The organism is Exiguobacterium sp. s16 (assembly GCF_018618115.1).
Classification (GTDB): Bacteria; Bacillota; Bacilli; order Exiguobacteriales; family Exiguobacteriaceae; genus Exiguobacterium; species Exiguobacterium mexicanum_A.
Map to the genome: position 1 here is coordinate 287669 of NZ_JACSLM010000001.1, position 115343 is coordinate 403011.

The window sequence follows — 115343 nt, forward strand, 5'->3', positions numbered from 1 at the left end:
AGCACTGCAAGCGATCTGTCAAATGGCCGGGGCCGCGCTGCGAAAAGGTTATTCCCCATTCGATATCCAAGTGCTCGCACCGACGTACCGTGGGGTATGCGGCATCGACGGATTGAACGAGGCGCTCCAAAATGTGTTCAATCCGAAATCGGCGGCCCGGGAAGTGAAACACGGCAACCGGACGTACCGAAACGGGGATAAAGTGCTCCAACTCGTCAATAACGCCGAGGAGAACGTCTATAACGGCGATATCGGTGAAATCACGAACATTTTCTATGCGAAAGAAAACGTCGACAAGGTCGACAAAATCTATATCCGCTTCGATCAGACCGAGGTCGAGTATAACCGGAGCGAATGGGACCAGTTCACCCACGCCTATGCCATCACCATCCATAAGTCACAAGGTTCCGAGTTCCCTATCGTGCTCATGCCCGTCTTCTTCAACGGCGGCTTCCGCTCGTCGCGCAACTTGATTTATACGGCCGTCACTCGGGCGAAGAAGAGTTTGCTCTTGTTCGGAGACGTCCGTGCCCTCGAGGCGGCGACGCGAGAAGAAGAGCCGGTGCGGCGAACGAAACTCGTCGAGCGGCTAGGCGGCAAGTCTTGACGTCTCCCGATTGACGTGTGATAATGACGAATAGAAAACTGAAACGATTAAAGACGATGAAGGAAATGAGTACGTCGTAACCGCCTCACCAGAGACATCTTCCTAGGCTGTGAGAAGATGGGGTCCGGTCGACCGAAGCTAGTCTGGAGTCCCCACTCACCCTGGGCGCCTCATCCGCGTTATCGGATGTTCGAGGCACGGCTTTGCCGTGCGAACGAGGGTGGTACCACGAAGCGATGCTTTCGTCCCTTTCCACAGGGATGAGCATCGCTTTTTTTCGTTTCGTTTAAACTGAAGGAGGAATTGTTGATGAAACCGCTCAAACCATTAACTGGCGCACAGATTCGCCAAATGTATTTAGATTTCTTCAAATCGAAAGGACACAGTGTCGAGCCGAGTGCCTCACTCGTACCGGTCGAGGACCCGACGCTTCTTTGGATCAACTCAGGCGTCGCGACGCTCAAAAAATACTTTGACGGCCGCGTCATTCCAGCCAACCCGCGCATCGTCAACGCGCAGAAGTCGATTCGGACAAACGATATCGAGAACGTCGGGAAGACGGCGCGTCACCATACGTTCTTCGAAATGCTCGGGAACTTCTCGGTCGGTGATTACTTCCGCGAAGACGCGATCAAATGGGGCTGGGAACTTCTGACGAGCGACGAATGGTACGGGCTCGACCCGGATCGCTTGTCGGTGACGATTCACCCGGAAGATGAAGAAGCGAAACAACTTTGGCTCGCACTCGGCGTGCCGGCCGACCGCATCATCCCACTCGAAGAGAACTTCTGGGAAATCGGGGAAGGCCCGTCTGGCCCGAACACAGAAATCTTTTTCGATCGCGGACCTGCGTTCGGCGACGACCCGACCGACCCAGAACTATACCCGGGCGGCGAGAACGAGCGTTACCTTGAAATTTGGAACATCGTTTTCAGTCAGTTCAACCATGACGGGCACGGCAACTATACCGAGCTCCCACGAAAAAACATTGATACAGGGATGGGTCTCGAGCGGATGGCGAGCGTCATGCAAGACGTACCGACGAACTTCGACACGGACTTGTTCATGCCAATCATCCGCGAGACAGAGAAAATCAGCGGCGAGACGTACCGCACCGACAGCAGCAAAGATGTGGCGTTCAAAGTCATCGCTGACCATATCCGGACCGTGTCGTTCGCGATCGGTGACGGGGCGCTCCCGTCGAATGAAGGCCGTGGCTACGTCCTTCGTCGTCTGCTCCGCCGTGCCGTTCGCTATGCGAAGATGCTAGGGATCGAACGTCCGTTCATGTACGAGCTCGTCGACATCGTCGGTGACATCATGGTCGACTTCTATCCGCAAGTCCGTGAGAAGAAAGATTTCATCAAGAAAGTCGTTAAGAACGAGGAAGAGCGTTTCCACGAGACGCTTCATGACGGTCTTGCTATCTTGAACGAAGTCGCGAAAGCACAAAAAGCGGCCGGTTCGAACGTCATCAGCGGTGAAGATGCGTTCCGTCTCTACGATACGTACGGTTTCCCGCTCGAGTTGACGATCGAGTACGCCGAAGACCACAAATTGACGGTCGACGAGGATGGATTCAAACAAGCGATGAACGCTCAGCGTGAACGCGCTCGGACTGCCCGTGCCGACGTTGAGTCGATGCAAATCCAGTCAGGCGTTCTTGCGGAAATTACGCTTCCATCATCATTCGTCGGGTACACGAACCTCGGAACTGAAGCGAAAATCATCAGCTTGATTCATGATGGAGAGCTCGTTGACGTCGTCGCGGCAGGGGAAGAAGCACAGGTCATCCTCGATCAGACGCCATTCTACGCTGAGAGCGGCGGTCAAATCGGCGATAAAGGACAAATCGTCGGGTCGGACTTCGTCCTTCACGTGAAAGACGTCTCGAAAGCACCGAATGGCCAAAACTTGCATACGGTCACGGTCACGTCAGGTGTCGCCAAGGCAGAAGTCGCGGTGACGGCTACGGTCGATCAAAGCTCGCGTCAAGCGATCATCAAAAACCACACAGCGACGCACTTGTTGCATCGCGCGTTGAAAGACACGCTCGGTGAGCACGTCAACCAAGCAGGTTCGCTCGTGACACCAGACCGTCTTCGCTTTGACTTCTCGCACTTCGGCCAAGTGACGGCTGAAGAGCTCCAATCGATTGAACGTCAAGTGAACGAACGCATCTGGGCGTCAATCGCTGTCGATATCGAAGAAATGAACATCGCCGATGCGAAAGCGAAAGGTGCGATGGCGCTCTTCGGTGAGAAGTACGGGGATGTCGTCCGCGTCGTCGCTGCCGGTGACTCGGTCGAACTTTGCGGTGGTTGCCACGTCGGCAACACGGCGGAAATCGGTCTCTTCAAAATCTTGTCGGAATCAGGAATCGGAGCCGGTACACGTCGCATCGAGGCGGTCACAGGAGCTGGTGCTTACGAAGTGATGAACCAGCACATCGAGACGCTCGAGACGGCAGCGAAACTGCTCAAGACAAAACCACTTGAAGTGCCGACGCGTGTCCAAGCGCTTCAAACTGAAATGAAAGAACTCGAACGCGCGAGCGAATCGCTCAAAGCGAAACTCGCCAACATCGAAGCGTCGTCACTCACAGACGCCATCGAGACGTTCGGTGATGTCCAATTGATCGCTAAGCGCGTCGACGGACAAGATATGGACGCGCTCCGTGGCATGGTCGACGAATTGAAAGGCAAGCTCGGCTCGGCCGTCATCTTGCTCGGCTCGGCGAACGGCGACAAGGTCAACCTCGTCGCAGGTGTGACGAAAGACTTGAACGACCGTGGCTTCCATGCCGGGAAATTGATCAAAGAAGTGGCGACACGTTGTGGCGGAGGCGGCGGAGGCCGTCCTGACATGGCGCAAGCCGGAGGCCGTGATGCGACAAAACTGGATGAAGCATTGAAGTTTGCTTCACATTACGTTCAATCACTGGCATAATAGAGTGTGAAGTGCAAACGGAAAGAGGTGGATTCTTGTGAGCCAAATGGATCGCACGATGCAATTCAATTTTCCAGAAGATGATAATCGAGCCAACACTCGGGAGACACTGATCACGGTGTATCAAGCACTCGAGGAGAAAGGCTACCAACCGATCAATCAAATCGTCGGATACTTGTTGTCAGGTGACCCTGCCTACATCCCGCGTCATAACGATGCGCGAAACTTAATTCGCAAAATCGAACGAGATGAACTGCTCGAAGAGCTGGTCAAATCGTATTTGAACGATCGTAGAGAGGATTAATATGAAGCGAGTCATGGGGCTCGATGTCGGTTCGAAGACGATTGGGGTCGCCGTGAGCGACCTCATGGGATGGACGGCGCAAGGTGTGGAGACGGTCTACTGGACCGAGCCGGACTTTGAAGAAGCCGTCCGTCTGCTTCAACCGATTATTGAGCAGTACGATGTGAAAGAAGTCGTTGTCGGCCTCCCGAAGAACATGAACGCGACAATCGGACCTCGGGGCGAGGCGTCACAGGCGTTTGCCGCGGCCCTCACCGAAGCGACCGGTTTGCCGACAGTTCTCGTCGACGAGCGTTTGACGACGATGCAAGCGGAGCGGATGCTCATTTCAGCAGACGTCAGCCGAAAAAAGAGAAAGGCCGTCATCGATAAGATGGCAGCCGTCATAATTTTACAAAATTACCTGGATCGTGCAGGCAAATAAGGAGGAATTACTCATGGCAGAAATCCGTCGTGAAGAAGAAATGTACCGTATTCCAGACGAAAATGGAGACGAGCATTTATTTGCAGAAATTTTCCGGATGACGAGCGACCGCTCGAAGAAGACGTTTGTCGTTCTTGAGCCGGTCGGCAATCCAGAAACAGAAGACGAAGATGACGACACAATCGAAGTGTACGCGTTTGAAATCGAAGAACTTGAAGATGGCGAGTTCATCTTGAAGCTCGTCGAAGACGATGATGACTTCGAGGAAGTCATGGAAGCGTTCGATATCGTCAATGACGAAGTTGGTTTAGACTAATACGTGGACGGGCGACTAGGGGAAACCCTCGTCGCCCATCTTCATAACAGAAGAACAGGGGAGAAATGCGCATGAACCATCCATCGATGTTTGATGAGAAGCGTGCACGTAACCGGATCGTTCGGCGAATTACGGTCATCATCCTTGCTGTCTTTCTTCTAGTGATCGCCACAGGTGCCGCGGTATCTTATGCGTTCGTGAAACGATCGCTTGAACCCGTTGACCCAGCTTCGACCGAAACGGTCGAGGTCGAGGTTCCACTCGGTGCAGGTTCTGGTTACATTGGCGAACTACTCGAAGAGAATGGCCTCGTGAGGAATAGCACGATTTTCCGTTTTTACACACGGTTTAAAAATGAATCATCGTTCCAAGCGGGGACGTATACGTTGTCTCCGTCACAATCACTTGACGAGTTGATCGCCACGTTGAAGACGGGGAAAGTCATCGTCGTCCCGGATATCAAATTGGTGATCCCGGAAGGCTTTACGATCGACCAAGTCATCTCGCGTCTCGCAAAACAGGCTGATATTCCGAAAGAAGAGATTTCGGACCAACTGAGCGACGAGGAGTATATCCGCTCGCTCGTCAATGAGCATGAGATGCTGACGGACGAAGTGCTCGCCGACGGGATTTATCACCCGCTCGAAGGTTACTTGTTCCCGGCAACGTATGAGTTCGATAAAGGTGTGACGCTCACTCAGATCATCGATGAGATGCTCAAGCCGACCGAACAGCTCTATCTCGAATACGGCGATGCGGTCGAAGCGTCGGGACGCACGTTCCATGAGACGTTATCGCTCGCCTCGGTCGTTGAGAAAGAAGCGGTCTCGACGGAAGACCGTCAAGAGATCGCGGGTGTGTTTGAGAACCGTCTGGCCGATGGCATGAAGTTGCAGTCCGACCCGACCGTCTGGTACGGTACCGGGGAGACTTCGATTTTCACATCGTTCAACGATCTCCAAAACGATTCACTTTATAACACATACCGCTACGAAGGGATCCCAATCGGACCAATCGCTGCGGTCAGTCGTGACGCATTCGTCGCCACGCTCAATCCGAACGATACGGATAACGTTTATTTCTACGCCCGACCACCGCGTGAAGGATTCCCGAACGGGGAAGTCTTGTTCGAAGTGGAGTACGAGGCGCACCAACAGAACGTCAACAAGTATCGTCCAGAATGGGAAGCGTTCGAAGAAGCAAACAACAATTGACGGATATGCGACCGGAAGCCTTGGCTTCCGGTCGTTTGAATGATTAGAGAGTAAGAGGTGTACGACGTGGAACATTCATCCTATGAAGGTTACGTGGAGAACTTGGTCACGCCCCGGTCGCCGTTATTGGCGGAGATGGAGGCGTTCGCCCGAGAACATCACGTGCCGATCATGGACTTGACCGGATCTGAAGTGTTGCTGTCGCTTCTCGCGATGCAACGTCCGAAACGGATCCTTGAGGTCGGTACGGCAATCGGATACAGTGCGATTCGAATGGCTGAACTGTTGCCGGACGCAGAAATCGTCACGATCGAACGAAACGCACGACGACACGAAGAGGCACTCGGCTTTATCGGACGCTCGGACGTATCGGACCGAATCACTGTCATTCATGGTGATGCGGTGGAGTTGATCGGGACGATTGAAGGAGAATTCGATGCGGTCTTTATCGACGCGGCCAAAGGTCAGTATCAAAAATTCTTTGATGGGTATGGCGCTTTAGTACCAATTGGTGGTACGATTTACAGCGATAATTTATTTTTACGAGGGGACGTCCTGCTCGAGGATGTGTCAGTGCTTGACCGTCGACGCCGCCGGCTCGTTCGTCTCGTAAAAGAGTTTACTGAGCAATTGATGGCACGGACCGATTATCATACTGCAATTTTGCCCCTTGGTGATGGCCTAGCAATCAGTCGTAAATTACGATGAGGAGGACTTAACTTTGATGCAACATAAACCCGTCATTATCGGCGTGGCCGGGGGGACCGGATCAGGTAAGACGACCGTGGCCCGCGCGCTCGTGGATGCGTTCAAAGGACAATCGGTCGTCATGATCGAGCAAGACGCGTATTATAAAGACCAGTCAGAGATGACGATGGAAGAACGATATAAGACGAACTATGACCACCCGTTCGCATTCGATAACGATCTTTTGATCGAGCATATCAAGCAGTTACAAGAGCACAAGGCCATCGAGAAACCGGTGTATGACTATGCGGCGCACACGCGCTCGGACAAGACGATCTTGATCGAGCCGGTCGACGTCGTCATCGTCGAAGGCATTTTGGCGCTCGAGGATGATCGTCTCCGCGACTTGATGGACATTAAAGTGTTCGTCGACACGGATGCGGACGTCCGCATCCTACGCCGGATGCAGCGCGATCTCAATGAGCGGGGCCGGTCGATCGACTCGGTCGTCGCCCAATATACGAATGTCGTCCGGCCGATGCATCTTCAATTTTGTGAGCCGACGAAACGTTATGCGGACATCATCGTACCTGAAGGTGGAGAAAACTTTGTCGCCATCGATTTGCTCGTGACGAAGATTCGCTGGGTGCTCACAGAACGCAACCGGGCATAAGGAAATAAATCGTTTTCAATTTAACCTAGCTGTAATATACTAGGAGACAATGAAGGAGTGACAGAAATGGCTGAAAAACAACATTACATGACGTTAGACGGAAAAGCTAAGATCGAAAATGAATTGAACGAACTGAAGACGGTGCGCCGTAAAGAAGTCGTTGAGAATATTAAGATCGCCCGCGATTTCGGAGACTTGTCTGAGAACGCTGAATATGATGCAGCGAAAGAAGAGCAGGCAATGGTCGAAGGACGCATCGCCCAACTTGAAGAGATGCTTCGTAACGCCGTCATCATCCAAGATGACGTAGCCGACAACTCGATGGTCGCCATCGGGAAAACGGTAACGTTCTTCATTCAAGAAGATAACGAAGACGAGACGTACACAATCGTCGGTGGCGCCGAGGCCGACCCGTTCACAGGGAAAATCTCAAACGAATCACCGATCGCTAAAGCGCTTCTCGGCCGTACGGTCGGAGACGTGGTCAACGTTCAAACGCCAGGCGGCGACATGGTCGTCGAAATTAAAGAAATCAAGTAACACTAACGAGCGACATCCATCTGGAGGTCGCTCTCTTTCTGAGGAGGCACATATGATGAAAATCGGAATCATTGGAGCGATGGAAGAAGAAGTAAACTTGCTTCGCAACGAATTGACAGAACGGACAGACACGGAAATCGCCAACTATCACTTCTATGAAGGATACCTTGGCAACGTGGAAGTCGTCATTTTGAAATCAGGCATCGGCAAAGTGAACGCGGCCATCGGGACAACGCTCTTGATCGATAAGTTCAAACCGGACGTCGTCATCAACACCGGTTCAGCCGGCGGCTTCAAAAAAGGGATGAAAGTCGGCGACGTCGTCGTCTCGACAGAAGTCCGTCACCACGATGTCGACGTGACAGCGTTCGGCTACGAGTATGGGCAAGTTCCAGGTATGCCGGCGGCGTATACGGCCGATGCGCACTTGATGGACGTCTGTAAAGAAGTCATCGAGAGTCTCCATGACGTGAACGTCCATACGGGCCTCATCGTGACGGGCGACTCATTCATCAATGACTCGAAACGGGTGGCGGACATCCTCGGACATTTTGATGGCGTCGCCGCCGTCGAGATGGAAGCCGCTCCAATCGCGCAGACGTGCTACCAGTTTGGTGTCCCGTTCGTCGTGACTCGTTCGATCTCGGACAGCGCCGATGAGGAAGCGAACTTGTCGTTCGACGAATTTTTGGAGACGGCATCGATCAACTCGGCGAAAATGGTCATGGCCGTCACAAAACGACTCGGTCAAAGCGAATAATCGAGAGGGATGCGTTGACATCCCTTTTTTATTCCCTTATATTAGTACCAGATACTAAGAATAGGGGTCATCAACATGAACATTGGAATCATTGGCATCGGTTCGTTCCTTCCGGACAACCGGATCACGAACATCGATTTGGAAAAACGAATGGATACGAGCGACGAATGGATTCGGACCCGGACCGGGATCGAGGCGCGCCATTTGGCAGACGCTGATTTGAGCGTTGCCGATATGGCCACAAAGGCTGCCGAACGGGCGCTTCAAAGTGCGGGTGTGTCGATTGAAGATATCGACGCGATCATTTGCGCGACGGCGACGGCGCCATCATTCCCGGCGACGGCTTGTCTCGTGCAAGCCAACCTTGGGGCAAAGCAAGCGGTCGCCTTCGACGTTAGCGCCGCCTGTAGCGGCTTCATCTTCGCGATGGATACGGCGAAGAGCATGATGCTCGCGAAAGGGTTGAAGCGCACACTCGTCATTGGAGCTGAGAAGATGGGCAACTTGATCGATTGGGACGACCGTTCGACCGCCGTCTTGTTCGGTGATGGGGCGGGTGCCGTCGTTCTCGGCGAAGACGAGGTGGCCGCCATCGAGTCGGTCATTCTCGGAAGTGACGGAACCGGCGGAAAGTTCTTATATGAGAATGAAGAAGGTAAGATTGTCATGAACGGTCGTGAAGTGTTCAAATTCGCCGTCCGTAAGATGCCTGACATCGTCTTAGAGGCGTTGCAAGGGGCCGGGAAGACGATTGAAGACCTCGACGTCCTCGTGCCGCACCAGGCGAACCGTCGTATCATTGACGCAGCGATTGAACGGTTAGGGATTGACGAAGCAAAAGTTGTCGTCACGATTCAAGACCATGCGAACACGTCAGCTGCTTCAATTCCACTTGCTTTGGCCGAAGCGGTCAAGCAACGGAAAATCTCAAACGGTCAAACGATCGTCGTCGCCGGCTTCGGCGCCGGGCTCACATGGGGAGCGAGCTGTTTAACATGGAATAACGCTAACATCACGGAGGAGATTAACGCATGAAACGAGTAGTCATCACAGGATTAGGAGTCGTTTCCCCACTCGGGAACGACGTTACGGCAATGTGGGAGCGACTGTTGAACGGGGAAAATGCAGTCGATACGTTAACAAAGATTGATATTAGCCAGTATCCGGCGAAAGTCGGGGCGGAAGTAAAGGAATGGAACATCGATCATTTGGTCGAACCGAAGGAAGCGCGCAAGATGGATTCGTTCATTCAATATTCGATTCTTGCGGCTGACGCTGCGCATCGGGATAGCGGTCTAGATGTGAAAGCAATCGCGGACGATGTCGGGATTTGGATCGGAAGCGGGATCGGTGGTGTCGAAACGATCGACAAACAAGCGAGCATCTTGCATGAACGGGGACCACGTCGCATCAGCCCATTCTTCATCCCGATGATGATTCCAAACATGGCGAGCGGTCAAGTTTCGATTTACCTCGGAGCAAAAGGGCCGAGCAACTGCTCGGTCACAGCTTGTGCGTCTGGAACGAACTCAATCGGTGAGGCGTTTAAAGTCATCCAACGTGGTGATGCCCTCGCGATGTTCGCAGGTGGGGCCGAAGCACCAATCACGCCGCTCTCATTCTCAGGATTCTGTGCCAACAAGGCACTATCGACGAATCCAGACCCGAACACGGCATGCCGCCCGTTCGATCAGAACCGTGACGGCTTCATCATGGGTGAAGGCGCGGGCGTGCTCGTTCTCGAGGAATATGAGCATGCGAAAGCGCGCGGAGCCAAAATGTATGCGGAAGTCGTCGGGTATGGCATGAGTTCGGACGCTTACCACATCACGGCACCGTCACCTGAGGCAGAAGGTGGATCAAAAGCGATGAACGAGGCGCTACGTGACGCGGGAATTCGTCCAGAAGACGTTCAATACATCAACGCACACGGGACGAGCACACCACTCAACGACATGCTCGAGACGAAAGCAATCCACAACGTTTTCGGTGACCACGCGCACAACTTGGCCGTCAACTCATCAAAATCGATGATCGGGCACTTGCTCGGCGCAGCCGGCGGAGTCGAGGCCGTCATCACGGCGCTATCGATTCATGAGGGACGGATTCATCCGACGATCAACTGTGAGACACCAGCTGATAATTGCGATTTAGACTATGTCCGTGACGGAAATCGGGAACTTGATATCCAGTACGCACTGAGCAACTCGCTTGGCTTCGGGGGCCACAACGCGACGCTCGCATTCGCGAAAGTGAACGACTAATAGTAGAAAAAAGTGACAAAAACGGGTAGGGTATAAGGGTTGGTCTAACAGAGAGGAGAATGCCAGATGAAACGATTTTTCATCGGTGCCGCCTTGTTGGGTTCAGTCCTTATCCTTTTTTTCGTTATTTGGTACGGACAACGAGAGCAGGCACGAGAATTACTACCACCAGAAGAACAAATCGTGACGATCCATGGAGAGACGTTGCCGGAGCAGCCGAACACGCTGCTCGCGATCGATCCGAGTTCGCAAACTGTGTTATCGCATATTTATGAAGGATTGTATCGCTTCGGAGCGGACGGTGAGATTGAACCGGGACTCGTTGAGACGATGACGCGTTCCGAGGACGGGGCGACATATACGTTTAACTTGAAGGCAAGTCAAACCGTCAATGGAAATGCGATCACGGCTGAAACGTTCGTCGATCATTTTCGCAGGCTCGCCGATGACGATACGAATTCCCCGTTCAGTTTCCTCCTCGGAGATGTATTGAACGCGAAAGCAATCAGTCTCGGGACGAAAGAACCAGAGACGCTCGGCGTGAAAGCGATTGACGAACAGACACTTGAACTGACGCTCGAGCGGCCGATGGAAGGGTTCGAGCAGATGTTAGCGATGCCGGCCTTTTTGCCGCAGACGATGATTGGGGAGTGGCAAGAGCTCGATGCGAACGGACCGTTCCAAATCGAGTCAATCGACGCGGCCCAGGCGACGTTGATAAAAAACGAGGATTATTATGATGCAGATCGCGTCACACTCGAAAAGGTTATCATTTGGGCGGATGAAGGTCTAAGTTCAGAGCCCGACGGTATTCACCCGATCCCTTACGGCACGGACGAGGGGACGATCGAATCACTCGAAGGTAAGCTCATTGATGTCCCGCGAAGCGGCGTCTTCTATTTAAAACCGAACGTCGACGAGTATCCGTTCGATGATGCCGATTTCCGACGCGCGCTCGCGCTCGCCTTAGATCGCGAAGCAGTGGAAGGGTCACTCGCAAGAGCCGAACGGACGACAGAACGATTGCTCGTCACCGATCAAACGGAGACGGAGCCGACGCTTGAAGGAGAGGCGGCGACACTGTTCGCAGACGTGCTTGATCGGCTCGAAGAAGAGGAAATCGAGATTGAGTTGCTCAGCTTTGTCGATGAAGAGGCGAGACAAATCGCCCAGACGATTGAAACAGAGCTTGAACAACTTCCCGGTCTTCAAGTGAACGTCGTCGAGTTGCCGCTCGGTGACAAAGTTAGGAAAGAAGTCGCAGGCGATTACGCGTTGTCACTATCAGGGTGGCAACCGGACTACCCGGCATTCAGTGCCTATTTGACCCAATTCGAGACAAATAACTATTTGAATTCGAGCGGATACACGGACGAAACGTTCGATCGTTTGATGGATGAGGCCCGCTCGACAGAAGTACTTGCGGACCGGAACGAGACGTATCGACAGGCGGAAAAACGGCTGTTGGAAGAAGCTGTCGTTATCCCAATCTACCAAGCTGGAAGATCTTACGCAGTCGATTCCAAATATGCGGAAATCGGTTTTCCGGTCATCGGTCCTTCGTACGTCCTAACTTTTTCTAAAGTTTATGAAAAATGAGCTAAAAGCCCGTCTCCCTAGGCGGGCTTTTAGCCTATAATAAAAATTTTTTAGAAAAATCAAAATAAACACTTTGCAAAATTATCAGAATATTGTATTATTGCTTCAACGGGATTGTGGTAGCAAATTTTGTAAAGTGAGATATCTGAATTTTCTACCATCGTTCATTTCGTTAAACCGAAAAAAATCAGGGGGTCATCGCAATGAATAAGAAAAAAGGTTTTGCTTTAGCAACGTCGGTAACGCTTCTATCTAGCGCATTCCTAGCAGCTTGCTCGGGTGGGGAAGAAGAGACATCATCAAATAATCAAGGTTCTGAAGGCGGCGCAGACGAGGAGCAAGTCCTCAACTTGCTCGATAGTTCTGACATCCCTTCACTTAACCCTACACTCGCGACTGACGCGGTTTCGTTCAACGTCTTGAACAACGTTAACGAAGGTCTCTATCGTATGGACGACGAAGATAACCCGACACCGGGGATCGCGGAAGATCATGACGTCTCTGAAGACGGGAAAACGTACACGTTCAAAATCCGTGAAGGCGCAACTTGGTCTAACGGTGAGCCTGTAACAGCGAACGACTTCGAATACGCTTGGAAAGAAGTCCTTAACCCGGACAACGCTTCACAATATGCTTACGTCATGTCAATCATCGAAGGTGCTGAAGCCTACAACACTGGCGAAGGCGAGCGCGACGCTGTCGGCGTCAAGGCACTTGATGATCAGACACTTGAAGTTAAATTGACTGCACCAGCAGATTACTTCCTCGGCCTCACAAGCTTCGGCGTATTTATGCCTAAACTTGAGTCGTTCGACAAAGAGCAAGGCGAGAACTTCGGTACGTCTGCAGAAACAACGCTCTACAACGGACCGTTCAAACTCGAAAGCTGGGAGCGCGAGCAAGGCTGGAAAATGGTCAAAAACGACGACTACTGGGATGCTGAAGCCGTCAAACTTGACGAAATCAACGTTAAAGTCGTTAAAGAAGTTTCAACAGGCGTTAACTTGTACGAAAACGGCGACGTTGACCGTACTGGTTTGACTTCTGAGCTCGTTGCGCAATACCAAGACAACGAAGACTTCTCGACTGTCGTCGAGCCAACACTCTTCTACCTCCAGTTCAACACGGCAGTTGAAGCACTCGACAACCAAAACATCCGTAACGCGATTGACGCGGCATACGATAAAGCAGCGATCTCTGAAACGCTCCTTGCGAACGGTTCAATCCCTGCGAACTACCTCGTACCAAAAGACTTCGTAACTGGACCAGACGGTAAAGACTTCCGTGAAGCGAACGGCGACATCGGCGGCTACGACGTGGACAAAGCGAAAGATCTTTGGGAAAAAGGACTTGAAGAAATCGGTCAAGACTCTGTCGAAATCGAACTCCTCAACTATGACTCAGAATCTGCGAAGCAAATCGGTGAGTTCATCAAAGGTGAACTTGAGAAGAACCTTCCAGGTATCACACTCACAATCAAGCAACAACCGTTCAACAACAAACTTGACCTTGAGAACAAAGGTGATTTCGAGTTGACATTCGCTGGATGGGGCCCTGACTACCAGGATCCAATGACATTCGTTGACCTCTTCGTCACTGACGGACCATACAACCGTGGTAAGTGGTCGAACGAAGAATTCGACAAACTCATCGAGTCTGCGAAATCAAGCACAGATGCTGAACAGCGTTGGGCTGACCTTCAAGCTGCAGAGAAAATCGTTCTTGAAGAGAACGCGATCTCGCCAGTTTACCAACGTGGATCGGCTCGCCTCACGAAGCCATACGTTAAGGACATCGTTGAACACGCGTTCGGCGCTGACTACTCGTACAAGTGGGCTTATATCGAAGGCAAACAATAATTCGAAACAACACGAAAAGAGACAGGGACGCCTGTCTCTTTTTTGTTGCATCCAATTTGAAATCGCTACGCAGAAAAGCCGCCCTTTGCGTGTAAAGGGCGGCTTCGTCTTATTTTTTCACTTTGGCACGTTTTCGGTTGAGGCCCATCGCTTTTTCAATCTTCGCGAGATTTTTGTTGGCGACAGCTTCTGCCTTTTCACGTCCTGCATCGAGGATCGCATCGAGCTCAGCTGAGTCGACGAGTTCATGATAGCGATTCTGAATCGGTTCGAGCATGGCGACGACCGCTTCAGCGACATCTTGTTTGAACGTCCCGTAGTTCGAATCTTGATAACGTTCGACGAGTTCATCGATTGGCGTATCGGTCGAGAGTGAATAAATCTCAAGCAAGTTCGAGATTCCCGGCTTGTTCTCTCGGTCAAAGCTGATGATGCCACTCGAGTCTGTGACCGCGCTCTTGATTTTCTTGCGGATGACGTTCGGCTCATCGAGCATCGAGATGAAGCCTTTCACGTTCGCATCCGATTTCGACATCTTCTTCACCGGGTTCGTCAAACTCATGATGCGGGCGCCTTCTTTTTGAATGAGCGGCTCAGGAATCGTGAACGTCTCGTAGTATCGCTTGTTGAAGCGCTCGGCCAAGTCACGCGTCAACTCGACGTGTTGTTTTTGGTCATCACCGACCGGGACGAGTTCTGTCCCGTACAAGAGGATATCAGCCGCCATGAGCGTCGGATAGACGAACAGGCCGGCACCGATATTTTCACTGTTTTGGGATTTGTCTTTATACTGCGTCATCCGGCTCAGTTCACCCATGCCGGCGATACACGTCAACATCCATCCGAGCTGGGCGTGCGCCTTCACTTCCGACTGGACGAAGATCGTCGACTTCTCAGGGTCGAGACCACAAGCGAGATAGAGCGCCGCAAGTTTACGCGTGTTGTCCATCAACTCGACCCGGTCAAGCTGGACCGTGATCGAATGGAGATCGACGACACAGTAGAACGCTTCGTGCTCGTCTTGGAGCTCGACAAACTGTTTCATCGCCCCTAAGTAGTTACCGAGCGTCACGACGCCGGTCGGTTTAATGCCAGAAAAGATTTTTGCCATGATTGCACCTCCATAGAATATAAAAAAAACCGCGGTTCCCCGCCCGAAAAATCGGGACGAATAACCGCGGTGCCACCCAAATTTGCATGAAGTTCATGCCACTTGATCGCGTTAACGGGCGTGACCGTCTCACCATACTATCGTTCAGATGAGCCACTCCGAAGTCCATTCGCTCGACGCTCTCCATCTACTCGCAGCAACGTAGACTCTCTGGGGGAAAGGGGGATCGAGGTACTTGTCTTCTTCATCGTGTTTCCTATTGTTCTAGCCATAGTGTAGCATATCGTCTGAAAAATCGGAAGGTCAAACGAGGGTGATGACGTAGGAGAGGATGATGCTACCGACGCCGACGTACACCCAACGCGAAGCCGAATGTTTTTGAGCGGCCCGTTCTTCCGGAGTCGCTTCTTCGTCTTCCTCGTAATCCGGGTCAATTTCTTTTAACTTGGCGCGTCGGTTACGTTTGAACCCGTACATGATGCCGTCGAATAGTCCGGACGCGCTCATTTGAGAGAACATACCGATTGCAAAGACGAGCATCCCGGCGACGAACAGACCGCCGCTCAAATGAAACAATAACGTTTCATCCTGGTAATAAGAGAGGCTCGACCAGACCGTGTAGGCAATTGTGACAATCCCCCAAACGATTAATATACTTCTAAAATTTTTCAATGTGACAAACTCCTTTCAGCTTGGATGTGCTCCATCGAGTCATCCGCCCTATGGCTCTATGATACCTGTTGCTTGGTGGAGAAGGCGAGAAGTTCGTGTTGAAAATGACAGCGGTTTATTAGGGAGTTGACAGTTTGATTAAAAATTTTTTACAATAGCCCTAACGTTCTTTCGTCGGATACAAAATGAAATATTCAGAAAATTAAAGAAAAAGTAAGATGTTATCGTCCGACGAAACGCCATGCTTCACGATTCAGAAAGGGGACATCGCAATGAAGAAAAAATCGATTTTGCTCATGATGACACTCATCTTGGCACTCGGTTCAGTGCTCGCCGCTTGCTCGACTGGCGGAGACTCTGACGGCGGTTCGTCTTCGAACGGAGAAAAAGTTCTCCGCTTGACGGACACGTCTGATATTACAACGGCTGACCCGGCGCTCGCGACGGACGCAGTCGCGTTCAACTTGATCGCCAACACGATGGAAGGTCTTTACCGTCTGGATCAAGACGGGAATGCCGTTCCAGCAATCGCCGAAGGAGAACCAGAAGTGAACGAAGACGAAACGGTCTACACGTTCACACTCCGCGACGCGGAATGGTCTAACGGCGAACCTGTCACAGCGAACGACTTCGTCTACGCTTGGCAACGCGCTGTGGATCCAGAAACTGGTTCACAATACGCGTACATCATGAACACAGTAAAAAATGCTGAAGCCATCAACACAGGAGATCTTCCAAAAGAAGACCTCGGGGTGAAAGCAATCGATGAGAAGACGCTTGAAGTCACACTCGAGCGTCCGGACCCATCGTTCATCTCGCTCACATCGTTCGGTACATTCACACCGATCAACGAAGCGTTCGCTACTGAAAAAGGTGCGGATTTCTCAACGACTCCAGAGAACCACATTTACAACGGTCCATTCACATGGTCGGAGTGGGATCGTGAGCAAGGGTACGTGTTGACGAAAAACGACGCGTACTGGGATGCTGAAAACGTCGCCTTGGAAAAAGTAGACGTACGTGTCGTCAAAGACACATCGACAGTCGTCAACTTGTATGAAGCAGGAGAAGTCGACTACGCCGGCCTTTCATCTGAACAAGTTGCTGCTTTCCAAGAGAACGACGACTATAACACAGGCCTTCGTTCAAGCGTCGGTTACTTCAAGTTCAACCATGAAGATGAAGTCTTCGCTGACGTCAATGCCCGTAAAGCAATCGCTCGTGCGGTCGATCCAGCCGGAATCATCGACCAACTCTTGAACAACGGTTCAATCGCCACGACTTCGTTCATCCCGAAAGACTTCATCAAGTATGAAGACGGCACGGATTACACGGAAGGCGTGACGCACTTTGAAACGAACGCTGACGAAGCGGCATCACTTTGGGAAGAAGCGACTGGCGGCGAAGCTGCTACAATCGAACTTCTCTCATTCGACAGCGAAGTATCGAAACAAATCTCAGAGTACATGAAAGGCCAAATCGAATCGAACTTGCCGAACGTGACCGTGAACATCTCACAACAACCGTTCAATAACAAGCTCGAGCTCGAAGCGAACGGAGAGTACCAAATGTCATTCGCCCTTTGGGGACCTGACTATCAAGATCCGCTCACAAACCTTGGCATCTTCACGTCTGACAACGGTCAAAACGACATCAACTACAAGTCTGCTGCCTACGACAAGTTGATTGATGAAGCATCTGCTGAAACAGCAATCGATGCCCGTTATGACAAATTTAAAGAAGCAGAGACGCTCTTGATCGAACAAGACCAAGCCATCATGCCGATTTACCAAGCTGGTGTCGCTTACTTGCTCCGTCCAAACGTCGAAAACTTCAACCGTCAACTATTCGGTGCTGATTACCAGTACAAATACGTCGATATCAACTAAATGAGAAGGGGGCATGCAACGTGCATGTCCCCCCTTTTCTAAAAAAAATCCGGAAATGAGAGAAAATACTATTCAAATGTTTTGTTGGTAAAGTATAATGTAGTAACAGTGAAAATTCAGAATACTTTACAAACTAAGGATTCTTCAATTTTCATGTGCTGTGCTAAGAGCCTTGAGATGACGTTTGACCTATTCTTTCAGAAAATTCCTTTCATTTTGTGAATTCAAGAAAAGGGCAATATGTCATAGTGACGCTGTTGGTGCAAGCATAGACACATTAGAAAAACAGGGGGTATTTATTTATGGGACGTTATATTCTGCAACGGCTGACTTACGGCCTCATCACGTTCTTCTTGATTGCGACGTTCACGTTTTTCCTGATGGACCTGCTTCCAGGTTCGCCGTACCAAAACCAGGAGAAATTGACTGAATCACAAATTCAACTCTTGAACGATCGTTACGGACTCAATGATCCACTTCCAGTTCGTTATGCGACTTACTTAGGGAACCTTGTGCAAGGTGACCTCGGCGTATCGTTCCGTACGGCCAACCGGCCAGTGACGGATTTGATTATGGAACGGATCGGACCTTCAGCTCAACTAGGGATTCAAGCGCTCGTCCTCGGGACGTTTGTCGGATTGCTCCTCGGGATTGTTGCGGCCATCCGTCATAACACGTACATCGACTATGGTTCAATGTTCGTATCGGTAATCGGGATTTCTGTCCCATCATTCGTATTTGCAGCCCTCCTTCAGTACTATGTAGGGGTTAAGTTGCAAATCCTCCCTGTCGCGTTCTGGGATTCACCGGCTCATACGATTTTGCCGACCATCTCGCTCTCGCTCGGTGTCACGGCGGCGATCGCTCGTTTCGTCCGGACCGAGATGCTAGAAGTGACCGGACAAGATTATGTCACGCTCGCTAAGGCGAAAGGATTGACCGGAAACGCCATCGTTTGGAAACACATGGTGCGTAACGCGATGATTCCTGCCATCACAATTCTCGGACCAATGACGGCCGGCCTGTTGACAGGTACGTTCGTTATCGAAAAGATCTTTGCGGTTCCGGGACTTGGTGAGTTGTTCGTTACATCAATTACGTTGAATGATTACTCGGTCATCATGGGCACAACGCTCTTCTTCTCGGCCTTGTTCATTATTATCATTCTACTTGTCGACTTGCTCTACGGAGTCGTTGACCCACGTATTCGTCTTGGGGGGGATAACTGATGATTGAAAATAAAAAGAATTTCGAGCAGTTCGACCAAGACATGTTCCAACGTGTCGAGATGAATGAACAGCTCGGTGAACGTATTGCCGGTAAAAGTTTGAACTTCTGGCAAGACGCTTGGATGCGCCTAAAGAAAAACAAAGCCGCCATCCTCTCGTTGTCAGTCATTGTCATTCTCGTCTTGCTCGCGTTGTTCGGTCCGATGCTTTCAGGCCGTGACGCTTATGAACAAAACATCTCACAAGCAAAACTCCCGCCTAAAGTCACTGGACTTGAATGGGCTGGATTTGACGGGATGGCCAACCTCGGTGGACGCGACATCGATTTCTATGAACAGAAAAATGTCGAAGAAAACTTCTGGTTCGGTACGGACTACCTCGGCCGTGATCTTTGGTCACGTGTTTGGGAAGGAACGCGCATCTCGCTCTTCATCGGTTTGATGGCTGCGATCATTGATACGGTCATCGGTGTCGCATACGGTGGGATTTCGGCTTACTTCGGTGGGCGCACAGATAACATCATGCAGCGGATCGTTGAAATTTTGACAGGTGTTCCGAACTTGATTTTGATCATCTTGTTTATCTTGATCTTTGACCCAGGGGTGTTCACGATCATCCTCGCGATGACGATCACCGGCTGGATTGGGATGAGTCGACTCGTCCGCGGTCAAATCTTGAAACTTAAAAACCAAGAGTTCGTCTTGGCAGCTCGTACGCTCGGTGCTTCAAGTAACCGTTTGATCTTCAAACACTTGATCCCGAACACGCTCGGCGCCATCATCATCACACTCATGTTCACGATTCCATCTGCCATCTTCTTCGAGGCGTTCCTCAGTTTCATCGGGATCGGACTTCAACCGCCACAAGCGTCACTTGGTACGTTGATCAACGACGGATACAAAGAGCTACGGACATTCCCGTACTTGCTCGTCATCCCGTCAGTCATCATCGTCTTGCTCATGGTCAGCTTCAACTTGCTTGCCGATGGCTTGCGTGATGCGTTTGACCCGAAAATGCGTAAATAATTATAGAAACAGGGGGACTCGTGAATGGAAACGATTTTATCTGTCCGAGACTTAGCGGTCTCGTTCCATACGTATGCTGGAACGGTACAAGCTGTTCGCAACGTATCGTTTGATTTGAAAAAAGGCGAGACGCTCGCCATCGTTGGTGAATCGGGTTCTGGTAAATCCGTCACTTCAAAAGCGATCATGCGTCTGATCCCGAACCCGCCAGGTGAAATCACGAACGGAGAAATCTTGTTCGAAGGTAAAGACTTGGCGAAGTTGTCGGAAAAAGAAATGTTGAAGATTCGTGGCCGTGATATCGCCATGATCTTCCAAGATCCAATGACATCACTCAACCCGACGATGACAATCTTCAAACAGATTGCTGAAGGATTGAAGCAACACCAAGGTCTTACGGGTGAGGATGCGAAGAAACGTACGCTGGAATTGCTCACGCTCGTCGGGATTCCAAACCCAGAAGCACGTCTTAAGCAATATCCGCACCAACTCTCAGGTGGTATGCGTCAACGGATCGTTATCGCGATCGCGCTCGCATGTAACCCGAAAGTATTGATCGCCGATGAGCCGACGACGGCTCTCGATGTAACGATTCAAGCTCAGATTTTGGAGCTCTTGAAAGACATCCAGCAAAAGACCGGCACAGCGATTATCTTCATCACGCACGACCTTGGTGTCGTCGCGAACATGGCTGACCGTGTTGCCGTCATGTACGCTGGTAAAATCGTCGAGAAGGGAACGGTCGATGAGATCTTCTACGAGCCGCGTCACCCATACGCATGGGGACTGCTCGGATCGATGCCGCGCCCATCTGATGACCCGAACGAGGCGCTTCCCGCCATCCCAGGTACGCCGCCGAACTTGCTCGACCCGCCAAAGGGCGATGCGTTCGCACCACGTAACCCGTATGCGATGAAGATCGACTTTGAAAAAGAACCACCGATGTTCCAAATTAGCGACACGCACTATGCGGCAAGTTGGTTATTGCACCCGCAAGCACCGCAAGTGAGCCCGCCGAAAGCAATCCGTGACCTTGCACTCAAGTATCGTCCGGACAGCGCGTTCGCCAAATCGATTTTGAAAGGTGGTGCTGAATAATGGAACGCGAGAAATTACTCGAAGTAAAAGACCTGAAGCAGCACTTTAAAATTGGCCGAGGCCGCGTCGTTAAAGCGGTCGATGGCATCTCGTTTGATATCTACAAAGGTGAAGTACTCGGTCTCGTAGGGGAGTCAGGTTGTGGGAAATCGACGACAGGTCGTACCATCATCGGTCTTTATGACGCGACGGACGGTGACGTCGTCTTCAAAGGCGAAAACGTTCATGGCAAGAAGTCGAAAGCGGAGAAGTTGAAATTCAACCGGGCCATGCAAATGATCTTCCAAGATCCTTACGCATCGCTCAACCCGCGGATGACGGTCGCTGATATCATCGCTGAAGGCATTGATATCCACGGCCTTGCCAAGACGAAAGAAGACCGGATGAACCGTGTCTATGACCTTCTCGAAACGGTCGGTCTTACGAAAGAGCACGCGAGCCGTTACCCGCACGAATTCTCGGGCGGTCAACGTCAGCGGATCGGGATTGCCCGCGCTCTCGCGGTTGAACCGGACTTCATCATCGCCGATGAGCCAATCTCGGCTCTCGACGTATCGATCCAAGCCCAGGTCGTCAACTTGATGAAAGAATTGCAACGCGACCGTGATTTGACTTACTTGTTCATCGCCCACGATTTGTCGATGGTCAAATATATCTCAGACCGGATCGGTGTCATGTATCAAGGTCACCTCGTCGAACTCGCTCCAGCAGCGCGTTTGTATGAGAACCCGATTCACGCCTATACGAAGTCGCTTCTCTCAGCGATCCCGCTTCCGGATCCAGAGCACGAGCGCACACGTAAGCGGATCGTGTATGAGTCGAAGTCACTCGGTGCCGTCGGACGTTCGGATGAGGATTCAAGCATCCCAGCGCTCCGTGAAGTCGAGCCAGGCCATTACGTCTCATTGACAGACGAAGAATACGAAGCGTACAAAGCGCAACTCGTATAATTAGAAAGTCCCGAATCCAACCGGATTCGGGACTTTTTTGAACGCAAAGAAAAACACCGTCCAAGGACGGTGTCAGGCGTTTGAGATGCGTGGCAAGTTCGAGAGCCGTTCGACGACCGCGTCAATCAGGCGGACACGGGCAAGGGCATCTTCGATTTCCATCGTCTCATAGTGATGCAGTCCGCCAGGTTGTTCCACGTACGTATCCGCATCATGGACGAGCTGTTGGAGTGGGGTACGTTGAATCCGGTTAGGCGGGAGATAGGAATCGGTATGAAGCAAAATCATGACCGAGATCTCTTTCGCGCGCGCCGGGTCTTCCCCGAGACGAATCAATAGCTTGTGGGCGCGTTCGGCCCCTTTAATGGCATGAATGTCGTTTTGACGGTATAAATCGTAGTTCCATTTGCCTTCGGTGTACCATTCGTAGTGACCGATGTCATGGAGCAAAGCGGCTTTCGTCGCTAAATCCGTATCGAGTCCTCGTCGCGTCGCCAATTCGAGAGCGCGTTCACACACGTCGACGGCGTGTTTCAGACCGGAACGGGTCAAATATTTTTGGGTGACCGGATGTTGCATAATCGTCTCTAACGTAATTCTCATATTCGCTCTCCTCCTTGGTGATTTCAAAGGTTATTTCTATTAACTATACGGGAATTGAAAAAGAAAAGCAAATTTGGAACGTGTGAAATGATGAAAATCTTCGAGATTGTTCAACCATTTTCATAGGAATGTGCTATAATTTAATTGTAGATTAGTGCAAGTTCAAGATTTTCAGATTCAGTAACGGTCGGTCCGGTCCTTTTGGCGTTGGGGGTGAGAGACCATGAAAGAACGTGACAAAGTATTGCAACAGAAAAAGAAACTTCTGAAGGAAGTCCTTAAGAAGAAATTGAAAGACTTACAAGTGAAGCCTGGCAAAGAGACGGTATCACAACCGGTTTCTCGAATGCCGGCGTCCTAGAACGGTCGATCAAGGGTCGCATTCTCCTGAATGCGTCCTCTTTTCTTACCTGAGTGAGAAAAGTTATCATTGAAGTTTCAATAAATAAGAATTATTATAATTAAGTGGACGAATTTTTGGGTATACAAATAGAGTCACTTGAAAAAGATGAACGAACATTTGATCAGGGAGGAACGAAAATGGTCACATTGTACACGTCTCCGAGCTGCACATCGTGCCGAAAAGCACGGGCATGGCTCGAGGAGCATGATATTCCATTCACGGAACGGAACATATTTTCAGAACCACTCTCACTCAATGAGATCAAACAAATTCTACGTATGACAGAAGATGGGACAGATGAAATCATCTCGACCCGATCTAAAGTTTTCTCGAAAATCGACGTATCGGTCGATGCGCTTTCACTCCAACAACTATACGATTTGATTCAAGAATATCCAGGATTGCTTCGCCGTCCGATTTTGATTGATGAAAAACGTCTCCAAGTCGGGTACAACGAAGATGAGATTCGTCGATTCTTGCCGCGCAAGGTCCGGACGTTCCAACTTCAAGAAGCGCAACGACTCGTCAACGAGTGAGGAAGCATACTGTCTAAGCAGTGTGCTTTTTATTATTCCGTTTTTCCGATAAAATAATAGTAACAACCCCATCATCAATAGATTGACACGTTAAAAAAAGGGTACTATGATAACAAGACAATTTCCCCTCTCCTCCTTAATTGTTGAAGTAGGAGTGAGGTGAGAAGGGAGTGGACAATCGTGAAAATTGAGCGCATCAACGACAACACCGTCAAATTTTTCATTACGTATGTCGATATCGAGAAACGCGGTTTCGCTCGTGATGAAATCTGGTATAACCGAGAACGTGGTGAGCAGCTGTTCTGGCAGATGATGGACGAAGCGCACGAACGAGAAGATATCTCGTTTGATGGTCCACTATGGATACAAGTACAAGCGTTTGAAAAAGGACTTGAAGTGACCGTGACGATCGCGAAAAATGTGATTGACTCTGAAGACGATTCTGAGCTTGGGTCACTGTTGCGCTCGGCAATCGACGAGGCGCGCGATCAGCAATCGGTGCTTGATCAATTGAGTGAACTTGATGAAATCGAAGCCGAGCCGGAGGCGTGGGCTCCGCTCGCCATGGAAACGGATGACTTTGAGGCGATCATCTCGCTCAGTAAACGAGCAGGAGAGGCGTTGAACAACGTCAACCTTAAGTTATTCCATTACGACAACCGGTATTACTTGTGGATTGACTTCCCAGATGAGATGGAACCGGAAGAAGAAGAGAACGTATTGAGTCTCTTGGCCGAGTATTTGACGTTCAGCACGCAGACGTTAGCGATGCTTGAAGAATACGGTAAACTCATTCTCGACGGGGATGTCTTCTCGAAAGTCCGTCACTATTTCTAAACCCCAATCGCCTGTTCATGTGGACAGGCGATTTTTTTACCAATTTATACATATGAAGAGGTGTCGTGATGCTCAAGCGTTTACAACTGATGTTGGCCGATAGTGCCTGGTTCGTCCCGTTCTTGTACGGGGTGGGAGGGATCGTGTTAACGTTCCTGACTCAATATTTTGGAGGCTTTTTTCGGGAGCTGTTACCGGAAATCATTTATTTAGACAAGGATTCAGCAGCTTCTGTCCTGTCTTCGTCGTTCACGAGCCTCATGACGATGATGACGTTCAGCTTTTCGACGATTCTCGTCGTCTTGACGACGTATTCGTCGCAGTTCTCGCCTCGGACGATCAATAACTTTTTGACGAACTCGGCTTCAAAACATACACTCGGTCTGTTCATCATGACGACGGTGTATGGCATTACGAACTTGTTCCTCATCCGGACGTCGGAGGAGGATGCCGTGCTCGCGTCAGGCATCAGTGTTCTGCTCGTCGTCAGCTCGATATGGGCGTTCGTCAAATTCATTCAAACGATCAGCGTCTCGATTCAAGCTGAACGCCTTTTATCGTCGTTGCATCGCGAGGCGCTATCCGTCATCGAAAACCAGAGACGGGCGGTCGAGGAGGAGGACATGTATATCGTCCCGAAACGTACGATTCACAAGTTCGAGGGTCAGGCGGTATATGCCTCCCGAACGGGCTACGTCCAACTGTTCTCGAGCGAGAAGCAGGAGAGCCGTGACGTCGACTTCGAATCGGTCGTCGCCGTCGGGGACTTCGTGGCGAAAGGAGATATTCTCGGTTATTGGCTCGCAAAAGAAGCGCCCGATATCGACGTGTTCCAAATCGGCGAGATTCGTTCATCGATTCAAGACCCGGCGTTCGTCATTGAGAAGTTGAGTGAGATTGCGCTGAAAGGCGTCTCACCGGGCATCAATGATCCGAATACGGCGATTCACGCGATTCACTACATCGGCGATATTTTACGCGAACTGAGCCGATTGCCGGCAGGTGACTTTTTATTCTCCAACGACAAGAGCAACTGGCATGCCAAACGAAAAACGATGGAAGCGACATTGTTCGAGGCGTTCGCTCCTGTGAAGACGTATGCGAGTCACGACATTTTCGTGATGGCATCCGTCTTCGAGGCGATCCGAATCGCGCGGATTCAGGCACACGCCTCGCATGATGAAACGTTCGAGGACTTCATCGACTACTTTGAGGAAGCGCTCGACTTGGATGAGTTGCATCCACGAGAGAAAGCGTTCTTGACGAATCAGATGACGAAAGCACGGAAAATACGTGATTAACGAGAAAGGAAGGGGTCCGAGAAGTGATATGCTCCCCAATAGGTAGACAGATGAAATAACAAATCTGTTTATTCTATTGGGGAGTGTTTTTTTATGGCGAGAAGTCGGCATTCAATCGAACAAAAACTGAGTGCACTACGAATGATGGAAGAAGGAACATATACGTGGAAGGAAATCGAGGAGGCTCATCACGTCTCTGAGCATACCCTCCGGGTGTGGAAAGTAAAATTCGAGACCGGCGGAATCGACGCCTTGAAGGAGTCGAGGATATGGAAACTGTACACAAAGGAACAGAAAATAGCGGCCGTACGTGACTATCTCGACGGGGTCACCATGGTGGAAGTCCTCTCCAGACATCAAATCAGTAGTCGTTCGGTTCTATATCGGTGGATCAAGAAGTATACTAGTCATAGCGAGTTAACAGATTCGAGAAAAGGGATGGATCGAGCTATGACAAAAGGGAGAAAGACCACATTCGAGGAACGCATGGAGATCGTCAGGTATTGCCTGGACAATGGACGGAACTATCAACGGACGGCCGAGATATTCGCCGTGTCGTACCACCAGGTCTACGGCTGGACGAAAAAATATGACGCCGACGGCGTGCACGGGCTCGAGGACCGGCGCGGACGGACGAAGCAAGAAGAGGAACTGACCAACGAAGAGAAGCTCGAACGTCGCATCCAACAGATCGAGCGGGAGAACGAGCGCCTGCGGGCCGAGAACCTGTTCCTAAAAAAGTTAGAGGAGATCGAGAGGAGAGGTTGATCAGCCAAATCCGGCTACAATTACGTTACATGGCGATCGAGGAAATGTCGACGACCGATACGTTCCCGGTCGTGCTCCTGTGTGAAATCGCGCAGGTCTCACGGGCCGCCTACTATAAATGGTTGAAGCGTACCGTCTCGGTACGCGAGGAGGAGAACCTAAGCCTACTAGAGGACATCCGCCTCCTCTACGACCAGGTGAACGGGACCTACGGCTATCGACGGATCACCATGACGGTCAACCGGAGACGACGCCAGCATGGCCTGCCGGCATACAACGAGAAGCGCATCTATCGTCTCATGCGTATCCATGAGATCCGTTCGGTCATCCGCCAGAAGCGAAAACGGTACAAAAAGTCATCCCCGCAGCATGTGGCCGAGAACCTGATGAACCGAGAATTCAGCGCGTCCCGACCGGACGAGAAGTGGTGCACCGACGTCACCGAGTTCAAATATGGCGCCGGAAGGAAGGCATATCTGAGCGCAATCATCGACCTCTATGACGGCTCGATCGTCGCCTATCGCATCGGGAAATCCAACAACAACGCGCTCGTATTCCAGACGATGATCCCAGCCATCGCGGGGCTCCGTTCAGGAGCGAGTCCGATGATCCATAGCGACCGAGGGTTCCAATATACCTCGAGAGGGTTCAAACGCATGGTAGAAGACGCGGGGCTGACCCACAGCATGTCCCGGGTCGGACGTTGTCTCGACAACGCCCCGATCGAGGGTTTTTGGGGTACCCTGAAAGTCGAGATGTACTACCTGCGTGAGTTCCAGGCCTACAGCGAACTCACATCGGCCATCGAGACCTACATATCGTTCTACAACCATGATCGTCTCCAGAAACGACTGAACGGCTTGAGCCCTGTAGAATACAGGTCTCAAGCCGCATAGTCCGGTTTTCATTATTTGCCCTGTCTACTTGACGGGGAGCAGTTCAAAGACCCCTTCCTTTCTGTGCATTATGAGAGGGTATAGCCCCCATCGACCGTAATGGCTTGGCCGTTGATATAGCTCGACGCCTCACTCAACAAGAAGGTCACGACCGGCGCCACTTCATCCGGTTTAGCGGCATGTCCCCGGAAATGATGGGTCATCGCCTCTTGGAACTTGGCTTCCCCGCCGTACAACTTGTGACTGAGCGGGGTGTCGACCGGACCGAAACAGACCGCATTGAAGCGGATTTTGCCTTTCATTCGATGGGCGAACGTCTTCGTCAAGGCGATGACGGCCGCTTTGGAGGCGGCGTATGGACCGAGCATCGGTGGGAATTTGACGTGGCCGACGATGGCAGCGTTGTTGACGACGCTCGCTCCATTCGCGAGGAGCGGGATAGCGCGTTGGATGAGTCGGTTTGTCGCGAGCACGTTCAGTTCGAAGACGTCATCGAACGCGGACGCAGGCAACCGTTCGGGCGTCCCGGGGCGCCCGAACGTCGCCGCGTTATTGAATAGGCCGTCTAACGTGATGGCCCGGTCTTTGAGTTCGTCCATCATCGCCTCGATGTCATCGGGTTGGGACAAATCGCATGCCATAAACGTGATGCGAGCGGATGCCGCCTCGATTTCTTCGCCTCGTGCCTCGTCTCGGCCGATGCCGATGACGTCATGTCCTTCCTCTGCTAACCGGAGGGCGACGGCCCGTCCAATCCCACTCGTCGCTCCCGTAATCAAAAATGTGCCCATATTTCGTTCGCTCCCCTCAAAAGATGGCGTTAAGTTGTATAATTATGATAATACAAGATAGAAACGGGGTCAGTTTATAATATGTTGCGACGCATACAAGTCCTTTTATCCCTGATTTTGCTCGCAGGTCTCATTGCCGTATTATCATATTACTGGAGCTCCCAAGTGATTGGCTTGTTCTCGGTGCTCGTCTTTTTGACGACGTTCAGCATTTTGCTCGTCATCTTGCTCGAGAACCGCAATCCGCAACGGACGCTCATTTGGGCGATCGTCATGCTCGGCTTCCCGGTCGTCGGTCTGTTCGCTTATTTCGTGTTCGGTCAGAACTATCGCCGGAAGCGGATGTTCAAAGAGAAAGCGATGCTCGATGAAGAGACGTACCTCGCCTATCGGCAGAAGGCGATGACGTTGTCGCCGTCACTCATGTTCTCCCACGATGATTATGAGAAATTGCTCCATTTGACGTCGTCACTCAATCAATTACCCGTCTCATCGAACACGTATACGCAAGTGCTGACGAACGGGCAAGAAAAGTTTTCGAAACTGTTGCCCGCCTTGAAAGGGGCGACCCGCCACATCCATCTCGAATATTATATTTTCCGGGAAGATCGTATTTCTCGGGAAATTCAACGCATTTTGATCGACAAGGCGAGGGCGGGGGTCGAGGTCCGCTTCTTGTACGATGCCGTCGGCTCGATCCATACGAGCGGGACGTTCTTCGACGAGATGCGGCAAGCAGGCGTCCACGTCCAAGCCTTCTTCCCGGTCGTCTTACCGCTCGTGTCGAGTAAGACGAACTACCGGAACCACAGGAAGATCGTCGTCATCGACGGCACGGAGGCGTTCACCGGCGGGTTGAACGTCGGTGACGAGTATTTGGGCGAACATTCGAAGTTCGGCTTCTGGCGTGACACGCATCTGTACGTCAGAGGGGAAGGGGTGTCGGAACTGCAACTGATCTTTTTGCAGGACTGGTACTATATGACGGGCGAGCGCCTGTTCACTCCGTTTTATCTCGAACCGCTCGAGACGGTACGCAGCGCGAGCGGGGGTGTGCAGATCGTGGCGAGCGGACCGGATGAACCGTATGAGACGATGAAGTCGATCTATTTCGCGCTGATCAACGCCGCGAAAAAATCGGTCTATATCTCTTCGCCGTATTTGATTCCCGATGAGGACATCATGAGCGCGCTCAAGACCGCCTCGCTATCCGGAATCGATGTCCGGATCGTGCTCCCGAGTTATCCGGACCATAAGATCGTGTTTTATGCGAGCCGGTCGTACTTCGAGGAGCTGCTCAGCGCCGGTGTGAAGATTTATCTGTATGAAGAAGGGTTCATGCACTCGAAAGTCATCGTCGTCGACGATGGGCTGGCGACAATCGGGACGGCGAACATGGACTTCAGGAGCTTCCACCTCAATTTCGAGGTGAATGCGCTCTTATACAACACGAATTCCGTCCATCAACTCAAGCAAGATCTCTATAAAGACTTTGAAGGGTCACACGAGTTGGAGTTGCAAGCGTTCTCGGAACGGTCATACTTCATCAAACTCGTCGAGTCATTGGCCCGAATGTTTTCACCACTACTATGAGGGGGAAGCGGGATGCGGTTTGCCATCGATCGGACAGGGGGGTATGTCGATGCCCTTACGTTAAGTCGGGGGCGGATCGAACCGTTTGCCCCTTTTGTGTGTCCAGAATGCGGGGAACGGGTCATCGTCAAGCAAGGTGTGAGGCGACGGCTTCATTTCGCACATGTCCATCCGTGTGGACGAGGCGAGTCGACGGGGCACCACGAAGACAAATGGGGTGTTCGGCAGTGGCTTCAGACACAAGGTTACGCCGTCGAACAAGAAGTCGTCATCGGCGCACGTCGTGCCGATTTGCTGGCCCGACGCGACGATACGAGGCTCGTCATCGAAATTCAGGCGTCGACGCTCACAATCGAGTCTTACGTCGAGCGGACGAGACATTATCGCGACAACGGACTCGATGTCGTCTGGCTGGCGAGCGGATTAGAACCTAGTGCTTGGCCTTCATTGCAGCCTTGGATGCGTCACGAACTGTTTAGACGGCATGGCCTCCTTGTCCCATGCAAGCAATCACTTTATCGTTTCATTGGCTTCCCGATATCGGTTCGACGTGGCGTTGGTCATTGGCAGACCGTATCGTCATTCTCGAGTTCGCCGTTCGAATGTTATTATCGTTTCGACGCCCAGCAATGGGTTCAACTCGTCCGGCGCCGCCGGATGACCCCGCCCTATCCGACGACGCAGTACCGCCGGCTCGTCTTGAACCGGTTGTATCCGATCGGAATGTTGCCATCTCTTATGCCGAGTTGCTGTTATTTGCCGTTATCCTCGCTTTGGGGTATCCACGTCCATCCGTTCACGTTTCAGACGGTGCTTTATTTGAATCGGCGTGAACGTCCCGACGACTCCGTCGCATGGAGTATCGAAAAGACGTGCCGCCAGTTTGACGTGACCCCGACAAGCGACTTTCTCCAAGCGTTTGAAGTACAATGGAGACAACTCTTGAACGTGTTTGATATGACGGAGTCGGTGCGGGATTGGCACGTCCCAAAGACGCTAGAGACGGCCCTTCTCCACGATCTTCGATTATTTCAAGGGTTTCAGCGATTCATGGCGAAATCGTATACAAACTAGGAAAAGGAAGTGGACATATGTCAGAAGTACTCACACGAAAACAAGTACCCGTCGAGGAGACGTGGAACTTGGAGACGATTTATGCGGACGATCAGGCGTGGGAACAAGATTTTGAGGCATTGAAAGCAAACGTGCCGGCCTTGGTCGAGTTTAAAGGTAAACTCGGGGAATCAGCCTCTACTTTGTTTGAAGGCCTGCAACTTCGCGACGACATCTCGCGCCAGTTGCATAAATTGTATACATACGCCCATATGCGTTATGACGAAGATACGTCGAACAGTCATTACCAAGCGTTGAACGACCGGGCGGGCTCGCTCGCGGCCCAAATCTCGGCTCAGCTCGCATTCATGACGCCGGAACTGCTCGCTATCGATGAGAGTCAAATCGAGGCGTTCATGGCGGAACACGAATCGCTCAACGTCTATCGCCATGCGTTCGACGAGTTGGCGCAAGAGCGTCCGCACGTGTTGACGGAAGCCGAAGAGGCGATTCTCGCTCAAGCTGGTGACGTGCTCGGCCAGTCGAGTTCGACGTTCGGCATGCTCAACAACGCCGATTTGAAATTCCCGAAAGTGAAGAACGAGAAAGGTGAAGACGTCGAATTGACGCATGGCCGTTACATCACATTCCTCGAGTCGAGCGACCGTAGCGTCCGCGAAGGGGCGTTCAAGGCGATGTACGGCACGTACGAGCAATATTTAAACACGTTCGCCTCGACGTTGTCAGGCAGCGTGAAGAAGGATAACTTCTATGCGACGGTCCGTAAGTTCGAGAGTGCCCGTCAAGCGGCGCTCCATCATAACGCCATCCCGGAAGCGGTATACGACGGTCTCGTCGAAGCGGTGAACGAGCGCCTCGACTTGTTGCATCGTTACGTCGCGCTCCGGAAACGGGCACTCGGTGTGGACGAGCTGCATATGTATGACTTGTATACGCCGCTCGTGAAAGACGTGGACATGAAAATCCCATATGACGAAGCGAAAGACTTGATGGTCGAGGGACTCGCACCACTCGGCGACGAGTACGTCCAAATCGTCAAGGACGGTCTCGATTCACGCTGGGTCGACGTCCGTGAGACGCGTGGCAAACGAAGCGGCGCTTACTCTTCAGGCGCGTACGACACGCAACCGTTCATCTTGATGAACTGGCAAGACAACGTCAACAACTTGTTCACGCTCGCCCATGAGTTCGGTCATTCGGTCCATAGCCATTACACGCGGGCGTCGCAGCCGTATCCATACGGGGACTACTCGATCTTCGTGGCCGAAGTGGCATCGACGACGAACGAGGCGCTCTTGAACGACTATTTATTAAAGACGCGCACAGACCGCCAAGAGCGGCTCTATCTCTTGAACAATCAGCTCGAGACGTTCCGTGGCACGTTGTTCCGTCAGACGATGTTCGCCGAGTTCGAGCATATGATCCATAAAGCGGCCCAAGATGGCGTCTCGCTCACACCTGAGTACTTGAATGAGACGTACCTCGAGCTCAACAAGCGATACTTCGGAGACGAGCTCGTCATCGATGGGGAAATCGCCTTCGAATGGGCACGGATCCCGCACTTCTATTACAACTACTACGTCTATCAATATGCGACGGGCATCTCGGCGTCGGCCGCATTGTCGCAACAGATCATGGACGAAGGGGAACCGGCCGTCCGTCGTTACATCGACAAGTTCTTGAAGGCCGGGTCGAGCGATTACCCAATTGAGGTATTGAAAGCGGCTGGAGTCGATATGACGACGAAAGCACCGGTGCTCGCAGCGCTCGATCAGTTCGAGGCCGTGCTAGACGAGATGGAAGCGTTACTTTTCCAATAAAAGAAGCGGGGCGTGAACATTATGTGACAATATGAACAAAGTGCTTGTCACGGTGCGCTCGTCTCGGTATATTATAAGTGTGAAATCAATCACAAACCCCTTTATTGACCGTAAACTTTCTCCCAACCTGTGATCTGTATAGATACTCGGGTACGATGTTTTCCGTCCCCGCGGAGAACATCGCAAAAAACCCACGGCTCCCCGGCCGTGGGTTTTTTTGTGTCATTTATTCGTCGCCCAAGCTTCGCCGCTGCAGCCCGGGACAGGCCGGCAACGTTGTTGGAGCGACAGTTTTTTTAATTCTCTTTCGATGACAGGCTTGTCGAGCTCTAAAATGAAAGCGAGCTCGGTAATCGTCGAGGCGTCATAGTGTCCTAACACTTTCTCGACGTTCCAATCGGTCTCACGGGTCGGTACATAGCCGAGCAGTTCGGCCATGACAGCTTGATAGACGTCATAAGGATAGAGTCCTTCGATTTTGAGCGCCTCGTCACGCGTGACGAACGTCAAGGCGGGAAGCGATTCGATTTCCCAGTCTTTCAAGATCTCATGATCGACCGCCAGTGCGCTCAGCAGTTGATTGGATTGGATATCGGCAGCCAACTCATCGATGTCGAGTCCATAACTGACGAACGAGCGGGCAATTTCCCATAAGTCGCTGTCGCTAGAGCCATCCTTCAAAAAGATATCGTTAATATGCAGATGGCGCATGAAGCGCATCGCATGACGTTTCCCTTGTAACTCCATAGCCTTGATCATCGTGAGAAGGCGAACCTCTTCTTGACATCCGCCAACACAACTAGGAACCGTCGAAACCATACGGAAACGAATCAAGTGCCCGTATTCCAGTTCGAGTTTTTTAATGAGTGTCATCACGTGAAGCCCGTCTGGATCTGAGATGTCCATGAAATAGAATAACTCTAATGGCTTATATGTTACTTGGATAGAAGATTCTTCCAATGAACAGGATGACTCATTACATTGTTCAAGTTCCATTGTGTCGCCTCCTCTCGTAAACAAAAATCAAATATATCGTATGCTCATTGTAGCAACGAAAAAAAAAGGTTGGCAACGTATCTGCTCAACCTTGATTTCGACGCATCTTTTCTTCCATGAATCGAACGATTTTATTTTTGGCGGGCCGGAGGGGAATGCCATGGCGATGAAGAAGCTGTTCGAACGCGAGTTTGCCCTTCGCTTCATCGGTCACTTCAAATTCTATTTCATAGTCGTGAATCTCCAAATAATGACTTTCGTCAAGGACGAGCAGACCATCTGGCGTCTCGATTTCCGCGCGTTTCGTCTCAAGGCGACCGAGATGTTCGAGCGGGCCGGACAAGTCGAACGCGGCGAGCGCCTCTTTCATTTGGTCATCGTGGATGATGCCGTACTTAAACAAGTTCTCGGCCTCTGCCTCATTGATTGGGGCATGTGTCTCGAGCAGTCCAACGTCATGCGGTTGTTTGAGTGTCAACACTTGGCCATGTTTTTTCTCGCGAATCCGTAGAGCGGCGCCGTGCTTCTTCAGTTCGAACGTCGGTGTATCGAAATAGTCATTCGCCTGCCATTTCACTTTGTCCGTTAAATCGTAGGCGGTGAGCAAGGTCTCATACTCGTCTTTCGTCAACATCGATTTGAATTCAATTTCCACTTCTTGGGTCATAAATCATCGCTCCATTCTATGAACAATTGTTCGTTTATGATACCATACAATCGGATACATACGGAAAAAGCAGGGTTTCCGAAATGAACGAAAGTGGTGACAGCATATGCAATCAATGGATTGGGATCAATTTTTAGTGCCGTATCAAATCGCGGTCGATGAACTGAAAGTTAAATTCAAGGCGATTCGGAAACAATATAAATCTCAAAATGACCACTCACCGATCGAGTTTGTCACGGGACGGGTCAAACCGGTCGGTAGCATTCTCGAGAAGGCGAAGCGAAAGCAAATCCCTTACGACAAGTTGTCGACGGAGATGCAAGACATTGCCGGACTCCGCATCATGTGCCAATTCGTGGACGATATCGTCCACGTCCTTGAACTGCTCCATCACCGGACCGACTTTAAAATCGTCGAGGAACGTAACTATATCACGAACCAAAAGGAATCGGGCTATCGCTCTTACCATTTGATTCTCGAATACCCGGTTCAAACGATTCATGGCGAGTTCCCGACGCTAGTCGAAGTCCAAGTGCGGACGCTTGCGATGAACTTTTGGGCAACGATCGAGCACTCGCTCAACTATAAATACGACGGGGATATGCCGGTCGAGGTGCAGGAGCGCCTGCGCCGGGCGGCTGAAGCGGCATTTTTGCTCGATGCCGAGATGAGTCAGCTCCGCGTCGAGATTCAAGATGCACAGCAAGTGTTCCGGGATAAAGAAATGAACGTCCAAACGGACCAAGACTAGGGGGCCAAGGCATGCAGTTTGCGATTGTAGCACGGGGAGACGCGCGTTCGGCCGATATTGCGCGCGAGTTGACGAATAAATTGACCGAAGCGGGGCATTCGGTCTCGAAAGAGCCGCGGATCGTCGTCTCGGTCGGTGGGGATGGGACGATGCTCCAAGCGTTCCACGAATATATCGACCGGCTCGATGATACGCTGCTCGTCGGGATTCATACGGGCCATCTCGGTTTTTACGCCGACTGGCAACCAGACGAGCTCGACGAGTTGACGGAAATGATCACGAGCGAATCGTTCGAACCGGTGTCTTATCCGCTCGTCGAGGTGCTCATCGATTACGAGGACGGGACGACCGAACGACAACTCGCCATGAACGAGTGTACGATTAAAAACTATAAACGTACGCTCGTCTGTGACTTGTCGATTCGCGACGATTATTTCGAGACGTTCCGCGGTGACGGGTTATGTATTTCGACACCATCCGGGTCGACAGCCTATAACAAAGCACTCGGGGGTGCCATCGTCCATCCGTCGATTGAAGCAATCCAAGTGACGGAGATGGCGTCAATCAATAACTTGGTGTACCGGACGATCGGTTCACCGCTCTTGTTGCCGAAGCATCATCAAGTGAAGATCGAGCCGCACACGAAAACAGAATTCGAACTCGCGTTCGATCACCAAGAAGCATTGTCGTGGTCGAACGTGCGCTCGATTCGCTGTGCGGTCGCGAAAGAAAAAGTGACATTTGCCCGGTTCCGCCCGTTCCCATTTTGGCGACGGGTCCGGGAATCGTTCATTGAGGAAGGGAAGTAACCGATGTACGGATTCACATTGCATCGCGTCGCGGGGACGAACGTCCCGCTGCGCGATTTTTTAATGACAGACTGCGGCATCTCGCGCAAGATGTTGACCCAAATCAAACAAGGGGGGCTCATCCTCGTCAACGGAGAGCCGCGGACGGTACGTTATGACATCAGCGAAGGAGATGATGTGACGGTCCATTTCCCGGTCGAACAGCCGGCGGAGACGATGGTCCGCTCGTCACGCCCGCTCACGATCCTGTTTGAGGACGACTATTTGCTCGCCGTCGATAAACCGGCTGGGATCGCGACGATCCCGTCTCGGCTTCATCCCGACGACACGCTTGCCAATGCGGTGCTCGGATATTACGAGCGAAACGGATTGCAGTCGGCGATTCACGTCATCAATCGACTCGATCGTGACACGAGCGGCGTCGTCTTATTCGCGAAATATGCATACGTGCACCATCAGTTCAGTGAATTGCAACAGACCGGGGGCTTGTCACGAACGTATCTCGCTCTCGTCGAAGGTGAGGTTTCGCCACAGACGATTGACGCTCCCATCGGCCGTGCCCCAGATTCAATCATGGAACGAATCGTGACGGCAGACGGACAGCACGCCGTGACCCATATTCTCGAAGCAGAGCCGCACGAGGCATATACAGCGCTGACGATCGCCCTCGAGACGGGGCGGACGCATCAAATCCGCGTCCATCTGCGCCATATCGGGCATCCGCTCCTCGGGGATACGATGTACGGTGGTAAGACCGTACTCGACCGCCACGCGCTCCACAGCGCCTCGGCGACGTTTTGCCACCCGATGACGGGGGAGAGACTCGTCATTGAGGCGACATACCCGCATGATTTTCGACTTGAAGTATAATAAAAACAGTCCCGCACTCAGCTGAGCGCGGGACTGTTTTTCAATCGTCGTCGAACATATACGATTTTGATTTCGACGCGACGTTCATGACGAGGCCGATGGCAATCATGTTCATGATGATCCCGGTCCCGCCGTAACTGATGAACGGTAACGTCAGACCGGTGATCGGAAGGACACCGATCGTCATGCCGATGTTCTGGAAAATTTGGAATGTGAACATGGCGATGACTGCGGTCACGATGTAACTGCCGAACGGACTGCTTGCTTCAAGCGCGATATGAATCATCCGGTATAAGAACAGGAAGAAGACGATAATCACGATGGCCGCACCGATGAACCCATAATGTTCAGCGATGACGGCGAAAATGAAGTCGGTCTGCGACTCCGGCAAATAGACCAAACCTTGACCGTAGCCGGCCCCGAACATTTGACCGGACCCGATCGCCTGAAGCGATTTAATCAATTGGAACGCCAAGTCGTCGGAATACTCATACGGATAAATCCACGCTTGGAATCGATTCAAGGCGTGTCCCGGAACAAAGCTTTGCAACACCTCGAAATGGGAGAAGAACAAGTACATGAAACCGCCGATCGTCACGGCAGCGGCGCTGAACAGACCGAGCAACCATTTCCAGCCGATTCCGGAGACGATGATGATGGCCCCGAGCATCGTGATGAGAACCAGTCCGGTCCCTAAATCCGGTTGCGTGACAATCAGTCCGAGCGGTGGAATGGCGAGTAGGACGAGTTTCATTAACAGCCACGTATCCTGTTGGGATGAGCCGTAGCGTTTATTATGGTCGTAGACGATCGTAGCCATGGAGATGAGCAAAAACAACTTCATGAATTCGGCCGGTTGAAAACTGAAACCTGGCACGTTGTACCAGCCGTACGCCCCGTTGATGTTTGGAACGAGTGTCGTATCTCGGAGCGGTATCAAGCCCACTAGCAGCAAGAGCCCGAAGGAATAGAGATACCAGTGAATTTTTCGCAACTGTTCGTACTCGATCGTCATGATGGCGAACATGGCCACGAACCCGATGATGTAACGGATTCCTTGATCGAATGCGAAGTTGATATGTTGTAATCGTGTCGGCAACATCGGTTGTGCCGTGTAAATGGCGCCTAGGCTTATGACCATCAAGAAAAAGACGATTGTCAAAAGTGTCGTGTCTAAACTTCTTAAATAAGATTGAATGCGGTTCATGATGAAGTCGTCTCACCCTTTCTATACGTATTTTATCTTACCGTAAGTTAAAAAAATCGCAATACGTTACGCGCTAGTTGACAAAACAGACACCATTCTGTAATCTGATAACAGATATTATAACCAGGTACTAAAAAGGGGAGTTTACGATGTCAATCTATCCAACGTTAACGAATAAGACGTATGTCGTCATGGGAATTGCCAATAAACGCTCGATCGCATGGGCGATCGCGAAGACGCTCGACGCGGCAGGTGCGAAGCTCGTCCTTACGTATGCGGCCGAACGCTTCAAATCAGGTCTTGAGTCGCTTGCGGCCGATTTGAACGGAGAGGCCCTACTTTTAGAATGCGACGTCACGAACGACGAAGCGATCGATACGACGTTCCGTACGATTCACGAACAAGCAGGGCCGATTCAAGGGATCGCCCATTCAATCGCATTCGCTGACAAAGAAGCACTACGCGGCGAATTCTCGGAAATGACGCGCGGGCAGTTCGCGCAAGCGCTCGACATTTCGGCGTACAGTTTGACGGCAGTCGTCAAAGCGGCCAAGCCGTATTTCGCAGAAGACGCTTCGGTCATCACACTCACGTACCTCGGCGGTGAGCGCGTCGTCCCGAACTACAACTTGATGGGTGTCGCGAAAGCAGCTCTCGACTCGAGCGTCAAATACTTGGCGAACGAGTACGGACCTCACGGCGTCCGCGTTAACGCGATCTCGGCAGGACCGATTCGCACGTTATCGGCCAAAGGTGTCGGCGACTTTAACAGCATTTTGTCTGAGCTTGAACAGAAGGCGCCACTGCGTCGCAACGTCTCGGCAGAAGAAGTGGCCTCGACGGGCTTGTTCTTGTTATCGAGCATGGGCAGCGGTGTGACAGGAGAAGTCATCCACGTCGACAGCGGTTATCATATTTTGTAAATATAGGGGAAGGGCGCAGCGATGCGCTCTTTTTTGTATTATTCCGACCTGATTTCGGGTAAGGACCTGTGAAGGAGGTTGGATCATGGGTCCTTATCAGATTGATTTCACGGTCGTCCAATATGGAAATCGCCAAGTTCAACCGACAGAACGGGCGAATATCGAGCCGGTCACGCGGATTCAGCGTGTCCAACGCATCCGGCCGCGCCAAGAAGAATGGCTAGAAGCCGAACAACAAAACAGCCCCGGTCGATTTGTCGACCGGAGCGTGTAATCTTATCCGCGGAACCGGAACGTCTCATAGACGTTCCATGTTTCGTTTTCGAGCTCATACATGACGGCCATACGGTTGACCGTTTCCTCGAAATGAACTTGCTCCATGCGCATCCGTTCGAGCACGTCGAACAGTTCGGCATCGGTCAAATCTTGCCCGATGGTGATGTGCGGGAGAAACTCGTATTTGGGAGGCTGGTTGAGAAGCCCCTCGTGGAGCTTGTCTTGGAGCGCTGACAGTTCGCGCGTCGGCAACACTTTTAAGTAGAGGACGTTGTTCGTCGGTGCGAACGAGCGGACCCCATCGATTTTTAATTGGATCGGTTTGGTCGAGTCCGCGACTTGTTGCAAATACTCGAGCACTTTCGGTAAATCGGCTTCGTCAATCTCCGTGCGTTCCTTGATTGTCACGTGTGGTGAAATCAAGGCGTACTTCGTATCGTACCGCTTCCGATACGAGTTGGCGAAATCTTGAACTTGTTTTGATGGAAATAAGACTACCCCAATCTTCATTCCAGTTCCCCCTTTATAAAGTGGTCTACTTTTTTATGATGACCGATTTATTGAATGAAGTCAAAGCGGGCTTAGTCTTTTTTTCGAGTTTTCAGTATAATAGAGGTTGAGTACTTCGGGAGAAACCTTCTCGAGATGAAAGGATGTGTAGCGGGAGTGTTCCCGCCTAGATGATGAAACATGTACCACACTCACGAGACGTACGCGAGGCCGCACGGGCTCGCTTGATTGAACGGGGCGTATCGATTGAATCGATCGCCGAGATCGTCTATCAAATGCAGGCGCCGTATTCGCCACACTTGTCATTGAAAGACTGCGCGGAATCGGTCGAGGCCGTGTTAGATAAACGAGAGCTCCAACATGCGATTCTCGTCGGATCAGAACTTGATATTCTCGCCGAACGCGGACAGTTGTCCGAGCCACTGCTATCAATCGTGGCATCGGACGAGGGCTTGTTCGGTGTCGATGAGACGATTGCCATCGGGGCCGTCAACACATATGGTTCCATCGCCGTCACGACGTTCGGATACTTAGACAAAGCGAAAATCGGCATCATCAAACAGCTCGACACGAAAATGGAAGATGGTCAAGTCCATACGTTCATGGACGACCTCGTCGGCGCGATCGCGGCGAACGCATCGGGACGCTTGGCGCACCGCTTGCGCGATATGACCGACTTTGGCGAAGACGAGATGCGGGAACGGAAAGGCTTGTATTAATGACACCGCGCTCAAACATGTTGGCGATCACCGGGGCGATCAGTTTCGTGCTCTTCTCGGTGGTCGTTGTTTTAGGTTGGGTGGTGCCGGTTGATCGGTTCGTCACGTCTACGCTTGACCCGCTCGCCGGTCCGCTGTTCGTCTATGTGACCGAGCTCGGCAGCGTGAAGGTATTGATCGGCCTGTCGTTTATCGGCATGCTTTATTTTTTGTGGCGGGGCGACCGGTTCGAGGCGTTTCGTTTACCGATTGTCGTCATTACGACGCTACTTGTGACGCAAGGGCTGAAACTCATCTATGGTATCGACCGGCCGTCGATCGATGCGGCGCTCGACGCGACGACGTACAGTTTCCCAAGCGGTCATGCCTCAGGGTCACTCGCGTTGTATGGACTGCTCGCCGTATTGGTGTATCGACGGAATGAGACCGTCGCCGGCTTGATTCTGCTCGTCACACTGACGTTGGCCGTCTCGTTCAGCCGGGTCATCTTGAACGTCCATTATTTTAGTGACGTCATCGGAGGCTGGCTCGTCGCCCTTGTCATCGTGGCGGGATCAGAAATGGTAAGGAGGAAACAAATTTGATTCTTGTAACACAAGTCGAAACATGGTTGTTTATGGACCGCGACCGGGCTGATGCGGCGGAAGTGCCGACAATCCTGGTCGAAAAGGATGCGTCCGGAGCCAAATCGTTCACCACGATGCGGACATTGTTCCAACTGAAGAAATGGACAGGGCAACACCGCTTCGTGCCGTTTTTGTCGTGTGATGAGGCGTCGTATCGCGCCTATGAAGTGTTTCATGTCGATGCGAAGCCCCCGTTCGCCATCCTTGAATCGGGGGGCGTATTGATGAAGGACAATGAGCGGGATGAGGCCTATGAAGGCGCCCTGCGCGACGCAGGTGTCACGACAGACCACGAACGAATCGCGTTCGCAGCGGATTACCTTGAACGGGAACTTGGTGAACCGGTCATACTCGCCATCGATGAGGCGATAACGTCGCATCCCCGCGTGCCAGATGACGTATGCGTACCGGGAAAGGTGATGCAGACAAGTGAACGGCTGTTCGCTTGGGCGAACCGACAACAAGCGGAGAGAGGTGACGTACGATGAACGAGTGGGAACAAAAGATCCAAGCACTACTCGACGGTTCGGTCGAAGAGTTACTCGTGCCAAAAGACGATTTTTTGACGGTCCGCTCGCTGTTGATTGACAAGGGCTGGATGTTTGAAGTCGTCGGGGAAGCGAAACACGGGGGCGTCACAATTTATCGGAAGAACGAAGCCGGTTCGACAGAATAAGCGGCTACGGATAAAGGAGGGGCAAAGGACAAATGAGGTCCTGTGCCTCTTTTTTCTGGTCGCACGACAAGAGACAGAAGTTTGGGGACGGTGACCCGAAAACTCTGTTGTAAACGCTTACATAATCTAGACGAGACTCGCTTATACTAAACGTGTAGGAGGCCACTACCATGTTATTGAATGAAAAGAGCAAGCGAATCCTGAGCGTCATCATGCACGAACAACGAGTGACGATTGAATCGCTCGAGCTGATGCTCCCGTATTCAAGACGGACCATCGAGTATGAGCTGGAGCGGATTCAAGAATGGTTGGTCGATTGTGGACTGCCGGACATGCACACGGACGGGGCGACGATTCAATTGACGCTCACTCCCGAGCTGACGGAGCGGTTTGAACAAGCAGGATTGATTTGGGCTGAAGAAGAGCGCGAATTGCTGATCGTGTTCTTCACATTGGTCAACCGAGAGTTTTTATCGGCGTTCCATTTTCAACAACTCCTTGACGTCTCCAAATTCACGGTGCAAGAAAGTTTGAACGGTGTGAAGAAAAGCGCGGCGCATTTCGGTCTCGATTTCGCCTATACCCGGAAGTCGGGGTATCACGTAAACGGACATCCACAAACAATCGCCTTGTATTTATATCGGACGATTGAACGTCTCGTCACCCGTTCGACGAAGGAGCGTCTTGTCAGTGCCGTGCTCGCGGATTGGGAGACGGAATATGAAGAGCTGCTTCACCAACTCGAAACGTACGAGACGGTTCGACAGTTCCGCTTGGTCGAGAGCCATCGAGAAAAACTCGCCTACTTCCTCTTGTTCGGAAGCCGAATGGCGTTGCCTACGTCCACCGACGAAGAAGATCACGTCATGGCGGAGAACACGGACGACGCGCTCCGGCACCACTTCAGTCAAATGCCTCATCTTTGGGTGACGCTCGATATGCTGATCAAGAGCGGACCGAAAGTCGAGGAAGAGATGGATGAGGCGACACAACACGAATTGGCTAGCGTCATGATGGATGTGATCGAACGGTTCGAACTTCTCAGTTGTACGTTCATCATCGAGCGGGAAGCACTGTGCGAGAAACTCGTGCTTCATTCGAAAGCGACGATGCAACGCGTCTACACAGGGCTCGAAGCACCCGAAGAGCTCGAACGTTATGTCATGAAAGAACACAAAGTGTTGAACGTGCTCGTAGAGCGATCACTCGAGCCGTTCCGGCAACGTCTCGGCAAAGCCGTTCCGGCGACGGAAGTCATGTATTATACGCTCCATTTTGCTGCGCATCTCCATCAACAAGGACAGCACCTCGATGAGCAGATGAAAGCCATCGTCGTCTGTCCGAGCGGGATTAGCGTCTCGCACATGCTCGACCATATTTTGAAGAATCAATTTCCTGAGATTGTCTTTTTACCGCCGATCTCGCAGCGGGACGTCGAGCAGTACGCGCCGCTCGTCGACTTGATTTTCACGACCGTCCCGTTGCCGCGAACGATTCATGAGTTGGCGAATGTGACACTTGTCCCAGCGTTGCCGACACGGCTTGAACAAATCCAGTTGAAGCGTCAAATCGAGCAACGATTTTTAAAACGGGGCGAGCACGTCACAGTTCAACTCGACGACGTGTTGCAAGTCGTAAAAAAACATGCGACCGTCACGAACGAACGGCAACTGCGCCAAGATTTGCGGGCATTGCTGTATGCAGACACGACTCAAACTGTACACCAGGGGGGACAGCCGGTGCTAAATGAACTGATCACGCGAGAAAATATTCAAGTGCTAGACAAAGTCGAGGATTGGCAAGCGGCCATCCGTCTAGCGGCCAAGCCGCTCGAAGCGAACGAATCGATTGTGACGAGTTATATCGACACGATGATTGACAACGTAGAAGAACACGGACCGTATATCGTCCTCATGCCTGACGTGGCCATTCCGCACGCCCGACCCGAGGACGGGGTCCGAAAGCTCGGCATGAGCGTATTGAAAGTGGGAGACCCGGTCGTCTTCCCCGAAAACAAATCGGTCCGGCTCTTCTTTGTACTTGCGGCCATCGACCAGACGACACATTTGAAGGCGCTCGCCCAACTGACGGAATTGCTCGGCAACGAGGCCGATTTGGCGACGTTGTTGTCCGCCCAGACGAGTGACGACATGTTACCAGTCATCAACAAATATTCAGAGGAGGAACAATCATGAAAAAAATCTTAGTTGTATGTGGAAACGGGCTCGGTTCAAGTTTCATCATGGAGTTGAATGTGAAGAAGGCGCTTGATCAAATGGGTGCCGAGGCAGAAGTGTCGCACACGGATATCGCGACGGCACGTACGGAACCGGCCGATATTTATCTGGGGGCCAAAGACATCATCGGTACGCTCGATGACGGGACGCGTGAAATCGTGGCTCTTGAGAACGTCATGGACATTGAAGGGATCAAGGCGCAACTAGAAGGTAAACTGTAAACGACTTCGGGGGTCGGAAGGGGGAACAATGAATGCTTGATTTAATTATGCGAGACATACTAGGGACACCTGCCATCTTGGTCGGTCTGTTCGCTTTGATTGGTCTTGTGCTTCAAAAGAAAGATGTGGCATCGGTCGTCTCTGGGACGTTGAAGACGATCATGGGCTTCGTCATTATCGGGGCCGGGGCCGGGGTCATCATCGCGGCGCTTGATATATTCGGGCAGATGTTCGACGAGGCGTTCAGTATTCGCGGGGTCATCCCGAATAACGAAGCGATCGTCGCGGTCGCTCAAGACGCGTTCGGCGTCGAGACGGCGATGATCATGGTGTTCGGGATGGTCATGAACATCGTGCTCGCCCGATTCACACCGTTCAAATATATTTTTCTGACGGGTCACCACACGTTGTTCATGGCGAGTTTGCTCGCCGCGATTCTGTCGGTGTCAGGCCTTGAAGGAGTCGTCCTCGTCGCGGTCGGTTCGCTGTTGCTCGGGTTGTGTATGGTCCTGTTCCCGGCGCTGTTGCAACCGTTCGTCCGTCAAATCACGGGGTCGGACGACTTCGCGATTGGGCATTTCGGTTCGCTCGGATATTTTGTCTCGGGTACGATCGGCAAGTATGCGGGCAACAAAGAGCATTCGACGGAACACATTCAAGTGCCGAAGCAACTCGGATTCCTGCGTGACACATCGGTCGCCGTCTCTTTGACAATGACGCTCTTGTTCGTGGTCGTGGCCATCTTCGCTGGTCCTGGTTTTGTCGAGAATGAATTATCGGGCGGTTCGAACTATATCGTCTTCTCGATCATTCAAGCGATCACGTTCGCGGCTGGTGTGTATATCGTTCTCGCCGGGGTACGGATGTTGATTGCCGAGATCGTACCGGCGTTCAAAGGGATCGCTGACAAGATGGTGCCGAACGCGAAACCGGCACTGGATTGTCCGACCGTGTTCCCGTTCGCTCCGAACGCGGTCATCATCGGCTTCTTGGTCAGTTTTGCGGCAGGATTGATTTCGATGTTCTTCCTCCCGCTGTTCGGGCTCGCGATCATCGTACCGGGGTTAGTTCCTCACTTCTTCACGGGAGCGACGGCTGGTGTGTTCGGGAACGCGACGGGAGGGCGACGCGGTGCGATTTTAGGTGCGTTCGCCAACGGTCTCCTCATCAGCTTCTTGCCGGCCATGTTGTTGCCGCTGCTCGGGAACCTCGGTTTTGAGAGCACGACGTTCGGTGATTCGGACTTCGCACTCGTCGGGATCCTCATCAGTTGGTTCGTCTCCTTGTTCACATGAAGTTGAATCCAAACGAAAGACCACGTCCGAACGGACGTGGTCTTTCTACTGTTTCAGGCGTTTGAGGCCAATTTGATTTTTTGTCGTTTTAACTTGTGTAATAACCAGGCATGTAACACTTCACAAGAATGGTGAGGAAGGGTCAGTTCAACGAGCGGGTGTGACTGACCGAATATAGTGAAGCGCGAATGGTCCTCGTCGAGCATCGATACTTGAATATCGGTCGCTTCTTGAAGCGAAATCCGTTGCTCGCCGGCTACTGCATCTTTTAGTTTCAGCATTTTTCCATTCGTCGCAAACTTGGTGAACGAAGACATTCCCTGTACTTTCAGTTGTTCCATCTCGTGTATCTATCCATCCGCATGATGAATAGATTTTCACCTCGCTTTCTCTATATTGCCTTCCATTCCTCCAGAAGGTTATTCCTAGTATACCGTCCTCGCGATAAAAGAAAAGACTTAATTTAACGAAAAATTAAGACAATTTGTTATCAATTTTTAAAAATAGTGTCACAGGCGCATCGCTGAGGGATTTAAGGTGTAATCCGTATGGGCGGGATAACAAAAAAGAACCTGATGGGATCAGGTTCGACAAAGATTCATGCAGGGATGAACTCAAAAGCGTTCGATCTCCCACGTGCGCCGGCGATACGTCAATTGTCCCTTCAACGCAATCGATTCCTTCTTCGCGTCAAAGTCTTCCTCGAGGACGGACATGTCCTCGTAACGTCCCGCGACATAGAAGGCGATCGACACTTGGCGATTGAATAGACTCCGTTTCGTATGGTCAAAGTCGATGATCAGGCCTTGCGGTGACAACGCCAAAATTTCATCGATGACCGGGAGGGGGATGGGGACGAAACTGATGTTACGGATGTCCCGATCGAGTTTGCTTTGCAAGACGCTTTGGAGAAACTGGCTAATCGTCGACCAGTCTCTGATGTAGAGGCTGCTGTGACGGTCGTTCGACTCGTTGAAGAAAGCGATCTCGTTTTGAATCGAGTTGAGGAACGGCCCCTTCAAACCTCGTTCCATGTGGCTGAGGAACAAAATCTCGGCGATTTCATGGTCTGATAACGATTCGAGCAGGTGGTAGTCGGGAAAGTCGATAGCAGTGAAGCTTGTTTGATTGTTTAAGTATTTCGTCGAGAACGTCGACAGTTCGTGCGCCTCGATATAGCGAAACCGGGTCCGGGACGACTGTCTCATCCCTTTTATGTCCGTGCGACAGATGATCATCGGGCGAGCGAGTGATAGCGCCTCGGTGACATCGCTCAGCGTCACGCCGTGAAGTGTAAAACGTTGCAGTTCTCGGTCTTGTTTAATATAGAACAACTGTTTTGACATGTTTATCCCCTCAGTTCAAAGTCACTATAGTTTGATTTTAGCAAATCCCTATCGAGTGCGCCATGTTTGAGCGGTTCGGGAGGATTGAGATGATGGTTTTTTTGGGAAAATGGTTATAATTGAGGAAAAGAACCAGAAAGGCGGATTCCATATGTGGGGGTTGAAAAAAAGTTTTCCTGAACTCATAACGAGTCGGTTCATCTTAAGAGAACTCGAACCCCGTGACGCGAGGGCGCTCTATGTGATTCTCTCGACCGAGGAAGTGATGCGCTATTACGGGTCTGACCCTTTATTGGCCGTATATGAGGCAAAGAACGTTATCGCTTATTTCAAAGACCAGTTTCAACAAGGCAAAGCGATCCGCTGGGCGATCTGCGACCGTGAGACGAACGAACTGGTCGGGACCATCGGCTTTCATAACTGGACGCCCCAATACTTTCGTGCCGAGATCGGCTTTGAGGTTGCGCCGAACCACTGGCGTCGCGGCGTCGCGCATGAGGCGGCATCGGCCGTCATCCGGCACGGGTTCGACGAGTTCAAGTTTCATCGCATCTCGGCGCTCGTCGCCCCGGAAAACGAAGGGTCGAACCGGTTGGTGCAGAAGCTTGGATTCACGGAAGAGGGGCTACTTCATGATTATGCCTATAGTCATGGCCGTTTCATGGACTTGACGATGTATCGTCTCTTGAAAGAGGAATGGAATGAGAGGGAGGAAAGATGATGAGACAACTTGTGCTGTTACACGGTTTATGTGGGTCACCTGACTATTTTGAGGAACTTATCCCGTTGCTTGATGCGGAAGTATATGCGCTGACGCTGCCAGGTCATGCTGGAACCGAAGCAGGACCTGAGACGATGGACCAGTTCGCAGATTGGGTGGTCGCCGAGATGCGGCTCCGAGAACTCGACCGGCCGATCGTGCTCGGCCATTCATTCGGCGGCTACATCACGACAAACCTCGTCCGCCGTTATCCGACCGAGTTGTCGGGATTCGGTTTGATCCACTCGACGGCAGCGGCTGACCCGGAAGAAGCAAAAGCCAAACGCAATCAAGCGATCGAACGAGTGATGGAAGAAGGGGTCCATCCGTTCATCGATACGATGATTCCCGGCGTGTTTGCGGCTGATTCCGACACTAGCTTGATTGAACGCGCGAAACAAATCGGGTATGAGATGTCGAAGGAAGGGGTCATGTCTGCCCAGCTCGCGATCCGCGATCGGGGCGACGAAACGGAGACCGTGCGTGAAACGGGATTGCCCGGACTATTCCTCTATGGGGACAAGGATCCGAACATGGGCGCGGATCGTGCTTTCTTAGGCGCAGAACATCACACGAAACAAACCGTCCCAAGCAGCCATATGGGGATGATGGAGGAGCCTGAATTAGAAGCGCGACTCATCAACGATTGGCTTAAGGAGGTGCGACATGTCTAAATTCAAACTTGTCGCCGTGTCAGGGAGTCTTCGGAAAGCGTCGTTCAATACGGCGTTGCTCCACTCGATTATCGAGCTCGGCCGTGACCGCTTCGATGTCGAAATCGCTTCGATTGAGATGCCGCTCTATAACGACGACTTGATTGACCCGGATGAACCCGAAGTCGTGCGCGACTTCAAACGAGCTGTGCGTGAGGCGGACGGTCTGCTCGTCGTCACCCCGGAATATAATCACAGCATCCCGGGTGTGTTGAAGAACGCGATCGATTGGCTGTCGCTCGAACCAGGCACGCCGCTCCGTGAGAAACCGGTCATGATTGCCGGGGCGTCTCCGGGCATGCTCGGGACGGCGCGATGTCAAATTCATCTCCGTCAAGTATTTGCCACAAATCGTGCTAACGTTTTACCAGGAAATGAAATCTTTATCACGCATTGTAAAGAAAAGATTGATGATACTGGATTGCATGATGAAAAGTCGCGGCAACAAATCGACCGAGTATTATCGGAGTATTACAATTGGATTGAATTTTGGAAGCGTCAAGCAAAAAATTAACTTGAAGTCGCCCTGATTGTTTGATAGAAATGAATTGTGAAAACAAACACAAAGGGAGCGACAGCAAAAATGGAAACGTATATTGAACTGTACAATGGCGGCGAGTTAGAGGACCGGGCAGTCATCAATGACGGGATGACGTTCGGCCGGGTCACGATTGTGGAATTATTCTATCAGACGGGCCATATTTTCGGATACGTGAAGGCCGATGGAGAGAAACGTTTCTTCCTCGAGCCGGTCGCCGGGGACGATACGTTCATCGTCGAAGGAGATCGTTATTCGCTCCAACAGTTCATCGCCCTATTTTGATGTTCACGACGCAAGCGACTCGCTTGCGTTTTTTTGTCGTTTTCGTCACGATTGAAGGTGAGGTGATGAGGATGAAACTAGTAGCAATTGAACCAACTCCAAGTCCAAATAACTTGAAGATTATCGTGGAGCCGGCTTTCACTGGCCGAGGCGTCACGTATGACAAGGCGAGCCGTGACATGCCTCCGATTATCGAGGACATCGTCGGGTTGCGAGGGGTCAAGTCGGTCTATGCGGTTTCCGACTTCCTCGCCGTCGAACGCCATCCAAAACATGATTGGCACGACGTTATGAACGAGATTCGTCGCGCGTTCGGGGAAGACGTCCCGGAAGTCGAGGCGAACCAGATGGCGGCGGACTATGAACCGGTCCACGTATCGGTCCAGTTCGTGCTCGACGTCCCGATGCAGTTGAAACTCGTCAAAGGTGACACCGAAAAACGTGTCGGTCTGTCGAAGCGGTTCGTCGACGCGGCGCTCGACGTGCAAGCACAAGTGAAAAACGTCATTCAAGACCGGCGTTGGGTCGAGCAAGCTCCGCGTTACGGAGAGCTCGAGGACGTGAGCGTCGTCGCGCAAGAAGAACTCGAGGCGGCTTATCCCGAAGAACGGGTCGCGCGCATCGTCGCCCGTGCGTTCGGCCGGGAAGCCGACTATGAAGCGAATGCGAACCAGTTGCAATCAGACGATTGGAAAGCGCGATTGGCGTTCTTGGACGAACTCGAGATCGTTCCGGACAACATGGTGTACTTCCGCCGTGCGCTCGAGGATAAAGTGATGGCGATCCGTCGACAAGCGGTCGTCATGATCGGCATGTTCGAAGAGAACCGCGAACAGTACGTCACGTATATCGAACAGGCGCTCGTGGACTCGTCACCGATCGTCCGTCGTACGGCCGGCGATACGGTATCGGATTGGGCGTTGCCGCAGTCGCAGCCGTCGATGATCGAGGCGCTCAAAGATAAGAGCAAGCTTGTCCGTTGGCGGGCCGCTCGGTTCTTGTTCGATTGTGGAGATGAGCAAGCGGTGCCGGCATTGAAAATTGCCGAGGACGACCGCGAGTTCGAGGTTTCCCTTCAAGCCCGTCTCGCGAAAGAGCGAATCACGAGTGGAGAGACAGCGCTTGGGACGGTGTGGCAACAAATTTCGAATCGAACGAAGTAACAATCATTCGACAAACAAATATTTAATTTTTTTACAGTTACAGGGAAGAGAGACGAATCGTCATGCGATTCGTCTCTCTTTTCTCGTATTCAATTTGATAATTCATCCAAATGACTAACAATCGATACCAGTTATTCGACAGTTGGGTAAACGGGTCTTTTGGCCTGTCGAACGATGGGACGTTTTTCCTTGCGAATCGTTGATACACTAAACATATCTTATACCAACAAAGGAGCCATACTCATGATGCTTTTTGCAGAAACCCCAGAACTCGTAGCCTATAAGGAAGTCGTCGATGGTATGATCACGGTCATCTTTGAGTCGATTCACAGTGAGACGTTCTCGATCTCTGCACAAGTTCGTTCCGACATCGACGTCGCCGACGCGTTGTTCATGACTGGTTGGCAACAGTACGTGGAAAACGTCCAAGTTTCATAATAAAGGTGAATAATATACGTAAACCCATTACAAACGTCTGCACGAACGTTTACACTAGTGCTATAGACGTTTTTTTATTTTTCAGAGGAGAGTGGGATACGTGAAGAAGACTTGGTTATTGGCCATCGTCACGGCGATGATATTGGTTGTGGCGGCGTGCAGCAAAGAAGAAGCGAACCCGAGCGATGTGGACGACACCGCGTCGACACCGCCTGCTTTATTGACGCTCGATACGGACGTGAGCTACGATGCCGAATCGAAACAACTGTCGACGACGGTGTCGATGACAAACCCGAACGAAGAACCGGTCAAGGTAACGTTCAACTCGTCTCAACGGTTTCAAATGACGGTGATGAACGGTGATACGACCGTCTTCGATTACGGCAGTGAATATATGTTCACGGAATCGATTATCGAAGAGACGTGGGAGCCAGGCGAGAAGAAAGTGTTCGATGAAGTGTTCCCGCTCACGCTCGAAGCCGGGGACTATACAGTCGATTTCGTCGGACTGGCCCAAGTCGACGGTGCACCTGAAATGGCGGTCACGGATCAACAGACTTTGACGGTCGAAGCGGCGGAGCCACCGGCAGAAGAGGGAACGAGCGAAGAACCGGCGGAAGAGCCGACGGAAGAGCCGAGCAATCAGCCGGCCCAAACGAACGGTGCGTTCCGCGATGTCGCCATCAAACTGAACGGTAACGCGATTGACGTGTCTGGCTACACGGACGTCGAAGAGTTTGAGTGGAGTGTGTCGGACGGTCATAACCTGTATGCTCAAGGCGCGGCAGAAGTGACGAGCGGCGGCTTTACGTTCGGCGTTCTATTGGACGAAGAACCTCCGGCCGGGAAAACGCTGTTCTTGGAGATGACACCGATTGGCGGAGACGTAGCCTCGTTCCGCATCCAATAAGCGAACGACGGAAACTGAGGTTTCCGTCGTTTTTTTTCGGGAATGAAACAAGTTGACGGCACCCCCAGATTGTCAGACAATTAGGCAAACCGATATCAGTTAGGGAGGAAGTTGAGTATGCAGCAACATATTATCGAATCGACACATGTCAAACCATCGATTAACCCGGCCGAAGAAATTCGTCTTCGGACCGATTTTTTAAAGGCTTATGTTAAACGGGCAGGGGCGAAAGGGCTCGTCCTTGGCATCTCGGGTGGACAGGACTCGACGCTCGCCGGTAAACTCTGTCAGCAGGCGATGGAAGAGTTGCGTCAAGAAACGGGCGCGGAGTACACGTTCTACGCCGTCCGTCTTCCATATGGGGAACAACATGACGAAGCGGATGCGAAGCGCGCCCTCGAATTCATCCGTCCGGACAAGACGTTCACGGTCAACGTGAAGCCGGCAGTCGACGCCTCGGCTGAAGCGTTCGCACAAGCGACCGGTCTTGAACTCGGTGACTTCCATAAAGGAAACACGAAAGCACGCGAGCGGATGAAAGTTCAATACGATATCGCCGCCACGTTCGGCGCGCTCGTCGTCGGTACGGATCATGCGGCTGAATATGTGACGGGTTTTTACACGAAGCACGGCGATGGGGCTGCCGACTTGACGCCGCTCACCGGACTCAACAAACGCCAAGGCAAGGCGTTGCTCCATGAACTTGAAGCGCATGAGAGTTTAATCTATAAAGTGCCGACGGCTGACTTAGAAGATGACAAGCCGGGACTCCCGGACGAGGTCGCTCTCGGGATGACGTATGATCAGCTCGATGACTACTTAGAAGGCAAAGAGATCGACCCGGTCATCGCCGAGCGGATCGAGACGATCTTCAAGCGGTCGCGCCATAAGCACCATATGCCAGCCTCGCTCTACGACGAGTGGTGGCAGTAATCAAAAAGAACCAGCCTCTGGGTTGGTTCTTTTTGATGTAAAGTTTACGATCCGTCCCTTTTGGCGCCCATGCTTTCAGCAGGCAATCCCGAAGCCTCCTCGCGCCGATTCCGGCACTGCGGGGTCTTCGTCGGATTGCTTTCCTGCATGAGTCAGGGCGCCACGGGACGGATTGTGGAGGCTTTCATAGTACACAGGCCAATCGATGCCATGGCCGGCGCCCGAACTCCTAGGGGAAGAGCGAGGCAAGGATGACCCCGTAAAGCGTGATTTTACGCTGCGGAAGCATTCGCATCGCGGAGGGTGCCAGCAAAGGCATGGCCGTAAAAAAGAACCGAGCCATAGCACGGTTCTTTTTTACGTACGATTCATTAGCGCTTCGAGCGTGTCGGCACGAATTGGATGAGCAAGATGAGCGTGAACGCGATCAAGCTGAGCAGCGGGATCGTGATGAACCCGAAATAGTTCACCCAACGAATCAAGCAATCGTTACTGCAGAACGCGTCGCCGTTCGGGATGCGTTCGAGAACGACGTGATAGAGGGCAATCGCCCAACCCGCCCCGGCCATGAGACCGACGAACAATTTGTTCACAGCACGGTTTGAGACCATGACCGTCAAATAATAGATGGCGAGCGGATACATAAATATGCGTTGGAACCAGCATAACTTGCATGGCACGTACAGCATGATTTCCGAGAAATAAAGACTGCCGAGCGTCGCGATGGTGGCGACAATAAAGGCAAAATGATGACGTTGCATCTGATTTCCTCCTGACGATTCAAAACTAATCGACAAACATGATATGATACAGTGAAGCAATAACGTATCCAGTATACAATCTTTGAAACGATAGAGAAACAGGTGACGTCATGCAAGTATCAGAAGTGGAAGTGTTGATCGTCCTCGCCGAGGAGTTGAACATGCGCAAAGCAGCGGAGCGGTTATTCGTCTCCCAGCCCGCACTCAGTCAACGTCTCGTCACGATCGAGCACCAATGGGGTAAAAAGATATTCGTCCGTTCGACGCGCGGGCTCGCGCTCACACCAGACGGAGAAAAGATCATCGACTTCGCAAAGAAGATGTACAGCGAAGAACAGGAGCTGCGTGGGGAGTTGACGGCGCAACAAGGTGAGGTGTACGGTACATTAAAAATCGCCGTCGCATCCATCATGGGACAGTATTGGCTGCCCCGCGTCTTGAAACGATTCATGGAGCGGTATCCGTCGGTCCGGGTCAAACTCGTCACGGGCTGGTCAAGCGAGATGATGCGCTATATGCTAGAAGAAAATTTTCATATCGGTATCATCCGGGGGAACCCTGACTGGCGCGGCGAGAAGATGAAACTGTTCTCAGATTCGCTCCACTTGGTCGATATGCGGATGACCGATTTAAAGCAACTCAAAAACAACGAGCGCTCATTCATTCAATTCAAGAGCGACTCGACCTATTATCAAGAGATTCTCGAATGGTGGCAGGAACGGTTCTCGAGCCCGCCGCTGACGACGCTCGTCGTTGATCAGATTGAGACGTGCAAACAGATGGCGCTCCATGGAATCGGCTTCGCGATTTTGCCGGAGTCGACGATCCGCGATGTCGAGGCGATCAATAAGATTCCGCTCACCTCGTCGAACGGGACACCGCTCGTCCGAGATACGTGGATGTTGTCGACCGAATCGATGCTCGAGTTGGCGCAAGTGAAGGCATTTTGGGAAATCGTGGACGAAGTGACAAAGGAGAGTGTGGAATGAGTTGGGCAATTGAAGCAAGACGGCAGTTACATTTGATTCCAGAACGAGGTTATGAAGAGTTTAAGACACAGGCGACGCTTGAGGAGTTGATCCGGTCCCTGAACTCGCCGCGGGTGCATATCTCACACTGGCGCACCGGCCTGTTCGTCCGCATTGATGGTCTTGTCGGTGAGAAGACGATTGGGTACCGGGCCGACATGGACGGCTTGCCGATCACAGAAGAGACAGGACTCGAGTTCGCCTCGGTCCATGAGGGGATGATGCACGCCTGTGGTCACGACGTTCACATGGCGATCGCCCTTGGGTTAATCAAACGTGCCGTCGAGGAGCCGCTCGACCACGACCTCGTCATCTTTTTCCAACCGGCAGAGGAAGGTCCGGGCGGTGCCGAGCCGATGGCCGTGTCGGAACTGTTTTATCATTTCCGTCCCGATGCGATGTTCGGCCTTCATGTGGCTCCGGAATATCCGGTCGGTACAATCGCCTCGCGCCCGGGTGTCTTGTTCGCGAGTGCGCGTGAACTGCATCTGACGATTCACGGAAAAGGCGGGCACGGGGCCTTCCCGCATGCCGGGATTGACGCCGTGATCGTCCAAGCTGCCTTAATCATGCAACTTCAAACGGTCATCTCACGGAACATCGATCCGATGGGGAGTGCTGTCATCTCGATCGGTAAGGTCGCGGCCGGGACGAAAGAGAACATCATCGCCGATACGGCGAAACTCGACGGGACGATCCGTGCGCTGTCGGATAAGGAGATGGTCGTGCTCGAAGGGCGTATCCGTCAAATCATCGCCGGAGTGGAGATGACGTATAACGTTCAAATCGACCTTGAGTTCGGCAATCGCTATCACGAGGTCGTCAATGACGAACGTTATTTGTTCCAGTTTGAAGAAGTAGTCGAAGAAGTCGGGTATTCGTACAAGACGTGTGTCCCCGCCATGACCGGCGAAGATTTTGGTTACATGTTGAAGCAAGTACCGGGCTTCATGGTCTGGCTCGGCGTGAACGATATGGGTTCAGGGCTCCATCAATCAACGCTCAATCCGGACGAGCGGGCGATCGATGTCGCCATCGAGCTGTTCGATCATTTCTTTCGAACAGCGATCATTAAATGAAGGGAGCGGACACGACGGTGTCCGCTTTTTTGTGCGAAATGTGTTGAATTGTGCGTGAACGGTTAAAAATTCGGGAAATAAATAAGACTTGTAAAGCGTCGATATTGTTAATCATGCTCAAATGTGAACATTTTGCGAACTCAAGCATTGAGACATTACAGCGCTATATAAAATCATTATGATAAGGGTATCCAAGGGAAATCATCTGTGATGTTGCGCGATAGACATTGGTTTAAAGCGCTAGAGAGAGATAGGAGGTAATCAATAGATGTTTCAAGATCCTGTCCTGATGAGCCGGGCGTTAACGGCACTCACGTTGGGTTTCCACGTGATTTTTGCCACAATCGGCGTCGGGGTTCCACTTTTAATTTTATTGGCAGAGTTTCTAGGCATTAAAAAGAAAGATCCGAAATATACCTTGATGGCCCGTCGTTGGTCACGGGGCTATGTTGTCACAGTAGCGGTCGGTGTTGTGACGGGTACGGCAATCGGGCTTCAGCTGTCCTTACTTTGGCCGAACTTGATGCGGGTAGCCGGTCAAACGATCGCACTCCCATTGTTCATGGAAACGTTCGCGTTCTTCTTTGAAGCGATCTTCCTCGGAATTTATTTGTACACGTGGGATCGATTTAAAAACCCGTGGCACCATATGCTTCTCGGGATTCCGGTCGCGGTCGGTGCCTTGTTCTCAGGTTTCTTCATTACGACCGTGAACAGCTTCATGAACCAACCGGTCGGATTTGATATCGTCGACGGACGGCTTGCCAACGTGAGCCCGCTTGAAGCGATGTTCAGCCCAGCGATGCCAACGAAAATGGCGCACGTCTTGACATCGGCTATCTTGACGTCGGCGTTCATCCTAGCGGCGATCGCGGCCGTCCAGTTGCTCCGTCAGCGACGGAACCAGCTCGACAAGTTGTCAATCGAGTATCACAAAAAAGGACTACGCTTGACGATGACCGTCGCACTCATCTTCGCAATCGCGACTGCTCTTGTCGGGGACTTCTCAGGGAAATACTTGGCGAAGTACCAGCCGGATAAATTGGCGGCTGCGGAGTGGCACTTTGAAACCTCCTCGGAAGCTGAGCTTATCCTAGGCGGCTGGCTCGAGGAAGATGGGGAAGGCGGTTACGAAGTACGTGGCGCTTTGAAGATTCCATACGCCTTGTCCATCTTAGCTGGCGGCGTACCGAACTACGAGGTAACAGGTCTTGATGAATTCGCGAAAGAAGACCAGCCACCGCTATTCATCCACTATCTGTTTGATGCGATGGTCGGGATCGGGATGCTCCTCGCACTGATTTCGTTCTTGTTCGTCCTCGGACGTTATATCAAGCGGCTACCGCAATTCAGTAAACCGATGCTCATCGCCATCGCAGCGGGTGGTCCGCTCGCGATGATGGCCATCGAGTTCGGCTGGTTCTTCGCCGAGTTCGGTCGTCAACCTTGGGCGCTTTATGATTTGATGCGCACGAGTGAAGCGGCCACGACATCAGCGAACGTCGGTTGGATGCTTATCGCCTTTGCGATCCTGTATGCAGTTCTTGGCGTAGTCACGGTGCTCGTCTTGACTCGTCTGTTCAAGGACAACCCAGTAGGGAAAGAACTAAAACAATCGGAGCATCGCGGTGAAGCGATGTTCGCGGATGAAGTGTGATCGGAGGGTATGACATGCAGATTCAAGAACTAGGGATTGCCGTACTATGGACGTTTTTGTACGGCTATCTCATCGTCGCATCGATTGATTTCGGTGCCGGCTTCTTCGCTTTCTATAGTAAGTACACGAAGCGTGACCACATGATCAACCGTCTGATTCAGCGGTACTTGTCACCGACGTGGGAAGTGACGAACGTCTTCTTCGTCTTCTTCTTCGTTGGAATCGTCGGGTTCTTCCCGGATACGGCCTACTATTATGGGACAGCACTTCTCGTTCCGGCTTCGGTCGTCTTGATTTTGTTGGCGATTCGCGGGAGCTTCTATGCGTTCGCCAACTACGGTTCAAAAGAGAGCACGTTTTACATGTTCTTGTACGGGGCAACCGGCCTCTTGATCCCAGCCTCGATGTCGACCGTCCTCACGGTCAGTCAAGGTGGGTTCATCAATGAGACCGAGTCCGGCGTCTTCTTTGACGGCATGAAGTTGTTCACCAACTTCTACTCATGGACCGTTGTCTTCTTGGCAATCGTGTCGGTGCTCTACATCAGTGCCATGTTCCTTTTGTTCTACGCGGACAAAGCGCGTGACGTTCAAGCGGTCCCGCTCGTTCGGAAGTGGGCCTTGTTCTGGAGCGTGCCGACGATTATTGCCTCGGGCCTCGTCTTCTTCGGGTTGAAGTCGCAGGCGGCTTGGCATTATGAGAGCATTTTGGCAGGCAACTGGTGGTGGTTCGCCGCAAGTTTCATCTTCTTCGTCGTAGCGGTTTCATTCGTCTACTTGAAGCGGAACTACGGCCTCGCTTTCTTGATGGTCATGGGTCAATTCTTCATGGCTTGGTTCGGATATGGTTATACGCACTTGCCATATATCCTTTATCCGTACATCGACATCAACGGAAGCGTCGTCAACGAATCGATGGCGGTCGCGCTCGTCGTCGTCTTCATCCTCGGATTGCTCCTCCTCGTACCGGCGCTGTATCTCTTACTTCGCCTGTTCTTGTTCGACAATGACTATGTACGCGGAAAGCGTTCGAGTGGTAAAGCATAAGACCGGATGATTCCGGTCTTTTTTTGTATAGTTTTTTTGGAGGGAATCGGTTACACTGTACGAAGAATCGGGAACAGAAACAGCGTAGGAAAGGGATGTATGAAATTATGACAGGTGAATTTGCAGTCATCGGATTAGGTCGATTTGGCGGCTCAATCGTTCGTGAATTGTCGGCGAACGGGTATGATGTGTTGGCCATCGATGCCGATGAAGAACGCGTCAACGAATTTATGGGACTGGCGACACATGCGGTCATCGCGGATACGACAGACGAGAACGTATTGAAGAGTCTCGGCATTCGTAACTTTGAGCACGTCATCGTGGCGATCGGGGAAAACATTCAAGCCTCGATTTTGACGACGCTCATTTTGAAAGAGCTTGGCGTTCAAATCATTACCGTGAAGGCGACGAACGATTATCACGAGAAAGTGTTGCGCCGCATCGGAGCCGATAACATCGTCCACCCGGAACGCGACATGGGTGTTCGGATCGCGAACGGGTTGATGAGTCAAAGCATCCTCGACTACCTCGAACTCTCGAACGAGCACTCGATCGTTGAAATCAAAGCGTCGGATAAGTTGTCGAACAAGTCGCTCATCGACTTGGACCTCCGTGCTAAATACGGCGTCAACATCGTCGCCGTTCGCCGCGACGACGACGTCATCATCTCCCCGCAAGCCGACGAGATGATTCTGCCAGAAGATATCTTGATTATTATCGGCAAAGATACAGACTTGGACCGACTCGAACGTACCCTTCGGTCTAGATAAAAACGAGAGGCGCGCGCCTCTCGTTTTTTTAGATGAGCTTCATTTGTTTTAAGCCGTACTCGATGCCATCCTCGAGAATCGACTTTGTGACGAAGTCCGCAACTTCTTTCGCCTCGGTCCGGGCGTTGCCCATCGCGATACCGGTCCCGACGTATTCGAGCATTGCCAAGTCGTTCAAGGCGTCGCCGAACGCATACGTGTTTTCGAGCCTGTACCCGTTCGCCTCGATGAAGTGGCGAATGCCATCGGCCTTGCTCGCCCCGCGATTGATGACGTCCATGGCGTGGGGGTGCCAACGGATGAAATCAAATTCGCCGTACGCGTCCAAGTAATGATGCTCTTCTTCCGGTGTACAGTAAAGTAACGTCTGATAGACGGCTTGTTCGATATGGAAGTTCGGTTCGTAAGTCGGGATCGGCATATCGAGTTCTCCAAGCGACTGTTCGACGACATGGTCGTTTGCTTTCGTCGCTCCGCCCCGATCTTGGCCGAGGTAGACGAGCGTGTGGTCGTTCGAGCCCGCATGCGTTGTCAGACGGTGGAGAGCATCTGTCGGTAAGGCATTTCGGTAGACGACCTCACCTTGATGGACGACGATTTGTCCGTTGTAACAGACGAAACTCTCAATCCCGACTTGTGCGGGGATGTCCGACAACATCGCCGGACCGCGACCGGTCGCGATAAACGTCTCGACGCCGTTCGCGCGGAGTTGTTCGATGGCTTTGATTGTCGAAGGTGGAATGTACGACCCTTCGTGGAGCAACGTCCCATCGATATCAAAAAAGACTACTTTCTTATCTTCCATGTTGTTTCACCATGCTTTCTCTGTCTTTATGAAGTCAGTTTTATACTAAAAAGCATAACATGAAATTGAGAAACCGCCCTCAATCTAACGTCATTAGTGAAATATTGTCACAATATAAGCTATAATGAAGAAAGAATCTTACGGAGACATAATTTTTATAGCGAGAATCACTTATGTATCACATAGATGAACATCAACTACTTGTAGTAAGGAGAGATTAAATGAAGTTTGTAAAGAACCACCAAACAGCTGTGTTTGCCTTAGGCGGGCTCGGAGAAATTGGGAAGAACACGTACGTCGTTCAATTCCAAGATGAGATTATCGTCATCGATGCGGGCATCATGTTCCCGGAGGATGACTTGCTTGGAATCGATTACGTGATCCCTGATTACTCGTACTTGATTAAAAACAAAGATAAAGTCAAAGGGGTGTTCATCACCCACGGTCACGAAGACCACATCGGCGGTATCCCGTTCCTGTTGAAACAAGTGAAATTGCCGATCTACGCGACGAAGCTCGCGCTCGGCTTGATTAAAGTGAAGTTAGAGGAGCATGGATTGCTCCGCGAAGCGGAACTTCACGAAATCGATGAGGATACGATCGTTAAATTCCGTAAGACGAGCATCTCGTTCTTCCGGACGACCCACTCGATCCCGAACTCACTCGGTGTCGTCGTCAAGACACCACAAGGAAATATCGTTCATACGGGTGACTTCAAATTTGACTTCACACCGGTCGGCGAACCGGCTGACATCGCGAAGATGGCAGACATCGGGAAAGAAGGCGTGCTCTGTCTCTTGTCTGATTCGACGAACGCAGAAGTCGAAGGCTTCACGATGAGTGAAAAAGTCGTCGGCGGGACGATCAGCGAGACGTTCCGGAAAGCGGAAGGCCGCATCATCTTCGCCACGTTCGCCTCGAACATTTATCGTCTGCAACAAGTCGTCGATGCTTGTGCCGAGACAGGCCGCCATTTGGCTATCTTCGGTCGATCGATGGACAAAGTCATGACGATCGGGCAAGAGCTCGGCTTCATCAATGTGCCAAAAGGCATGATCATCGAAGCGAATCAAATGCGGAACTATGAGCCGCATGAAGTGGCAATCCTTTGTACCGGTTCGCAAGGTGAGCCGATGGCAGCGCTCAGTCGCATCGCCAACGGGACGCACCGCCAAGTATCGGTTATTCCTGGAGATACGGTCATCTTCTCGTCGTCACCGATTCCGGGGAACGCCATCTCGGTCGGGAAGACAATCGACCAATTGTATAAAGCCGGCGCGGACGTCGTCTACGGCAAGTTGACGAACATCCACACGTCGGGCCACGGTTCGCAACAAGAGCAATTACTCATGATCCGTTTGCTGAACCCGAAATTCTTTATGCCGATTCACGGCGAGTACCGCATGTTGGTGAAACACGCTGAACTCGCAGAGTCGGTCGGCATCCCGAAAGAAAACAGCTTCATCATGGATAATGGAGAAGTGCTCGCGGTCGACGCCGACTCGGCGGCCATCACGGGTAAAATCTCGGCTAACGCGGTTTATGTGGACGGGAACGGCATCGGGGACATCGGCAATATCGTTTTACGCGATCGCCGCATCCTTTCAGAAGATGGGCTCGTCGTTGTCGTCATCAGCATCGACGGCAAGACACGCAAACTCGTCTCCGGTCCAGACATCATTTCACGCGGTTTCGTCTATATGCGTGAATCTGGTAGCTTGATCCGTGATGGGGAGCGCTTGCTCAAGAAGACGGTCGAACAAGGATTGTCGAACAAGCAGATGAAGTGGTCGGAGATGAAACAACTCGTCTCGGACACGCTCACGCCATACTTGGCACAAAAAACACGAAGACACCCAATGGTTCTTCCGATCATCATGGAAGTATGACCGAGCGGGCTGTAGGTGACTACAGCCCGTTTTTTAGAGGACTATAATAAAAGGAGATGGTGCTGAATGGAACGACCAAAACGGAAGAAAGGGTGGGTGAAATGGGGGCTTGCCGCGTTTGCCTTACTTTTCCTCATCACGATGGTTTACCATCAAGTCAAACCGCTACCGGACGGTGTGTCCCGGGCGTCGGAGCCGGTCGCGATTTCAGACGACCAAATCGATTTTTTATCTGATTTGACGTATCAAGGCGAAGACACTGAAATCAATGAGCAAGAGATTTTTCAAGATGTCGAACGATCAATCCGCGAGGCACGGGAATATATCGTCATGGACTTTTTCTTATTCAATCCTTATTCGAACGAAGACCGTCAGTATCCCGACATCACGGCTAGCCTGTCGTCGGCCTTGTTAGAACAGATGGAAGCGTATCCGGACATGAACGTCGTGTTGATCACCGATGAGATCAATACGACGTATAACGGTCATGCGTCCGATCATTTAGACGTGTTGAAAGAAGCGGGCGCCGAGATCGTCTACACGAACCTCGATGCGCTCCGTGACCCGAATATCTTATACTCGACGCTGTATCGCATCGGGTTTCAATGGTTCGGTGACAGTCAGAACGGGTGGCTCCCGAACCCGATGGCCAAGTCGGCCCCGGATATCACGATCCGGTCGTATTTACGACTCTTGAACGTGAAAGCGAATCACCGCAAAGTGATGGTGACCGAGAATGATGGTTTCGTCTTATCGGCTAACCCACACGATGCGAGCGGCTACCATTCGAACGTAGGCGTCCGGCTCGACGGTCCAATTTTAGCGGACATCCTCGAAGGGGAAGAAGCGATTGCGACATTTTCGAAAGGGGACGCCGAGCGTTTCCCGAGCGAGGAGAAGCTCGCCAACCTGCGCCAAGAGGAATCATCCGGTCCGATGCAAATCCGTTATGTCACGGAATCAAAAATTCAAGAAGCGGTCATCGGAGCAATGGAAGAGGCTGAAGCTGGCGAGACGATTTGGATCGGCATGTTCTACTTGGCCGACCGTAACATCATTCAAGCCATCCATGAGGCCGCTGAGCGCGGTGTGTTCGTCAAACTGATCCTCGACCCGAACACGAACGCGTTCGGTCGCGACAAATCAGGTTTGCCGAACTTGCCTGTCGCAGCGGAATTGAACTCGGTGAACCCGGAGCAAATCGAAATCCGGTGGTACGAGGTCGGCAAAGAACAATATCATCCGAAGATGCTGTACGTTGAAGGGGACCGGCGTGTCGTCGTCATGGGGTCAGGGAACTATACGACCCGGAACATGAACGACTATAACCTCGAAGCGGACGTTGAAGTCGTGACGACGACGGAGACGGAATTCATTCGCGAAGTCGACGGCTACTTCAAACAGCTATGGAACAACGAACAAGGGACGTACACGCTCGCCTATGATGAGATTCAGACCGATTTACCAATCGGGAAGTATTTGATTTATTGGTTGCAGAAGTTGACGTGGACGATGACCTATTAAGTCGAACCCGCCTTCGCAGGAAGGCGGGTTTTTGTTTGCGGATGGTGGATGTTGGTGAACGTCATTTTGACTTTCACCGGCGTTTGCTTCGGTCGACAGACGCCGGTCAATCCAAATAACTTGCCACGTAATGCGAGGATGATGACCGGACGAGTACCTATAATCATGATACCGAACAAAACCCGCCCTCATGAGAAGGCGGGTTTTCGTCAATTCGTTTCGACAGGGTTAAACTCGTTCGAATACTCGTACAAGAAGCGTCCTGTCTCCCGGAGGACGTCTGTCTTCCGGTGGAGCGAGAAGTGATCGTACGGCACGGTCTCCGTGTCGATATTGTTCGTGTATTCTTCGAGTAGGAGCGAGCTGGACGGCTCGATCAAGTTGAACTCGCCGCCGCGCCCTGAGAAGGAGAACACCTGGACGGAACGTGGCCACGTCTCGAGCTTGGCTTGGAACGCTTGCAGACCATCGGAGGTCGGGGACAAGTCGCGGATGGCGGGGCTTCCCGTATTGATTCCGAAGTTGCTAGCGGATAAACCAAAGTTAGCGAGGCGAGTGCCGGCGAACGGACTATCATACGTCACGAACTTGTCGATGATGTAGTCTTCTTGATTCAAGATATAGTTCGCTGCCGCGACGCCGCCCATGCTGTGGCCGATCAAGTACATTCGATCAAACGAACGGTTCCGCTCGTCCTTATAGCGTTCGATGGCGGCGTTCAGCCATTTCGTCTGATTGTTGAGCGATGCCTCAGCATCCTCGTATTCGATGCGGACAATCGGTCGCATCGAATTATAGTCATTGATGACGCAGTCGACCGCACCTTTCGCCGTCACGGTACAGAGCGCCCCATCTTTGGCCAACCCGCGCTGTTCCATATACTGCGAGAGGCGGAGGAAAGTTCGGTCTGTCCCGAGCAAACCGTGCACGGCGAACGTCGGGATGAACTCGTCCGTTTGGGCCGCTTGGCGAATTGCTTCGGTCTTCCGTTCGGTCGTCAATTCTTCGCGGATCGTCACGATGATCAAGGCGAGTGTCAAGACGAGAATCAATCCACCGAAAATACGGGACCGAATCGATGTCTTGTCTGGATTGCCGACGTTTTTGCGGTACTTCCGCCAGACGAAAAAACCGATCAGGGAGAGGGCGAGGCCGACGACGATCGTGATGATCCATGCTTTGACGTTCGGCACGTGGGCGACGAGTGTCATGTTGTTTTGACGGCCGCCGTACACTTGCCATTCGACATGTTTCATGGAACGCAAGTCGAGTCCGGTTCCGTCTTCGACGAACACGCCGGTCGGCACCGTCAAATTGAACCGAATATCGGCTTGACGAACGTACCGCTCTGCTAATTGTTTCGGCGAGCCGCTCAAATTCACGCCGGGTAGGTCGACACGGTCGAGCCGAAGGTCGAGATTCGTATTGAGCACATACGAGTCAAACCATATCCCGTCCTCTTTTGCGACATCGAATTTCACATCGGGAGGGACGAGGATACCGGCCGGCCCGGTTTTCCATTCTTCTTTGATGTTTTGAAGGTCATCGACATGATCGAACGTTTTCTTCAGCACCATGCCCTCGTAATCGTCCTCACTCGAATAGTCACGCGTTGCGTAGCCGTTCTCAGTCGCTTGTTGTTTCCATGTTTCCCAATCAAGCCGCAAATTGAGCAACTTCATGACGGGGTGGTCGCGGAAAGCGTACGTCGTCTCTAACGTGACCGACTGGTCGTAATGAACGGTGGCATCATACTCAATCCGGACACATCCGCCGATTAAAAGAAATAAAAATGGGAATACTAACAACAGCGCCTTTTTTTTCAAGCTCGTCACCTCAAATCGGCTCACCGTAAGTCTCTAACGGGTTGGTTGGATTGATGCGGTCGTAAAACAAGACCCCATCTAAATGGTCGAGCTCATGCTGACAGACGATGGCGCGCATCCCACGGAGACGCAATTTGATCGGGGCACCGTCACGGTCGAATCCTTCGATTGTGATGCGGCGATGGCGTGGGACGTTCCCTTTCACGACGCGATCGACAGATAGGCACCCTTCGCCGCCGTTTAAGTACGTCTGTTCAACCGAGTGGCTCGTGATTTTCGGGTTGAAAATCGATAGTTTGAACGTGTCGTCTTCTTCATGGAGCAAGACCGTGAAGAAACGGCGATTCACACCAAGCTGAGGTGCAGCGATGCCGATGCCGCCACGAAGTTCATACTTCTCGCTCATCTCGGGATCCTGGCTATTGACGAGGAACGTCTCCATTTCGTCGAGTAACGCGAGGTCTTCTGCCGTCGGTGGGACCGGGACCTCGATTGAACGGGTGCGGAGCCGCTCGTCTCCTTCACGAATCACATCTTTCATCGTTAACATGCAAAACTTCCTTTCCAATGGCGATATGATCAATTATATCATATTTATTAGTGATTTCGCCTAGATGGTACAGAAGGTGAAATGAAAATGATACAGAGCCGAAATCAAGAGAAAGATGTGCTCATGTAAGCGTTTTTATGAGGTGAGCATATTTTTTGCGTTATTATAACAACCCGTTTTATACTGACTAGGAAACGGCAGGATAAGTGTTACTTTCCTGAATCACGTTAATACAGATTGCTTTTTTGGACAGATACACTTAAGATTTGAGGTAGTGTTTGATCACAAAAAAGACAATTGTCTCATAGTTGAAAGGATGAGGTGAAACGAATGAACAACGTTCAGGTACTTCAAAACGTGGAAGAAAACTTCCAAACGTTCCGTATTCTCGACGAGAAGGGCGAGGTCGTCAACCAAGACGCGATGCCCGATGTAACGGACGAGCAACTCCAGGAGCTTATGCGCCGCATGGTCTATACTCGAATCTGGGACCAACGTGCCATCTCGCTCAACCGTCAAGGACGCTTAGGTTTCTATGCGCCAGTGGCTGGTCAAGAAGCAACGATGATCGGGACGCAATACGCGCTCGACAAACAAGACTGGATCCTTCCAGGCTACCGTGATATCCCACAACTCGTATTCCACGGACTTCCGCTTTATCAAGCGTTCTTGTTCTCACGTGGCCACGTCGCGGGTAACCGTATCCCTGAAGACGTCAACGTCTTGATGCCACAAATCATCATCGGGGCACAAATCATCCAAACTGCGGGTGTGGCTATGGGCCTCAAACGCAACGGCAACACAAACGTCGCCATTACTTACACGGGTGACGGTGGTTCATCACAAGGTGACTTCTACGAAGGATTGAACTTCGCAGGTGCATTCAAATCACCAGCCATCTTCGTCGTTCAAAACAACCGCTTCGCCATCTCGACACCTGTTGAGAAGCAAACTGCAGCTAAAACGATCGCGCAAAAAGCTGTCGCAGCGGGAATCAACGGAATTCAAGTTGACGGAATGGACGTTCTTGCTGTCCTCGCCGCAACACAACAAGCGCGTAAAGACGCACTTGATGGAACTCCGACGCTCATCGAAGCACTCACATACCGTTACGGACCACATACGCTCGCTGGGGATGACCCAACACGTTACCGTACGAAAGAACTCGATACAGAGTACCAAGAGAAAGATCCGCTCGTACGTTTCCGCCTCTTCCTCGAAGGCAAGAAGCTTTGGAACGAAGACATGGAAAACGAAGTCATCGAGCAAGCGAAAGCAGACGTGAAAGAAGCGATCAGCCTCGCCGACAAAGAACCAAAACAAAAAGTTTCGGACTTCATCAACAACATGTACGAAACACTTCCTTCAAACTTGAAAGAGCAGCTTGAAGAATATACAGCAAAGGAGTCGAAGTAAGTTATGGCTCAAATGACAATGATCCAAGCGATTACTGATGCGATGCGCGTAGAAATGAAGCGCGACGAGAAAGTACTTCTCTTCGGAGAAGACGTTGGTAAAAACGGTGGGGTCTTCCGTGCGACGGAAGGACTTCAAGATGAGTTCGGCGAAGACCGTGTCTTCGATACGCCACTCGCTGAGTCGGGTATCGGTGGTCTTGCAATCGGTCTTGGTCTCACAGGCTTCCGTCCAATCATGGAAGTTCAGTTCTTCGGATTCGTTTTCGAAGTCTTCGACTCGGTTGCTGCTCAAATGGCACGTATGCGTTACCGTTCAGGCGGCGCTTACAGCCAACCGGTTACAATCCGTTCACCATTCGGTGGCGGTGTTAAAACACCAGAACTTCACGCGGACAGCCTTGAAGGCTTGATGGCTCAGACACCTGGTCTTAAAGTCGTCATCCCGTCAACGCCTTACGATGCTAAAGGTCTTTTGATCGCATCTATCCGTGACAACGACCCAGTCGTATTCCTCGAGCATATGAAACTTTACCGTTCATTCCGTGGCGAAGTTCCAGAAGGCGACTACACGATCGAGCTTGGGAAAGCAGACGTGAAGCGCGAAGGAACTGACGTTTCGATCATCACTTACGGTGCAATGGTCCACACGTCACTCAAAGCGGCAGAAGAGCTTGAGAAAGAAGACATCAACGTCGAAGTCATCGACCTTATGACAGTTAGCCCGCTTGATATCGACACAATCGTAGAATCAGTCAAAAAGACTGGTCGCGCCATCGTCGTTCAAGAAGCACAACGTCAAGCAGGTATTGCGGCAAATGTCGTAACTGAAATTCAAGAACGCGCAATTCTTCACCTCGAGGCACCAGTGCTTCGTGTAACTGCACCAGACACGGTCTTCGCTTTCGCACAAGGGGAAGACGCATGGTTACCTGACCATAAAGATGTCGTTGCAAAAGTTAAGGAAGTTATCAACTTCTGATCGTGTTCAAGTAACGATGAGGGAGAATTGTCTCCCTCGTTGTGTTTACATGATGAATTGATGGGAGGAAAAACCAGTGGCAGTATTTGAATTTAAATTACCAGACATCGGTGAAGGAATTCACGAAGGTGAAATCGTCAAGTGGTTCGTAAAAGCAGGGGACACAGTAAAAGAAGATGACATTCTTCTTGAAGTTCAAAACGACAAAGCCGTCGTTGAAATCCCTGCTCCAGTTGATGGAACAGTTAAAGACGTTAAAGTCTCTGAAGGTACAGTTGCGGTCGTCGGTGACGTCCTCATCACGTTCGATATCGAAGGTGACGCGCCAGCAGGCGAAGAGGAAGCAGCTCCTGAACAGCCAAAAGCTGAAGAGAAGACGGAAGACGTGAAAGAAGACGTAAAAGAAGACGGCCCGCGTGAAGTACAACTTCACAAATCGGAGCGCGTCATCGCTATGCCTTCAATCCGCAAGTACGCTCGTGAAAAAGGCATCGACATCCGTGAAGTCAAAGGTTCTGGCGACAACGGCCGCGTCTTGAAAGAAGACATCGATGCATTCGCAAACGGTGAAGCACCAACAGCCGAAGCTACAACAGAGAAAACAGAATCTGTAGCTCCAGCAGCAGCTGCTAAAACGGAAATCAAGCCTTACGAGTCAGCGACGCCTGAACTCGAAACGCGTGAGAAAATCCGTGGAATCCGTAAAGCGATCTCGAAAGCAATGGTCAACTCGAAGCATACAGCTCCACACGTTACACTCATGGACGAAGTCGACGTCACGAAACTCGTCGCACTCCGTAAAGAGTTCAAACAAGTGGCTGCTGACCAAGGCGTGAAACTCACGTACTTGCCATTCGTCGTTAAAGCATTGACAGCTGCAGCGAAAGCTTACCCAGCCATCAACGCATCAATCGATGATGTCAACGAAGAGATCGTCTACAAAAACTACTACAACATCGGTATCGCTGCCGATACGGACAACGGTCTCGTTGTTCCTGTCGTCAAAGAAGCGGACCGTAAGTCAATCTACGCACTCGCTACAAACATCAATGAGCTTGCCGGTAAAGCACGTGAAGGCAAACTTGCTGGGGACGACATGAAAGGCGGATCGATCACAATCACGAACATCGGTTCTGCTGGCGGACAATGGTTCACACCTGTCATCAACCACCCAGAAGTTGCGATTCTCGGTATCGGCCGTATCGCTGAAAAAGCTGTCGTTAAAGACGGTGAGATCGTCGCGGCACCAGTCCTCGCCCTCTCATTCAGCTTTGACCACCGCCTCATCGACGGTGCGACTGCTCAAAACGCACTCAACATGGTGAAACGCTTGCTTCAAGATCCAGCACTTCTAATGATGGAGGGATAAGAACATGGTAGTAGGAGAATTCGCACAAGAAACTGATTTGCTTGTCATCGGCGCCGGTCCTGGTGGATACGTCGCAGCCATTCGTGGCGCACAACTTGGCCTCAAAGTCACAATCGTCGAAAAAGGTAACTTTGGTGGCGTTTGCTTGAACGTCGGTTGTATCCCATCAAAAGCGTTGATCACAGCTGGTCACAACTTCCAGCACGCAAAAGGTCACTCGTCAATGGGTATCACGTCTGACAACGTATCAGTCGACTTCACAAAAGTCCAAGACTGGAAACAGTCGGTCGTCAACAAATTGACTGGCGGCGTCAAAGGCCTTTTGAAAGGTAACAAGATTGACATCGTTCAAGGTGAGGCTTTCTTCGCATCTGAAGACACAGTTCGTGTTATCACAGAAGACAGCTCGACTCCTTACAAGTTCAAAAAAGCGATCATCGCGACTGGTTCGACACCAATCGAGATCCCATCGTTCAAATGGTCAAAACGCGTCCTTTCTTCAACTGGCGCATTGGCTCTTCCTGAAGTACCGAAGAAACTTGTCGTCATCGGCGGCGGTTACATCGGTATGGAGCTTGGCACAGCGTACGCGAACTTCGATACAGAAGTCGTCGTCGTTGAAGGCGCAAGCGACATCTTGTCTGGCTTCGAGCCGCAAATGACGCAAATCGTCAAGAAGAAACTCAAACAAAAAGGTAACGTCACGATTCACACGAACGCTCTTGCAAAAGGCGTCGAGGAAACAGAAGACGGCGTAACAGTTAAGTTTGAAGTGAATGGCGAAGAGCAGTCTGTTGAAGCGGACTACGTCCTCGTCACAGTCGGCCGTCGTCCAAACACTGGCGACATCGGTCTCGAAAACGCGGAAGTTAAAATCAGCGACCGCGGCATCATCGAAATCGACGACCAGTGCAAGACGTCGAACGAAAACATCTACGCAATCGGCGACATCGTACCAGGACCACCGCTCGCGCACAAAGCTTCTTACGAAGCGAAAGTTGCAGCGGAGGCAGCTGCCGGTAAGCCAGCATACCTCGACTACTCAGCAATCCCAGCGGTCGTCTTCACTGACCCTGAACTTGCAACAGTCGGTTACACAGAGCCACTCGCAAAAGAAGAAGGACTTGAGATCACTGTATCGAAATTCCCATTCGCAGCGAACGGCCGTGCCCTCGCTCTCGACGAGCCAGACGGCTTCATGAAGCTCATCACGCGTAAAGAGGACGGTCTCTTGATCGGTGCTCAAATCGCGGGTACAGGCGCTTCAGATATGATCGCCGAGCTTGGTCTCGCCATCGAAGCAGGCATGACTGCAGAAGATATCGCGCTTACAATCCACGCTCACCCATCACTCGGTGAGATGGCAATGGAAGCGGCAGAAATCGCAATGGGTATGCCAATCCACGTCGTTAAATAAGTCAAAAGCTCTCTCGCTTACTCGCGAGAGAGCTTTTTTATGTAATGAACGGTCCGTTCGACTTCTTGAAAGCCGATCCGTTCATGGAATTGTTGGCTGCCGACGTTTTCGATTTCCGTATCCGAAGCGAGCTCGTCGCATCCGTTCGACCGGGCGTATACGGAGGCCGCCTCGACGAGGCGTGTCGCCACGTCCTGCTGCCGCGCGGCTTCGATGACGTAAATCCCTTCTATAAACGCGGTCGGGGAGGTGGAGGTGCCAGGGACATAGTCATGACGGAAGCTGAGCTGACAAAATCCGACCGGTTCATCCGTTTCCGCGATAAAATAGTGCATCTTGCCGGAGCGGATCCCGAGCCGGACCTCAGGGGTCAGTTCAGCAACGGGGGCGTCTGGCCATAGTTGTCGCATGAGAGCTACCAGTTCAAGGCAATCTTGTTCATTCGCTTTTCGAATCTTCATCAGTCGTCCTCCTTATGTTTCGTACGTTCAGTATAAAGGAAAATAAAGAATGAAGTGAGAAAGGAGGGAACGATGATGGCGTTCGATGAAGAATTGTTATACACCGTCTCTGAGACGAGCCGCGTCCGATTCACGGGGATCGAGACAGAGACGTCACGTTATGATTTCGGTTTTGTGTATACACATCAATTTATGGGGAAAGTGCTCGTCGTCTGCATGCAGACCGGACAGTCTGCCCTTCTTGACGTCCATGCGCTCGAAGAACCGAGACAGCTCTATCCGATGCTCAGCATCGCCTTGCGAGACACCGGACACGTCGCTGAGTTTTTACGCCTTTGTCTAACTGAAAATGAGACTGAATCCAACCAAACTGAAAATTCACCCCTTGAAAAAATGTAAGCGTTTTCTTATAATGGAACGTAGGGGAAGCAATTCGATCATCATAAGCCACCTTTTCTTCTGATGACACAAAGCGAGCCGGTCCATTGGACCGGCTCGCTTTCGTCTTAGCGGATAGCTTTTGTTTGTTGGATGACTTTAATCATTTGGAGCGACTCGTCTTCTAGACCTTGGACCGGTAGACCGGCCTCGATGTTGGCCATAATATATTCGAGCGTCGATGTCGTGATGAGCTCTCCCGGAATAATGATTGGGATTCCTGGTGGATATACCATGATGAACTCGGCCGAGATGCGTCCGACGGCGTTCTCGAGTGGAATCGTCTCCGTTTCCTCGTAGAAGGCGTCACGCGGGCTGAGCGCGAGTGGCGGGATCTCAGGGAGCATGATCGACAACGAATCGTTTCCAGACTGGTCGTAGACCGATACGACGTCACGCATCCCGTCAATCAACGCTTGAATCGTCGACTCGTCGTCGGCGCTCGTCACGATGAACAAGACGTTCAACAGATCTGACATCTCGACTTCGATGCGGTGCGTCTCGCGCAAGTACTTCTCGACTTCAAAGCCGGTGATCCCGAGCTCGCGGACCGAGACGAGGATTTTCGTCTCATCGAGCGCGTACGTCGACTCTGAATGAAGTTCGGCGTGACCGTAGACCGACAAGTGCGGCATGTTGTCGATGGCCACTCGAGCCGATCGTGCGAGCGTGAGGGCACGTTCGTTCATCGCCTCTCCTTTTGTCGCCAATTGGCGACGGGCCGCATCGAGCGACGCGAGGAGGAGGTAAGACGTCGATGTCGTCGTGATCATCGACAACATCGCGTGAATCCGTTCTGGTGAGACGAGTCCGCGGCGGACGTTCAAAATGGAACTCCCGGTCATCGAACCGCCGAGTTTGTGCACACTCGTTGCCGCGACGTCCGCGCCGGCCTGCATCGCAGAGAGCGGGAGTTCGTCGTGGAACGGCAAGTGGACACCGTGTGCCTCATCGACGAGGACAGGTACGTCTTGGGCATGGGCGACGGCGACGATCCGTTCTAAATCACCAGCGATCCCGAAGTAAGTCGGGTTGATGACGAGGACGGCTTTCGTGTCAGGGTGCATCTCGAGGGCGCGTTCGACGGCACTTGCCGTGATTCCGTGGGCGATTCCGTATGTCTCATCATATTCAGGGTGAATGAAGACAGGGTGGGCCCCGGTCAAGACGAGCGCGGACATAACAGATTTATGGACGTTGCGCGGCACAATGATCTTCTCGTTCGGTCCGACGACGCCCATGATCATTGCCATGATGGCGCTTGATGTCCCTTGAACTGAGAAGAACGTCTCGTCGGCACGGAACGCTTCGGCTGCGAGGCGCTCGGCTTCGGCAATCGCCGCTTTCGGATGATGAAGGTCATCGAGCGGGGCAATGTTGATCAGGTCGATCTTCAAAGCGTTCTCGCCGATGAAGTCGCGGAACTCAGGGTCCATTCCTTTCCCGCCTTTATGGCCTGGGATGTGGAATGCGATCGGATTCGTGTCCACGTGCGTGAGCAACGTGTCAAAGAGCGGTGTCTCGAGCTGTGTAGCACCTTTAAGTTTCAATAGTAAGTCCTCCTTGATAGCAGTGTGTATATGGGTTGTCGGTTTAGGTTCAATCTCATGTCATTTTAGACGTTTCGTTTTAAAAAACAATGCAACAAAAAAACTATAGTGATTTCTATCCCAACTTGCAATAGTTTTTTTTGTTGATACAATGGTTGTCGAGGTGAAGAATATGCAAATCAACTATCCGATTAATCCGGACTGGACGACGGATGAGCTCATAGAAGTCGTCGAGTTCTACAATCAAGTCGCCCTTGCCAATGAAGGCGGTGTCGACCGCGAAACGTTTTTGGATGCGTATCGGTCGTTCAAACAAATCGTGACATCGAAATCAGAAGAAAAACAACTGAGCGCCGTGCACGACGAACAGACCGGATACTCTACCTATCGTACGGTCCAAGCGGCCCTAAAATCAAATGCAAAGATTATAAAATTGTAACTGCTGGAAAGCATGGGAGAACAGAACAGTTTTCTCATGCTTTTTTTGTTATTTGTCTTTTAAATAGGGTACATATTATTAACAGTTATTTCAGGTTTAGCGTCAGTTGAAATGGGAATATACTCACTAAGATAAAAAATTCAAAATAGTCAGACAATTCTCTTTCCTTTTTGAATCTCATCTGATATACTCAATTCAACTCACTAAACCGTAACTTGTAGCCCAACTAAAGGAGTGTGGCATCTCATGAAACAAGTGATCGAGGCATTCAAAAGAAAAGACGCAGAAAAACGGATTCCGGTGCTGCGCTTAGAGATTGATTATGAATTGGCAACTCTCTTCGATGCGATGGCGTCACAAGACGATGCCACTGTCCAGGCTAGCAAGCATCGGTTAGAGAAATATCGCCAAGAACTTTTGCGTCTCGAAGCCTGACCCACAACCACTCATTCAACCAGTATTCCATGCGGATACTGGTTTTTGTTTGGTACAATACATAGTAGAGGTGATAAACATGTTGGAATGGTTCGCGATTGACTTGATTAAACAAGCAGGGGAATATATTCGGCAAAAAATCGATGAGAGCTATCGCATCGAACGAAAGACAGGTAAAGGGGATTTGGTCACAGAAATCGATCGAGCCGTCGAACAGTTGATTGTCGACCGTATCCGTGAAACGTACCCCGAGCATCACATCATCGGGGAAGAAGGAATCTCGACAGGACCGGACGACTTGTCCGGAACGGTCTGGTTTGTCGATCCGATCGATGGGACGTTGAACTTCATCCATCAGAAGCGCATGTTCGCCATCTCAGTGGCCGTCATGATCGATGGGGTCGTCGAATACGGCTTCGTCTATGATGTGATGGCGGATGAGCTGTTCGTGGCACGTCGCGGCGTTGGGACGACGCTGAACGGTCGTAAGCTTCCGGCCATCCAAGAACATCATGTCCGTGACGCCTTCCTGAGCATGAACGCGACTTGGGTCACACCGAATCAGCAGATCGCTCCGGAAGTACTCGCCCCAATCGTGCGCGACTCGGTCGGCACGCGGGCCCATGGCGCCGCGTCGCTCGAACTCGCGTGGCTCGCCGCGGGTCGGGTCGACGGGTACATCACGATGCGGAATATGCCGTGGGATTATGCGGCTGGAAAACTGCTCGTCGAGGAAGTCGGAGGCAGAGTCGTCTCAATTTACGGGGAACCGGTCCGTTATGACGGGAAGACGTCGGTCCTTGCCGGTAGCGAGACGTTCGTCAAAGATGTCGTCAAACACTATGTCATCGCCAAAGGGGCGGCGCCGGAAGTGAGACCTGATCTTCAGATTGGGATTAACGGCTCCTACGACCGTGTCCGGGACTTGCTCGTCTTGGCCAATCCGAACGAGGCGATGGTGCGTGAGCAGTATGAAGCGGGGGAGACATATGAAGCGACGCTCGGCGGAGAACGCGTCGGAGCGTATATGTTGGTGCGGCGCAGTGAAACGCTGCTCGAGCTCGTCAATATCGCCGTCAAGCCGGAGCGGCAAAACCAGACGATCGGACAACGGCTGCTCCAAGACGCGATTCGTCGGGCCGAGCAAAGCGGTGCGAAGCAGATGCTCGTCTGTACGGGCAACTCGAGCATCGTCCAGTTGCGATTTTATCAACAAGCTGGCTTCCGCTTCGACTCGGTCGAGCGCGACTACTTCCCGAGCCATGGTTATCCGCCAATCGAAGAGGACGGGCTCGCCTTGCGTGACCGCATCTGTCTGACACGCGACTTATAAGCGTGTCAGACAGAAGGACAAGCTCATAAACAAGGCCCGGGCGCAGCGCCCGGGCCTTCTGTTATGGACGTCGGTCAGAGAGGACGCGACGGCGTAAGTTGATACCGAAGAACGTGGCGATGCCGCTCAAGGCGAGACTGCCGATGATGATGGCGGCACTTCCTTCGGCCACCCCAATTCCGATGCCGACGAAACCGGCGACGACCGCGGTCGCGATTAAAACGAACATGAGTTGCATGGAGATTCCCCCTTTTTTCTCTAGTCTTCTTTATTGTAGTCAAAAATGATGCGTTTGGAAACGTTAACAGTTGATAACACTCGACAAAGGTGGTGGGACGTGTGCTATACTCTTAAAGTTGAATAAAAGATGAAACTTTTTTAAATAAGAGAGGACTAACTACATGAATGTAAGAACTAACCTTCGGAACGTAGCCATCATCGCCCACGTTGACCACGGTAAAACAACGCTTGTCGATGAATTATTGAAACAGTCTGGTACTTTCCGGACAAACGAAATGGTCGCAGAACGCGCCATGGACTCGAACGACATCGAACGTGAGCGCGGAATCACGATTCTCGCGAAAAACACGGCAATCGATTATAAAGATACACGCATCAACATCGTTGATACACCAGGTCACGCCGACTTCGGTGGTGAAGTTGAGCGGATCATGCGTATGGTTGACGGCGTTATCCTCGTCGTCGATGCACGTGAAGGCTGCATGCCACAAACGCGTTTCGTATTGAAGAAAGCACTCGACCAAGGTCTCCGTCCAATCGTTGTCGTTAACAAAATCGACAAGCCGATGGTACGCCCACTCGACGTTGTCGATGAAGTTGTCGACTTGTTGATCGACCTTGGAGCAGATGAAGATCAACTTGAATTCCCTGTCGTCTATACGTCTGCTGTCAGCGGTTCAAGTTCGTTCGATCCTGATCCAGAGAAGCAAGAAGATACAATCACGTACGTGCTCGACACGATTCTTGAGAACACACCGGCACCAATCGATAACTCGGATGAGCCGCTTCAGTTCCAAGTCACGATGCTCGACTATGACAACTACCTTGGCCGGATCGGTGTCGGTCGCGTCTTCCGTGGGAAAATCAAAGTTGGCGAGTCAGTCTCACTTTGCAAAACAGACGGATCAATCAAACAATTGCGCGTCACTAAATTGTTCGGTTACTTCGGCCTCAAACGTGTTGAAATCGAAGAAGCCAAAGCTGGTGACTTGATCGCCATCGCCGGGATGGAAGACATCAACGTCGGTGAGACGGTCACGCCAGTCGGTAAAGAAGAGCCACTTCCGCTCCTTCGCATCGATGAGCCAACACTTCAAATGCGTTTCATGACGAACAACTCTCCATTCGCAGGGCGCGAAGGCGATTTCGTGACGGCACGTAAAATCGAAGAGCGTTTGATGAAACAACTTGAGACGGACGTTTCACTCCGTGTCGAGAACACAGATTCTCCTGACCAATGGATCGTATCAGGACGCGGTGAGCTTCACCTCGGGATCTTGATCGAGAACATGCGTCGTGAGGGCTACGAACTTCAAGTTTCGAAACCACAAGTTATCATCCGTGAAGACGAAGATGGTACGAAGATCGAACCGTTCGAGCGCGTCATCGTTGACGTCCCAGAAGAGTACACGGGTTCAGTCATGGAATCAATCGGTCTCCGTAAAGGTGAACTTGCCAACATGAACACGAACGACAACGGTCAAACACGTATGGAATTTATCGTTCCTTCACGTGGCCTCATCGGATATCGTAACGAGTTCTTGTCAGCGACACGCGGATACGGAATCTTGAACCACACGTTCGAAGAGTACCGTCCGTTCATCTCTGCTGACATCGGCGGCCGCCGCAGCGGTGTCATGGTTTGTATCGAACCTGGTAAGTCGACGGCTTACTCGATCGGTGCCCTTGAAGATCGTGGAACGATCTTCATCGAGCCAGGTGTAGAAGTATACGAGGGAATGATCATCGGTGAATGTAACCGCGACGTCGACCTCGCGATCAACGCTGTCAAAGGCAAACAGTTGACGAACATGCGTGCTTCAGCAAAAGACTCGACACAAGTCTTGAAACGTCCACGCGTCTTCTCACTCGAAGAGTCGCTCACGTTCTTGAACGATGACGAGTACTGTGAAATCACGCCGGAGTCAATCCGTCTCCGTAAAAAAGTCTTGAACAAGAACGAACGCGAGAAAGCTGACAAGCGTCGTAAACTTGGTAAAGAATAAGTCAGAAAAAAAGGGAGCGCCTAGGCGTTCCCTTTTGTTTTGGATAGTGTAGAATGATTGTGAAGGAAATAAAGGGGGATTATCAGCTTGAAAGCTTCTCAAACGATGGACATCACACAAATCGATGTGCCGTGGATTGCCTCGCTACTTGGCGTCGGCAGTGACGCGAACGACTTCTCGGTCGGGTTTAACGCCTTGATCATCACGGTCATCTTATTGACGATACTCGTGTTTAAATTAGGTTTTGCCAAACAATTGACATGGTGGAAGTCGCTCGTCGTCTATATGCTGCTCGCACTCGGGGCAGGCACGATGGCGCTCGTCTTCTTCACATGGCCGATTCCAGAAGTTCTCCTTGTCATGGCTGTCGTCTTGGCAATCTACCGGGGCCGCCTCTGGTGGAACCGTCGACAAGGCGTCGAATCACACTGAAAAAATGGACGTTTCGCCCGAGGGCGAAACGTCCATTTTTGATTACCATCTCCGTTTTTGACGGAACGATGGATATAGGTGGAATTGGCCGGTCGCGGCACGCTCCGCGGTTCGCGCGGTGATGCGTTCTTGACACGTCTGGCACATGTACGTTTTAGCAGGTTTATTACGAAGTCGTTTCGCTTCGAACGACCACGAATCAATCGTATCGATTTTGTCACAAAGAGAGCACTTTACGCGCATGGTCTCACCTTCCTCTTCGTTGATTATAGCATGATTTCAGGAGAGAAAAGCAGGGAAAGAGGTTTGTAAGGGCGAATCCATTTCGTATACCCGTTCGGGAGGAGGGGAGTATATGGCGAGCAAAGCCGCGTTCGAACTCTCAAAGGCACAACAAGGTACGTTGAATGATATGCCATTGACATTTTTAATCACATTTGACGAACCGAAACGGTGGCCGATCACCCATGCCATCAGCTGGGTGCAAGCGCCGAATGAAGTAACGATACGTTTCGCCTTGACGAAAAATTCGCATTTGATCACGTTGCTTGGGAATGAACGGACCGCAAGTCTCATCTTTATAGAAGGAGGCCTGGCTTACAGTGTGGCCTTGTCGCATGTGGCCGAGTTCGAGCCAAGCGTGAAGCCGGGATTGCACCTTCGCTTTTTTGAAGGGCACGTTGAAGAAGTCCGTAACGTCTCCTTTTACGGGGCGACATATGGACAACCGGACATCGTCAAGACGTACGATGTCGAAGCAGCAGAAAAGCTGGACCGTGAAGTCAAGGAGAGTTTGAATTCTTGATCACCATCCTATTTTCGAGGGGCGGCAAAGTCTATGAAAAAAACGTATGTGCTCGATACGAACGTACTCTTACACGATCCACTATCCTTGTTCCAATTCGATGAGCACGATGTCGTCATCCCCGCCATCGTATTAGAAGAGCTTGACGGCAAAAAACGCAATATGGACGAGGTCGGACGTAACGCCCGTGAGACGGCGCGTGTACTCGACCAACTCCGCACGACCGGGAAACTGCATGACGGGGTACCGCTCGAGAATGGCGGTCACTTGTTCGTCGAGATCGGCCATGAACATACCGTCGATTTCCCGTTCGACGTCATGACGAACGATAACCGCATTTTGACCGTGGCGCTCGGCCTGATGAAACAATACGAGCACGACCGGACCCGTAAAGTCGTCGTCGTCTCGAAAGATATACTTGTCCGCGTCAAGGCGGACGCGATCGGTATTGAAGCCGAAGACTATTTGACCGACCATATCGTCGATACGACGAACCTATATGCCGGCTACCGGGAGATCGAGGTCGATCAAGCCGTCATCGATGAATTTTACAAAGTCCGTCAGCTGCCGCTGTCTGCGTTGACGAAAAATCAACTGTACCCGAATTCATTCGTCGTTTTAAAAAGCAACGTCTCGAAAGCGAGCGCAGTCGCGGTCGTCGATGCGCTGCAACCGATCCTTCGTCCGCTCTCCCTAGACGTCGAACACGTCTGGGGCATCCATCCGCGCAACGTCCAACAGCGGATGGCACTCGACTTGTTGCTTCGCGACGATATCCCGTTCGTGACGTTGCTCGGGAAAGCCGGAACCGGGAAGACACTTCTCGCGCTCGCGGCCGGGTTGTCGCTCGTTGAAGACGAGCGTCGTTTCAATAAGCTCGTCGTCGCCCGTCCGGTCGTCCCAATGGGGAACGATATCGGCTACTTGCCGGGCGAGATGGAAGAAAAACTGCGGCCTTGGATGCAACCGATTTACGATAACTTAGAGTTTTTGTTTAATGCCAATTCGAAAGACGAGCTCGGGAACATCTTGGCCGGCATCAAATCGATTCAGCTCGAGGCGCTCACGTATATCCGTGGCCGCAGCATGCCGGACCAGTTCATCATCATCGATGAGGCCCAGAACTTGACGAAACACGAGATCAAGACGATTCTGACCCGCGTCGGGGAGAATTCGAAAATCGTCCTCGTCGGCGACCCGTATCAAATCGATCACCCATATTTGGATGAATATTCGAACGGTCTCACGTACGCCGTCGAACGGTTCAAAGGGCAAAACGTATTCGGCCACGTCCAACTCATCAAAGGGGAGCGCTCGTCGCTTGCCCGGTTGGCCGCCGATTTACTATAACGAAAAACGCCGAGCGGCTGCTCGGCGTTTATTTTGTATTCGGATGAAGTGCCACTTGCACGTTCGATTTTTCGAGCAAGGCGTTCGTCAACATAATCAAACCGGTCACGATGAAGAGGGCGGAGAAGCCGAAATGCGCGACGACTTGAGACCCGAACAACGGTCCGAGCAAGTTACCCATGAACTGGGCCGACTGATTATAAGAGAAGATGCGCCCGGCCGCTCGGCTCGGCGTGTGTTGTCGCAAAAGCGACTGCACGGACGGCATGAGCGCCGCGGTGGCGAAACCGAGGCCGAATCGCAACACGACGAGTTGCGTCGTCGATGTCACGAACGCCTGTGGAATCAAGAAGGCACTATAGACGATGAGCGCCCAAAACAAGATACGTTCGGCCCCGTACCGGTCCGATAGCCGCCCGAGCCGCTGTGCGGAAATGAGCGCGGCCACACCCGGTGCCGAGGCGACGATGCCGGCGATAAAGGCGAGCGATGTCGTATACGGGTTCAATTCCCGGACATACAGTGTCAGTAACGGACCGACCGACTGCGTCGAGAAGGTGATTAAAAACGTCGTTAAAAAGAGACTTAAGATCAGTTGCGGATGGCGGAGCGAGGCGATGATCGATTTGGTCGAGTCTAGCCGTTCGCGCGCCACCGGGACGAAGTCCTCTTTGACGAACACGAGTGTGATGATGAACGTGATAAATAGGGCACTGCCGGTCAAGAGAAAAACGGGTCGAAGCCCAATCCAGTCGGCGAGGAGTCCTCCAATCAATGGACCGAGGAGTCCGCCGGTGATGCCACCGGTCGACAAGGTACCGAGCGCCCAGCCACTTTTCTCTTTTGGCGTTTGTGAAGCGATGAGGGTGATCCCCGCCGAGATGAACCCGGAGACGGCACCCATGAGGAGCCGAAGCCCGACGAGTTGATACACGTCTTGGACGAAACTGATGAGCGTCATCACGACAGCCATGCCGAGACTTGCCCGAATGAGCATCAGTTTGCGGCCTTTTTGGTCGGCGAGCCTTCCCCAGAGCGGGGAGACGATGGCGGCCACGAGGAACGTGGCACCGAAAGCGACGGCTGACCAGGTGACGACGTGATCGGGATTCGTGACCCCGAGCTCTTCGATAAATAAGGGGAGGAACGGTAAGACGAGGCTCATCGAGGCCGCCGTCAAAAAGCTACCGATCCAAACGATGATTAAGTTTTTCTTCCATAAAGGATACGTAAGCGTCACGACCTTTCAAACATGAAGTTTTTCCATAACCTATATGTTACACTTTGTGAAGTAAAAAGTCCAAAAAAATGAGAAGGCGCTATGGCCTTCTCGATCAAGCTTCTGTTCGCACCGCGATATGGTGGACGCCGCGCAAAACTTGCTGATTATGCAAGACGTATACCGGGCCGTCCGTGAGCACTTTCCCGTCCTTCGAGAACTGGAGATAGACGGTGCGTGCCTCATCGATTGATAGCGTGAGCACCGATTCCCCATAAAAGCTGACGTGTGTCGCCGTAGCGATTGGTTCAGCGTTTTGCAGGAACGGAGCGAACGGCATCGCGAACGAGTCGCGAAGCGCCGCGTCTTTATCGGCCCGAGTCATCGGTTTATTGTGGTCGACACGTGTCCCTTGTGTCAGGCCGTCGTCCCATGCCTTCCCCATCTTGGCATAATACGCTTCATTATCATTCTCAACCGCGCGGTCGAGTTCCTCGATGTTCCGCTTGCGGTCGTCGAAAATCCATACGGTCGGGTCAATCGTCAACGCGTGACGAACCGCTCCGTCTAGTGGAAAAATCATTGATACGCCCCCTTTATTCACGATACACTGTACATTATACAGCTCTTCCGGGGAAAAAGGGAAACTGCGAGAAACTCATAGTGAATCCAGACTGTTCATTGAATTATGATGAAATATAATGTACAGTTGAGTTATGACAAACAGTCTGTCATTGTACGGAGGAGGGGTCGTAGTGGCGACAAATTTGGCTGCAGTCCAACGGGAGCAAGCGCTTCAACTATTAGAGGCAGACGCTGAAAAAATCCGTTGTTTGATTGAAGTGCAGTTAGAAAACCTAAAAATGCCGAAGTGCCCGCTTTATGAAGAGGTGCTTGATACACATATGTTCGGTCTATCACGCCAAATTGATTTTGCGGTCCGTCTTGGACTCATTTCAGACATTGAAGGTAAAGGACTGCTCGATTCATTGGAACAAAAGCTGTCCGCCCTCGCGGAAGCTTCAGATTTATGAACCTTATACTCAAACTGTGCAAGCGGCGCTGTTTGAGTATTTTTTTATAATGGGTCAAGGATTGTTGTACATAAGGAAGTGAAAACATGAAAACTCGGTTTCGGTACTTTGATTTCTCACTGTTCATTGCGGTGCTCATGCTTGTCGGAATCAGCTCAATCATGATTTACAGTGCGAGCGTATGGAATCGCGGGGATTACGCGAACAGCGGTTTGTTCTATCGGCAACTCTTCTACGCCGGACTCGGGATTGTCGTCTACTTGATTGCGACGATGTTCCGCTATGAGAACTTTAGAAAACTAAATATTTTGTACGGCCTCTACCTCGTGTCGGTCGTCCTCTTGTTCGTCACGTGGGCGATGCCACCACTCAACGGGGCACGGGCGTGGCTCATCATCGGCGGATTCACGGTGCAACCGGTCGAGATTGCCAAGTTCGTGTTGATTTTATTGCTCGCGAACTATTATCACCAACTGTGGAACAATGAACTGAAAGGGTTGCCGGGACGACTCGGCCGAGCCGCGATCACGAAAAAAGGATTACGGGCCCAAGCCGGTGCCTTCTTCGTGATTCCCGTCATCTATTTCTTTCTCCCGTATGCGATCGCCATCAACGGGCAACCGGATATGGGAGGGCTGTTCGTCCTTGGCGCCATCATGTTCCTCATGTGGCTCGCCGTTGGGGCGCCGCTCCGAATCATCATCCCATCGGTGATCGCTGGGATCGGGGCCGTCTATTTGATGTTCACGACGATTTTTTCGGAAAACCAGCGCAGTCGGATCGAGGTCGTCTTCAATCCGTTCATGGATCCTGAAGGCTATGGCCATCAATTGCTCATGTCGATCATCTCGATCGTGCACGGAGGATTGACCGGTGTCGGTCTCGGCAACAGTTATCAGAAGTATGGGTATCTGCCCGAACCGGAGACGGACTACATCATGTCCATCATCGCGGAAGAGCTCGGTTTTGTCGGTGTCGTCGTCGTCCTCGTCCTGCTCTTTTTCATCGCGTTCCGCGCCGTCAATATCGCCAACCATAGCGATAGTCACTTCGCGATGTTCGTCTCATTCGGCATCGCTGCCCAAATCATGGTCCAAACCGGGATCAATATCGGGGCGATGTCGGGCTGGTTCCCGGGGACGGGGGTCACGCTTCCGCTCGTCAGTTACGGCGGGACGTCACTCATCATGACGATGGGCATTCTCGGAGTGCTCAGCAGCATCTCGATGCGAAACCGGCACCGGGAAGCGACAAGACGGGCTGAGATTCGTGAGAAATCAGCCGAAAATGTGCAAGGTTCATCGTTACATGTTGTCAGGTAAGAAGGTTCGAACTACTTAAATGGGGGGATTTATGTTGAAACCAATTAGCAAATTACTTGTAGCCAACCGTGGAGAGATCGCCATTCGTGTATTTAGGGCAGCCACTGAACTAGGAATGCGCACAGTCGCCGTCTATTCACAAGAAGACAGCGGCTCGTTACACCGTTTTAAAGCGGACGAGGCATATTTGATCGGTCTCGATAAAAAGCCGATTGACGCCTATCTCGATATCGAGGACGTGATTCGAATCGCGAAACAGTCGGGGGCTGACGCGATTCACCCAGGATACGGTTTCTTATCTGAGAACATCGAGCTCGCACGTCGTTGCCGCGAAGAAGGTATCATCTTCGTCGGTCCGAATGAATCGCATCTTCATGCGTTCGGGGATAAAGTTCGGGCCCGTCAAAGTGCGATCGCGGCCGGACTCCCGGTCATTCCAGGTTCAAACGGACCGCTCACATCATACGAAGACGCGCTCGAGTTTGCGAACGAGCACGGGTTCCCACTCATGGTCAAAGCGGCGATGGGCGGAGGCGGCCGCGGGATGCGTGTCATCCGTACGGAAGCCGAGATGAAAGATTTGATTGAACGTGCCAAGTCAGAGGCGAAGCAAGCGTTCGGTTCAGACGAAGTGTACATAGAAAAATTAGTGGAGCGTCCGAAACACATCGAGGTTCAGATTCTCGGGGACGATCACGGTAACATCATCCACTTGTTCGAACGTGACTGTTCGGTCCAACGTCGACATCAAAAAGTCGTCGAGGTCGCACCGTGTGTGACGTTGTCTGAGGAATCGCGCCAAGCGATTTGTGACGCGGCGGTTAAGCTCATGCGTCACGTCGGCTACATCAACGCCGGGACGGTCGAGTTCCTCGTCACGGAAGACGAGTCGTTCTACTTCATCGAGGTCAACCCGCGCATCCAAGTCGAGCACACGATCACAGAGATGGTGACCGGCTTCGATATCGTGCAGACCCAGCTCATGATCGCGCAAGGCGAGTCGCTCCACGGCGACGTCATCCATATGCCGAAACAAGAAGACATCAAATTGCTCGGTTACGCGATCCAGTCACGTGTCACGTCAGAAGACCCGGGCAACAACTTTATGCCGGACACGGGCAAAATTATGGCGTACCGCTCTCCGGGCGGCTTCGGGGTCCGACTCGACGGCGGGAACGCTTACGTCGGGGCCGAGATTTCACCGTATTATGACTCGCTTCTCGTGAAGCTGTCGACACACGGCATGACGTTCGAACAGGCGGCTTCGAAAATGGTCCGTAACTTGAACGAGTTCCGGATTCGCGGCATCAAGACGAACATTCCGTTCTTGATTAACGTGATGAAGCACCAGAACTTCATCAGCGGTGACTACAACACGTCGTTCATCGACGAGACGCCAGAATTGTTCGTCTTCCCGAAACGGAAAGACCGTGGAACGAAGTTGCTCAACTATATCGGCGACGTCACCGTGAATGGATTCCCGGGTGTCGGATTGAAAGATAAGCCGATTAGCCGCTCGGTCCGGATTCCGCAAGACCTTCCGGCTGAAGCCAAACCAGGTACGAAACAGATTTTGACGGAGCTAGGTCCGGACGGCCTTGCCGATTGGATCAAACGTCAACCTGAACTGTTGTTGACGGATACGACGATGCGAGACGCGCACCAGTCGCTTCTTGCGACGCGGATGCGGACACAAGACATCGTCAATATCGCCGAACCGACGAGTAAACTCATGCCAGAGTTATTCTCGGTCGAGGCATGGGGCGGGGCCACGTTCGACGTCGCCTATCGTTTCCTCTCGGAAGACCCATGGGTTCGCCTCATGCGGCTCCGCGAGAAGATGCCGAACGTCTTGATTCAAATGTTGCTTCGCGGCGCCAACGCGGTCGGGTATAAAAACTATGCCGACAACGTCATCGAACAGTTCGTCCATGAGGCGGCCTATGCGGGTGTCGACGTGTTCCGGATCTTCGACAGCTTGAACAACCTCGAGTCGATTCAACTTGCGATCGACGCGACGTTACCGACAGGAAAAGTCGCGGAAGCGGCCGTTTGTTATACAGGCGACCTGTACGATGGCAACCGTCCGAAGTACCACTTGCCGTACTATGTCGATTTGGCGAAGAAACTCGAAGCGAGCGGGGCCCACATCCTTGCCATCAAGGACATGGCCGGTCTGCTCAAGCCAGAGTCGGCATACGCGCTCGTCTCAGCCTTGAAAGATGCCGTCGATTTGCCGATCCACTTGCACACGCATGACGCTTCCGGCAACGGAATCTTCACGTATGCCCGGGCGACGGATGCGGGCGTCGACATCGTCGACGTGGCTGCGAGCTCGATGTCAGGCATGACGTCACAACCTTCAGGCGGCAGCTTGATTTATGCGCTCGATCACCATGAACGTCAACCGAAAATCGATGCGAAGCATTACGAGGTCATCAGCGACTACTGGCAAGACGTGCGTCATAACTATGAGCCGTTCGAAAGCGATATGCGTGCTTCGAACCCATCGGTTTATGAGCATGAGATGCCGGGCGGTCAGTATTCAAACTTGCAACAACAAGCGAAAGCGGTCGGGTTAGGCGACCGTTGGAGCGAAGTGAAGGCGATGTACGCCCGCGTCAACATGTTGTTCGGCGATATCGTCAAAGTGACGCCGTCGTCAAAAGTTGTCGGGGACATGGCACTGTTCATGGTCCAACATAACTTGAACGAACAAGATGTGGTCGAGCGGGGTCACCAACTCGACTTCCCAGACTCGGTCGTCGAAATGATGCGCGGTGAGCTCGGAACGCCTCCAGGCGGATTCCCGACAGACGTGCAACAAGCCATCTTGAAAGGCGAAAAACCGCTCGACGTACGTCCGGGTAAACTGATCGAACCGTATGATTTCAAGGCGGCGCAGACGAAGTTGTTCGAGAAGCTCGAGCGCCCGGTGACGGACTTCGAACTGCTCTCGAACGCGTTGTATCCGAAAGTGTTCGAGGATTACGTCACCCATTCGACGACGTATGGCGATGTATCCGTCCTCGACACGTTAACGTTCTTCTACGGCTTGAACGTCGGAGAGACGATTCAAGTCGAGATCGAGACCGGGAAGACGCTCATCATCAAACTCGTTCAAATCAGTGCGGCGAACGAGGACGGTATCCGTCTTGTCTCGTATGAGATGAACGGGGTACCGCGTGAAATCGAAATCAAAGACGTGAACGTGAAGTCGGCGACGACGAGCCGACCGAAAGTTGATCGGACGAACCCGAAACAAGTCGGTGCTTCGATGCCGGGATCGGTGTTGAAAGTGCTCGTCGAACCTGGTAGCCGTGTCCATCGCGGGGAACAGCTCCTCGTCACGGAAGCGATGAAGATGGAGACGACGGTCCAAGCCGCTCAAGACGGTGAAGTCAAAGCGGTCCATATTAAAGAAGGCGACACAATCCAAAGTGACGACTTATTGATTGAGTTTGTATAATGGAAAGAAGCATAGCGCGGCTATGCTTCTTTTTTAGATAGGAGTGGGAGAGATGAGACGAGTCTGTTGGTTTCGATCGGATTTTCGATTGACTGATAATCATATGTTACACCGGGTATTGAAAGACGCTGCTTCAGGCGATGAATTGGAGTTCGTCTTTTGGCTCAATCCGAACTATTGCGAGCCGTTCGAGACACGGCACGATTACTTTTTCGCGACGATGCGACAATTTATGGGTGAGCTCAAGGAGAACGGCCTCGGCCTGCGTGTCATCGTCGCCGACACGGCCGAAGTGTTCGTCGAAGCGCTCGGTCAGTTTGACACGCTATACTTTAACGCCGAGTATGTTGAACCGTTCAAGCAGCGCGACGATGCCGTCATCGAGGCGCTCGGGCAAGACGTCAAAGTCATCCGTCTGCTCGATCGGCATTTGTTTGCCCCGAACGCGTTCACGAAAAAAGACGGGGACCCGTACAAAGTGTATACGCCGTTCAAAAAGGCGGCCTACGCCGAAACGCCGCCCGCACCGTATGATGTCGATGTGACAGCGCTGAAGCAACTCGTCGCGACCGAACATGTCGTGCCTGCTGAATTGCGGCGTCAGTTCGACCGGTGCGAGCGTTCGTGGAAAGCGCTCGGAGAAGCGGCCGCGAAACGACGTTTGCATGACTTTGTCGCCAACCGGATCGACGCCTATGATGAGGACCGCGATATCCCGGCGATCGCCGGCACGAGCCGGATCTCTCCATATCTACGGACCGGGGTGTTGTCGATCCGCACCGTGGCGGAAGCAGTGCTGTCGGCGCCGAAATCGAGCGGACGCGACACGTATTACGATGAGCTGTTATGGCGCGAATTTTATTATATGATCATGGTTCAATTCCCGGGACTGAAAGACCGTCCGTTCAACGACAAGTATAAGCATCTCGACTGGGAAGACGATGACGAGAACTTCCAGGCGTGGTGTGAGGGGAAGACGGGTTACCCGATCGTCGACGCGGCGATGCGGCAACTGAACGAGACAGGTTGGATGCACAACCGGCTCCGGATGATCGTCGCCTCGTTCTTATCGAAACATTTACTGATCGACTGGCGAAAAGGGGAACGCTATTTCGAACAGAAACTGATCGATTATGAGGCAGCCTCGAATATTGGCGGCTGGCAATGGGCCGCCTCGGTCGGGACGGATGCGGTTCCGTACTTCCGCATCTTCAATCCGACGACGCAATCCGAGAAGTTTGATACCGAAGGGACGTTCATTCGGAAGTATGTGCCTGAACTCGCCGACCTCGACAAAAAGTCGATTCACTTTCCCGACCTCAGCGAGCGGGACGGATACATCGACCCAATCGTCGACCATAAGGAAGCGCGAGCCCGAGCGCTCGAACGGTTCAAGGATGCACAGTAAATAGGCATAGAAAAAAGGAGCGATGAACGTCGCTCCTTTTCGTGTGTTCGATTAAACTGATTTTTGTCGAGCGGACGCGGTCGTCTGCTTCTGACTCCGATACGCATGATATGCCAAGTACGAGACAATCCCGAAATAGCAGGTAATCAAGAACGCGTGGAGGAGCGGTACGTATGTGGCATGTCCCCCAAGTACAATCCACGCCCCCGTGCCGACTTGGAGCAAGATGAAGAACAAGGACGCCCACATCCCGGTCTCGACGAGTTGATTCGTCTCCCGTCGCGCCAAGTACAACACGTACAGCGTATAGAAGACGAGCAGTCCCGCCATGATGCGGTGCCCCATTTGGACGTACGACTCGAACGTCCACACGTTCTGGTCACAGATCGGCCAGCCCACGCACGCATACGTCGCGCCGAGGTGACGGACATAAGCACCCGTGTAGACGACGACCATCGTATAGATCGTCAAGCCGTAAAGGTGAATCTTCAATCGTTCGGAGACGGCCCGATGCAGACGTTCTCCTTCGAACAAGAGAATCGTCAAAATGAGAAGCGACGCGAACGAGACGAGCGAGATGCCGAAGTGGAGCGCGAGAATCGCGTCCGACTGTTGCCAGATGACGGCACCGGCGCCGATGATGGACTGGATGAGCATAAAGATGAACGCGAGGAACGCGAACACTTTGACGTCATAGCGGTTTTTGACGACCGCGAACGTCCAAACCGTCAATGCGATGATGAGGAGTCCTTCGATGCCGGAGACGACACGGTGACTGTACTCGATCATCGTCTCGACGCTCGGATTGGTCGGAATCAGTTTCCCGTGGCAGAGCGGCCAGTCTGTACCGCACCCGTCGCCGGAGTCGGTCTTCGTCACGGTTCCACCCATGATGAGAACGAGCATCATCCCGAGCGTGACGAGTGCTGAAAATAGTGCGAGTTTTTTATGCATTCGTTTCCACCTGCTTTTGAGAAAAATCACTAGAATTGTGCCTTGTCAGTTTATATTTTTTTCGCCATACTTATTATACGGCTTTACGTCGTAAAAACGAAACGGAAAAGCTTGCAATCGCTATCAAAATCGTTATTCTAGTATTAGCGTAGCGTTTTTACTGTGACAATTATCACACGTCTGTCACAAAAAACTAGCTATTTTACAAGCATAAACGACGTATTCTTTTTGAAAATATGGTATCTTTGTTATGAGTTAGGTGAACTTTGTTCATATTGTGTTTTTTCTGTGAAAAGAATACGAGGATTTCGTGATTAGTAGGGGGGTCAGTATGACAAAAGTCAACCCAGGGACAATGGCAGAAGTAGAATATACAGAATCCGCCTCGTTCCGCGACTATGTTGCTCTGGCAAAAATGGGAATCGTCCGCGCCAATCTATTGTTGGTGTTCGCCGGTTTCTTTGTAGCAGCAACATATCAGAGTGATACGCCAGTACTTTATTTGTTTGAAGTTTGGCCACAACTCTTATTAACGATGTTAGGAAGCGCGCTCGTCATCTCCGGGAGTTGTTACCTAAACAACTTCGTGGACCGTGATATCGATTACTTGATGGGACGTACAGACAACCGACCAAGTGTCACCGGGAAAATTTCGGGAGAACGGATTTTGCTCCTTGGATTAACGCAACTCGCGATCGGGACATTGCTCTTATTGATCGTGTCGTATGTGGCAGCAGTCTTCGGTTTAATCGGGGCATTTTTTTATGTCGTCATTTATACGATGTGGCTTAAACGAACGCACACGTTGAACACGGTCGTCGGCAGCATCTCCGGAGCGGTACCACCGCTCATCGGTTGGGCAGCCATCGATCCCGCGCTTCATATCGATGCGTGGCTCATGTTCCTCGTCATGTTCTTGTGGCAACCGCCACACTTCCTCGCGCTCGCCATGCGGCGTGTCGAGGAGTATCGAGCGGCCGGCATTCCGATGCTACCGGTCGTCAACGGCTTTGCGATCACCAAGCGCCAAATCATTTGGTGGATCGCGACACTCATTCCAGCGTCGCTCTTGTTCTTGCATTACGGTTTGATCTACGTGATCGTCGCGGCCGGTCTTGGGGGCTACTGGTTATATCTCGGCTTGAAAGGTTTCAAGGCCGAAGATGAGATCAAGTGGGCAAACAAAATGTTCTTTTATTCATTGATTTATTTAGTCGTGTGGATTGTCACGCTGGTATTGACGGCACTTTGATAGTCGCACTCACTATATAGAAACCATTGCACATCATTTTGGGAGAAAGTGGGGATTGTTGTGAAATCATTTAAGAAGCTTCTGTTTGGCATCGTCCCGATGATGATGTTCGCACTACTGTTATCAGGGTGCGGCGTAGAGGGATTGTCTGCATTGAAGCCGATGGGAGAGGGAGCTGAGATTCAGCTTCGCATCATTCTCATCAGTTTGGCAATCATGCTCTTTGTACTTGTCATCGTAACGATTATTTACGTGTACGTGCTCATGAAATTCCGTCGGAAAGATGAATCAATTCCGAAGCAAGTCGAAGGAAGCAGCACGCTCGAGATGATTTGGACAGTCGTTCCAATCATTTTATTGATCATTCTCGCTGTTCCGACGATCACGACGACAGTCGAGCTCGCAAAAGCGAAAGAAGCGAAAAAAGAAGAAGAAATCAATGTCACGGCCAACCTTTACTGGTGGGAATTTGAATATCCGAACGCAGGCGTGGTCACGGGTCAAGAACTCGTCATCCCAGTCGGTAAGCGTGTCGGCATCAACTTGACATCGAAAGACGTCATTCACTCGTTCTGGGTACCGGCCTTGTCAGGTAAGACGGATACGAACCCAGGCCTTGATAACGAAATGTGGTTGCATGCAAATGAACCAGGTACGTTCTACGGGAAATGTGCCGAGCTTTGCGGACCTTCACACGCACTCATGGACTTCAAAGTCATCGCACTCGAGCAAGAAGAGTACGACCAATGGCTCGAAGACATGAAAGCACAGCAGGACGCAAACACAGAAAACCTCGTTGCAGATAACCAAAACTTGACGACAGGCGAAGCCGTGTACGTCGAGAGCTGCTTGAGCTGTCACGGTGGCGGGAAAGTCGCGCCGAGCTTGACGAACTTTGGTGATCGCGAATGGTTGGCGGGCTACCTCGAAAACAACGAAGAGAAGTTGAAAGAATGGATTCGCGACCCACAAGAATTGAAACAAGGCGCGCTCATGCCTGGCTTCGGTGAAGGCCAAATCAGTGATGAAGAGTTAGATGCACTCGTTGACTTCTTGTACGATCAGAAGATTGACTAACGGGAAAAGGGGGATTTCACGTGGCACAGACCACTGCTATGCAGCAACCGCGTAAATACAATGGCATCATGGATTGGGTTACGACGGTTGACCACAAAAAAATCGGTATTTTGTATTTGTTCTCAGGAATCTTCTTCCTCCTTCTCGGTGGAATTGAAGCTTTACTTATTCGTTGGCAACTCGTTCGTCCGATGAACGACTTCGTCAGCGGCGAAACGTTCAACCAATTGATCACGATGCACGGGACGACGATGATCTTCCTAGCGGCCATGCCGATGCTATTCGGATTTATGAACGCCGTCGTACCGCTACAAATCGGGGCACGCGACGTCGCGTTCCCGTTCATTAACTCACTTGGTTTCTGGTTGTTCTTCTTCGGTGGTGTCATGCTGAACCTTAGCTGGTTCTTCGGCGCTGCACCGAACGCAGGGTGGACGGCGTACGCGCCGCTCTCGACACAACCTGAAGCATCAGGGGTCGACTTCTACGCCCTCGGTCTTCAAATCTCAGGTTTCGGTTCACTCATGGCCGGGATTAACTTCCTCGTCACGATTTTGAACATGCGTGCACCAGGCATGAAACTCATGCGGATGCCGCTCTTCACGTGGACGACGTTCGTCGCTTCGGCGTTGATCGTCTTCGCGTTCCCGCCGCTCACAGTCGGCTTGTTCATGTTGATGTTCGAGCGCTTGTTCGGTGCCGTCTACTTTGATCCGGCAGCCGGCGGTAACGTCGTCATCTGGGAACACCTTTTCTGGATCTTCGGACACCCGGAAGTATACATCTTGATACTCCCTGCGTTCGGTATTTTCTCGGAAATCATTCCGACATTCGCTCGTAAACGTCTGTTCGGTTACACAACGATGGTCTTCGCAACGATGCTCATCGGTTTCCTCGGATTCATGGTTTGGGTCCACCACATGTTCACGGTCGGTCTCGGACCGGTCGCCAACTCGATCTTCGCTGTCGCGACAATGGCCATCGCCGTTCCGACAGGGGTCAAGATCTTCAACTGGTTGTTCACGCTATGGGGCGGACAAATCAAGTTCAACGTCGCGATGCTCTACTCGGTCGCATTCATTCCATCGTTCCTCGTCGGGGGGATGACAGGGGTCATGCTTTCGGTCGCACCGGCCGACTATCAGTATCACGATAGTTACTTTGTTGTCGCTCACTTCCACTACGTTATCGTAGGTGGGGTTGTCTATGGTCTATTCGCAGGACTTTACTACTGGTTCCCGCTCATGTTCGGCAAAGCGCTCTCTGAGAAGCTTGGCTACTGGCAGTTCTGGTTGTTCTTCATCGGGTTCCACTTGACGTTCTTCCCGCAACACTTCCTCGGATTGTTCGGGATGCCACGCCGCGTCTTCACATACCTTCCTAACCAAGGGTTTGAGACGATGAACTTACTGTCGACGATTGGTGCCTTCTTCATGGGTGTATCGACAATCATCTTGCTCGTCGCTGTTGTCAAGGCATTCTTGTCGAAACAACGCGTCAAGCCAGACCACTGGGAAGATGGACGTACATTGGAGTGGACGCTTCCTGTACCGACACCAGAGTACAACTTTGCACAAACACCGCTTGTCAAAGGTCTCGATACGTTCTGGCTCGAGAAAATGGCGGGCAACAAACGGGTCTCTGTTGCTGAACCAGTAGCAGACATCCACATGCCGAACAACTCGTTGATTCCATTCTTCATGTCACTCGGTCTTTTCATCGCCGGACTTGGAGCGATCTTCCAAATGGATAACGCGGTTGTCGGTTGGTCACTCATCGTGATCGGATTACTCATCACATTCGTGTCGATGTTCCTCCGTTCATGGATCGACGACCATGGCTTCTATATTCCAAAATCACAGATTGAAGCGGATTTGAAAGCGATTCGTGAGAAAGGAGACCAATAAATGGCACATGCAGTCGAAAAACACCCGGTGACCGGTATTCCGGCCAATCCAGAGAAAGCCACGCTGGAAGGGAAAAATAAATATGTGGCCTTCTGGTTCTTCCTCGGTGGAGAGACTGTTCTCTTCGCCTCGCTATTCGGAACGTACGTCGGTCTACTGAACTCTGGTGCGCCAGAGGAACTTCGTTCGTACAATATCTTTGAGATGGGGCTCGTCTTCTTAATGACGATGCTCCTCCTCACAAGTTCGCTCACAAGCGTTCTCGCCATGATGAACATGAAAGCGAACAATCCAGGCCGCATGAAGTTTTGGTTGGTCGTCACGCTTCTCCTCGGGGCTGGATTCCTTGGAGCAGAGATTTATGAGTTCATCCACTACTACCACATCGGTCACACGTTCACATCGAGCGCGTTCGGATCTGCGTTCTATACGCTCGTCGGATTCCACGGCGCACACGTCACGTTCGGTCTCCTTTGGATCACGACGCTGTTGATTCGCAACTGGAACCGTCCAATCGATGTGTACAACGCACCGAAGTTCTACGTGTCGAGCCTGTACTGGCACTTCATCGACGTCGTATGGGTTTTCATCTTCTCAATCGTCTACCTCTTAGGGATGGTGAGCTAATATGGAAAAACAACCAATGAACGAAACGCACAAACAGTTAGAGCTTGAAGTAAAAGCCGAATCAAGACGCGAGTATCAACTTCAGTTGATTAGCTTCGCGATGATGATTTTGCTCACATTCGTCGCGTTCGGCGCCGTATACGCTGAACTCATGCCGGTGTGGGCGGCAGGTGGCTTCTTGATCATCCTCGCCATCATCCAAGTGTTCTTGCAGCTTTATATCTTCATGCATATGAACAACCGTGGCAACACGTGGATCGTCGGAATGATGTGGCTCGGCATCTTTGTCGCCATCATCACGGTCGCGGCCCTTCGCTTGCTCATTTGGTAAATGTGACAAAGGATTGAACATCTGTGGAAACATAGATGATTCAGTCCTTTTTGCTTTACTTCAAAAATAAAGGAATAGTAATCTTGAAGTGAACGGTTTCATCGGTTTGGGAGAGAAAGAAAAGGGGTGAAGGGATGCTCTGGAATACATCAGAGCTACTCAAACAGTTCGATTGGACGACGCTTTGGAGTCCATGGTTCGGATTGTTGATGGTAGGGTTGTACGTCCTCTATGCGGTCGTCACAGAGAGCATGGCGAAGCGAGGGTACGAGTCGACCACGTTGCTACAAAAGTTCAGCATGTTATCCGCTATTTTATTGTATTACATCGGTTTCGGTAGCCCGGTCGATGTGCTCGCGCATATCATCTTCTCGGTGCATATGTTGCAGATGGTGCTCGTCTACGTGCTCGCACCGGCGCTCGTCGTGTACGGGATGCCATATTGGGTGTTTGAAAAATTATTTAGCTATAAGGTGATTGGGCCGACGCTCAAATTTATGACAAAACCTTTGATCGCACTCGTTTTGTTCAATGCATTATTCACGTTCTACCATATGCCATTCATTTTTGACTACGTGTTGACGAACTATGGTGTGCACCGCATCTTCCACGGCGCTCTTGTCGTCTTCAGTTTGACGATGTGGTATCCGGTCATCGCACCGTTCATCTCGGAAGAAGAGGAAGGCATGTCTGATTTGAAGCGGATGGTATACATCATCGCGAACGGGGTGTTGTTGACGCCGGCGTGTGCGTTCATCATCTTCAGCCAAGGCATCTTGTATGACGCCTATACAGACGCAGAAACGTTTGCGACCGTGCTCGGCTACTGTATGCCGAACGGGGACGTATCCGGCCTTGATTTGAACGCGCTCATGGGCGCGACGAACAGCGCCCTTGAAGACCAACGCTTCGGTGGGGTATTGATGAAGCTCGGTCAAGAAGTTGTCTACGGTTTCTTCTTCGGCTGGACGTTCTTCGGCTGGGTGCGCCGGACAAAATCGCTTTCGCTCGATGAAGGCATGTCGTTCACACCGCAAGAACCAAAAGAGAAAAAATGAACTAAGTCAAAGGGGAAACTACGATGAACTATCTTGCCTTGATCAGTGTGACATTCATTGTCATCAGTGCTATTTTAGTCGCGATCGGATGGACGATCATCGCGCGTGATCGTCGCAACGTCGACAAACATAAAAAAGTCATGACGGCTGCCGCGATCGCCGCGACAACATTCTTCATTCTTTACGTCTCGCGTACGATTTTTGTCGGCAATACCGCCTTCGGCGGACCTGATTCAGTGAAGCCATACTATTTGGCGTTCATGATCTTCCATATCTTACTCGCGACGACAGGCGGGGTCCTCGGCTTGATCACACTTTACCTCGGCTATAAAAACAAAGTCGAGAAACACCGGAAAATCGGACCGAAAGCTTCGGTCGTCTGGTTCTTCACGGCGATCACAGGGGTGACGGTATACGTCCTCCTCTACGTCGCCTATGACCCAGGTGAGACGACGAACGTCTTCCGTGCCATTATCGGTGGGTGAATCGAGAGAGGGGGAAGAGGATGAAACGGAATAGCTATATGACGGTCGGTTTGACGGTCGCCATTTTGGTGGCAATCGGCGTGGCCTCGTACTTCTTATTCTTTAAAGAAGAGGACTTGCCCGTCATCCAAGAGCCGACCCCGTTCACGTTAACGAACGCGCTCGACGGTCAGTCGTACAATTCGGACAACGGTAAAGTTAAAATCGTCACGTTCTTTTACACGAACTGCCCGGACATTTGTCCGCTCACGTTGCGCGACTTCATGAAGCTCGAGCAAGAGCTGAAAGCGAACAATCTATACGGGACGGACGTTGAGCTCGTCGCCATCACGGTCGATCCGGAAGTCGATACGGTTCCCGTCTTAGAGAACTACGGGGCGGCGTTCCAAGCCGAACCAACGGGCTGGAAGATGTTGACCGGAGACAAAGCCGATATCGACCGTATCACGCGTCAGCTTCAGTTCTACTACTCGAAAGCGAACAGTGGCCTCGTCACGCATGCGACGACGATGTATATCATCGATCGCAAGCATGACGTGCGCGCGGTTGCCCAAATGGCGACGGCAGGAGAAAAACCTGTCGACATCGAAACCATTATGGAGGACGTGTTAGTACTCGCGGCAGAAAAGGAGTGAAGAAGATGAATGATACGATGGCTGTCATCGGAAATGATTATTCCTATGGAGATGTGACGATTGCCGAACGGGCGATCGAGGATTTGATCGCTTGCAGCGCGATCGAATTCGGATTGCGTGAAGTGAAAGTCGTGTCTCTGTCGAAAGAGCAATACGATTATCAAATCATCGCACCCGTCTCGCTCGTCGAGGCTGAACGCCTGTATCGGTATGTGCGCGATCAGTTCGACTTGTTGCTCGGACAGGTCGATGTGACGCTTAATGTGATTGCTATATGAAAAAGGGAGGACCCGCTGAGGGCCTCCCTTTTTCTATGGAAGAAGATGTCGTCTTTGTTTATTTTTCCCAAAAGTGAACTCGGGTATCTGGTATGATGGAATGAGTAGTCACGGTACGCGACTCATCGAGGGGGAAATCAGATGCAACATGAGGCATTGATCGTCATTGATATTCAAAATGACATCACGAAACATTACAAAGCAGTCATCGACAACATCAACAAATCAATCGATTGGGCGGTCGAGAAGGGGATTCATGTCGTCTATATCCGGCATGAGAACTTATCAGCGGGGACGAGAACGTTCAAAACGGGAACACGCGGAGCGGAATTAGCGCCAGAGTTGAAAATCGTGTCCGATCACGTATTCACCAAATATAAGGGCAACGCCTTGACGAGTGAAGCGTTCGCGGAGTTCATTCAACAACATGGCATCGACACGTTCTATATCACTGGGGCCGACGCGACCGCCTGTGTGAAGTCGACGTGCTACAATCTGCGGAAAGCAGACTATGCGGTCAGCGTCCTGTCGGATTGCATCACGAGCTATGACTTGAAGAAAATCGACGAAATGATCGCGTACTATGAGGGCAAAGGCTGCACCATTATTCAATCGGGAGACTTGTCGGCATAACCTGTTCTGCCGACGTCGGCTTGTCATATGTGGTCAAAAGAAAAACCCCTTCGCTTATGCAAGGGGTTTTACTTCGAGTGTCTCAGCGAGTGCGGCAAGACGACGCTCGCAATCACGGACGATTTCTTCCGGGAACTCTTCGTCGTACTCGACGCCGTGCGGGTAGTAATGTTTTCCGAGAATCGGTGTCAACATTTTAACGACCGCATGACGGTCCTCGATTTGTCCTTCAATCGCATATACCGGTAAGCGAAGGTAGAACGTCTCGCCTGTCGATTGTTTCTCGTACTTCATGTCATACGTTGCACGCTCATAGTCCCAAGCGCCTTCACGGATGAAATGATGATGATCCATGATCGTCTCGAGCAAACCGAAGCGGATCTCTTTTCCTTCGATGTGGAACTGCTCAAATTTCATCATAATCCCCCTTTTCCCTAATAAACCTCATATGTCATCATATCATATTCGAAAACGTTCTTGGAATAACGTGTGTTCAAATTGTGAAAAAAAGATGAACGCCTCAAGCCTGGGTGTCGAGGTAGTGGGCAATCTTGTCTGTAAGCCTCACACCGAGCGGCAGGAGCCCTTCCGAACCGAAGAAGACGTTGAACTCTAAAATGTAAAATTCACCGTCCGCGACGATGACGTCGAAGGCAGCGTGATTGATGTGAAGCGTCTTGGCGATGTCGAGCACTTCCGCGACGACGTCTTCCGGGATGTCGTCATACGAGAAGTGGGCACCTTGGGCGACGTTGTTCAAGAACGCTTCGCTGACGCGCCAGTACGAACCGACGACTTCTTCACCGATGACGATGATCCGCAAGTCGCGGTCATTCGGGATGTATTGCTGGACGTAGAACGTCTCGTGCTTGTCGACGTATTCGAGCCAGTCCTGTTCATGCTTGATGAGCCAGACGCCTTGTCCCATCGACGACTTGGCCGTCTTGGCGACGAACGGGTACTCGAACTCTTCCAAGACACGCTCAATCGTGTAAGGGTTTTTCCCGTAGATGAGCGTCTTCGGGATGCGGTGCGGGAACGTCGCCTTGAAGGCGCGCGTCATCTCAATCTTATCGTGCCCGAGGTGATACGTGGCCGGGGACGGGAAAATCGGTTTATTCAGTCCGTAGATGATCGAGTTGACCATCCAATATTCAGGGAACAAGACGAGGTCGGCCGCTCTTACTTTATCGAGCTGGTCGTAATAATATTCAGGTTTCGCATAGTCGGTCTTGATGCCGGCCGAACGAATCATGTTAAATGAGACTTTTTTCATAGCGAGGTGCACGGATGCACCTGTTCACTTCCTTTCTGGTTGGACGCTTGACAGTCACGTTCAATTATAAAGCCGATTGCTTACAGAGGGAATCAAATGTGTTAAAATCATGGCAGAAAGGGTGAAAGCCATGATTATTACTGAACAGACGATCGCCCTGCTCGATCAAACGGAATCGTTAGCCGATTTGATTGAAGCGAGCGAGTCGTTCCAAACATATATCGCCACGAAACAAGCGCGAGCCCAATCGGAGGAAGCGCGCCTCGTGGAACGTGAGTTCTTGCGGATGAAAGAAGATTACGAGTACGTACAGCGGTTCGGGAAACATCACCCGGACCACGATCGCATTAAAAAAGAGATGCATCTCGTCAAACGGCGTCTCGATGTCCAGCCAGAAGTGGCCGCATTTAAAAAAGCGGAACGCAGTTTAGATAAACTGCTCGGGGAAGTGAGTGAGCTGTTGGCCTTCTCGGTTTCTCCAAAAATCAAAGTCCCGACCGGAAACCCGTTCTTCGATGAAGGCGGATGTTCAGGCGGAGGAAGTTGTGGAGGCGGAAGCTGTGGATGTGCCATCTGAGACGTTTGAGTTGAATGGTCGAATCGGGTTCGTCGTCTACGTCCAATCGTTGAAGCAAGTGAAGGCGTTGCGTCGCTATGCGAACCTGTATTACGTGTCAAAGCGGGAGAAGTACGCCTTCTTGTATACCGACCTCGATGGACATGAGGCGATTCTCGAACAAGTGAGCGCGTTGCCGTTCGTCGAAGCGGTCGTCCGCAGTGAGCGGCCGTTCGTCGCGGAGACGTACGAATCGAAGCAGAAATAACACAAAGATGAAGGCGGTGCCGCCTTCATCTTTTGTGGTGAAGGAGAACGGAGATGCGAGTGATTTCAGGAGAACGAAAAGGGACCCGACTCAAGGCAGTCCCGGGGTCGGCGACACGACCGACGACAGATAAAGTGAAAGAATCATTATTCAACATCATCGGCCCTTATTTCGCCGGGGGAGATGCGCTTGACCTATACGCCGGGAGCGGTGGGTTAGGGATTGAGGCATTGTCACGGGGATGTGACCATGCCGTGTTCGTCGACAAGCAACGAAAGGCGATCCAGACGGTCACAGACAATTTGAAGACGACACACTATGAGTCAAAAGCGACGGTGTTGCAACAAGACGCCCGGTCGGTCCTCGACCAACTCGTCTTAAAAGGACAGCCGTTTAAATTGATTTTTATGGATCCGCCATATCATGCGGAAGAACATGTGCCGTTTTTACACATCATTGAGTCGAACCGACTATTGACGGACAACGGGGTCGTCGTCTGCGAACATGGCAGCGATGTGACGTTACCGGATCAGGTCGGGCAGTTGGAAAAAATCAAGGTGCAGCGCTACTCGGACGTGATCACGATCAGCTTCTACGAGTATGCGGCGACCGAGGAGTGAGAACATGTCAAAACGTATCGCGATTTGCCCGGGGAGCTTTGACCCGATTACGAACGGTCATTTAGATATCATCGAGCGGGCGGCAGCCATCTTCGACGAAGTCATCGTCGCCGTGCTCGAAAATTCGAGCAAGGCACCATTGTTTAATGTAGAAGAGCGTTTGTCGCTCATCCGTGAAGTGACGACCCATTTGCCGAACGTCACCGCCGACGCGTTTGGAGGATTGCTCGTCGAATATGCAGCGAAGCGTGAGGCGGCAACGATCGTCCGTGGGCTGCGGGCCGTCTCTGATTTTGAATATGAACTTCAAATCGCATCCATCAATAAAAAGTTGAATGAGAACGTGGAGACGCTCTTTATGATGACAAACAGCCAATATTCGTTCCTAAGCTCGTCAATCGTGAAAGAAGTCGCCAAATACGGGGCGTCCGTCGCTGAACTCGTCCCTGAACAAGTCGAGCACGCCTTGCGTCAAAAGTATAAAGTGAGCCAAGGACAATGAAGTCGCTCAAAATCGGCTTCGGGTTGCTCGTGGCCGTCTTGATTTTCTTGTTTGTGCCGCTCCCGTATTACATCACCTACCCGGGGGAAGCAACGACGATTGAAGAATTCATGACGGTCGAAGGCGGGGATAAAGAACCCGGCGAGCTACAGATGGTGACCATCTCGCAACGTCGGGCGACTCCGCTTTGGCTCGTCGGCAGTTGGTTCACGCCGTTCACCGATGCCAGCCCGGCCAGCCGCTATTTATATGATGGGGAAAGCGAGGCGGACTACGAACGCAGACAAGAGCTGTTGATGGCATCGTCCCAGCAGGCGGCGATTCAATACGCCTATGAGTTGGCGGACGCCGACATGACGGTTTCGTTCGAAGGGATGTATGTCTCCGCCCCAATCAGCGGGTCGCTCGCGGCGAACGTTTTGAAACCGGGTGACGTGATCACCGCCATCGACGGCCAGTCGTTCGCGTCGCGTCTCGACTTCATCGAACGTGTCGCTTCGTTCGAAGCCGGCGATGAAGTGTCCGTCACGCTCGAACGGGATGAACGGGAGCTGGAGGTCGATACGCTTATCCAGCCGCTCGACCGGACCGGCGACCGGGTCGGTCTCGGGATTTATGAACCGTTACCGATTCAAGACGTGCGCACAGTCCCGGAAGTCTCGTTCGAACTGACGAACGTCGGAGGACCTTCGGCCGGTCTTATGTTCACGCTTGAAATCTTTGATCAGTTGACACCGGGTGATTTGACGGGCGGGGCTGTGATCGCCGGTACCGGCACGGTCGATGAGACCGGGACCGTGGGGCCAATCGGCGGGGCGTGGCAAAAAATCGTCGCCGCCGACCGGGCCGGTGCGTCGGTTTTCTTCGTGCCGGACGGATCAAATTACGATGAGGCGATGGAATCGCTCGACCGCCTAGACAGTGACATCAAAGTCGTTCCGGTCAAGACGGTCGAGGAGGCCATCGATTATTTGGAGTCAATGAATTGAGGGGTTTGTACGTGTTCGACGAGTGACCGATTTCCGAGAGGAAGGCGATACGCCTCGGTCACTCGAGCCTCGAACGCAAGGTCAGGATGGTACTTGCTCATGAGCGGTACGTCTTTTTTTATACCTTTCAACACGGTTCGTCCAATCGCGTTGAACGCGAGCGGGCGGACGTAAGGCACCTCATCGAAACGCTCTGGCAGCTCATCGCGGCGCCAATGGACGAGAACAGAGACGAGAGCACGTTGAATGGCGGTCCGAGTGTAGCGTCTCGTTAACAGTCGAGCGAGCGCCTGCTCGAACGTTGGCTCGAGACCGGCTTGAATCAAACGCGGTGATAACGAACTGTCGATGCCGACAAGTTGGTCGAGCACGTCTTTCGGGGTCGTCCGTAACTTGTACTGCAAGACGGGCCAATAGAGTGACCAGTGTGCCATCGACACGTCCGCAAACAGGGCTCTCGTGGCGTCAGGGACGGCCCGGACCATACCTGTCTCCAAGTAGTGGCCGCGCACGCCCGTGGCCGACATGACGTCTGAGACGCTTGGGTCATGGTATCCCGCACCGAGGCGACGAATCGTATGGAGCTCGATCGTCGTCGCCGCTTTCGCGTAGTGATAGGCGAGGATATTGTTCGGGAGCGTCAAGTCGAAATCGGGATAGAGCGCACCGAACGCCTCACTCGACGCTTTGGCCGAGGATCGTCCGTGGTCAAGCGCTTCTTTTAGTGCCGTCTGATAAGCTGGCGTCGCCTCGATGTTTGCGGCCGCGGCCCGTTTCACGGCTGTGATGTCTCCGCTCTCGCTTCCGAACGACAGCGTTTGGCACTGCATGCGTTCGGCGATGGCGACGGCGGCGCTTGCGAACCGGTCGGCACGTTGTACCCCGTAACGGGTCGGCAGTTCGACGACGAGGTCAATCGCGCCCGTCTGGACGGCCGCTTTCGCGCGGCTCCATTTGTCGAACGCCGCCGGTTCCCCGCGTTGGGTGAACTGGGCGCTCATGACGGCGATGACGGCATCGGCGCCCGTTTCGATCCGTGCTCGTTCAGCTTGATGGAGATGCCCGTTATGGAACGGGTTGTACTCAGCGATGATGGCCGTTTTTCGCATAAAATTACTCCTTTGCATTGTCGATTGGATTGGTGTAAGATGGATAAGTACGCTTTGGCAAAGCGCCGTCGTCAACTGATTTTAGTGTAAAGAAAAAACATTGACAAAACAAGTTGGCCTATCTATAATTCATATTGTTGCAATTGAGGTGATTCGGATGAAGTGGTCTATTGCACAGCTACTTAAGCTACGAAACCAGGGTGACAGTTTTGCCATCGATGAGATGGTCGAACTACCAGAGCTTACTCAGCTCCATCCGGATATCCGTTCGATTCGCCCGGTGCATGTGCACGGGGATGCGTCGTTCACATCTAATCAAGTTACATTCAATTTGAAGGTTCAAGGTGACCTGACGTTGCCAGATGCGCGTACGTTGGACGATGTCATCTATGAATTTGATATTGAATCGCTCGAGCCTTTCTTTTTGGAGAATGGGCGTTATACGGAGCAATTCGATGATGTCAATTTGCCAGAAGGAAATACGATTGATCTGCGACCAATCGTAAGAGAGCTCATCATGTTAGACGTCCCGATGCAAGTTTTCGGGAACGAAACAGACAAAACTCAGGTTGAAGGGGAAGGCTGGTCCGTCATTGACGAGCAGCCGGACGACCAACCAAAAATTGACCCGCGCCTCGCGGGCCTCGCCGACTTGTTCTCTAAAAAAGAGGACGAGAACGGCTAACTTTTCAAGGAGGTGGACAACGATGGCAGTACCATTCCGTAGAACGTCGAAAACTCGCAAACGTCTTCGTCGTACTCACTTCAAACTCAACGTACCTGGTATGAACGAGTGCCCGAACTGTGGCGAAATGAAGCTTTCTCACCGTGTATGCAAATCTTGCGGACACTACAACGGTAAAGAAGTAACAAGCAAATAATGCGAAAAGAAGCGGTCTCCTCGGAGATCGCTTCTTTTTTTTCTTTTTGGGTCGTGGAAACAGATTGTGGTAAACTTTTGAGTGCAGACTAGACGTGGAGGGATGGCAATGAAGCCGATTAAACGAATTGGGATTATCGGGAACGGCGCCGTCGGCATGCTGATGGCTTCGCTGTTCGAACCGGATTATACGGTGACGCTCTATGGCCGTGTCGACGAGGTGACGACCGTGACGATCGAACGAATCGGCGTCACGCAGGGAACGGCTCATGTAAGCCTTTGTCCGGTGACGACACTCGTCGAGTCGGAGCAGGACGTTTTTTTTGTGACGACGAAAGCACACCAGGTCGAGGCGGCGACGGAACGATTGTCAGGGGACGTGCCCGTCTTCATCTGTTCGAACGGGATTGCCCATCTCGACTACGCACGGAAACGAGGGTTTCATCTCGGCGTGGTCGAACATGGCGTGAGCCGCGACGGCGACCGGCTCCAGCATACCGGGCTCGGGCGCATTCGGATTGGCAGCCTCGGCTCGCTCGAAGAGATGGCGTTCAACGCATCTCCACTCGATGTCGTCTGGGAAACAGACATCGAGCAAGTCGTCACCGAGAAGCTATTCGCGAACGCGATCATCAATCCGATCACAGCGCTCTGCCGTGTCGAAAATGGTGCGGTCGCTTCGCCGCCTTGCCGTGACATCGCCGATGTCGTCTATGCGGAATTGTCCACATTGTTCGACCGGCATGTGCCTTATACATATATCGAGACCATCATTGAAAAAACGGCCCGTAACCGGTCTTCCATGTTACGTGACATCGAAGCAGGGCGCCGAACCGAGGTCGACGCCATCTTGACACCGCTGTTGAAACGGGCCGACGAGCGAGGCATCACATTGACCGTCATTCCCGTCCTACAAAAATTAATTTTAGGAGCGAGCGTATCGTGCTAGTGTATATCGTTTCATTTCCACTCGTCATTTGGTTTATGGTGTATATGATACTTAGAAAAATTATGCCGAAATCGGTTAATACGTTCAAACTCGTCTGTGATGCCGGCGTGGTCCTATGGTTCTATGCGTGTGGGATTTTGCTCGAGGCGATTGTCGGGGTCGATGTGTTCTGGCTGCTGCTTGCCGTCTGTGCCGCCATCTTCCCTGCCAACGCCATTTGGCAGCGGGTGCGTCATGAGGATGTCGTCTATTCGAAAATGTTCGTGCACGGGTGGCGCCTATTGTTTTTGTTCCTCGTCCCGGCCCACTTCGTCTTGTTCACGATCGGCATCGCACGCGAGATGATGTATTAATCGTTTGAAAGGAAGTCGTTATACGTGAGGATAGAGTCGCTAGATGCCATGTACGCCCCGTCGTCTCCAATGATGCAGGTGGAGACAGGCTATTCGAAATGGCTGGACTATAAAGGGATGGACGAACTCGAGGCGAGGGCTGACGAACTGACCGGACGTTCGTTCACGCATTTGCCCGCGCTTGTAACTATATTGCGAGACCAACAAACCGTCCACGGTCCGATGTCTCCCGCGCTCGAATCAAAGCTCGACGCGTTGGCTCGAGGCGAGGCGTTGACGATGGTGACCGGACAGCAAGTCGGGGTATTCGGTGGTCCGTTGTTCGCGGTGTATAAACTGTTGACCGTAATCAAAAAAGCCAAACAGGCAGAAGCGAAACTGAACAAACCGGTCATCCCGATCTTTTGGATGGCGACCGAGGATCACGACTATGCGGAAATCAACCACGTGTTCGTGAGCCAACCGTTGTCGCGTCAATTGCGTAAAGAGGCGCTATCGACGGTCCCGCTCGCCGGCAAGGCATCGATCGGGGAGTTAGAATTCGATCGACTGAAAATTGAGCTCGTACAAATGCTACAGCGTGTGCTGTTATCAGAGACGGAGACGCCATACACGACGACACTTTATCACGAGCTCGTCGCCGTGCTCCAAGCGAGCCACTCGTTCGCCGAATTTTTCGGGCGGATGATGCGCCGGTTCGTCGGAGAAGACTTCATCCTGTTCGACCCGCACCAACCGGAAGTCCGGGCGCTCGAGCGCGACGCATTCAAGCGGTTGATTCGTGAACACGATCGTCTGAACACGGCGCTACGAGAGGCGTTCGAGGATGGCATGCCACACGTCGACTTGAACCGGGACGCGGCCCATCTGTTCTATCACGACGGCACACGCGAGTTGTTGACGAAACAAGACGGGGTGTTCACGACGAAACGAGGCCATCGATTCACCGAGGCCGAGTTGCTGCAACAAGTCGAGGAGCACCCGGAGCGGTTCTCGAACAACGTCGTGTCACGTCCGCTCATGCAAGACTTCTTGTTCCCGACGCTCGCTTATATCGCCGGCCCGGGGGAAATCGCCTACTGGCTACAGTTGCGCCCGCTGTTCCATCTCTTTGGTTGGAACATGCCGCTCCTCATCCCACGGCTCGGGGCCGTCCTCGTTTCGACGAACGATGAGAAGAAACTTGCCCAAGAAGGCGTGACGCTCGTCGATTACTTGACGAACCCATTGCCGGACCATACGTTCGATGACGAGGCGTTCGACCAGAGTCTTTACGCCTACCGAACGCTCACGGAAGCGCTCGGTCGCGAAGCCGGGAAGCGGGGCCATCGATTTGACACCAAGGCGCGACACGTACTTGATCGGCTCGCTGACGAGATGCGGGCCGAGGCGAAACGTGACCAATATCGGTTGAACAGTCGGCGGATTCATCTGTCGACAAGGCTCTTACCGATGGATGCGCCGCAAGAACGGATCTGGTCGATGGTACCGCTCTTGAATCGTCATGGCCTCGATGTGTTCAAACGGCTATTTGCCGCCTACGAACAGTCTGAATCGGAGCGATGTCTCGTTAAACTGTAAAATAAATACCAATGTTTTTTGATGGTTCCCTGAGCAATCAGGGAATCTTTTTTGTTTGTTACCTTTTTGTTTCCTCTTTTCGCTAAAAACCTATGCGGCGCTTGACATTTTTATGATAAAGTAAACGTAATAAAATAGTTGAAAAATGTAGGTTGAGAGGGTTTTTGTATGTTTGAGCATGAAACGGTTTTAAAAATGGAGTCCATTGAGGGATTGAATATTAAGCCAGACGGGATTTATGTCGATTGTACGTTAGGAGGAGCCGGTCACAGCGAAGAGATTGTCAAGCGTTTGACGACAGGCCATCTGTACGCCTTTGACCAAGACGACGTCGCGCTCAAGCACGCGAGTGAGCGGTTGGCTCCATATGAGGACCGGGTTACGTTCATTAAAAGCAACTTCGTCCATTTGAAAGATGAACTGCTGGCACGTGGAATCACCCAGGTCGATGGGGTATTGTTTGACCTTGGCGTGTCTTCGCCGCAGCTCGATGAGGCCGAACGTGGCTTTAGCTACAATTACGACGCGCCGTTAGATATGCGCATGGACCGTTCGCGTGAGCTATCGGCTTACCATGTCGTCAACGAATGGCCGTTCGGGGACCTTGCCCGCATCTTCTTTACATACGGGGAAGAGAAATTCTCGAAACAGATCGCCCGCAAGATCGAGCAAGCCCGTGCCGTCAAGCCGATTGAGACGACGTTTGAACTCGTCGAGTTGATCAAAGACGCGATTCCGGCGCCGGCACGACGAAAAGGCGGACACCCTGCGAAACGAACGTTCCAGGCGATCCGCATCGCCGTCAACGATGAATTGAACGTGTTCGACCGCGCCGTCCAAGACGCGATCGATCTACTCGCCATCGGTGGACGGATTTGTGTCATCACGTTCCACTCGTTAGAAGATCGGATTTGTAAGCAAGTCTTCAAAGAGAGAAGCCAGCATCCGCCGTTACCACCAGGATTGCCGGTCATCCCGAAAGAGTTTGAACCCGAGTTGAAGTTGATTACGCGCAAGCCGATCACGGCCGGGGACGTTGAACTTGAAGACAACCGCCGGGCCCGTTCAGCCAAGCTTCGGGTCGCAGAAAAACAAAAATAGACTGTACGTAGGAGGGATACCTGATGCCAGAAGCTGCTCGCAAGGCTTTGCAGCCTCAAGTTTCGCCGAATCGCAATCCGATTCCGCAAGAACGACCAATACCAGCTCCAAAACGACGTACGTTGACTTTGTTCGAATCCATCCTGTACCCGACCATGATCTGTTCAGTTGTCTTGTTCGGTGGCATCACGGTATCGAAACATAACGAAGCGTACAACATCATGCGCGACACGGCTCTGATCACACAAGAGACGAACACGATCGCGAAAGAGAATGAAGAATTGAAGTATGAGATCGCCCAACTAAGCTCACCTGAGAGAATCTATGCGATTGCTGAAAAGCTCGGAATGCAATTCAATGAGAACAACGTCAAGGTGATTGACTGATGAATTCTCTACAACAGAGTAAAAAAAGAGTGGCGTGGGTGGCGATTGTTTGCTTCACACCACTCTTTTTATTTTTTGTCGGTTGGTTCCTTTATTTGTCCGTCTTCCAGACGTACAAAGGGGAAAACATGCTCGCCTTCGCCGAGGAAGAACGCTGGAAAGCGGTCAGTACGTTAAAAGCGGAGCGGGGCGAGATTTTTGATCGGTTCGGACAACCAATCGCCATCAACATTCCGTCGTATCGAGTCGTGGCCGTGTTGAAGCTCGGCGGCGAGCGGGTAGAGAACAAGACGCTCATGCCCGAAGCGTTTCCTGAGGCCGCGAAGCAACTTGCGACCGTGCTTCCGATGACGGAAGGTGACATCTTGAAACGGCTCGAGCAAAACAAAGACCGTGGGCAAATCGAGTTCGGCGTGCCGGGTCGTGATTTGACGGTCGAACAAAAAGAAGAGATTGAAACGTTCAAGATTCCCGGGATCACGTTCGTCGAAGAACCGAAACGCTATTATCCGAACAAAGTGTTCGCATCAAGCGTCGTCGGATACGCCCAAAAGATTGACCAGAATGGGCGGATCGAACTCGTCGGAGAACTCGGGATTGAAAAGTCACTCAATGACGTCTTGAGCGAGTCGTATGGGCTGTATCGGTTCGAGAAAGATTTGGCCGGCCGTCAACTCGTCTCGAGTGACGAGCAATTGAAGGTTGACCCGGAAGATGGGGCGGACGTCCAACTGACGATCGATCACCGCATTCAACAGCTGCTCGATACGAAGATGGAGGAACTGTATAAAGAGTACAAGCCGAAGAACGCGACGGCGATCATTATGGACCCGAAGACCGGCGAAATCATCGCCTTGTCGGATCGCCCGTCATTCGATCCGAACACGCGTGAAATCAGCTCATACAGCAACTTCTCGGTATCGTCCCGCTTCGAGCCGGGGTCGACGATGAAGATCTTCACGTTGGCCGCTGCCATCAACGAAGGTGTCTACAACCCGAACGAACTGTACAAGTCGGGTTCATATAAGTATGGCAAGACCGTATTCAATGATTACAACATTACCGGATGGGGTACGATTCCTATGGTAGAAGGCGTCTGGCACTCGTCGAACGTCGCCTTTTCGATATTGGCGAACGAACGGCTCGGACTCAGTCGCTACGAGGATTATTTCAAAGCGTTCAAGTTCGACCAACGCACGGGCGTCGATTTACCGGGCGAGGTCAACAGCCAGTTCGATTTCGAGAGCCCGCTCAACGTCTTGATCACAGCATGGGGTCAATCGACGGCCGTCACGCCAATGCAAATCTTGCAAGCGACGTCGGCGATCGCGACCGATGGGACGATGAAGCAACCTCATGTCATTAAAAAAGTCGTGAACCGTGAGACGGGCGAGACGATTCGGACGACGAATCCGAAAGTCGTCGGGCAACCGATCACGGCCGAAGCGGCGAAGCAGACGCGGGAAGCGCTTGACGGCGTCGTCAACAGTGACGTCGGGACGGGGCAATTGTACGCCCTCGACAACTACCGCGTCATCGGGAAAACCGGGACCGCGCAAATCGCGGAGAACGGGAAGTATTTGAGTGGACAATATATCCATTCGTTCGTCGGCATGGCGCCGGAGGACGACCCTGAACTCGTCATGTACATCGCCGTCGACCGTCCGAACAGTGACTCGTCGACGACGGGACCACGTATCATGGCACCGCTGTTCAAAGACGTGATGGACGTCGCGCTCCGTTACCGGAGTGTCGAGCCAGACAAACAGGCGAAGACGATCGATGCGTCGACGAAAACGACAGAGTCATTCGTCGGGCAAGGCCGTGACGAGGCGGTGAAGGCAGCCAAGGCGGCGGCATTCACACCGGTGTCACTCGGCAGTGGCGAAACGGTCATTGCGCAAAGTCCGGTCGAGGGTCAACCGTACGTCGTCGGCGAGCGCTTGCTGTTGAAGACGGATGAGTCGTTCACGATGCCGGTCTTGAAAGGTTGGTCGCTCCGTGATGTGAAACGGTTGGCGACACTTTATCAATTGAATTTAGAAATAGACGGTACCGGCTTCGTCACGTCCCAGTCGATTGGGAAAGGCAAGCCTGTCAAGACCGGGGCGACGTTAAAAGTGAAGCTCCAGTCACCGTCGAACTAACGCAAAGGGATGAAGAGGGCCTCGGCTCTCTTTTCCTTTGTCACAGGAGGAAATGGTTATGGAACAGTTGACGATACAAACACTCGCATCTTGGTTCGGCATGAAGACAGATGATACGCGTGAGGTGCGCCACGTCGCAACCGACTCGCGAGACGATAACGCCGACGGCTTGTTCGTCCCAATCATCGGGGCGCGTGTCGATGGACACGATTATATCGAGGCTGCCGTCAAACAAGGTGCGATCGTGACGTTTTGGGAGCAAGACCGGCCGTTGCCGGAAGGGATTGTCGCCATTCCGGTCGCATCGCCGCTTCAGGCGCTTCAAGAGGCGGCAGCCCGCTACTTGGCAGAGATTGATCCAAAAGTCGTCGCCATCACCGGATCGAACGGAAAGACCTCGACGAAAGACATGATCGCCGTCGTGCTCGGCGAGACGTTCAAGACACACAAGACGGCAGGCAATTTCAACTCGGATGTCGGCTTGCCGCTCACCGTGTTACGGATGCCACGCGATACGGAAGTCGCCGTCCTCGAGATGGGGATGAACGGATTCGGTCAAATTGAATTGTTGTCGAAGCTCGCTAAACCGGATATCGCTTTCGTCACGAATATCGGAGAGTCGCACGGAGAACAAGTCGGGGGGCGCGAGGGGATCGCCAAGGCGAAACTCGAGATTAAAGCCGGTCTGAAACCGGGTGGCGTCTTGATCGTCGATGCCGACGAGCCGCTCCTCAGTGAAGCTGGCGGGTACCGCGTCGGTTATGAGGCGACCGCTGACGGCAAACTCGAGGTCGTGGAGGCGACGTTCGATGCTTCGATTTTCCGTTACAACAACGAGTTATATGAATTGAAAGTGCTCGGCGCCCATCAAATCCGCAACGCCGCCTATGCGATCGCTTGCGGACTCAAGTTCGGATTGGGACACGATACGATCCAACGCGGACTCGATCGGGTCCAGTTGACATCGATGCGGATGGAGAAGCGGATGTTCGGTGATGCGCACTTGATCAATGATGCCTATAATGCCAGCCCGACTTCGATGATCGCCGCCATCGAGACGATGAAAACACTTGAAGGGTTCACGCGACGTGTCCTCGTCCTCGGTGACATGTATGAGCTTGGCGCAGATGAAGTCACGCAACACGAAAGTGTCGGCCGTGTCATCACGGCCCCGGTCACGGATTGCGTGCTCATCGGAGAGAAGGCGAAATGGATTGCGAACGGCATTACCGACCCGCGTGTGAACGTGACAACGGTGCCGACCGTCGAGGAAGCGAAAGTGCTTCTCGGCAGTTATCAACGCCCCCAGACTGTGATATTGTTAAAAGCATCGCGAGGACTGGCGCTTGAGCGCTTAGTTCAATAAAGAGAGTAGTGAGGTACGAACATGCTAATCAGTTTAATCGTCTTAATCAGTTCATTATTGACCGTATTGGTCGTCATGCCGCGGGCCATCCCGGCACTGCGTAACTTAAAGTTTGGCCAAGAAATCCGTGACGAAGGTCCAGGTTGGCATCAAAAGAAATCAGGCACTCCGACGATGGGAGGCATCGTCATCTTGCTCGCCCTCATCATCGGATTCCTCGTCTCGGTCGTCTTCGGAGAAGCCGTCGCCGGATTCGGGACGCTCTTGTTCGTGACACTCGCCTTCGGTGTGATCGGCTTCCTTGACGACTACATCAAAGTCGTCAACAAACGTAACCTCGGTTTGACATCGCTCCAGAAATTGATCGGTCAAATCGTCGTCTCCGTCCTGTTCGTCTGGTTCCTCTCACTCGGTGGGGAGCTCGACACGACGATTCAAATCCCGTTCACCTCGATCGCGTTTGAAACGGGTTGGTTCTATGTGGCCATCGTCATCTTCTGGCTTGTCGGTTTCTCGAACGCGGTCAACTTGACGGACGGTCTCGACGGTCTCGTCTCGTTCTCGGCCATCCCGACGTTCGCCTTCTTCGGCATCTATGCCCTCGGGCAAGACGAAGCCGGAATCGCTTGGTTCGCCTTCAGTGCCGTCGGCGCCTTGCTCGGTTTCCTCGTCTTCAATAAATACCCGGCAAAAATCTTCATGGGCGACACGGGGTCGCTCGCCCTCGGCGGTGCGGTCGCAGGTCTCGCCCTCATGCTCAAACTCGAGTTGTTGCTCGTCTTTGTCGGTATCATCTTTGTCATCGAGACGCTCAGCGTCATCTTGCAAGTGCTCTCGTTCAAGACGACGGGCAAACGAATCTTTAAGATGAGCCCGATTCATCACCATTTCGAAATGGTCGGTTGGTCAGAATGGCGCATCGTCTTGACGTTCGGTGGAATTAGTTTGATCACGGCAGTCTTGTCGTTACTACTCATGTAATGGATGGTGGAAGACATGCAACAACAGTGGAACGATAAACGAGTCCTCGTACTCGGCGCGGCACGGAGCGGCATCGCCGCTGCCGCTTACTTAAGAAATGTCGGCGCGAACGTGACCATCAATACCGGGAGCGAACCGTCAACGGAAGAACGGATGAAAATCGAAGCGCTCGGCATCAACGGCGTCTTCGGTTCCCATCCGCTCGAATTGCTCGACACGACGGACATGATCGTCAAAAATCCGGGTATCCCGTATCACATCCCGCTCCTCCAAGCAGCGCTTGAGCGGAACATCCCGATCTATACAGAAGTGGAGCTCGCCTACTTGGCGACCGATGCCACGTTTGTCGCCATCACCGGTTCGAACGGGAAGACGACGACGACGACGCTCGTCCACGAATTGCTCAAAGGGGGAAGTCGTCCGGTGCATGTGGCAGGGAATATCGGTTTCCCGGCCATCGAAGTGGCATCGAAAGCGAAGCAGGGTGACGTCATCGTCATCGAGCTGTCGAGCTTCCAACTGATGGGCGTCGAACAGTTCCATCCGCAAGCGGCGGCACTGTTGAACTTGTCACCGGCGCATTTGGATTACCACGGCGACTTTGACTCGTATGCCGATGCCAAAGGAAACTTGTTCCGGAACATGACGGCCGCAGACCGTGTCGTCGTCAAAGGCAGCGACACGGAAGTGATGAAACGTGTCCCGTCCGGTCTTCCCGCCTCAACGTTCGGTTACGACAGTGGAGACGCACACGTAGTGGACGGCTGGATCACGCTTCATGGAGAACCGGTCATCCGCGTCGAGGACCTTGCCCTTGGTGGGGCCCATAACGTCGAGAACGTGTTGGCAGCCTTGTTGCTCGTCGAACCGTTCGACATTCCGCGAGCACACATCGAACGCGTCCTTCAGACGTTCGGCGGAGTGGCCCACCGTACAGAGAGCCTCGGGCGAGTGCTCGGCCGCCGGGTGTATAACGACTCGAAAGCGACGAACAACGTGGCCGCCGAAGCCGCATTGAACGGTTTCGAGGCCCCGATTGTCTGGGTGTGCGGAGGACTCGAACGTGGCGCCGACCTCACTTCTCTCGTTCCGGCGCTCGGCCGGGTCAAAGCGATTGTCGCTTACGGCGAGACGGCGGAGCGGTTCAAGTCGTTAGGTGAGGCCGAGCAGATTCCGTCGTTCGCGGTCGCTACGCTCGAGGCGGCGGTCCCGCTCGCGTTCGAACAGTCGGCGACTGATGACGTGATCTTATTATCGCCGGCTTGTGCAAGTTGGGATCAATATAAGACGTTCGAAGAGCGCGGCGAACATTTCGTCCGACTCGTGAATGCATATGAGGAGGCCAATCGATGAAAGTTATGATTTCTGGTGGAGGGACGGGTGGACATATCTACCCGGCACTCGCTCTTCTCGACACACTCAAAGCGAGGCACCCGAAGCTCGAGGTGCTTTATGTCGGGACTGAGAACGGTCTCGAGGCTGACCTCGTTCCACGGGCGGGCGTCCCGTTCAAATCGATCCGGATTGCCGGACTAAAACGTTCTCTATCGCTAGACAACATCAAGACGGCGTATTGGTTCATTCAATCCGTCCTCACGTTACGTAAAGAGATGAAGACGTTTCGTCCGGATGTCGTCATCGGAACGGGCGGCTTCGTCTCAGGACCGGTCGTCTTTACGGCACAGCAGCTCGGAATTCCGACCATCTTGCATGAACAGAACAGCATCCCGGGCTTGACGAACAAGTTCCTCTCGAAGAAAGCCGACCGCGTCGCCTTGTCGTTCGCCGGTTCTGAGTCGCAGTTTCCCGGAGCGAACGTTCGCGTCATCGGAAACCCGCGTGGGAGCGAAGTGTTGAAGACGACCGTAGATGAGGCGGCCGTCCGTGCCGAGTACGGGATCGATGAGCGGCCGATCGTCTTGATTTACGGCGGAAGCCGCGGGGCAGAAGCGATCAATCGCGCTGTCATCGAAGCTATTCCCGAGCTCGCGGCTGAACCGGTGAACGTGCTCTACGTGACCGGGAACGTGCACTACGACAACGTCGTGGCCACCGCGCCAACAGCTGAAAACGTCCATGTCTTGCCATACGTCTACGATATGCCTGAGCTTCTCGCTTGCGCGAGCCTCGTCGTGTCACGGGCCGGCGCGTCGACGATCTCGGAGTTGACCGCGCTCGGTCTACCGAGCATCTTGATTCCGAGCCCGTATGTGACGGCCGATCATCAGACGAAAAATGCGTCAGCCCTCGTTGAGAGCGGCGCGGCCGAATTGATCAAAGAAGGAGACTTGACGGGCGAGACACTCGTCAAGTCGATCCGTC

At 52.0% G+C, this 115343-nt stretch carries 122 protein-coding genes and 1 other annotated feature (2 of these 123 running past the window's edge); of the genes, 97 read left to right on the forward strand and 25 right to left on the reverse strand.

All coding sequences use genetic code 11. The features are described 5' to 3' along the window. The 14 genes from recD2 to KNP86_RS01565 form a co-directional block, all read left to right on the forward strand. Positions 1–607 carry the 3' portion of an SF1B family DNA helicase RecD2 gene (recD2, locus tag KNP86_RS01500; protein ID WP_200881478.1) on the forward strand. 1604 nt of this gene lie to the left of the window's left edge, so 607 of the gene's 2211 nt are visible here — the last part of the coding sequence; the start codon falls outside the window, past its left edge; its stop codon occupies positions 605–607. Positions 608–916: 309 nt separating this feature from the next. Continuing rightward, complete coding sequence (alaS, locus tag KNP86_RS01505; RefSeq protein ID WP_214752590.1) at positions 917–3556, forward strand: alanine--tRNA ligase; 2640 nt, start codon at positions 917–919, stop codon at positions 3554–3556. A gap of 37 nt (positions 3557–3593) precedes the next feature. Beyond that, positions 3594–3860 (forward strand): IreB family regulatory phosphoprotein, encoded by a 267-nt coding sequence (locus KNP86_RS01510; protein WP_029595797.1) that lies wholly within the window; start codon positions 3594–3596, stop codon positions 3858–3860. Between the two features lies 1 nt (position 3861). After that, positions 3862–4284: a Holliday junction resolvase RuvX gene (gene ruvX / locus KNP86_RS01515; protein WP_214752592.1), complete on the forward strand. Its 423-nt coding sequence runs from the start codon at positions 3862–3864 to the stop codon at positions 4282–4284. A 13-nt stretch (positions 4285–4297) separates the two neighbouring features. Further along, positions 4298–4600, forward strand: a complete 303-nt coding sequence (locus KNP86_RS01520) for a DUF1292 domain-containing protein (RefSeq protein WP_034776918.1) — start codon at positions 4298–4300, stop codon at positions 4598–4600. Between the two features lie 71 nt (positions 4601–4671). Next, positions 4672–5814, forward strand: a complete 1143-nt coding sequence (gene mltG / locus KNP86_RS01525) for an endolytic transglycosylase MltG (RefSeq protein WP_034776920.1) — start codon at positions 4672–4674, stop codon at positions 5812–5814. A gap of 66 nt (positions 5815–5880) precedes the next feature. Continuing rightward, positions 5881–6522 (forward strand): O-methyltransferase, encoded by a 642-nt coding sequence (locus tag KNP86_RS01530; RefSeq protein ID WP_138859710.1) that lies wholly within the window; start codon positions 5881–5883, stop codon positions 6520–6522. Between the two features lie 16 nt (positions 6523–6538). Then, positions 6539–7174: a uridine kinase gene (udk, locus tag KNP86_RS01535; protein ID WP_034776924.1), complete on the forward strand. Its 636-nt coding sequence runs from the start codon at positions 6539–6541 to the stop codon at positions 7172–7174. Between the two features lie 66 nt (positions 7175–7240). Further along, positions 7241–7714 (forward strand): transcription elongation factor GreA, encoded by a 474-nt coding sequence (greA, locus tag KNP86_RS01540; protein ID WP_029595793.1) that lies wholly within the window; start codon positions 7241–7243, stop codon positions 7712–7714. A gap of 55 nt (positions 7715–7769) precedes the next feature. Next, the gene (mtnN, locus tag KNP86_RS01545) at positions 7770–8474 is read left to right on the forward strand and encodes a 5'-methylthioadenosine/S-adenosylhomocysteine nucleosidase (RefSeq protein WP_029595792.1); all 705 of its coding nucleotides are present in this window, start codon (positions 7770–7772) and stop codon (positions 8472–8474) included. Positions 8475–8549: 75 nt separating this feature from the next. Further along, positions 8550–9509 carry a beta-ketoacyl-ACP synthase III gene (locus tag KNP86_RS01550; protein WP_034776926.1) on the forward strand — a complete coding sequence of 320 codons (960 nt, stop codon included), beginning with the start codon at positions 8550–8552 and terminating at the stop codon, positions 9507–9509. Further along, the gene (fabF, locus tag KNP86_RS01555; RefSeq protein ID WP_214752594.1) at positions 9506–10738 is read left to right on the forward strand and encodes a beta-ketoacyl-ACP synthase II; all 1233 of its coding nucleotides are present in this window, start codon (positions 9506–9508) and stop codon (positions 10736–10738) included. The genes KNP86_RS01550 and fabF overlap by 4 nt, the downstream gene beginning before the upstream one ends. Before the next feature lie 66 nt (positions 10739–10804). Next, positions 10805–12337, forward strand: a complete 1533-nt coding sequence (locus KNP86_RS01560) for a peptide ABC transporter substrate-binding protein (RefSeq protein WP_214752596.1) — start codon at positions 10805–10807, stop codon at positions 12335–12337. Between the two features lie 203 nt (positions 12338–12540). Continuing rightward, positions 12541–14196 carry a peptide ABC transporter substrate-binding protein gene (locus tag KNP86_RS01565; protein WP_214752598.1) on the forward strand — a complete coding sequence of 552 codons (1656 nt, stop codon included), beginning with the start codon at positions 12541–12543 and terminating at the stop codon, positions 14194–14196. 109 nt (positions 14197–14305) lie between these two features. Here the strand turns inward: KNP86_RS01565 and trpS are convergent, their stop codons facing one another. Continuing rightward, complete coding sequence (gene trpS, locus KNP86_RS01570; RefSeq protein WP_034776932.1) at positions 14306–15307, reverse strand: tryptophan--tRNA ligase; 1002 nt, start codon at positions 15305–15307, stop codon at positions 14306–14308. 49 nt (positions 15308–15356) lie between these two features. Continuing rightward, positions 15357–15564, reverse strand: a binding site (T-box leader). A 46-nt stretch (positions 15565–15610) separates the two neighbouring features. Then, positions 15611–15979 carry a DUF3899 domain-containing protein gene (locus tag KNP86_RS01575; protein ID WP_034776934.1) on the reverse strand — a complete coding sequence of 123 codons (369 nt, stop codon included), beginning with the start codon at positions 15977–15979 and terminating at the stop codon, positions 15611–15613. Between the two features lie 272 nt (positions 15980–16251). Between KNP86_RS01575 and KNP86_RS01580 the strand changes: the two genes are divergently transcribed. The 5 genes from KNP86_RS01580 (at position 16252) to KNP86_RS01600 (ending at position 22170) form a co-directional block, all read left to right on the forward strand. After that, a complete protein-coding gene (locus tag KNP86_RS01580; protein ID WP_214752600.1) occupies positions 16252–17868 on the forward strand; it encodes a peptide ABC transporter substrate-binding protein in 1617 nt (538 codons plus the stop codon). A 302-nt stretch (positions 17869–18170) separates the two neighbouring features. Next, complete coding sequence (gene opp3b / locus KNP86_RS01585; RefSeq protein WP_034776936.1) at positions 18171–19097, forward strand: oligopeptide ABC transporter permease; 927 nt, start codon at positions 18171–18173, stop codon at positions 19095–19097. Further along, on the forward strand, positions 19097–20122 hold the full coding sequence (opp3C, locus tag KNP86_RS01590; RefSeq protein WP_034776938.1) for an oligopeptide ABC transporter permease: 1026 nt from the start codon (positions 19097–19099) through the stop codon (positions 20120–20122). The genes opp3b and opp3C overlap by 1 nt, the downstream gene beginning before the upstream one ends. A gap of 24 nt (positions 20123–20146) precedes the next feature. Next, on the forward strand, positions 20147–21220 hold the full coding sequence (locus KNP86_RS01595; protein WP_034776940.1) for an ABC transporter ATP-binding protein: 1074 nt from the start codon (positions 20147–20149) through the stop codon (positions 21218–21220). Then, positions 21220–22170, forward strand: coding sequence for an ABC transporter ATP-binding protein (locus KNP86_RS01600; RefSeq protein ID WP_214752602.1), 951 nt, complete (start codon positions 21220–21222; stop codon positions 22168–22170). Before KNP86_RS01595 ends, KNP86_RS01600 begins: the two co-directional genes overlap by 1 nt. A 72-nt stretch (positions 22171–22242) precedes the next feature. Here the strand turns inward: KNP86_RS01600 and KNP86_RS01605 are convergent, their stop codons facing one another. After that, positions 22243–22773 carry an HD domain-containing protein gene (locus tag KNP86_RS01605; RefSeq protein WP_034776944.1) on the reverse strand — a complete coding sequence of 177 codons (531 nt, stop codon included), beginning with the start codon at positions 22771–22773 and terminating at the stop codon, positions 22243–22245. 223 nt (positions 22774–22996) lie between these two features. Between KNP86_RS01605 and KNP86_RS01610 the strand changes: the two genes are divergently transcribed. The 5 genes from KNP86_RS01610 to KNP86_RS01630 all read left to right on the forward strand — a co-directional run bounded on the left by KNP86_RS01610 (position 22997) and on the right by KNP86_RS01630 (position 27514). Beyond that, positions 22997–23134, forward strand: coding sequence for a hypothetical protein (locus tag KNP86_RS01610; protein WP_016510424.1), 138 nt, complete (start codon positions 22997–22999; stop codon positions 23132–23134). Between the two features lie 179 nt (positions 23135–23313). Next, positions 23314–23712, forward strand: coding sequence for a transcriptional regulator SpxA (gene spxA, locus KNP86_RS01615; RefSeq protein ID WP_015881217.1), 399 nt, complete (start codon positions 23314–23316; stop codon positions 23710–23712). A gap of 180 nt (positions 23713–23892) precedes the next feature. Then, the gene (gene mecA, locus KNP86_RS01620) at positions 23893–24549 is read left to right on the forward strand and encodes an adaptor protein MecA (protein ID WP_034776946.1); all 657 of its coding nucleotides are present in this window, start codon (positions 23893–23895) and stop codon (positions 24547–24549) included. A 68-nt stretch (positions 24550–24617) separates the two neighbouring features. Continuing rightward, the gene (locus KNP86_RS01625; RefSeq protein WP_214752603.1) at positions 24618–25850 is read left to right on the forward strand and encodes a DUF2254 domain-containing protein; all 1233 of its coding nucleotides are present in this window, start codon (positions 24618–24620) and stop codon (positions 25848–25850) included. A gap of 93 nt (positions 25851–25943) precedes the next feature. Next, positions 25944–27514, forward strand: a protein-coding gene (locus tag KNP86_RS01630; protein ID WP_214752605.1) for an IS3 family transposase whose coding sequence is annotated in 2 segments (ribosomal slippage) — positions 25944–26583 and positions 26583–27514 — 1572 coding nt in all. Because the reading frame shifts where the segments join, the coding sequence is not laid out codon by codon here. Between the two features lie 68 nt (positions 27515–27582). Here the strand turns inward: KNP86_RS01630 and KNP86_RS01635 are convergent. Next, a complete protein-coding gene (locus tag KNP86_RS01635) occupies positions 27583–28305 on the reverse strand; it encodes an SDR family NAD(P)-dependent oxidoreductase (protein ID WP_214752607.1) in 723 nt (240 codons plus the stop codon). An 81-nt stretch (positions 28306–28386) separates the two neighbouring features. Here KNP86_RS01635 and cls point away from each other — a divergent pair, with 81 nt between their 5' ends. Genes cls through pepF form a run of 3 tightly spaced genes read left to right on the forward strand, consistent with a single transcriptional unit; the run spans position 28387 to position 32792 of the window. Continuing rightward, positions 28387–29898 carry a cardiolipin synthase gene (cls, locus tag KNP86_RS01640; protein WP_034776952.1) on the forward strand — a complete coding sequence of 504 codons (1512 nt, stop codon included), beginning with the start codon at positions 28387–28389 and terminating at the stop codon, positions 29896–29898. A gap of 12 nt (positions 29899–29910) precedes the next feature. Further along, on the forward strand, positions 29911–30972 hold the full coding sequence (locus KNP86_RS01645; protein WP_214752609.1) for a competence protein CoiA: 1062 nt from the start codon (positions 29911–29913) through the stop codon (positions 30970–30972). Between the two features lie 17 nt (positions 30973–30989). Beyond that, complete coding sequence (gene pepF / locus KNP86_RS01650; protein WP_214752611.1) at positions 30990–32792, forward strand: oligoendopeptidase F; 1803 nt, start codon at positions 30990–30992, stop codon at positions 32790–32792. Positions 32793–33014: 222 nt separating this feature from the next. On the opposite strand, the gene KNP86_RS01655 is transcribed toward pepF, so the two are convergent. Continuing rightward, positions 33015–33788: a DsbA family protein gene (locus KNP86_RS01655; protein ID WP_034776958.1), complete on the reverse strand. Its 774-nt coding sequence runs from the start codon at positions 33786–33788 to the stop codon at positions 33015–33017. An 85-nt stretch (positions 33789–33873) separates the two neighbouring features. Then, on the reverse strand, positions 33874–34455 hold the full coding sequence (locus tag KNP86_RS01660) for a CYTH domain-containing protein (RefSeq protein ID WP_200881479.1): 582 nt from the start codon (positions 34453–34455) through the stop codon (positions 33874–33876). Between the two features lie 106 nt (positions 34456–34561). Here KNP86_RS01660 and yjbM point away from each other — a divergent pair, with 106 nt between their 5' ends. The 3 genes from yjbM to KNP86_RS01675 are packed head-to-tail and all read left to right on the forward strand — an operon-like array spanning position 34562 to position 36885. Continuing rightward, positions 34562–35206, forward strand: coding sequence for a GTP diphosphokinase (yjbM, locus tag KNP86_RS01665; protein WP_034776960.1), 645 nt, complete (start codon positions 34562–34564; stop codon positions 35204–35206). 11 nt (positions 35207–35217) lie between these two features. Next, positions 35218–36015 (forward strand): NAD kinase, encoded by a 798-nt coding sequence (locus tag KNP86_RS01670; RefSeq protein ID WP_034776962.1) that lies wholly within the window; start codon positions 35218–35220, stop codon positions 36013–36015. Between the two features lie 3 nt (positions 36016–36018). Further along, positions 36019–36885: an RluA family pseudouridine synthase gene (locus tag KNP86_RS01675; RefSeq protein ID WP_214752613.1), complete on the forward strand. Its 867-nt coding sequence runs from the start codon at positions 36019–36021 to the stop codon at positions 36883–36885. Between the two features lie 40 nt (positions 36886–36925). Here KNP86_RS01675 and KNP86_RS01680 read toward each other — a convergent pair whose 3' ends face one another. Next, positions 36926–38092 (reverse strand): FtsW/RodA/SpoVE family cell cycle protein, encoded by a 1167-nt coding sequence (locus KNP86_RS01680; RefSeq protein WP_034776964.1) that lies wholly within the window; start codon positions 38090–38092, stop codon positions 36926–36928. A gap of 149 nt (positions 38093–38241) precedes the next feature. Between KNP86_RS01680 and fabI the strand changes: the two genes are divergently transcribed. Next, a complete protein-coding gene (gene fabI, locus KNP86_RS01685; protein WP_131433674.1) occupies positions 38242–39015 on the forward strand; it encodes an enoyl-ACP reductase FabI in 774 nt (257 codons plus the stop codon). 85 nt (positions 39016–39100) lie between these two features. Next, on the forward strand, positions 39101–39289 hold the full coding sequence (locus tag KNP86_RS01690) for a hypothetical protein (RefSeq protein ID WP_021066964.1): 189 nt from the start codon (positions 39101–39103) through the stop codon (positions 39287–39289). A gap of 2 nt (positions 39290–39291) precedes the next feature. On the opposite strand, the gene KNP86_RS01695 is transcribed toward KNP86_RS01690, so the two are convergent. Beyond that, on the reverse strand, positions 39292–39801 hold the full coding sequence (locus KNP86_RS01695) for a YjcG family protein (RefSeq protein WP_034776969.1): 510 nt from the start codon (positions 39799–39801) through the stop codon (positions 39292–39294). A 173-nt stretch (positions 39802–39974) separates the two neighbouring features. Here KNP86_RS01695 and KNP86_RS01700 point away from each other — a divergent pair, with 173 nt between their 5' ends. The 7 genes from KNP86_RS01700 (at position 39975) to KNP86_RS01730 (ending at position 45575) form a co-directional block, all read left to right on the forward strand. Beyond that, positions 39975–40520, forward strand: a complete 546-nt coding sequence (locus tag KNP86_RS01700; RefSeq protein ID WP_214752890.1) for a phosphatidylglycerophosphatase A family protein — start codon at positions 39975–39977, stop codon at positions 40518–40520. Further along, positions 40520–41104 (forward strand): phosphatase PAP2 family protein, encoded by a 585-nt coding sequence (locus KNP86_RS01705; protein ID WP_214752615.1) that lies wholly within the window; start codon positions 40520–40522, stop codon positions 41102–41104. The genes KNP86_RS01700 and KNP86_RS01705 overlap by 1 nt, the downstream gene beginning before the upstream one ends. After that, positions 41101–41634: a hypothetical protein gene (locus KNP86_RS01710; RefSeq protein WP_214752617.1), complete on the forward strand. Its 534-nt coding sequence runs from the start codon at positions 41101–41103 to the stop codon at positions 41632–41634. Before KNP86_RS01705 ends, KNP86_RS01710 begins: the two co-directional genes overlap by 4 nt. After that, the gene (locus KNP86_RS01715; RefSeq protein WP_034776975.1) at positions 41631–41822 is read left to right on the forward strand and encodes a hypothetical protein; all 192 of its coding nucleotides are present in this window, start codon (positions 41631–41633) and stop codon (positions 41820–41822) included. Before KNP86_RS01710 ends, KNP86_RS01715 begins: the two co-directional genes overlap by 4 nt. Before the next feature lie 170 nt (positions 41823–41992). Then, positions 41993–44017: a BglG family transcription antiterminator gene (locus KNP86_RS01720; RefSeq protein ID WP_214752618.1), complete on the forward strand. Its 2025-nt coding sequence runs from the start codon at positions 41993–41995 to the stop codon at positions 44015–44017. Continuing rightward, positions 44014–44280 carry a PTS sugar transporter subunit IIB gene (locus tag KNP86_RS01725; protein ID WP_034776979.1) on the forward strand — a complete coding sequence of 89 codons (267 nt, stop codon included), beginning with the start codon at positions 44014–44016 and terminating at the stop codon, positions 44278–44280. Before KNP86_RS01720 ends, KNP86_RS01725 begins: the two co-directional genes overlap by 4 nt. A 32-nt stretch (positions 44281–44312) precedes the next feature. Further along, on the forward strand, positions 44313–45575 hold the full coding sequence (locus KNP86_RS01730; protein WP_214752620.1) for a PTS ascorbate transporter subunit IIC: 1263 nt from the start codon (positions 44313–44315) through the stop codon (positions 45573–45575). A 53-nt stretch (positions 45576–45628) separates the two neighbouring features. On the opposite strand, the gene KNP86_RS01735 is transcribed toward KNP86_RS01730, so the two are convergent. Together KNP86_RS01735 and KNP86_RS01740 are read right to left on the reverse strand one after the other, a co-directional pair. Next, on the reverse strand, positions 45629–45916 hold the full coding sequence (locus KNP86_RS01735; RefSeq protein ID WP_029595769.1) for an FHA domain-containing protein: 288 nt from the start codon (positions 45914–45916) through the stop codon (positions 45629–45631). A gap of 273 nt (positions 45917–46189) precedes the next feature. Beyond that, positions 46190–46921, reverse strand: coding sequence for a hypothetical protein (locus KNP86_RS01740; RefSeq protein ID WP_034776983.1), 732 nt, complete (start codon positions 46919–46921; stop codon positions 46190–46192). 151 nt (positions 46922–47072) lie between these two features. Between KNP86_RS01740 and KNP86_RS01745 the strand changes: the two genes are divergently transcribed. From KNP86_RS01745 to nadE, 8 genes are all read left to right on the forward strand, one after another. Beyond that, a complete protein-coding gene (locus KNP86_RS01745; protein WP_034776985.1) occupies positions 47073–47642 on the forward strand; it encodes a GNAT family N-acetyltransferase in 570 nt (189 codons plus the stop codon). Next, the gene (locus KNP86_RS01750; protein WP_214752622.1) at positions 47642–48355 is read left to right on the forward strand and encodes an alpha/beta fold hydrolase; all 714 of its coding nucleotides are present in this window, start codon (positions 47642–47644) and stop codon (positions 48353–48355) included. Before KNP86_RS01745 ends, KNP86_RS01750 begins: the two co-directional genes overlap by 1 nt. After that, positions 48348–48908 (forward strand): NADPH-dependent FMN reductase, encoded by a 561-nt coding sequence (locus KNP86_RS01755; RefSeq protein WP_034776989.1) that lies wholly within the window; start codon positions 48348–48350, stop codon positions 48906–48908. The genes KNP86_RS01750 and KNP86_RS01755 overlap by 8 nt, the downstream gene beginning before the upstream one ends. Positions 48909–48977: 69 nt before the next feature. Continuing rightward, positions 48978–49217 (forward strand): hypothetical protein, encoded by a 240-nt coding sequence (locus KNP86_RS01760; RefSeq protein WP_034776991.1) that lies wholly within the window; start codon positions 48978–48980, stop codon positions 49215–49217. 71 nt (positions 49218–49288) lie between these two features. Continuing rightward, positions 49289–50380, forward strand: a complete 1092-nt coding sequence (locus KNP86_RS01765; protein WP_214752624.1) for a virulence factor — start codon at positions 49289–49291, stop codon at positions 50378–50380. 243 nt (positions 50381–50623) lie between these two features. Further along, on the forward strand, positions 50624–50818 hold the full coding sequence (locus KNP86_RS01770; RefSeq protein WP_021066980.1) for a hypothetical protein: 195 nt from the start codon (positions 50624–50626) through the stop codon (positions 50816–50818). A 100-nt stretch (positions 50819–50918) separates the two neighbouring features. Continuing rightward, entirely contained in the window at positions 50919–51728 is an 810-nt protein-coding gene (locus tag KNP86_RS01775) for a BsuPI-related putative proteinase inhibitor (protein ID WP_353048139.1), read from the forward strand. Positions 51729–51845: 117 nt separating this feature from the next. Then, on the forward strand, positions 51846–52661 hold the full coding sequence (gene nadE, locus KNP86_RS01780; protein ID WP_214752626.1) for an ammonia-dependent NAD(+) synthetase: 816 nt from the start codon (positions 51846–51848) through the stop codon (positions 52659–52661). A 371-nt stretch (positions 52662–53032) separates the two neighbouring features. Here nadE and KNP86_RS01785 read toward each other — a convergent pair whose 3' ends face one another. Beyond that, a complete protein-coding gene (locus tag KNP86_RS01785) occupies positions 53033–53422 on the reverse strand; it encodes a disulfide bond formation protein B (protein WP_034776995.1) in 390 nt (129 codons plus the stop codon). 110 nt (positions 53423–53532) lie between these two features. Here KNP86_RS01785 and KNP86_RS01790 point away from each other — a divergent pair, with 110 nt between their 5' ends. The 5 genes from KNP86_RS01790 to KNP86_RS01810 all read left to right on the forward strand — a co-directional run bounded on the left by KNP86_RS01790 (position 53533) and on the right by KNP86_RS01810 (position 59002). Then, the gene (locus KNP86_RS01790; RefSeq protein ID WP_034776997.1) at positions 53533–54411 is read left to right on the forward strand and encodes a transcriptional regulator CcpC; all 879 of its coding nucleotides are present in this window, start codon (positions 53533–53535) and stop codon (positions 54409–54411) included. Further along, entirely contained in the window at positions 54408–55529 is a 1122-nt protein-coding gene (locus KNP86_RS01795) for an N-acetyldiaminopimelate deacetylase (RefSeq protein ID WP_214752628.1), read from the forward strand. Before KNP86_RS01790 ends, KNP86_RS01795 begins: the two co-directional genes overlap by 4 nt. Positions 55530–55797: 268 nt before the next feature. Next, on the forward strand, positions 55798–57186 hold the full coding sequence (locus KNP86_RS01800) for a cytochrome ubiquinol oxidase subunit I (protein ID WP_034777000.1): 1389 nt from the start codon (positions 55798–55800) through the stop codon (positions 57184–57186). Positions 57187–57200: 14 nt separating this feature from the next. Further along, complete coding sequence (locus KNP86_RS01805; protein WP_034777001.1) at positions 57201–58232, forward strand: cytochrome d ubiquinol oxidase subunit II; 1032 nt, start codon at positions 57201–57203, stop codon at positions 58230–58232. Positions 58233–58339: 107 nt separating this feature from the next. Further along, on the forward strand, positions 58340–59002 hold the full coding sequence (locus tag KNP86_RS01810; RefSeq protein ID WP_034779811.1) for a potassium channel family protein: 663 nt from the start codon (positions 58340–58342) through the stop codon (positions 59000–59002). A gap of 28 nt (positions 59003–59030) precedes the next feature. On the opposite strand, the gene KNP86_RS01815 is transcribed toward KNP86_RS01810, so the two are convergent. Continuing rightward, positions 59031–59807 (reverse strand): Cof-type HAD-IIB family hydrolase, encoded by a 777-nt coding sequence (locus KNP86_RS01815; RefSeq protein WP_034777002.1) that lies wholly within the window; start codon positions 59805–59807, stop codon positions 59031–59033. A 221-nt stretch (positions 59808–60028) separates the two neighbouring features. On the opposite strand from KNP86_RS01815, the gene rnjA reads away from it, so the two are divergent. Together rnjA and KNP86_RS01825 are read left to right on the forward strand one after the other, a co-directional pair. After that, positions 60029–61696, forward strand: coding sequence for a ribonuclease J1 (gene rnjA / locus KNP86_RS01820; protein ID WP_034777003.1), 1668 nt, complete (start codon positions 60029–60031; stop codon positions 61694–61696). Between the two features lie 66 nt (positions 61697–61762). Continuing rightward, positions 61763–63220, forward strand: a complete 1458-nt coding sequence (locus tag KNP86_RS01825; protein ID WP_034777004.1) for a phospholipase D family protein — start codon at positions 61763–61765, stop codon at positions 63218–63220. Here KNP86_RS01825 and KNP86_RS01830 read toward each other — a convergent pair. Genes KNP86_RS01830 through def form a run of 3 tightly spaced genes read right to left on the reverse strand, consistent with a single transcriptional unit; the run spans position 63217 to position 65596 of the window. Beyond that, entirely contained in the window at positions 63217–63399 is a 183-nt protein-coding gene (locus KNP86_RS01830; protein ID WP_034777005.1) for a hypothetical protein, read from the reverse strand. The genes KNP86_RS01825 and KNP86_RS01830 overlap by 4 nt on opposite strands. Positions 63400–63429: 30 nt before the next feature. Then, on the reverse strand, positions 63430–65055 hold the full coding sequence (locus KNP86_RS01835; protein ID WP_214752894.1) for an alpha/beta hydrolase: 1626 nt from the start codon (positions 65053–65055) through the stop codon (positions 63430–63432). 1 nt (position 65056) lies between these two features. After that, on the reverse strand, positions 65057–65596 hold the full coding sequence (def, locus tag KNP86_RS01840) for a peptide deformylase (protein ID WP_214752630.1): 540 nt from the start codon (positions 65594–65596) through the stop codon (positions 65057–65059). Positions 65597–65926: 330 nt separating this feature from the next. Here def and pdhA point away from each other — a divergent pair, with 330 nt between their 5' ends. From pdhA to lpdA, 4 genes are all read left to right on the forward strand, one after another. Next, the gene (gene pdhA / locus KNP86_RS01845; RefSeq protein WP_034777009.1) at positions 65927–67012 is read left to right on the forward strand and encodes a pyruvate dehydrogenase (acetyl-transferring) E1 component subunit alpha; all 1086 of its coding nucleotides are present in this window, start codon (positions 65927–65929) and stop codon (positions 67010–67012) included. 3 nt (positions 67013–67015) lie between these two features. Further along, positions 67016–67993, forward strand: a complete 978-nt coding sequence (locus KNP86_RS01850; RefSeq protein ID WP_034777010.1) for an alpha-ketoacid dehydrogenase subunit beta — start codon at positions 67016–67018, stop codon at positions 67991–67993. Between the two features lie 76 nt (positions 67994–68069). Then, complete coding sequence (locus KNP86_RS01855) at positions 68070–69362, forward strand: dihydrolipoamide acetyltransferase family protein (RefSeq protein WP_034777012.1); 1293 nt, start codon at positions 68070–68072, stop codon at positions 69360–69362. Positions 69363–69366: 4 nt separating this feature from the next. After that, positions 69367–70779, forward strand: a complete 1413-nt coding sequence (gene lpdA, locus KNP86_RS01860) for a dihydrolipoyl dehydrogenase (protein WP_034777014.1) — start codon at positions 69367–69369, stop codon at positions 70777–70779. Between the two features lie 17 nt (positions 70780–70796). Here lpdA and aac(6') read toward each other — a convergent pair whose 3' ends face one another. Then, a complete protein-coding gene (gene aac(6') / locus KNP86_RS01865; protein ID WP_034777016.1) occupies positions 70797–71240 on the reverse strand; it encodes an aminoglycoside 6'-N-acetyltransferase in 444 nt (147 codons plus the stop codon). Positions 71241–71312: 72 nt separating this feature from the next. On the opposite strand from aac(6'), the gene KNP86_RS01870 reads away from it, so the two are divergent. After that, positions 71313–71639 (forward strand): DUF3055 domain-containing protein, encoded by a 327-nt coding sequence (locus KNP86_RS01870; protein ID WP_483298405.1) that lies wholly within the window; start codon positions 71313–71315, stop codon positions 71637–71639. Between the two features lie 107 nt (positions 71640–71746). Here the strand turns inward: KNP86_RS01870 and KNP86_RS01875 are convergent, their stop codons facing one another. Next, positions 71747–73228: an aminotransferase class I/II-fold pyridoxal phosphate-dependent enzyme gene (locus KNP86_RS01875; protein ID WP_214752632.1), complete on the reverse strand. Its 1482-nt coding sequence runs from the start codon at positions 73226–73228 to the stop codon at positions 71747–71749. A gap of 172 nt (positions 73229–73400) precedes the next feature. Between KNP86_RS01875 and KNP86_RS01880 the strand changes: the two genes are divergently transcribed. The 3 genes from KNP86_RS01880 to KNP86_RS01890 all read left to right on the forward strand — a co-directional run bounded on the left by KNP86_RS01880 (position 73401) and on the right by KNP86_RS01890 (position 75435). After that, complete coding sequence (locus KNP86_RS01880; RefSeq protein ID WP_034777021.1) at positions 73401–73667, forward strand: UPF0223 family protein; 267 nt, start codon at positions 73401–73403, stop codon at positions 73665–73667. A gap of 246 nt (positions 73668–73913) precedes the next feature. Continuing rightward, positions 73914–74102: a hypothetical protein gene (locus tag KNP86_RS01885; RefSeq protein ID WP_015881266.1), complete on the forward strand. Its 189-nt coding sequence runs from the start codon at positions 73914–73916 to the stop codon at positions 74100–74102. Positions 74103–74181: 79 nt separating this feature from the next. Next, positions 74182–75435 (forward strand): inositol monophosphatase family protein, encoded by a 1254-nt coding sequence (locus KNP86_RS01890; protein WP_034777023.1) that lies wholly within the window; start codon positions 74182–74184, stop codon positions 75433–75435. Between the two features lie 61 nt (positions 75436–75496). On the opposite strand, the gene KNP86_RS01895 is transcribed toward KNP86_RS01890, so the two are convergent. Continuing rightward, complete coding sequence (locus KNP86_RS01895; protein WP_034777025.1) at positions 75497–75673, reverse strand: hypothetical protein; 177 nt, start codon at positions 75671–75673, stop codon at positions 75497–75499. A 163-nt stretch (positions 75674–75836) separates the two neighbouring features. Here KNP86_RS01895 and typA point away from each other — a divergent pair, with 163 nt between their 5' ends. Further along, positions 75837–77681 (forward strand): translational GTPase TypA, encoded by a 1845-nt coding sequence (gene typA / locus KNP86_RS01900; protein ID WP_034777027.1) that lies wholly within the window; start codon positions 75837–75839, stop codon positions 77679–77681. 87 nt (positions 77682–77768) lie between these two features. After that, positions 77769–78113 (forward strand): YlaH-like family protein, encoded by a 345-nt coding sequence (locus KNP86_RS01905; RefSeq protein WP_232939276.1) that lies wholly within the window; start codon positions 77769–77771, stop codon positions 78111–78113. 42 nt (positions 78114–78155) lie between these two features. On the opposite strand, the gene KNP86_RS01910 is transcribed toward KNP86_RS01905, so the two are convergent. Further along, the gene (locus KNP86_RS01910) at positions 78156–78356 is read right to left on the reverse strand and encodes a YlaI family protein (protein WP_021067006.1); all 201 of its coding nucleotides are present in this window, start codon (positions 78354–78356) and stop codon (positions 78156–78158) included. A 112-nt stretch (positions 78357–78468) separates the two neighbouring features. Here KNP86_RS01910 and KNP86_RS01915 point away from each other — a divergent pair, with 112 nt between their 5' ends. Both KNP86_RS01915 and KNP86_RS01920 read left to right on the forward strand, forming a co-directional pair. After that, complete coding sequence (locus KNP86_RS01915) at positions 78469–78918, forward strand: PNPOx family protein (protein WP_034777031.1); 450 nt, start codon at positions 78469–78471, stop codon at positions 78916–78918. A gap of 33 nt (positions 78919–78951) precedes the next feature. Then, on the forward strand, positions 78952–80268 hold the full coding sequence (locus KNP86_RS01920; RefSeq protein ID WP_034777033.1) for a PhoH family protein: 1317 nt from the start codon (positions 78952–78954) through the stop codon (positions 80266–80268). A gap of 28 nt (positions 80269–80296) precedes the next feature. Here KNP86_RS01920 and KNP86_RS01925 read toward each other — a convergent pair whose 3' ends face one another. Further along, positions 80297–81508, reverse strand: a complete 1212-nt coding sequence (locus KNP86_RS01925; RefSeq protein WP_353048141.1) for a multidrug efflux MFS transporter — start codon at positions 81506–81508, stop codon at positions 80297–80299. Positions 81509–81602: 94 nt separating this feature from the next. Further along, positions 81603–82070, reverse strand: a complete 468-nt coding sequence (locus tag KNP86_RS01930) for a hypothetical protein (protein ID WP_214752634.1) — start codon at positions 82068–82070, stop codon at positions 81603–81605. 172 nt (positions 82071–82242) lie between these two features. Between KNP86_RS01930 and KNP86_RS01935 the strand changes: the two genes are divergently transcribed. From KNP86_RS01935 to KNP86_RS01950, 4 genes are all read left to right on the forward strand, one after another. Then, on the forward strand, positions 82243–82521 hold the full coding sequence (locus tag KNP86_RS01935; protein WP_021067011.1) for an Fpa/YlaN family protein: 279 nt from the start codon (positions 82243–82245) through the stop codon (positions 82519–82521). Between the two features lie 86 nt (positions 82522–82607). After that, a complete protein-coding gene (locus KNP86_RS01940) occupies positions 82608–83843 on the forward strand; it encodes an FtsW/RodA/SpoVE family cell cycle protein (protein ID WP_214752636.1) in 1236 nt (411 codons plus the stop codon). 31 nt (positions 83844–83874) lie between these two features. Beyond that, positions 83875–87312, forward strand: coding sequence for a pyruvate carboxylase (locus tag KNP86_RS01945; RefSeq protein ID WP_138859662.1), 3438 nt, complete (start codon positions 83875–83877; stop codon positions 87310–87312). Between the two features lie 52 nt (positions 87313–87364). Then, on the forward strand, positions 87365–88720 hold the full coding sequence (locus KNP86_RS01950) for a cryptochrome/photolyase family protein (protein ID WP_214752638.1): 1356 nt from the start codon (positions 87365–87367) through the stop codon (positions 88718–88720). A gap of 51 nt (positions 88721–88771) precedes the next feature. Here the strand turns inward: KNP86_RS01950 and KNP86_RS01955 are convergent, their stop codons facing one another. Next, positions 88772–89674 (reverse strand): COX15/CtaA family protein, encoded by a 903-nt coding sequence (locus KNP86_RS01955; RefSeq protein ID WP_034777041.1) that lies wholly within the window; start codon positions 89672–89674, stop codon positions 88772–88774. 331 nt (positions 89675–90005) lie between these two features. On the opposite strand from KNP86_RS01955, the gene cyoE reads away from it, so the two are divergent. From cyoE to KNP86_RS02005, 10 genes are all read left to right on the forward strand, one after another. After that, entirely contained in the window at positions 90006–90926 is a 921-nt protein-coding gene (gene cyoE, locus KNP86_RS01960; protein ID WP_034777042.1) for a heme o synthase, read from the forward strand. 60 nt (positions 90927–90986) lie between these two features. Beyond that, the gene (gene coxB, locus KNP86_RS01965; RefSeq protein WP_214791563.1) at positions 90987–92003 is read left to right on the forward strand and encodes a cytochrome c oxidase subunit II; all 1017 of its coding nucleotides are present in this window, start codon (positions 90987–90989) and stop codon (positions 92001–92003) included. A 38-nt stretch (positions 92004–92041) separates the two neighbouring features. Continuing rightward, a complete protein-coding gene (gene ctaD / locus KNP86_RS01970) occupies positions 92042–93910 on the forward strand; it encodes a cytochrome c oxidase subunit I (RefSeq protein ID WP_034777043.1) in 1869 nt (622 codons plus the stop codon). Further along, the gene (locus KNP86_RS01975) at positions 93911–94537 is read left to right on the forward strand and encodes a cytochrome (ubi)quinol oxidase subunit III (RefSeq protein WP_034777044.1); all 627 of its coding nucleotides are present in this window, start codon (positions 93911–93913) and stop codon (positions 94535–94537) included. Position 94538: 1 nt separating this feature from the next. Continuing rightward, positions 94539–94868 carry a cytochrome C oxidase subunit IV family protein gene (locus tag KNP86_RS01980; protein WP_034777045.1) on the forward strand — a complete coding sequence of 110 codons (330 nt, stop codon included), beginning with the start codon at positions 94539–94541 and terminating at the stop codon, positions 94866–94868. 134 nt (positions 94869–95002) lie between these two features. After that, positions 95003–95926 carry a cytochrome c oxidase assembly protein gene (locus KNP86_RS01985; RefSeq protein WP_214752640.1) on the forward strand — a complete coding sequence of 308 codons (924 nt, stop codon included), beginning with the start codon at positions 95003–95005 and terminating at the stop codon, positions 95924–95926. Positions 95927–95949: 23 nt separating this feature from the next. Beyond that, positions 95950–96411, forward strand: coding sequence for a DUF420 domain-containing protein (locus KNP86_RS01990; RefSeq protein ID WP_034777049.1), 462 nt, complete (start codon positions 95950–95952; stop codon positions 96409–96411). A 20-nt stretch (positions 96412–96431) separates the two neighbouring features. Further along, positions 96432–97046 (forward strand): SCO family protein, encoded by a 615-nt coding sequence (locus tag KNP86_RS01995; protein WP_214752642.1) that lies wholly within the window; start codon positions 96432–96434, stop codon positions 97044–97046. A 5-nt stretch (positions 97047–97051) separates the two neighbouring features. Then, positions 97052–97324, forward strand: coding sequence for a hypothetical protein (locus KNP86_RS02000; RefSeq protein ID WP_034777053.1), 273 nt, complete (start codon positions 97052–97054; stop codon positions 97322–97324). Between the two features lie 141 nt (positions 97325–97465). Continuing rightward, entirely contained in the window at positions 97466–97957 is a 492-nt protein-coding gene (locus tag KNP86_RS02005) for a cysteine hydrolase family protein (protein WP_214752644.1), read from the forward strand. A 54-nt stretch (positions 97958–98011) separates the two neighbouring features. Here KNP86_RS02005 and KNP86_RS02010 read toward each other — a convergent pair whose 3' ends face one another. Beyond that, positions 98012–98374 (reverse strand): YugN family protein, encoded by a 363-nt coding sequence (locus tag KNP86_RS02010; RefSeq protein WP_021067026.1) that lies wholly within the window; start codon positions 98372–98374, stop codon positions 98012–98014. Positions 98375–98477: 103 nt separating this feature from the next. Next, positions 98478–99233, reverse strand: coding sequence for an ATP-grasp domain-containing protein (locus KNP86_RS02015; protein WP_128122771.1), 756 nt, complete (start codon positions 99231–99233; stop codon positions 98478–98480). A gap of 130 nt (positions 99234–99363) precedes the next feature. Between KNP86_RS02015 and KNP86_RS02020 the strand changes: the two genes are divergently transcribed. Genes KNP86_RS02020 through KNP86_RS02040 form a run of 5 tightly spaced genes read left to right on the forward strand, consistent with a single transcriptional unit; the run spans position 99364 to position 102168 of the window. Continuing rightward, positions 99364–99810 (forward strand): YlbF/YmcA family competence regulator, encoded by a 447-nt coding sequence (locus KNP86_RS02020; RefSeq protein ID WP_034777059.1) that lies wholly within the window; start codon positions 99364–99366, stop codon positions 99808–99810. After that, positions 99794–100057: a DUF2129 domain-containing protein gene (locus tag KNP86_RS02025; RefSeq protein ID WP_021067029.1), complete on the forward strand. Its 264-nt coding sequence runs from the start codon at positions 99794–99796 to the stop codon at positions 100055–100057. The genes KNP86_RS02020 and KNP86_RS02025 overlap by 17 nt, the downstream gene beginning before the upstream one ends. 53 nt (positions 100058–100110) lie before the next feature. Beyond that, positions 100111–100677, forward strand: a complete 567-nt coding sequence (gene rsmD, locus KNP86_RS02030) for a 16S rRNA (guanine(966)-N(2))-methyltransferase RsmD (protein WP_034777060.1) — start codon at positions 100111–100113, stop codon at positions 100675–100677. 4 nt (positions 100678–100681) lie between these two features. Then, the gene (gene coaD, locus KNP86_RS02035; RefSeq protein WP_034777061.1) at positions 100682–101179 is read left to right on the forward strand and encodes a pantetheine-phosphate adenylyltransferase; all 498 of its coding nucleotides are present in this window, start codon (positions 100682–100684) and stop codon (positions 101177–101179) included. Further along, the gene (locus KNP86_RS02040) at positions 101176–102168 is read left to right on the forward strand and encodes a SepM family pheromone-processing serine protease (RefSeq protein WP_214752646.1); all 993 of its coding nucleotides are present in this window, start codon (positions 101176–101178) and stop codon (positions 102166–102168) included. The genes coaD and KNP86_RS02040 overlap by 4 nt, the downstream gene beginning before the upstream one ends. Here the strand turns inward: KNP86_RS02040 and KNP86_RS02045 are convergent. After that, on the reverse strand, positions 102147–103277 hold the full coding sequence (locus KNP86_RS02045) for a tRNA(Met) cytidine acetate ligase (RefSeq protein WP_214752648.1): 1131 nt from the start codon (positions 103275–103277) through the stop codon (positions 102147–102149). The two genes, KNP86_RS02040 and KNP86_RS02045, sit on opposite strands and share 22 nt — an antisense overlap. Before the next feature lie 157 nt (positions 103278–103434). On the opposite strand from KNP86_RS02045, the gene KNP86_RS02050 reads away from it, so the two are divergent. The 12 genes from KNP86_RS02050 to murG form a co-directional block, all read left to right on the forward strand. Further along, entirely contained in the window at positions 103435–103962 is a 528-nt protein-coding gene (locus KNP86_RS02050) for a YceD family protein (protein ID WP_034777064.1), read from the forward strand. A gap of 22 nt (positions 103963–103984) precedes the next feature. Further along, a complete protein-coding gene (rpmF, locus tag KNP86_RS02055; protein ID WP_015881300.1) occupies positions 103985–104158 on the forward strand; it encodes a 50S ribosomal protein L32 in 174 nt (57 codons plus the stop codon). A 108-nt stretch (positions 104159–104266) separates the two neighbouring features. Further along, a complete protein-coding gene (locus tag KNP86_RS02060; protein WP_214752650.1) occupies positions 104267–105106 on the forward strand; it encodes a 2-dehydropantoate 2-reductase in 840 nt (279 codons plus the stop codon). Then, positions 105100–105459: a DUF3397 domain-containing protein gene (locus tag KNP86_RS02065; protein ID WP_214752652.1), complete on the forward strand. Its 360-nt coding sequence runs from the start codon at positions 105100–105102 to the stop codon at positions 105457–105459. Before KNP86_RS02060 ends, KNP86_RS02065 begins: the two co-directional genes overlap by 7 nt. 24 nt (positions 105460–105483) lie before the next feature. Next, on the forward strand, positions 105484–107040 hold the full coding sequence (gene bshC / locus KNP86_RS02070; protein ID WP_353048142.1) for a bacillithiol biosynthesis cysteine-adding enzyme BshC: 1557 nt from the start codon (positions 105484–105486) through the stop codon (positions 107038–107040). Between the two features lie 168 nt (positions 107041–107208). Beyond that, the gene (gene rsmH, locus KNP86_RS02075) at positions 107209–108141 is read left to right on the forward strand and encodes a 16S rRNA (cytosine(1402)-N(4))-methyltransferase RsmH (protein ID WP_034777067.1); all 933 of its coding nucleotides are present in this window, start codon (positions 107209–107211) and stop codon (positions 108139–108141) included. Positions 108142–108164: 23 nt separating this feature from the next. Next, positions 108165–108527 carry a cell division protein FtsL gene (gene ftsL, locus KNP86_RS02080; protein ID WP_251126243.1) on the forward strand — a complete coding sequence of 121 codons (363 nt, stop codon included), beginning with the start codon at positions 108165–108167 and terminating at the stop codon, positions 108525–108527. A gap of 38 nt (positions 108528–108565) precedes the next feature. Further along, entirely contained in the window at positions 108566–110674 is a 2109-nt protein-coding gene (locus KNP86_RS02085) for a penicillin-binding transpeptidase domain-containing protein (RefSeq protein WP_353048144.1), read from the forward strand. Positions 110675–110732: 58 nt separating this feature from the next. Beyond that, a complete protein-coding gene (locus KNP86_RS02090; protein ID WP_251126244.1) occupies positions 110733–112040 on the forward strand; it encodes a UDP-N-acetylmuramoyl-tripeptide--D-alanyl-D-alanine ligase in 1308 nt (435 codons plus the stop codon). 21 nt (positions 112041–112061) lie between these two features. Beyond that, a complete protein-coding gene (gene mraY, locus KNP86_RS02095; protein ID WP_034777072.1) occupies positions 112062–113021 on the forward strand; it encodes a phospho-N-acetylmuramoyl-pentapeptide-transferase in 960 nt (319 codons plus the stop codon). Between the two features lie 15 nt (positions 113022–113036). Then, the gene (murD, locus tag KNP86_RS02100) at positions 113037–114374 is read left to right on the forward strand and encodes a UDP-N-acetylmuramoyl-L-alanine--D-glutamate ligase (protein ID WP_251128222.1); all 1338 of its coding nucleotides are present in this window, start codon (positions 113037–113039) and stop codon (positions 114372–114374) included. Next, positions 114371–115343, forward strand: partial view of an undecaprenyldiphospho-muramoylpentapeptide beta-N-acetylglucosaminyltransferase gene (gene murG, locus KNP86_RS02105; protein WP_214752658.1) — the 5' portion only. Its footprint extends 104 nt past the window's final position; 973 of the gene's 1077 nt are visible here — the first part of the coding sequence; its start codon is at positions 114371–114373; its stop codon lies beyond the right edge, outside the window. The genes murD and murG overlap by 4 nt, the downstream gene beginning before the upstream one ends.

Bases quoted from the DNA above. Each gene is read 5' to 3' on its own strand.
- alaS (WP_214752590.1), top strand. From the start codon at position 917: ATGAAACCGCTCAAACCATTAACTGGCGCACAGATTCGCCAAATGTAT.
- ruvX (WP_214752592.1), top strand. From the start codon at position 3,862: ATGAAGCGAGTCATGGGGCTCGATGTCGGTTCGAAGACGATTGGGGTC.
- KNP86_RS01520 (WP_034776918.1), top strand. From the start codon at position 4,298: ATGGCAGAAATCCGTCGTGAAGAAGAAATGTACCGTATTCCAGACGAA.
- mltG (WP_034776920.1), top strand. From the start codon at position 4,672: ATGAACCATCCATCGATGTTTGATGAGAAGCGTGCACGTAACCGGATC.
- udk (WP_034776924.1), top strand. From the start codon at position 6,539: ATGCAACATAAACCCGTCATTATCGGCGTGGCCGGGGGGACCGGATCA.
- greA (WP_029595793.1), top strand. From the start codon at position 7,241: ATGGCTGAAAAACAACATTACATGACGTTAGACGGAAAAGCTAAGATC.
- mtnN (WP_029595792.1), top strand. From the start codon at position 7,770: ATGAAAATCGGAATCATTGGAGCGATGGAAGAAGAAGTAAACTTGCTT.
- KNP86_RS01550 (WP_034776926.1), top strand. From the start codon at position 8,550: ATGAACATTGGAATCATTGGCATCGGTTCGTTCCTTCCGGACAACCGG.
- fabF (WP_214752594.1), top strand. From the start codon at position 9,506: ATGAAACGAGTAGTCATCACAGGATTAGGAGTCGTTTCCCCACTCGGG.
- KNP86_RS01560 (WP_214752596.1), top strand. From the start codon at position 10,805: ATGAAACGATTTTTCATCGGTGCCGCCTTGTTGGGTTCAGTCCTTATC.
- KNP86_RS01565 (WP_214752598.1), top strand. From the start codon at position 12,541: ATGAATAAGAAAAAAGGTTTTGCTTTAGCAACGTCGGTAACGCTTCTA.
- trpS (WP_034776932.1), bottom strand. From the start codon at position 15,307: ATGGCAAAAATCTTTTCTGGCATTAAACCGACCGGCGTCGTGACGCTC.
- KNP86_RS01580 (WP_214752600.1), top strand. From the start codon at position 16,252: ATGAAGAAAAAATCGATTTTGCTCATGATGACACTCATCTTGGCACTC.
- opp3b (WP_034776936.1), top strand. From the start codon at position 18,171: ATGGGACGTTATATTCTGCAACGGCTGACTTACGGCCTCATCACGTTC.
- opp3C (WP_034776938.1), top strand. From the start codon at position 19,097: ATGATTGAAAATAAAAAGAATTTCGAGCAGTTCGACCAAGACATGTTC.
- KNP86_RS01595 (WP_034776940.1), top strand. From the start codon at position 20,147: ATGGAAACGATTTTATCTGTCCGAGACTTAGCGGTCTCGTTCCATACG.
- KNP86_RS01600 (WP_214752602.1), top strand. From the start codon at position 21,220: ATGGAACGCGAGAAATTACTCGAAGTAAAAGACCTGAAGCAGCACTTT.
- KNP86_RS01605 (WP_034776944.1), bottom strand. From the start codon at position 22,773: ATGAGAATTACGTTAGAGACGATTATGCAACATCCGGTCACCCAAAAA.
- KNP86_RS01610 (WP_016510424.1), top strand. From the start codon at position 22,997: ATGAAAGAACGTGACAAAGTATTGCAACAGAAAAAGAAACTTCTGAAG.
- spxA (WP_015881217.1), top strand. From the start codon at position 23,314: ATGGTCACATTGTACACGTCTCCGAGCTGCACATCGTGCCGAAAAGCA.
- KNP86_RS01625 (WP_214752603.1), top strand. From the start codon at position 24,618: ATGCTCAAGCGTTTACAACTGATGTTGGCCGATAGTGCCTGGTTCGTC.
- KNP86_RS01635 (WP_214752607.1), bottom strand. From the start codon at position 28,305: ATGGGCACATTTTTGATTACGGGAGCGACGAGTGGGATTGGACGGGCC.
- cls (WP_034776952.1), top strand. From the start codon at position 28,387: ATGTTGCGACGCATACAAGTCCTTTTATCCCTGATTTTGCTCGCAGGT.
- KNP86_RS01645 (WP_214752609.1), top strand. From the start codon at position 29,911: ATGCGGTTTGCCATCGATCGGACAGGGGGGTATGTCGATGCCCTTACG.
- pepF (WP_214752611.1), top strand. From the start codon at position 30,990: ATGTCAGAAGTACTCACACGAAAACAAGTACCCGTCGAGGAGACGTGG.
- KNP86_RS01655 (WP_034776958.1), bottom strand. From the start codon at position 33,788: ATGGAACTTGAACAATGTAATGAGTCATCCTGTTCATTGGAAGAATCT.
- KNP86_RS01660 (WP_200881479.1), bottom strand. From the start codon at position 34,455: ATGACCCAAGAAGTGGAAATTGAATTCAAATCGATGTTGACGAAAGAC.
- yjbM (WP_034776960.1), top strand. From the start codon at position 34,562: ATGCAATCAATGGATTGGGATCAATTTTTAGTGCCGTATCAAATCGCG.
- KNP86_RS01670 (WP_034776962.1), top strand. From the start codon at position 35,218: ATGCAGTTTGCGATTGTAGCACGGGGAGACGCGCGTTCGGCCGATATT.
- KNP86_RS01675 (WP_214752613.1), top strand. From the start codon at position 36,019: ATGTACGGATTCACATTGCATCGCGTCGCGGGGACGAACGTCCCGCTG.
- KNP86_RS01680 (WP_034776964.1), bottom strand. From the start codon at position 38,092: ATGAACCGCATTCAATCTTATTTAAGAAGTTTAGACACGACACTTTTG.
- fabI (WP_131433674.1), top strand. From the start codon at position 38,242: ATGTCAATCTATCCAACGTTAACGAATAAGACGTATGTCGTCATGGGA.
- KNP86_RS01690 (WP_021066964.1), top strand. From the start codon at position 39,101: ATGGGTCCTTATCAGATTGATTTCACGGTCGTCCAATATGGAAATCGC.
- KNP86_RS01695 (WP_034776969.1), bottom strand. From the start codon at position 39,801: ATGAAGATTGGGGTAGTCTTATTTCCATCAAAACAAGTTCAAGATTTC.
- KNP86_RS01700 (WP_214752890.1), top strand. From the start codon at position 39,975: ATGAAACATGTACCACACTCACGAGACGTACGCGAGGCCGCACGGGCT.
- KNP86_RS01705 (WP_214752615.1), top strand. From the start codon at position 40,520: ATGACACCGCGCTCAAACATGTTGGCGATCACCGGGGCGATCAGTTTC.
- KNP86_RS01715 (WP_034776975.1), top strand. From the start codon at position 41,631: ATGAACGAGTGGGAACAAAAGATCCAAGCACTACTCGACGGTTCGGTC.
- KNP86_RS01720 (WP_214752618.1), top strand. From the start codon at position 41,993: ATGTTATTGAATGAAAAGAGCAAGCGAATCCTGAGCGTCATCATGCAC.
- KNP86_RS01725 (WP_034776979.1), top strand. From the start codon at position 44,014: ATGAAAAAAATCTTAGTTGTATGTGGAAACGGGCTCGGTTCAAGTTTC.
- KNP86_RS01730 (WP_214752620.1), top strand. From the start codon at position 44,313: ATGCTTGATTTAATTATGCGAGACATACTAGGGACACCTGCCATCTTG.
- KNP86_RS01735 (WP_029595769.1), bottom strand. From the start codon at position 45,916: ATGGAACAACTGAAAGTACAGGGAATGTCTTCGTTCACCAAGTTTGCG.
- KNP86_RS01740 (WP_034776983.1), bottom strand. From the start codon at position 46,921: ATGTCAAAACAGTTGTTCTATATTAAACAAGACCGAGAACTGCAACGT.
- KNP86_RS01745 (WP_034776985.1), top strand. From the start codon at position 47,073: ATGTGGGGGTTGAAAAAAAGTTTTCCTGAACTCATAACGAGTCGGTTC.
- KNP86_RS01750 (WP_214752622.1), top strand. From the start codon at position 47,642: ATGAGACAACTTGTGCTGTTACACGGTTTATGTGGGTCACCTGACTAT.
- KNP86_RS01755 (WP_034776989.1), top strand. From the start codon at position 48,348: ATGTCTAAATTCAAACTTGTCGCCGTGTCAGGGAGTCTTCGGAAAGCG.
- KNP86_RS01760 (WP_034776991.1), top strand. From the start codon at position 48,978: ATGGAAACGTATATTGAACTGTACAATGGCGGCGAGTTAGAGGACCGG.
- KNP86_RS01765 (WP_214752624.1), top strand. From the start codon at position 49,289: ATGAAACTAGTAGCAATTGAACCAACTCCAAGTCCAAATAACTTGAAG.
- KNP86_RS01770 (WP_021066980.1), top strand. From the start codon at position 50,624: ATGATGCTTTTTGCAGAAACCCCAGAACTCGTAGCCTATAAGGAAGTC.
- nadE (WP_214752626.1), top strand. From the start codon at position 51,846: ATGCAGCAACATATTATCGAATCGACACATGTCAAACCATCGATTAAC.
- KNP86_RS01785 (WP_034776995.1), bottom strand. From the start codon at position 53,422: ATGCAACGTCATCATTTTGCCTTTATTGTCGCCACCATCGCGACGCTC.
- KNP86_RS01790 (WP_034776997.1), top strand. From the start codon at position 53,533: ATGCAAGTATCAGAAGTGGAAGTGTTGATCGTCCTCGCCGAGGAGTTG.
- KNP86_RS01795 (WP_214752628.1), top strand. From the start codon at position 54,408: ATGAGTTGGGCAATTGAAGCAAGACGGCAGTTACATTTGATTCCAGAA.
- KNP86_RS01800 (WP_034777000.1), top strand. From the start codon at position 55,798: ATGTTTCAAGATCCTGTCCTGATGAGCCGGGCGTTAACGGCACTCACG.
- KNP86_RS01805 (WP_034777001.1), top strand. From the start codon at position 57,201: ATGCAGATTCAAGAACTAGGGATTGCCGTACTATGGACGTTTTTGTAC.
- KNP86_RS01810 (WP_034779811.1), top strand. From the start codon at position 58,340: ATGACAGGTGAATTTGCAGTCATCGGATTAGGTCGATTTGGCGGCTCA.
- KNP86_RS01815 (WP_034777002.1), bottom strand. From the start codon at position 59,807: ATGGAAGATAAGAAAGTAGTCTTTTTTGATATCGATGGGACGTTGCTC.
- rnjA (WP_034777003.1), top strand. From the start codon at position 60,029: ATGAAGTTTGTAAAGAACCACCAAACAGCTGTGTTTGCCTTAGGCGGG.
- KNP86_RS01825 (WP_034777004.1), top strand. From the start codon at position 61,763: ATGGAACGACCAAAACGGAAGAAAGGGTGGGTGAAATGGGGGCTTGCC.
- def (WP_214752630.1), bottom strand. From the start codon at position 65,596: ATGTTAACGATGAAAGATGTGATTCGTGAAGGAGACGAGCGGCTCCGC.
- pdhA (WP_034777009.1), top strand. From the start codon at position 65,927: ATGAACAACGTTCAGGTACTTCAAAACGTGGAAGAAAACTTCCAAACG.
- KNP86_RS01850 (WP_034777010.1), top strand. From the start codon at position 67,016: ATGGCTCAAATGACAATGATCCAAGCGATTACTGATGCGATGCGCGTA.
- lpdA (WP_034777014.1), top strand. From the start codon at position 69,367: ATGGTAGTAGGAGAATTCGCACAAGAAACTGATTTGCTTGTCATCGGC.
- KNP86_RS01870 (WP_483298405.1), top strand. From the start codon at position 71,313: ATGATGGCGTTCGATGAAGAATTGTTATACACCGTCTCTGAGACGAGC.
- KNP86_RS01880 (WP_034777021.1), top strand. From the start codon at position 73,401: ATGCAAATCAACTATCCGATTAATCCGGACTGGACGACGGATGAGCTC.
- KNP86_RS01885 (WP_015881266.1), top strand. From the start codon at position 73,914: ATGAAACAAGTGATCGAGGCATTCAAAAGAAAAGACGCAGAAAAACGG.
- KNP86_RS01890 (WP_034777023.1), top strand. From the start codon at position 74,182: ATGTTGGAATGGTTCGCGATTGACTTGATTAAACAAGCAGGGGAATAT.
- KNP86_RS01895 (WP_034777025.1), bottom strand. From the start codon at position 75,673: ATGCAACTCATGTTCGTTTTAATCGCGACCGCGGTCGTCGCCGGTTTC.
- typA (WP_034777027.1), top strand. From the start codon at position 75,837: ATGAATGTAAGAACTAACCTTCGGAACGTAGCCATCATCGCCCACGTT.
- KNP86_RS01910 (WP_021067006.1), bottom strand. From the start codon at position 78,356: ATGCGCGTAAAGTGCTCTCTTTGTGACAAAATCGATACGATTGATTCG.
- KNP86_RS01915 (WP_034777031.1), top strand. From the start codon at position 78,469: ATGGCGAGCAAAGCCGCGTTCGAACTCTCAAAGGCACAACAAGGTACG.
- KNP86_RS01920 (WP_034777033.1), top strand. From the start codon at position 78,952: ATGAAAAAAACGTATGTGCTCGATACGAACGTACTCTTACACGATCCA.
- KNP86_RS01930 (WP_214752634.1), bottom strand. From the start codon at position 82,070: ATGATTTTTCCACTAGACGGAGCGGTTCGTCACGCGTTGACGATTGAC.
- KNP86_RS01940 (WP_214752636.1), top strand. From the start codon at position 82,608: ATGAAAACTCGGTTTCGGTACTTTGATTTCTCACTGTTCATTGCGGTG.
- KNP86_RS01945 (WP_138859662.1), top strand. From the start codon at position 83,875: ATGTTGAAACCAATTAGCAAATTACTTGTAGCCAACCGTGGAGAGATC.
- KNP86_RS01950 (WP_214752638.1), top strand. From the start codon at position 87,365: ATGAGACGAGTCTGTTGGTTTCGATCGGATTTTCGATTGACTGATAAT.
- KNP86_RS01955 (WP_034777041.1), bottom strand. From the start codon at position 89,674: ATGCATAAAAAACTCGCACTATTTTCAGCACTCGTCACGCTCGGGATG.
- cyoE (WP_034777042.1), top strand. From the start codon at position 90,006: ATGACAAAAGTCAACCCAGGGACAATGGCAGAAGTAGAATATACAGAA.
- ctaD (WP_034777043.1), top strand. From the start codon at position 92,042: ATGCAGCAACCGCGTAAATACAATGGCATCATGGATTGGGTTACGACG.
- KNP86_RS01975 (WP_034777044.1), top strand. From the start codon at position 93,911: ATGGCACATGCAGTCGAAAAACACCCGGTGACCGGTATTCCGGCCAAT.
- KNP86_RS01980 (WP_034777045.1), top strand. From the start codon at position 94,539: ATGGAAAAACAACCAATGAACGAAACGCACAAACAGTTAGAGCTTGAA.
- KNP86_RS01985 (WP_214752640.1), top strand. From the start codon at position 95,003: ATGCTCTGGAATACATCAGAGCTACTCAAACAGTTCGATTGGACGACG.
- KNP86_RS01990 (WP_034777049.1), top strand. From the start codon at position 95,950: ATGAACTATCTTGCCTTGATCAGTGTGACATTCATTGTCATCAGTGCT.
- KNP86_RS01995 (WP_214752642.1), top strand. From the start codon at position 96,432: ATGAAACGGAATAGCTATATGACGGTCGGTTTGACGGTCGCCATTTTG.
- KNP86_RS02000 (WP_034777053.1), top strand. From the start codon at position 97,052: ATGAATGATACGATGGCTGTCATCGGAAATGATTATTCCTATGGAGAT.
- KNP86_RS02005 (WP_214752644.1), top strand. From the start codon at position 97,466: ATGCAACATGAGGCATTGATCGTCATTGATATTCAAAATGACATCACG.
- KNP86_RS02010 (WP_021067026.1), bottom strand. From the start codon at position 98,374: ATGAAATTTGAGCAGTTCCACATCGAAGGAAAAGAGATCCGCTTCGGT.
- KNP86_RS02015 (WP_128122771.1), bottom strand. From the start codon at position 99,233: ATGAAAAAAGTCTCATTTAACATGATTCGTTCGGCCGGCATCAAGACC.
- KNP86_RS02020 (WP_034777059.1), top strand. From the start codon at position 99,364: ATGATTATTACTGAACAGACGATCGCCCTGCTCGATCAAACGGAATCG.
- rsmD (WP_034777060.1), top strand. From the start codon at position 100,111: ATGCGAGTGATTTCAGGAGAACGAAAAGGGACCCGACTCAAGGCAGTC.
- coaD (WP_034777061.1), top strand. From the start codon at position 100,682: ATGTCAAAACGTATCGCGATTTGCCCGGGGAGCTTTGACCCGATTACG.
- KNP86_RS02040 (WP_214752646.1), top strand. From the start codon at position 101,176: ATGAAGTCGCTCAAAATCGGCTTCGGGTTGCTCGTGGCCGTCTTGATT.
- KNP86_RS02045 (WP_214752648.1), bottom strand. From the start codon at position 103,277: ATGCGAAAAACGGCCATCATCGCTGAGTACAACCCGTTCCATAACGGG.
- KNP86_RS02050 (WP_034777064.1), top strand. From the start codon at position 103,435: ATGAAGTGGTCTATTGCACAGCTACTTAAGCTACGAAACCAGGGTGAC.
- rpmF (WP_015881300.1), top strand. From the start codon at position 103,985: ATGGCAGTACCATTCCGTAGAACGTCGAAAACTCGCAAACGTCTTCGT.
- KNP86_RS02060 (WP_214752650.1), top strand. From the start codon at position 104,267: ATGAAGCCGATTAAACGAATTGGGATTATCGGGAACGGCGCCGTCGGC.
- rsmH (WP_034777067.1), top strand. From the start codon at position 107,209: ATGTTTGAGCATGAAACGGTTTTAAAAATGGAGTCCATTGAGGGATTG.
- ftsL (WP_251126243.1), top strand. From the start codon at position 108,165: ATGCCAGAAGCTGCTCGCAAGGCTTTGCAGCCTCAAGTTTCGCCGAAT.
- KNP86_RS02090 (WP_251126244.1), top strand. From the start codon at position 110,733: ATGGAACAGTTGACGATACAAACACTCGCATCTTGGTTCGGCATGAAG.
- mraY (WP_034777072.1), top strand. From the start codon at position 112,062: ATGCTAATCAGTTTAATCGTCTTAATCAGTTCATTATTGACCGTATTG.
- murD (WP_251128222.1), top strand. From the start codon at position 113,037: ATGCAACAACAGTGGAACGATAAACGAGTCCTCGTACTCGGCGCGGCA.